This window comes from Pleomorphovibrio marinus (genome assembly GCF_003347495.1).
GTDB lineage: Bacteria > Bacteroidota > Bacteroidia > Cytophagales > Cyclobacteriaceae > Pleomorphovibrio > Pleomorphovibrio marinus.
In genome coordinates this window covers 1-115,343 of record NZ_QCXY01000006.1, presented here as the reverse complement: position 1 = coordinate 115,343, position 115,343 = coordinate 1, and the positions used below count along the sequence as shown (strand labels likewise).

The following is a 115,343-nucleotide window of genomic DNA, read 5'->3' as shown; positions in this document are numbered from 1 at the left end:
TATTTATAGCAAATGATAAACTCCTAGCCTTAATCGAATTCTCCGTTTTCATAATGGATCCTTTAATTTTCAATTCTCCATTTTCAACTTTCAATTAATTAATGCCAGGGAAATGCATAGGTGGGTTGGTGCTGAAATCTTTGCATTTCAATTTCTAGCTGTACCACGGAGCCAGGTGCTATCTCCGCCTGAAAAAACTGATGATCTACGGTATCAAACTGATAGGGATACTTGATGACTTGTTTTACACGCATGATATGGTGTTCACCAAACATGCCTCCCTGAAGTAGCACTTTTTTGGTTTCGGTAGGATGCAAATTGACCAAAGTAACGGTGACCCCACCTTTCTGGATACCATTTACCAAGGCGGCCATATCCTGCGGAAGGCCTGGCCTTTCCTTATCCGGGTCAAAATAGCGCAAACTGGTATGCAACAATCCACCATGATAAATATGGTTAGGCGCCCCCAGCATGGTTTGTACCAGACCCTCCAGAATGACAGGGTTTCGCTGCTGCCAATGGTGTACATCCTGGTGGTGAGGTGTAGAGGTATCTGTCCTGATCTTTTCTAGCCTGTCTTGCATTTCTTTGTAATTGGCCCTTAACATCTGTACCGGATAATCTGGTGCAGCACCGTCCAAATAGCCTAGCCAAGTTGCTGTGTTCCTTTCTTCCCCTTTACCCTTGAAATAGCGGAGCTCGCTCCATTCCTCAGGATTGACCAATTCTTTCACCCGCTCCCAATCTTGATCAGATCTTGACATATACCACAAATGGGTGGGATAAAATGCTTGAAGTGGCCTATAATCGTACCAGCCCCGTTGGTCGTACCTATGTGGAATCAATACTTTTCCCTCTTCTTTTTTTGACACTTTGCTTACTGCATCAATCACAGAGTAGGGTAAGTCAAGATAGGTACTGTCGCCACTTACCAAATAGGCATTGGATGCACCTATAGTGGTGGCTTCCAACTTATTCCTTACACCGTGAGGCCATTTCCAGCCATAATACCCTCCCCACCAATTACCGTCCATATGTTCACCGATTTTTCCGGAAAGGCCGATGTTATCTGGAATTATCCCATTGTTTTCCTCTACCCTATCCATCCAAGCCTCCACATAGGAAAGCACCCAATCCTTATACTTGTCCTCTCCCGTGTACATGTAGGCATTTAACATCATGCTAGTGGATGCAAGGTTAAGGGGCACATCCCCCTTCATCATCCTTTCGTTTAGGGCTTTGAGTATAAGTTCAAATTTATCATCCACATTCCAATCCTTTCCTGAGCTTACCCCTGGAATATCATCATACGGAAGCGGATAATTCGCCAGAATGGGCCTATGGGTTACCCAGTCTTCGGCTGTGTTTATAAACCTGGGGCCAAGGCTCCCGTTCAAAGGCGACCTTATGATCTTGTGCTCATCATCAAAGTTGGACTGCTCCGTGCCATCATCAAAATACAATTCCGCAAACCGTATAGCCCTATCCCTCATGGTCTTGTCAGTGGGGTCTGAAAGTCCAAAAAAGTAAAAGTAAGTATAAGCCTCTCCATGGTGCATCCAATCGTACCCTGCATCAAATTCATCTACAATTTGTCCATATTCAGTAAATTGCTTCGTCACTCCTTCCCACAGGTGCCTGGCCAAATCGTCGATTTCCTTAGGCCCTCCCAAGGCATAATAAAGCGGGAAGTTGTAAAAACTTTCATAACCATCATCCGATCCATCCATTCCAGGCCATTCGTCCCTCCATATGAGGGTACCATCTGGGCGGGTATATTTTTCCACAAACTCCATGGCTGCAAGATGGAGCGACTGCATTAGTTGCCTTTGAAGTAATGCCCATTCAGGTGGAGAATCGGGGGATTCGTAGGGAAAAGATTTCAGGTTGGGAATCTCTGCTTGGGTCCAACCAAGGTGCGCGTACAAGCTAATGGCAATAACGAGTGAAAAAATTCTATACATGGCGATGCTATTTTAGGTCATATACTGGGGTTAACCAGCAATTTAGCACCAAAAATAGTATAGAAAAAACCTGTTGTCAAAAAAGGGCTCCTGCGATAGTAGCTGTCATAAGGCAGGCCAGGGTGGCTGCCAATAGTGCTCGCATCCCCAATTTGGATAAATTGCCCTGCTGATTAGGGGCAATGCTTCCTATTCCTCCCACCTGTATGGCGATGGAACTGAAATTTGAAAATCCACAGAGGGCATAGGTGGCAATGACCACGGATTTATCCGATAGTACATCCGCAGCCTTTAACTCCGCCAAACCTAAATACGCAACGAATTCATTGATTACAGTTTTTTGTCCCAAAAGTGATCCCACCGCTAAAGTGTCTTTCCATTCTACACCTATTACCCATGCAAACAGCCTAAAAACCTGCCCGAGAATATACTCCAATGAAAACCCTTCAAACTGTCCATCTGTGGATGCCACAATCAAAGCATTTAAACCTGTATAATGCCCGATGATTCCGCTAAGTAAGTAATTCAATGCTGCAATCACCGCTATAAAGGCCAATAACATCGCCCCAACATTAAGTGCAAGTTTTAAACCCTCCCCTGCTCCTCTAGCCATGGCATCAATAAGGTTCACATCTGTCTTGCTGGCATCCATTTGCAATTTGTCATTTATGGAGGTACGATTTGGTTCGGGAATAATGATCTTCGCCATTACGATAGCCGCAGGAGCATTCATGATACTGGCTCCCAGAAGATAAGTGGCAAAACGGCTCTGCTCCGCAGGGCTGTCCCCTCCCAGAAAGGCCACGTATCCTGCCAACACCCCTCCGGCAATGGTGGCCATGCCACCAGTCATCAGACACATAAGCTCAGACCTCGTCATGGTAGGGATAAAGGGACGTACCAATAGGGGGGCTTCCGTTTGTCCCAGAAATATATTTCCTGCCGCGGAGAGGCTTTCTGCCCCGGAAAGCCTCATTGTACGGGACATTATCCATGCTATCCCAAATACCACCTTCTGCAATACCCCCAAATAATACAAACCTGCGGAAATAGTGGAAAAAAAGATAATGGTGGGAAGAACTTTGAAAGCAAAAATAAACCCAAAGGTATCCGTGGCAAGATCCCCAAAGATAAATGTGGCACCATCTTCTGAAAAACTCAGGAACTTTACGAACATACGGCTTAGCGCGGCAAAAATCTCCACCACAAAATCAACCTTAGTGATAAGAAATCCAAATACCGCCTGTAAAGTCACCCCAATTCCTACCAACCTCCAATCCACATGCTTTCTGCCGGCAGAAAAAAGTGCTGCCACCATTAAAAGGACAATGATTCCTAAAATCCCCCTGAGATATTCCATGCAAATGAAGTGGGTAGTAAGTTTTGCCCAGGCAAAAAGGTGGCAGTTATAAATGAAATAAACCAAGGACACTATCTGCCCTTGGTCTATAAATATTAATTTCTTCTATTGATTTCATCCCTGAGCCTAGCTGCCTTTTCGTAGTCCTCGCTATTTATCGCCTTTTCCAACATCTGGTTGAGTTTTTCCAAGGAAAAATTCTTTAAGGATCCATCTGTCTTTTTGGGTTCTGGACCTGAAGCCTTGGTTTTTTCAGGTTCTTGTTCCATGGGTTGGTCTTCATCGGTTTTCTCCAAGCCTGCTTCGGCCATTACGGCCTTGGAACAGAAAATAGGTACCTCAAACCTCACCGCGATGGCGATAGCATCGGAAGGCCTTGCATCTATTTCCACCTTTTTAAAGGCACTTTGGCAAACGATCTTTGCATAAAAAACCCCCTCCCTCATGTCTGAAATCAATATATGCTCGATAGAAAAATCGAAGTTTTCTGCAAAAGACTTAAAAAGGTCATGAGTCATAGGACGGTTAGGAATGATCTTTTCAATTTCGATGGCAATAGCCTGTGCTTCAAACATCCCTATCACTATCGGTAATCTTCTATTCCCTTCAAGTTCGCCTAAAATAAGTGTAAAGGAACCCGATTGGGAATGGTTTGCAGTCAACCCCAATATTTCTAATTCTATCGCATTTTCCACTGGCATTTACTTTATTGCTTTAATTGCATCCGTCAATTTTGGCAATACCTCAAAGGCATCACCCACAATCCCATAATCCGCGGCTTTGAAGAAAGGTGCCTCAGGATCCTTGTTGATGACGACAATATACTTAGATGAATTAACTCCTGCAAGATGCTGAATAGCCCCTGAAATTCCAACTGCTATATATAGTGTCGGAGCAACTTTAACCCCTGTCTGTCCCACGTGCTCGTGGTGGGGGCGCCATTCCATGTCCGAAACTGGCTTAGAACACCCGGTGGCTGCACCCAAAGCTTTGGCAAGATCCTCGATGATCCCCCAATTTTCGGGACCTTTCAGCCCCCTACCTCCAGAAACCACTATATCTGCCTCAGGTAGTAAAACATCCCCTTCTGCTTTTTCGGTTCCCGTGATTTGATAGGTAAAATCCGCATCTACTAAAGAAATTTCTAGTGCCTCCACCTCAGGCTCAGAGCCGTCAGTCTTTATTTCCAAGGTGTTTTTTTTGATGGCTAATATTTTCTTCTCTTTGAGGATACTGCTTTCAGCAAAAGCTTTTCCTGTAAATATACTTCTTTTCACCACAAAACCGTTTTCCGTGGATGGCAGAGCCACGACGTTAGACGCTAACCCAGCATCTAGGCGGATGGCAAGCCTGGCCGCTACAGCATCACCCAAAGAGGATTTGGCCAACACCAATGTTCCTGCTCCTACTTTTTCAAATGCCTGGGCTACCACTTTTGCATGTGCCTGTATGTTTCCTGCATCCAGCCTATCATCCCCAACATGTAAAACCTTAGTGGCTCCTGCCGCTCCTACCTTAGCCCATTCCCCCGGGTCAATGTTGCCCAAGCCTACCGCAGCAACTTCAGAACCAAGCGCAAATGCATACGACACTGCTTCCAAGGATGATTTCTTTACGGCACCTCCGTCATGTTCTATATATACTAATGTCTTCATTTTATTCTCTCTTTGTTTTAAAGTACTTTGGCCTCAGTGTTGAGCAATCTCACCAGCTCTTCCACATTTTCTTTTTCAATGAGTTTTACCTCCCCCTTAGCAGGAGGCAAGGCGTAGGCTTTTACTTCGGCGGCCTTTTCTGCTTCTTTGGGCTCAATTACGTTTAGAGGCTTGGTCCTTGCAGACATAATGCCCCGCATGTTTGGTATCTTCCACTCTGCAATAGGTTCCTGGCAACCCGCAATAAAAGGGAGGTTTACCTCTAAAAACTCCTTTCCTCCTTCTATTTCCCTGGAAAGGACAGCCTTGTCTCCCTCAATATCCAGCTTCATCACAGGTGATATGGAAGGCATGCCCAAGAGTTCTCCCACCATTCCATGAACCATTCCCCCATTAAAATCAATAGACTCCCTCCCCATCAGGATAAGGTCGTAAGCCCCCTCTTTGGCGTGATGTGCAATTTGTCTGGCCACAAATAGAGAGTCCACGGGATCTGCATTTATCCGGACTGCCTCATCGGCACCAATGGCAAGGGCCTTGCGTAAAGTAGGCTCCGTTTCGGCCTCTCCCACATTTAAAACGGTTAGTTTGCCTCCGGACTGGTCCCTGAGCTCCACCGCCCTGGCCAAGGCATAATCATCATAGGGGCCAATAATAAATTGCACTCCTGACTTGTCAAATTTTGTGTTGTTATCCGTAAACTGTATCCGGGAGGTGGTATCCGGAACATGCGTAATGCAAACTAGAATATTCATATGTTTATAATTGTCTTTTCAGCGGTCATATGGAATCTCGCAACGATAATCATCCCAGTGTGTGAGGTTCTCCTCATGCTCGATTTCATGTGTTTATATTTGTCTTTTTAAGGTCACATGGAATCTCGCAACGATAATCATCCCGGTGTGTGACGTGCTCGTCATGCTCGATTTCATGTAGTTATAACTTAAATTTTCTTTAAATTTCGTGAAATTAATCAATACGGTGCTAATTCAAACAAGAATCATGTCCAAAATTGACCGAATCAACCAACTCCTCAAATTTTCCAACGAGGATCCTTCTGACCCCTTCAATTATTATGCCTTAGCACTGGAATATCAAAAACTGGACAGCCCCTTGGCTGCCAAGTATTATAATCTCCTGCTCTCTGAGCACCCAACCTACCTCGCTACCTATTATCATGCAGCCGGGTACTTTGCAGGGATTGGTAACCCCAAGAAAGCAGGGCAAATCTACCAAAAAGGAATTGAACTGGCCACCCTTCAACACAACAACCATGCGAAAAAGGAGTTAGAAAACGCATATTTTAATTTTCAAATAGAATTTGAATAATTTTCCACTTCTTTCTAATATAATGTATTATCTATCACAAAAGTTTAAAAATTACCCTTTCCCATTCGGGAATCAAGGTGGCCAAAAAAGAAGTAAAAGGGGAATCACCACCAACAGAATCAATATGGTAAGTGGAAAACCCAATTTCAGGTAGTCAGAAAACTTATACCCCCCGGGACTCATTACCAAGGTATTGGATTGGTGGCCTATGGGAGTAAGGAAAGCAGCAGATCCCCCAATTGCCACAGCCATCAAAAAGGGGTCGGCAGATACCCCCAAGGAAGCCGCAATTTTAATTCCAATTGGTGCCATCAAAAGTACAGTGGCCGCATTATTAATTACCGCTGACAACAACATGGTGACGAGCAAAATACCCCCTAACACCACAAACAGCGGAAACCCTCCCCCTAATACCAAAAGTTGTTCTGTTAGTGAGTTGGCAGCACCGCTGGTTTCAAAGGCCTCGCCAACTGGAATCATAGCTCCTAATAATACAATTACCGGCCAATCGATGCTGGTATACAAATCCTTAATGGGCAGCACTCTGCTCAATACCATTAGTACTGCTGCAAAAGTAAAGGCCACATCCACACTTAGCAATTCCATAATTACTGCCAATATGGATAAAAAGAATATTCCAAGTGCAAGTATGGTCCTTCTTGGTTTACCTATGTCAAGCCCTCTTTTGGCAAGGGGGTAGCAACCCAAAACCTGAAAAGTTTCAGACATATCAGGAGATTTACCCTGAAGCAACAGCACATCCCCCGATTTAAACGACACATGGTCAATCCTTTCCCTTATGGTTTTATTACTCCTTGCCAAGGCCAAAAGATTCACCCCATACCTGGTCCTTAAACTCATGGATGCAGCAGTCTTCCCAATCAGAGGAGAATTTTCTTGGACAATTCCCTCCATGATTTCTATTTCAATATCCCCTTCCTCAGCCTGCTTAATAACCTCCTCCCCTACCAATTCAACCTTATTCTCACTGGTGAATTTTTCAAGGTCCTCAGTTTGACATTCAAGCATGAGAATATCCTCTTCTTTTAAACCAAAGCGCATACCCGGCGCATGTATCCTTTGTTTATGCCGAATAAGCCCCAATACCTTGATATCGTAATCCTTACTGTAATTGATATCCCGTACGGTTTTACCTATAAGTTTGGAACCTTCTAGTAGCCTTACTTCGGTAAGGTAATTGTCAATTTCAAAAAAATCCTCTTCATCGCCGGCAGGGTGGCGTTTCGGCAACAACCGCCACCCCACCAGGGATATGAAAACCAATCCTGCAAGGGTAGAAAAGATTCCCACCAGCCCAAAGTCAAACATTCGGAACCTACCTCCCAGCTCCGCAGCCCTAAATGTGGAAATAATGATATTCGGCGGGGTTCCAATTAATGTATTCATCCCTCCTAGCAGAGAGGCAAAAGCGATGGGCATTAAAATAGAAGAAGGGGAATAGTTGTTTTTTCTGGCCACTTGAATCGCTACTGGCATCATAATAGCAAGGGCACCTATATTATTCATAAATCCCGAGGCAATCGCAACCAAAGCTGACAGTACCCCAACCTGGAGACTCAAGTTCTTTCCCACCTTATCCATCAGTCTAACGATGATGTTTACCATCCCCGAACTTTCCAAGGCTTTGCTTACCACCAATACTGCTGCTACAGTAATTACCGCTGGGTGACCAAACCCAAGAAATGCTTCCTCCGGCGGAACGACCCCGGATATCACCAAAAATATCAGGATCAAAATAGCCACTAAATCATACCTTGGCTTTCCCCATACAAAAAGAACCAGAGCTACCCCGAGGGCAACAAATACAATATTTTGTTCCATACGTCTATAAAAGTAAGTATATTTTACTTACCTGAGACAATGGGCGCAGCTATACAAGAATCAGGTATTCCAAATGCCTCAACCAAAGGAACTGCATCTTTCCTAATTTCCCAGCACAACTGATTTATTGTTTTTCGTATGGCTTTGGTTTTCACTCCCTCTAAGTAACCTTGTTCTAGGTACCAACCCTTATTTTCCTCTATGGAGTAAAGTGCAAATAATTCACATAGTTTTTTCAAAATTGGCCCGAAAGAGGATTCTTCGGCTTCCTTGACCTTTACAATAAACTGTTCCAGAACAATTCGCTCAATATAAGAGCTTCCCACACTTACCAAGTGGTGCTGACAAACGTTGAAAGCATCAAAGGGGTCCATACCTTCGCCTATAAGCCTTCTAAGTCTTTTGGCTGCAGCATCCAAAATCGCCCTCTCTCTGTATTCAAAAGCATTAAGATGGAATTCCGGATCCAGTAAATGCCCCTCATCCACGTTTCTTACAATTAACGGGTTTTTTTCGGTAATTGAAGTTTTGGTTTTGGAGGCGACGTAATTTATTATGGTAAAGAGGTTCATATTTTCAAATTGCTCCCTATAGGCACTAAGCCTGCTTTTGCCCACCAATTGCATTAGCACGGTGTTGTCCCCTTCAAAGGTGGTATAGATATCGGTATCGTTTTTAAGGGCGTCAATCCTGTTTTCGGAAAGGTAACCCTTTCCCCCGCATGCTTCCCTGCACTCTTGCAATAAGCCTGTGGTGTTCCAGGTCACATAGGCCTTGAGGCCCGCAGCCATTGCCTCTATTTCCTGCATTTCTTCTTCCTTCCTTTGCATAAAGCGCTGGGTCATGAATTGCATGGCGAAGTGGCCTGCATACGTCTTTGCCAGCCAAGGCATGAGCCTTCGTTGGTGCATACGATAATTAAGTATCGGAACCTCTTCCCCACCCTCTGGCCCAAATTGCCTTCTTTGGTCACTATATTTAATGGTAATGGTCAACCCACTTTTGGAAGCAGAAAGTGCGGATCTTGGAATACCAATCCTTCCACCCACCAAGGTGCCCAACATGGTGAAAAACCTTCTGTTGTCACTGGCTATGGGACTCTCGAATTCCCCCTTCTCATTTACACTGGAAAACCTGTCCAGCATTTCTTCTTTGGGTATTACCACCTGATCAAAAGAAATCAATCCATTGTCCACTCCATTCAATCCCATCTTGCGTCCACAATCTTCGATGCTTACACCAGGCATAAGTTTGTCACTCTCATCCCTAAGGGGTACCACAAAAGCACTAACTCCATAATCCTTTTCATCAATCACTAATTTCGCAAAGACGGTGGCCATTCTCCCATGCAGAGCTGCATTCCCTATATATTCCTTTCTTGCCTTTTCATGGGGGGTATGAATGATAAAGGTTTCCTCTTTATGATTGTAAGTAGCTGTAGTTTCAATTCCTTTGACATTGCTTCCATGGTTGGTCTCCGTCATGGCAAAACAGCCGGGCAGTTCCAAGGATCCTATCTTGGGCAGGTATTTTTGGTGGTGCTTGGAGGTCCCTAATGAATAAATACTCATTCCCCAAAGGCCAAATTGAACCCCAAACTTGATTACCATACTTAAATCATGGTAACTAAGCGTCTCCATTACAGAAAAATAGGCCTCCATATCCCCATCTCCACCTACTTCTTTGGGATAACCGATTTTCCCAAGCCCTTCGTTGGCAATGACCTTGCACCATTCCAGCACCTGGTTTCTGTAGGCTTGAAGATCTGAGGGATCCGTGTAAGCGAAGGAAGGTTTAGTGATGATTTTCTTCACCCGCTCAATAATTTTGTCCTGGCCTCCATTTAAAAAAAGGGCAAGCGCCCCAATGTCAAAATCCTTCTTTGTAGTATGGGTTGTGGTAATGGTGGGATGCTCAGATTTAAAAAGGTAAATGGCAGATTGTCCAATGATCCCCAACTCCTTTTCCAGTTTTTCCAGTTGCCCTTGAATTCTACTCAGGTTCTCCACCTCCTCCACTTCTTCTTGGGACTTAAACAAATGAACCCCCATGGCTGATAGGCTTTCAAAGGTTTTTCCATCCTGTACCCCCTTTTGTACGGTAAAATACCAATCTTCCATTTCTACCCTGCTTGGTGGGGATTCCGGGTCAAGTTTGGAGGAAACAAACTCCCTTTCCTCCTCGTCTATCCAATCTATGGTGTTCAAAAATCCCTTTATGGTTTCTCTCTCTTGATTACTCAAGGTGCGGTCAGACCACACCACATAAAGAATAGGCAGAAACAAAACATTTTTTAATTTGGGTTGAGAAAGGGTATTTTCCATAGCTGACATAAATTATTTATCTTAAATTAACCAATAATCCCATGCCAACTTACCGAAAACGGAAAAAAATTAACAGGGACATGCTTTCAAAACCGTTGAAATATTCAAAAGTTTTAGGAAATTAAGCCTTTAAGCCACTCATTACTTTTTCAATTCCCCTCAAAAACACTAACTTTTCTGTTTATAAACCTGCCAAACAAAATGAAAATCCTTATTTATGGATCTTACGGATATACCGGTGACCTAATTGTTCGCCAATGTAAAGACCAGGGACTAATCCCGCATCTTGCAGGAAGAAACGAGGCAGCTTTAAAAGCCCAATCCCTCAAATATGATCTTCCCTTTACAGTTTGTGAAGTTTCTGTTAAGGCTTTTAAAGAGCTGGTAGCCTCTCACGACGTGCTGGTTCACAGTGCCGGCCCTTTTATCCATACCGCGGAAGTAGCAATCGAAGCTTGTGTGGAAGGAAAAACACACTATCTGGACATTACCGGAGAATATAAGGTATTTGAATTGGCGCAAAAATTTGATCGTCAGGCTAAGGAGCAACAAGTCATGGTACTCCCAGGTTGCGGGTTTGATGTGGTGCCTTCTGATTGTTTAGCCGCCCACCTTAAGAATCGACTAAAAGACGCAACCATCCTCCGGATTGCCTTTGCAGGTCTGGGGGCTGGCATGTCCAGAGGTACTGCAAAAACCATGGTGGAGGGTATGGGCACAGGTGGCAGGATAAGAAAGAACGGGGAATTAATCAAAGTTAGCAACACTCATCATATCACCACAATCGATTTCGGCCCATTTTCCAGCAAGGCAGTCACCATCCCCTGGGGTGATATTTCTACTGCCTACTTCAGCACAGGTATACCAACAATTATGGTGTACATGGCAGCAAACAAAAAAATAATCCGTTCACTACAGCTAGGCGATCTTTTCGGGTTTGTGTTTAGGTGGGACTGGGTAAAAAATAGGATGAAAAAGAAGGTCGAAAAGCGTTCCCCTGGCCCTTCAGATCAGAAAAGACAAAAGGCAAGCTCCTATTTCTGGGCGGAAGCAAAAAATGATAGTAACCAATTGGTAGTAAGCAGACTTGAAGTTCCTGATGGATATACCTTGACAGCACTTTGCACTGTAGCTATACTTCAAAAGATCCAAAAAGGATTAAACAGGTATGGCTATCAAACTCCATCGACAGCATTTGGTGCTGATTTTATTCTTGAAATCCCGGGATGCACCAGGACTGACGAATAGACATAATGTTTTCTTGATTAAAAAATCTTGGATCTGGAACTGCCACCATTAGCACTTTGGCCGGAGTTAGTTTGGCCATAGTATGGCCTTTGGCCTGGTTTTGGCCCCCGGACTGACAAAATTGCTGCAAGAACACACAGTCAGGATTGGCTTAATCCGCACAATTGGGCTGGCCAAGGCCTTGGTAGTCCAATTGTCTAAAGGATCTATAATTCTGATTGTTTATCCTTGGTGGTTCTTGTCATTGTACTGGAAAAGGCGGCATATAAGACTGGAAATATCATTGGGGATAACATGGGGCTTCGACTGTTTTTTTTGGAGAATACCAGTAGACGCTGGGTAGATTGGTAATTCAACCCTCCATCCCTTAACCCCAACTGTTCCAATTTTTGTCCAATCCTACTTAGAAATCCACAAAGTCTGATACAAAGGCAAACTGTTCACCCGGACGCTTCTGGGCAAGTTTCCCGATATCCCTTTCTTCAACTTCCAAAACCCTCGGATATCCCCCTGTAACCTGGGCATCCCTCATCATAACGATAAGGTTTCCACTTGGGGTGAGCTGAATGGTTCCTGGAAAAACTGGGCTACTCAATGGATCCAACAAATCATTTTCTATCACTTCCTCCAACATTATCCCCATTCTGTTTTGCCGTTTAGAGACGGTATAGACTCGGTTAAGCAGCTCTTCTTGCTGTTCCTTTTTTAATTTAGAGAAGTCTGGGCCAAGATAAACCCTTACTTTGTCCCGAAATGGTATGGAATAATTCCCAAGGTAGCTATTGGTAGGTGGCAGCGTCTCCCCGCCCTCCAATGGAACCAGATCTCCTTTTTCTAGCCTTGCCTTTTTGGTTATGGGAAAGTAAAAACTGTGGCTCCCTAATACTTTGGGAACCAAAAAATTACCTGCAAGTGACATATAAAGCCACTGCCCTGCTGAAAAGGGCATAATTTCAATTTGGTCCCCTTCCTGCAAATCAATTATTTTTCCGAGAACAACAGCTTCTCCATTTATCCTGATCTCCGCATCCGCACCACAAAAAGCCACCTGGCATCTCCCTTTTTCCAACGAAAATGACACCCCTCCCATAAAAATTTCCAAACATGGTTTTTCCTCTTTCTGCCCAAGCAAAGCATTTGCCAACCGGGCAGCGAGCATATCCATGCAGCCACCACTGGGCACCCCCTTTTCTATACCTTCCCATCTTCCACCATCCTGAATAGAGGTGTATGGCCCTGGTTTTATCATCTTAATCCACCCCTTAGATACACTCATAAGCCAATTCCTTAATTTCCACCCCTTTCATGGATTCAAACCTGTTTTTCAATATGGGTTTAAAGGTGATTTCATCTCCTGGTTGAAACGGGGGAAGCCTTTCCCCATTTACCAATATTAAAGGGGTCCTCCCTATCACATGCCATCCTCCAGGGCTTTGCAGCGGGTAAACCCCAGTTTGTTGGCCACCAATGGCCACCGACCCAGCGGCAATGTGCCTTTCCGGTGTTTTTTTCCTGGGATGATTCAATTGCTGATCCAGTCCACTCAAATACATGAACCCAGGCAAAAAACCATAAAAATGCAACAAGTAATTGGGGCTGGAATGAAGAAAAATAACCTCCTCTTTGGTTAAGTTCTTGGTTTTACAAAGTGGCAGTAGGTCAGATGCAAATGCTTCATCGTAACAAACCGGAAATTCCCACCTCTTTCTTTCTACTAATGGTTCTTGCTGGATTGCATTTATGGCTTTTTCCAAAATGCTTTCCCTATTCTCCCTATCACCTGCTTGTTCAAAATACAACGCCAACACATGATAACCCATGCTCAGCTTATAGGTATTCCCTTCCAAAAGATTTTTTAGGCTATTCTTGCATGAATTCATCTCCATCAGTATCTCCAAGCAAGGCTCTGCCGGCCAATGGATTTCTGAATGGTAGGGTGAGAGCATGATAATGGTGGGTTTTTTTCTCATTTTATCGTAAAACCTAGTTCTTTCAAAAAGTAAAACAACTGTTGTGTGGTTGCCACTGCCCTTGGATGATCCCCGTGGACGCAAATGGTTTGGGCCTTTATTTTTTTGATTTTACCTCCCCAAGTCATTACCGCTCCCCCATTAAGTATTTGGGAAACCTGGCCTTTTATGTCACAGAAATCTTGCAAAATTGATTCAGGATGCGTTCTGGGCATCAAGCTAAGGTCACTGGTATATACCCTGTCTGCAAACACCTCATACCATACAGGCACTCCCAATTGTTCGCAAGCCATTGCCATTTTTGAACCATAAGGCACATAAAGCAAGGTTGAGGGATAATGTTTTATTACTAACCCCGACAGCATTTGAGCCATTTCTAGGTTTTTTGCTGCTTGATTATACAATGCCCCGTGCCATTTTATGTGATGAAAAGGCTGACGAAACTGGCCCATAACCTCTTGGAAAAGGCCAAGCTGTTCCTGCAGGCTAGTCTCCAACACCTTTAAATCCATATCCAACACCTTTCTCCCAAAATTAGACTTGTCCGGAAAGGAGGGATGGGCTCCTACCTGTACTTGATGTTCCATGGCCAAATTAAGCGTTGCCTCAATAGTGTTTTTGTCTCCATGGTGACCGCCACAAGCCACATTGCAACTACTTATGTAGGGCATTATGGCGTGGTCATCAAAACCCTCTCCCAAATCACTATTGAGGTCTATTTGTTTAGCCTGTAGGGATACATTAACTTCCATCACTCTAAATTAATGATGTTATCCCTTTAGACCAAGAGCAGAGTTGACTTGGTACTAATTCCTGATTTTAACAAAAAACAACACGGCTTTCTCACATACGTATAACCTAGTGAGTGATTCTTCGTTTCTAACGGTGAAAAACAACTTTATCATGAAAAATTTAGTGAAATTAGGTATTGCCATGGTAATAGTGGTAATAGGTGCCTGTAACCCGGTAAAGGTGTATTTGGAGAAAAATGAAGTTGCCAGCATAGACTCTTATAAGACCTTCTATGTGATCAATGAATTTTATGACAAATATGCCTTCAATTCCCCGGTATTGGAGGAAAACCTTAACCACAGCCTCACAGAAGGAATGAAAAGGTTCGGGCTTGAGCTGGACGAAAAGCAGCCAGACCTTATCTTGAGGTATAATACCATATTGACTGATAAAAAGAAGGAGGTCAACACCATGCCTATGAGTCCTTGGGGCTGGGGAATGAACCCATGGATGTGGGGTCCCTGGGGAATGCCAGGAGGAAGGGGCGGATACAGAGTGGAGAAATATGACCTTGGGGAGTTAGTGGTGGATTTCATTGACACCAGAAATGACAAGGTTGTGATGAGAATCAGTGCCGTGGGGGAGATAAACAAACCAGAACAAAAAAGCAAAAACCTTAAGGCATCGGTGAATAAAATCTTATCCGAGTTTTCGAAAAATATCCCCACCTAGGGAAAAGTAAAACATTGAAAATTTAATTAAACCCATCCCTTTTGTGTGCACAAAAGGGATTTTTCATTTTTTTATTGTTGTTTATATATGGACACTACAAATACCGCACTGTAAGTCGGGATAGCCACCATTGACCATTCTTTAATTCACCCAGCGAGCGTTGCGATTTCCTTGCGGCCCCCAGAAAAAACCCATGGCAGGGCTGCGAGAAACCAAATGTCATTCCTTTTCTGTAAATGCCAATTGTTAATACTCCTTGTGACGTTTTCATCCTGTTCGATCCATGGCAGGCGGTAGATTTGATAACATGCAATTTTTCTTTATTTTAGAAAACCAAAAACCTTAAAAAAACCCAATGAACCATTCTTTACTTACTTTTTTCTCGAACTTGCTGCTGCTAAATTCCATATTGTCCTCTTGCGGCTCTGATTCCGAAAATACGGAAGACCCAGCACATCCCAACGTACTGCTCATCCTTACCGATGACCAAAGCTTTATGGACTTGGGCTGCTTTGGTTCTCCTGACCTACACACTCCAAACATAGATCGATTAGCGGAAAATGGCATTCGTCTCACCCAATTCTATGCGGGTGCCCCGGTATGTTCCCCTTCAAGGGCTGCTCTACTTACCGGGAAATACAACTTCAATGCCGGCCTTTTTGGGAATGTTGCACCTCCCCATATTGACCCTGAGGGAAAATCAGGACTACCTAGTGAGGAAATAACCATGGCAGAGGTATTCAAGGAGGCAGGTTACCGAACCGCCTTGATCGGAAAATGGCATCTGGGACATACTCCGGAGAAGCTCCCAAATGGGCAGGGCTTTGATTACTTTTTTGGCCATCAAAGAGGATGTATTGACAACTATTCCCACTTCTTCTATTGGAGTGGCCCTAACACCCATGACCTTTATCAAAATGAGGAGGAAATTTACCGTCACGGACAGTTTTTTGGAGACCTGATGAAAGAGGAGCTCATAGACTTCGTAGGCACACCCAATTCGGATCCTTTTTTCGTGTATTGGGCGATAAACATGCCTCACTATCCCTATCAGGGAAAAGAAAAATGGCTTTCTTACTATAAGGACATGGACACGCCCAGAAAGGAGTATGCCTCGTTTATTTCCACATTTGATGAGCTCATTGGGGAAGTTTATGCCTACTTGGAAGAATCCGGCAAACTAGAAAATACTATCATCGCCTTTCAAACCGACCACGGCCATAGCACTGAAGAGAGGGCTTATTTTGGAGGAGGAGATAATGGCCCATTCAATGGTGCAAAATTCAGCATGTTGGAAGGGGGACTGCGCATTCCTGCTATTATATCCTATCCGAAAAAGCTGGCTACCGGGGAGGTTCGCCATCAGTGGTCAAATAGTGTGGACTGGCTACCCACCCTTGCCGAGTTGGCGGGAGTGAAAGTAAACCATGCCATTGATGGCAAAAGTATGCTGCCATTTTTGAGGGAGCCCAAAAACCCCTCCTCTCATGAAATCATGCATTGGGGTACGGGAGACCCAGAAACTGAAAAATACCCTTGGGCAGTGAGAAAGGGCGATTGGAAATTGCTGGGAAACCCCAGAGACCCAACTGGGAATTTGGAATTCGGGGAAAATGACAACCTTTACCTGGTTAATCTGTCTCAGGATTCGACAGAATCCAGCAATATGGCAAATCAGCATCCCGAAATAGTACGGGAGTTGAGCAGCTTGCAGGCGGACTGGATAAAAAAAATAGTGGAAAATCGCAAAGATTCTAACTAACCGTGATTTCCAATTTTATCCTATTCTAATCCATATTTTACATTAAACTTACCAAAACTACCAAGCCTCCCTATAATAATTTTCTAATTATAGGCTATGGCTTTTTTGATTTTTTATCAACCTGTTACCACTTAGTACTTTTTTTTATTTATTTCTTTTTGGTTAAATTTTTGAAAGGAAATTTTGCAAAAACATGATTTTGTTAATTCCACCTTTTTGCGTTTACTTTCGGCATTCTTTAGCGATCCTTACTTTTACTTTACGTTTTAACCGGGAAAATCATGTGCGGAATTGTTGCTTACACAGGAGACAGAGATGCTTATCCTGTAATTTTGAAAGGCCTAAAAAGATTGGAATATAGAGGGTATGATAGTGCAGGGATTGCCTTGGTAAACCACGGCATGAAAATATTCAAGAAAATGGGAAAGGTTGCGGCATTGGAGGAGTCACTCATTGGAATAGAACTGAAGGCAAAAGCAGGAATAGGTCATACTCGTTGGGCTACTCATGGGGAACCCTCTGACAGAAACGCCCACCCCCACAAATCCACCAATGGAAAATTAACCATGGTACACAATGGTATCATAGAAAACTATTCTCTGCTAAAGCAGGACTTACTGAAAAAAGGTTACAAGTTTGAAAGTGACACCGATACGGAGGTGCTATTGAAATTCATCGAGGATATATACCTCAATCATGGTGTTTCATTAGAAGAGGCGGTCAGGATAGCCCTGAAAAGGGTAGTCGGAGCATATGTAATCATACTACTCAATGAGGATGATCCGCAAACGCTTATTGCAGCCCGAAAAGGCAGTCCACTGGTAATTGGTATAGGAAAGGGGGAACATTTTCTGGCTTCAGACGCCACCCCAATTGTGGAGTACACCAAGGAGGTGGTTTATATCAATGACTATGAGTTAGCCATCGTAAGACCGGATGAACTCATTCTTAAAAACCTGGGAAATGAAAGGGTTACACCGGAAATCACCCAATTAGACATGGAGCTTGCGGCGATAGAGAAGGAAGGGTTTGAACATTTCATGCTAAAGGAGATTTTTGATCAGCCTGTAAGTATTTATGACTGCCTACGAGGAAGGCTTGATGCCAAAATTGGCAGTATCCGAATGGAGGGGGTAGACAAACATTTGGATCAGTTGGTAAATGCCAACAGGATTTTGATAATTGCCTGCGGCACCTCCTGGCATGCCGGGTTGATAGCCGAGTATGTAATAGAGGAACTTTGTAGAATACCTGTAGAGGTAGAATACGCCTCTGAATTCAGGTACAGAAACCCAGTGGTAAACGAAGGCGATGTAATTATTGCAATCTCCCAAAGTGGAGAAACGGCAGACACCCTGGTAGCCATAGAAAAGGCCAAGGAAAACAAGGCCTTTATTTTCGGTGTGGTCAATGTAGTTGGCTCCAGCATTTCCAGACAGTCGCATGCTGGTGCCTACACCCATGCCGGGCCTGAAATTGGAGTGGCTTCCACGAAGGCCTTCACGGCACAGCTAGTGATTCTTACTATGATCGCGCTCAGGATTGCATATACCAAAAAGACCATAGACCAAACCCGGTACCTACATTTGATCAATGAGCTCCATGAAATCCCTGACAAGGTTTCCCTGATCCTCCAAGAAACAGAATCAATAAGACGCCTAGCGGAAAAATACCAAGATGCCAGGGATTTTCTTTATTTGGGAAGGGGGTATAATTTCCCTATTGCGCTTGAAGGTGCATTGAAACTTAAAGAGATTTCTTATATTCACGCTGAAGGATATCCTGCGGCTGAGATGAAACATGGGCCCATTGCCTTGGTAGAAGAATCCCTACCGGTAGTTTTTGTGGCTACCAAGGATGCATATCATGAGAAAATCCTTAGTAATGCTCAAGAAATAAAGGCGAGAAAAGGGAAGGTCATCGCAGTGATAACAGAGGGAGATACCCTGTTTAAGGAAGTGGCTGACGATGTAATGGTGGTGCCTCAGGCAGATGAGCTAGTAGCCCCGCTTCTCAGCGTAATTCCCTTGCAATTATTGGCCTATTATATCGGTGTAGCCAAGGGGCTTGATGTGGACAAACCACGTAACCTGGCCAAATCTGTAACTGTGGAATAAATAATCACCCAATACATGAACCAGATCAGGAAACATCCATTATCAACATTAGGATATAACTTTATCCCCAACCCCTATCTTCCTGAAGGGGAAGACGAGTACTACCTGAGAAACAAACAAAATAGAAGCGGCACAAATTACCGGAAATTGAGTGCCCGGGAAATTGAGATACTGGTCCGAAACCGAAACCAATCGGACGATTGGAACAAAATTTTGGTAGCGGATTTATTTGATCCCGAACTGGTAAAGAACTGTAAGTTTTTTGGTTTAGTCCGAATTGGTAAATTGGAAGCTTGTTTTTTAGAGTACCATAACCTGAGAATGGCAGTAGGGCTTTACAACAGTACCATCATCAGTTGCGACTTAGGTGACAATGTGGTAGTGGATAACGTCAATTACCTCTCCCATTACATACTGGGAAATGAGGTGGTATTGGTAAACGTAAACGAAATGTCAACTACCAACTATGCAAAGTTTGGGAATGGTATTCTAAAAGAAGGAGAAGATTCCTCCGTAAGGATTTGGCTGGAAGTATGTAATGAAAATGGTGGAAGGAAAATTGTGCCTTTTAGTGGCATGCTACCAGGAGATGCATGGATTTGGAGCCGGTTTCGAACCGACCGGGAGTTTCAGGAAAGGTTGATTGAATTCACCCAAAATGGATTTGACAGCAAAAGGGGCTATTACGGGAAGGTGGGGGATAGATCCATCATAAAAAACTGCTTAATCATAAAGGATGTTTGGGTTGGGTCAGATGCTTATATTAAAGGGGCAAACAAATTGAAGAACCTGACCATACACTCTTCCGAGACTGCTACCTCTCAAGTAGGTGAAGGGTGTGAATTGGTCAATGGCATAATAAGTGAGGGTTGTAGAATATTTTATGGTGTAAAGGCGGTGAGGTTTGTTATGGCCTCACACTCCCAGCTAAAATATGGAGCCAGACTTATCAATTCCTATTTGGGCAACAATTCAACCATCTCCTGCTGTGAAGTGTTGAACTCCTTAATATTTCCGGCTCACGAACAGCACCATAATAATTCCTTTCTCTGTGCCGCTCTTGTACTAGGTCAAAGCAACATGGCTGCCGGTGCCACTGTAGGATCCAATCACAATTCCAGGGGTGCAGATGGCGAAATCATTGCTGGAAGGGGCTTTTGGCCTGGACTATGCGTAAGCCTCAAGCACAATTCAAAGTTTGCATCCTTCAACATAGTAGCAAAAGGAGAATACCCAGCGGAACTAAACATCAAACTTCCTTTTAGCTTGGTAAGTAACCAGTTGCATACCAATAGATTGATTGTAATGCCGGCGTATTGGATGATGTACAACATGTATGCCCTAGCCAGAAATTCCTGGAAATACGAAGATAGAGACAGAAGAAGTGAAAAGACCCAACACCTAGAATATGCTTATTTGGCTCCCGACTCCATACAAGAGGTTTTTGATGGACTGGAAATCCTTGAAGAAGCTACCGGAAATGCATTTTTAAGCCTAAATCACCCCAATGGGGATTTCAGTTCCGAGGAATGCAGGGAAAAAGGAGCCTACTTGCTAATACGAAAAGACCCCATTTTGATAAATATGGATTATTTTGTAGAAGGATGGGAGAATAGTAAAAGGCAAGTACAACTTATAAAAGTCCCCCAAGCTTGGGGAATTTATCGTGATTTATTGGCCTTATACGCTGTTGAAACAACCATGAATTTCTTTGACAATGCCCCTTTTCCTGAATTTGAAGAAATAGGTCAACTAATACCCGAAGAGCATATACAATGGGATTGGCAAAATGTGGGAGGACAACTGTTGCCAGGCAGAGTTCAAGAAAAGTTAGTAATTGCAATCAAGGAAGGAGGAATAAAAGGCTGGGATCAGGTACACCAGTTTTATTCCGACCAGCAGGAAAAATATCCTTTTTGGAAGGCTCGTCATGCTTTTGATGTACTCTTGCTCTCATTGGGAAAATCCAAAGGCAGTTTTTCGAAAAATGACTGGCTAGAGGTGTTGAATCAGGCTGCAAATACACGGTCTTATCTAAGCGAACAGGTCTACCTTTCCCGAAAAAAAGATTATGATAACCCGTTTAGAAACCTGGTATACGACTCCCTGGAGGAAAGAGATCTTATAGTAGGGGCATTTGAGGACAACAGTTTTATCAAACAGGATAAAGCGGATACTGATGCCTTTTTGGCCAAAATTCAAAAATGGAAAACCCATTAAAAAAAAACACCAATTTCTAAGGAATCTCCCTTGAAAATGGTGTGAAAAAATACTTCTGAAAAAATTACCTTACCTATCAACCAAAATATTTTTTTTAAGATTTATTTTCCTCAGCCATAAGCAACCTCTTTTTTTTTTCAGATAAGAATAATTCAAATTGTGGTTTTAGTTTTTCAGTTTAGGAAAAGTGGATTCAAATTAGTGACGCCTTGGCCTTTACAAAGCTGGAAAAATTACATTACCTTCTATTTTAAAAAAAACATATAAATTTACATTTAAAACACATTGGTTAATTTAAAATATTGTTTTTATTGAAAATATTTAATGAAACTGCTTTAATCTTTGACCAAATCCTTGCTGGAAATATATTCTGCCGCAGATCTTTTAGGGCCCCGAAGTCCTTTGGCCTATTTTTGGATTAAGGAGTAGATAAAAAGGACCCCGTATTTTAATAAAGCAGTACCAACCAAACAGGTTCCCCCCAGTTAATGATGCAATTCCTGAAGTTTGTCCAATTTTTCTATCCTAAACCCCCCATCGATGATCTCTATAAGGCCCTCATTTTTGAAATCTGCTATTATCCTGTTCAGTGATTCATGTGCAGTGCCTAGAATATTGGATAAGTCCTTTCTACTGATAAGGATGGCAGGCACAGGTTTCTCCCCTACCTTCTGCTGGTTATAGAGATGGACCAATGTAATGGCCAGCCTTTGCCGAATAGACAAATACGCCAACTCAATCAACCGCTTTTCGGTATCGAATAAATCACTGGAAATTAATTTTATAAAGTGGGAAGAAACCTGCCGGTTATTGAACACCATATGCTCAAAATCCTCCTTTGGGATGACATAAACCTCTGTACTGCTCATTGCCTGTGCGCTTTCTTGATAAGGAGTCCTGTTCAATATTGGCTGGTAGCCTACAAATTGTCTGGAGTAATGAAGGCCGGTGATCAGTTGTTTACCATCTTGGGTTAACCTATAAGTCTTTAATCCTCCCTTGATAATATAATAGAGTTCAAATGGATGGGAACCTTCCATGAATAGCAACTCTTTTTTCTTTAAATACTTTCGGGAGTGTGAATCGGAATATTTTTGAAATGCATTGAGCAAACTTCCCTTGTCAAAAAAATCTTTTTCCCCAGTTTGGAATTCGCCGAACTGCGATTTTATTTTTTTGTTTTTCTTCAACCTTACCTCTACTGCTTGCAGCAATTCTAAATCTTCAAATGGAATGGAGAAAAAATCGTCTGCTCCAATCCCCATTACTTTTCTGAAAGTGGCAATGTCAAATTCTTCGGAGAGAAAAATAAAAGGGATATCAGCAGTGGAAGAGTTTCTGGAAAGCAAGTGGAATATGCCAAACCCATCCATATCTGGGATAAAAAGGTTGCAGATGATTAAGTCCGGTCTGATTTTGCTGTTTAGGCTAATCCACTCAGACCAATTTCCTACGGGAATTACATCATAACCATCTAACTTTAAAACATCCGTCAAATGCTTTAATCTATCTCTATTGTCTTCAAAGATCAATATGGTGGACTTCATCTACAAATTGGAAAGATGCTTGTATATCAAAGATACCCTATCTATGATACGGTGTAACAGGTCAGGTTATTCCCGTATTATACCAAGCACTGATTGGTTGAATCTAACATTAATGGTCAATCCTAGGTCAAATCTCAACCCCTTAAGTCTGATTAAACTAATCAATTTCCTGCTTATTTGCAAATTGCACCAGGTTTTCTACTTTAATTCTCATTTTTTCCCCACACTTATACTCTGATGGGGTGTTTCCATAAATACTCTTAAAAGAATTTGAAAAATGGGCTATACTACTGAAGTTAAGTTTATAGGCAATTTCAGTGAAATTCATTTCTCCATAACTAATCATTTCTTTAGCTTTTTCAATTTTATAAAGAAGTAAATACTTCCCTATGGTTAAACCTGTCATTTCAGAAAAAACATTCGCTATGTAGTTATAATTTAGTTTTAACTCTTCCCGCAAATAATCCGAAAATTTAGCCAAAGGAACTTCCTTGCTAAAATCAAAATATTCCACTACGCAGGCTTTAACTTTTTCCACCAAAATTGGTTTTTTATCCTCAACAATTTCAAGACCCGAATTCAAAAGAGTTTCTTTCAGAAGGTTAATTCTCGCTTTGTCAACTTGGAATACAGTTATTACTTCACCCAACCTCACTTGATGGAAATTAATATCGAGTTTGTACAATTCTTCCTTCACTTTTAAAATACATCGAAGGCTGACCATGTTTTTGATATTGATAATCATAATTGAAATTGGTTTTAAACATTGTTTTCTTAATGGCTAGGCTTTTGAATTTTTGATAAGGATGGTTGGTTTCAATTTGGCTAGTTATCAAATTGAGTGAAAGTTGGTAAGGTAATATTCTAAATACAAACTAAATATTGAAGGTATCTCTCAAAATAAAATCCGTATATTCCTAAAGGTACGTAAAAGCAAAGGGCTATAGGATGATTATCATCATTGAAAAGGAGTGATAATTATCACCACTAAGGGGAGTTTGGCCGATAAGTGATCATAGTCTGGAATGAATTCCTATTACTGTCATCCGACACTGCTTAAATTAGAGAATTATACCTGTTTTAAAGAAAACTGGGGGATTTTTCCAATTTTTGAGGAAGACCACTCATCTGGTTTTGTACCATTTCTATAGAACTATTTCAAAGTTTCGCTCTTTGGGACTAAGGCTTCCCGACTTCACTATTTTGTTTAAAAAAGATAGGACCCCATATTTACAGCGGCAAGAGTCACGAAGGTCGAAAATATTTCCGCCTCCTTATATGGTCTGGTAGAAGCGGGCACGTCCGAGCTAACCCACCCTACTTTCAATAATTTCACCGGGAAAAAAAGAAAGTAACTGGCAAATTACCGGTTACCCGACAAGATTTGTATTTTAGGCAATGCTATTTTGGGGTTTGGTCACTTTAAACCTCATAATTTCTAGTGGGAAATTTCAACCCGTTTTGGTATTTTTTCAAAATCAAGGAAATTCAGCGGAAATAGTTTCGGATGACAGGAATATAAGTTATATTAAATGGCAAAAAATAAACAAGACTGCAATTGGCCACTTCCAATGTTTAACTTCAAAGTTAATTTGGGAGGAGCCTGGGATGTTCTGCTTCAAGAGCTAAACAGTTTAGATAGGATAAAGCATCTTATAGAATTTAGATTTGGCAATAGGCCTGTTTTTCCTGCAATCAATATTCCCGGCAAGGGCATAAACTATACGGTGAATTTACAAACGGGTTTATCCAAATGACAATAAATTCCGGGAGTGGTAAAACAAGTTTAAAATGAATACCATTGGAGCGCCAAAACGTGTTCATCAAACCTTGTGATGAAGGGGGCAACCCAACCAATGTCACGGATACTGAATAATGTTTGGCCGACCTTATTCATTTCTACGGATATGAAATCGACCATGACGAGCACGACACACACTGGGAGGATTAACATTTGCGAGATTCCCCCGAAGCAAGTTCCCCGAAACAAGGTCGGGGCAGGCATGTGGCAAATAAAAATCAATTATAAACACATGCAACCAGACGCCAATAAAGTAGCTGTAGAGACTAGTGAGATTTCCCATGATAGGCTTACAATAAGTACCAGAAGATAATAATGGGACAAAATTGGGGTTTTAAAAACTTCCTGAAAACGCTGGGGCCGGGAATATTGTTTGCCAGCACAGCCATAGGGGTTTCTCATTTGGTTCAAAGCAGCCGAGCGGGAGCAGAATATGGATTTGGTTTGGTTTTTTTTATCTTGTTTGCCAACATATTTAAATGGCCATTTTTTGAGTTCGGTTCCCGATATGCCACTGCAACGGGAAGATCTCTGATTGCAGGATATCACAAAGCCAATCATTGGTTCTCTTACCTGTACCTTGGTATAAATCTCCTATCCATGTTTTTTGTGAACGCTGCGGTAACTATGGTGACAGCTGGGTTCTTACAAAACCTCTTTGAAATCCCATTGGACGAAAAAAACTTCTTTTTACCAAGTTTACTTCTTTTTCTTTTCAGCTACTTGTTTTTATCCTTGGGAAGGTACTCCTTGTTGGATAAGGGAATCAAGGTAATCGGTTCTTTTATGCTAATCAGCACCTTATTGGCCTTTGCCATAGCCGTATGGAAAGGTCCGGAAAGCCCTAACATCCTGAGAACAATTCCTCCTTTACCGTCCATGGAATCCTTGCCATTTATCATTGCCCTCATGGGTTGGATGCCATCTGCCATAGACTCCTCCACATGGAACAGCCTATGGACCATTGCCAGAATCCGTCAAAGCAAATATACTCCCAGCATCAAGGAAACAGTATTGGAATTCAACATCGGGTTTTGGGTCTCTGCCCTATTATCTATTTGTTTTATGGTGATGGGGGCTTTCCTGTTGTTTGACACTGGTAAGGTATTACCAGACAACAATGTGGGTTTTGCCACCGGTATTGTACAGCTTTATACCGCTAATCTGGGGCAATGGACATTTTACATTATTGCCGCGGCTGGGTTTACCATTATGCTGGGGACTTGTATAGGGGTTATGGATGGTTACGCACGCTCCACTGCGGAGGTGATAGCAGTAATCAGAAATACATCGGCTTCCTCGAGGAGTTATTTGGTTTGGCTTACCGTGACTGCCCTAGGTGGCTTTGCAGTAATCGCCTTTTTCCTAAACCAATTCAACCTTCTGATAGGTATAGCGACCACCATTTCCTTCCTTCTGGCACCAATCATTGCAATTTTGAATTACAAAATGGTATTTGGCACACACCTCCTTCCCTCCCAAAAACCCGGAAAAGGAATGAAGCTCCTTGCTTTGGCAGGCATAGTTTTTTTAAGCTTTTTTTCTTTGGGAATTATCCTACTCCAAGTATTTCAGTAGTCCACTACAAAGTCTTTCCATGCCTGCATGACCTTATCATGGTCAAAAGGGCCTGTATAGCAAAACAATCTATACCTGAATTTTTCCTTTTCCCCCTTATTAAGTCTCCATTCTCCTAGAATTTGTCTGGATGGCCCTACTCCCAATTCCCCATCCACTCTCCATGAAACAGGAAAACCGGGGTTTTCGGGATGGTCGAAAATGGCAACATGTGCCAAGTCATCCCTACCTTGTACTTTAAGCCCAATATCCAGCCAAATGGCTCTTTGTTGCTCCGCTTCTTGGTTTTCCTGCCTCGAGGCATTCACCACCCTACCTTCAACCTCAGGGGTCCATGGCATACGTAAAAACAATCCACCAACGTAAAATTGACCCATCTTAAGGTCCTTTACCGCCTCTCCCGTCCATAACAAATCCATAATGAGAATGTGATCCTGAGCGACTATTTCCCATACCTGGGATTCTACCATCATCACTTCCTGGTCCTCATCCAACATTTCATAAGTGGATTCCCAAGACACCGTCTCTCCTTTAGGTTGAAGTATTTTGGCTGCTACTTTGCGCCAATGGTCCTCTTCCCAATTCATAAAAAAATCCCTTCCATTAACCTCCTTTAGTCCCCAGTAAAGTCCCGTCTGGTGCAAATGGTGACTGGGTTGGAATTCAGTGAGAAGCCCTTTGCCGTCGGGGGCTTGGATGGGATGTAGGTAGGGCCTTTTATTGGGAAGTAGGTTTTGAACCAATATTGGGGACCCATCTCCTGCCTTATAAACCGCAATTTCTTTTTCGGTTTCTTTTGCTATATGTAAAATCTCATCCTCTGTCGATTCACGTTGGTGGCAAGCCGGAAAGGCCAAGGCATACACCAAAATCATGACCAAAATGGACTTGCCAAAAAAACGCCAAAAAAAAGACAACTTGTTTGTAATCATCTACATTCGGGTTAATCCAACGTAAATGAAAAAGGAGCGAAGACATCCGTACCCCAGGCCAGATGCTGGGTACTGGGGGAAATTGCAAACAAGGGTGAGAAAGTTTTTACCCTCACCTGGTTGCCATGAAACTCCAGAAGGCGAAGCCAACCGTCTCCGCCGTTTCCTTGCCACCCTCCGCCAATTGCCTGGGCATTAAATGTCATTTGCTGAACAGTCTTTCCCGCAGCATTAATATCCGACCTGAACCCCACATGGGCTGAAGGGTCATCTGGAGCACCTATGTGTCCAGAAAATACCATCCGAATGTTCTTGGATGGCTTCACCAGTTTTTCAAAAACGGCTTTTCCGTAATTTCGGTCCTCCAAAGGATAGTTTTCTGATTCGATATGCTCACTGTCCCGGTTAAGATAGGTATGGGTAAGCAATATGACTATATGGTTCTCGTATTTGGGATCACTTACCCTATCAATGGCCCAATCCAAATGAGTATCTCGAGGTGCGAATTCCAAAACAAGTATTAGGAATTCCCTTTTATCCGGTGCAACAAACTCGTAGGTAGCATTGGTGAGCAGGGGCATACCGTCTTCCCCCGTGGAAACATCCCTTAGCAGGACTTGGGTAAGGTGGTTTTTATCCAGGGGAAAATATTCTTCGTAGGAGGTATTTCTATTTTCGGCATTTTTAATACCGAAATCGTGATTACCCGTAGTAGCTATAAAGGGTATTTTCCCATCAAAAGCCCCCATGGAAGTAGACACGGACTCCCATTGAGCTTTTCCAGGTTGGTTGGCTGCTAAACCATCAGGGTTGGCCCAGGCATTGTGTTCGACCAGATCACCCACATGAAGTACTAAGGGAATATTCAGTTCCTCTTTATTTTCCAGCACCCAGTTGGCCATGAGATCCAATATGGGTTGGTTTCTCTTAAATTTCACATAAGTCTGGGTATCCGGCAACAACACCAATGTCCATGCATCCTTATGCGCCAATGCTGGGGGCTTGTAGGTATCATGATCCTGAGCGACTAAAAAAAGGGGTACTAAAACTAGAAATGCTGCAAGGGCTATATATCGCAAGCTTGATCTCATGGGTATATCTGTTTTTATTTCAATCGTAGGAGAAAGGCTATCGTTCGTTAAAAGTGGCGGTATTCCAGCTACCCAGGCTCCACAACTTTTATATTTCCAATACAACAGCTTTATGGAAGGTTGATCACCACTTTACCTAATGAAACAACCACTTTGAGAAGCCTGTCGTGAATATTTTTTCGCGCCTCGGCAAAGGAAGACCTGTTGTAGCAATCAATGAAATCACTAAGGTGCAAAAACAGTTTTTGACCCTCTTCCATCATTTCTACGGTGATTTTTAGACCACTGGTATATTCCAATTGTACCAAATCCAATTGGCCAAGGTCTGTGCTTCCCTTTCTACCTGTTAGTTTATTATGGAAAACCTCTTTTTTGAAATCCGTAATGGTCACCAATTCTTCATTTATGGCATCCGAAGGAGGCTTGGTACGGAACCTGTCAAAAATTTTCTTGTTTTTTCCAGGGGTGGAAATATTAAAGCTTTTCTCCCCATAAAGTTTATACTTGATTTGAAGGTCTACATGTTCCAAGAAGATGGATTTTTCCTTGGCTTTTAATTCCTTGACCATGTTTTTGACCATTTCCACCAGTAACTTGGCATTCTCTCTGGGGTCTGGATGCAACAGAACATGGTTCCTTTCATCAAAGGCCATCCCCTCCTGGTCTTCTTGTTGCTCTTTTATAAGTATTTCCCTTAGGTTCGCATACCCTGCATGAGAATCCTTATACACTCCTTCATTCTTGGTGACAATTTTGTCAATTTGTTGGCTTAACACAATCCCCTTCACAATCATAGGACTTGCCTTATCCGAACCATAGGTTCCCTTCATTATATTAGCAGCCAAAAATGCGGCTTGCTGGTGGGCATTAAGCACCAAGTACCTTTCGTCTGGATTAGGATAACCTATGATTATTCTTTCCAGGGACTTGTCAAAGCCCACTACGAAGTCAGCATTGATCTCCTTTGCCTTTTCAAAAGCAGGAAGCAAAAATTTAAAATTTAAGTTTTCGTCATCTATGCGTTCTCTATCATAATAAATTACTTCCCTCTCAATATCCGAAAGAGAATTTTCAAGCTTTTGGTTTTTTGAATTGTCCGGCAAATAAAGAAGCCCGGTTGTTTTTACTTCAATTTGCTCCTTAGTCTTTTCTTCTTCCATGGTTTTTAATATGCAGTGAAAACTTGGCAGGTTTTTCTTCAGGTCCTCTTCTGGGTTTGGCTACTTAAATGGAAACCCAATGTTAAAATTAGAGGCTTCTGCTAAGGTATGCAAATTCATTGCCTAGGAATGGGCTTGTTTTGTACATAATCTTAAAATATATCCCAAATCACTCCTTTCCATGCATTTTTTAGCAGCGAAATTTGTTAGAGATTTAAAAGACAACACCACAAAACATTGGGAAGAGGAAAAATAAAAAAATATACTACAACAAAAATTTCTGTTCCAAAATTCTGCGAATCAAACGGGTTTTACACTACACCCATGCGCTCCAATGCCATGGCAAAAATAAAATCCACTGGCACAAAACCTGAAACGAAGCTAAAGAAATGCCTGTGGGACATGGGGATAAGGTATAGGAAATGCTCTTTTAACCTTCCCGGGAACCCTGATCTTTCCTTTGTGAAATATAAACTCGTAGTATTTGTGGATGGGTCTTTCTGGCATGGACATGACTGGGGAAGCAAAAGGTACCAAATCCGGTCCAACAGGGAATTCTGGATTTCTAAAATCGAAAGAAACCGACAGAGAGACCAAGAAATCAATCATTTTTATCTCAGAAATGGTTGGCGGGTTCTTCGCTTCTGGGATTTTGAGATTAAAAAAGAACTTGGAACGTGTGTGAAAAAGATCCTAGATGTGCTCACCCAACATCCCAAATCCCCCTACTAATTAGGCATCAACTCCCTATAGGTTTTACGGATTGCTTTATTACGGTTTATCGAGGCAACATAAATACCCTCATAATCGGAATCATCGATTTCTTCAAATTTGTCTCCTCCTCCCACAAAGTAATTTGCCAGATGATGAATGCTGTTGGAGTGACCTACCACCAGCACATCACCCTCCACAGATTTTATTTTTTCCACCAGAGAATCGTGGTTGTTGATATCGTATTCCAGAATTTCCACACCCTTGGCACTGGCAAGCGGAGCTACAGTGGCTCTATTTCTGATGGTTGGGGTGCTAAAGACATAGCGGATATCCTTGTCTTCGAGGATTTTTCTCAAATTTTCGGCCCTGATTTTCCCCTCTTCAGCCAGTTCGGGATCATCTCCATTCGTTAATTTTTCGGCATGTCTAACTACATAGAGATTACGTTCTGGCTCCAAATTACAGGCCCCAAAACAAAAAATTGACAGAATAAACATCCCCAAAAATAACTTCCGTATCAATTTCTTACTGGAGGCTGTTATCATTTCCATATCTGATTATCTTTTTTCACTTAGTTTTTTCCCATTTCCCATTCGAGTCAGGGTATAACCTTCCTTCCTTAGCAGGTTTAGCAGCCCGTTTTCCCCTCCCAAATGTCCAGCCCCAACCGCAAAAAAAACCGTACTTCCCTTCATCAATTCCTGCATTGGAGCTATCCAGTTGTGGTTCCTCTTATCTAGTAGAATATCCTGATAGGCCCTGTATTCTGGGCTTTCGGAAACCATCTTGACCAACAATGCAATATCCTCTTCCAAATAAGTGTTTATTAATTTCCTGAATTCTTGCCTTCCCCTATCCAGGTTTTCAGCGTATTCGTAGAAACTCCTGTACTGTTCATCCAGAGGTATCCGGTCAAATATCGATAACTGATCATCAATGGACTCTAATCCCAAGATATCCATTTCTTCTGCCTTGGCAACCTTCATCAGCTCATGTTCGTAGGATTTGGTCTCGCACTCCAACAGATTTGGATAAATTAAAGTCATCAGTATGAATGGCCTCATGGTTTTGAGCATGTCTAAATCCATGCCCGTTCTTTCTATAAGCATCTGCCGGATTACTTTGTACTCCTCTTCCGACAAGTAATCAGTGATGCTTTCCCCATCTTCATTTTGCATCCTGGACAGCATCGAAAGTGCTAAGGCAGGATCGTCCATGTCCACCTCCAACACCAAAGCATCTGCATATTTAAGCTTTTCGGCCACCTCCTCACTCAGTTTAAAATCCTGTTCACATATAAGGTGTATGGTTCCGAATAGGTAGGATGGTTTTTCCAGCTCAGGCCCGGAAATTTTCCAGAACACCCCTTTTTCCTGGGCTTGCAGCGGCATTGAAAACAAGCCACAAAAAAGCAGGAGGGCATGTAGGTAGGTCAGCAAGAAATTACGTTTTATGTTCTGTATATTTACCATTTACTCTATCCACTATAGGTATTGTCCAAATAGTTATCTTTGACTTTTACATCTTCAAATTCATAAAACTGCTCCCAAAAGGGATCTTCAGGTAAAGCGGCCCTGAGGAAGAGTTTTTCTTTTTTAATCGGATGTACGAATACAAGTTGAAAGGCGTGTAAATGAATACTAGCATCTGGGTTGGGCTTAGGAAATCCGTACTTTACATCACCTCTAATCGGGCAACCCATAGAAGATAACTGCACCCGTATCTGATGGGAACGCCCAGTTATGGGCCTTATTTCCAGAAGCCAGTGATCATTTAACTTACCCAGTCTTTTATACGTAAGTTCTGCTTTTTTGGTGCCGTCAATTTCTTTTTCATGTGCTGTGACCACATTGGTGTCCGGGTTTTTACTAAGCCAATGAACCAGTTTCCCGTTTTCCTCCGAGGGCCTCCTCTTGGTAACTGCCCAATAAACTTTATACACCTGCCTTTTCCGGAAAAGCTCATTCATCCTTTCCAGTCCTTTGGATGTTCGGGCGAAGACCACCATACCACTTACCGGCCTATCCAAACGGTGAACAGGATGCAGGAAAACCTCTCCTGGCTTTTTATATTTATCGGCAATGTATGACTTACAATAATCCGTAAGCGTTTTGTCTTTAGTAGCATCTCCTTGCACCAAAAGCCCTGCACGCTTATTGACAATTAGGAGATGGTTATCTTCGTAGATGACATTAAAAGGTTTATTCATTTTAATTTAAGGTAATGGCCAGTAAAGGTAGGCAAAAGTAACCTGCCATGCTACCAGCAATTTTAAAACCAAAAAAAGACTATAAAATCAAAGGATTTATTAAATTGTACCGACCTCAACCAACTAAAAACATGGCAAAAAAGACAATCTCCACTATAAGAGAAATACTCAAGAAAACTTATGAAAACCTTAAGGAAGGAGAACCTGTAGTCTATTGTGCAGCAATCGCCTTTTTCACCATTTTCTCTCTTCCTGCAATTTTGATTATCATCATCTTAATAGGCACGATATTTTTCTCGGAGGATGAGATTAGAAATGAAATTATTACCCAGGTTGAACAAAATGTTGACCCTGAAGCAGGGGAACAGGTTGCAAAAGTAATGGAGAAAGCCATGGATCTTCCAGGTCAAGTTTGGTGGATCATTGTGGGTATAGCCGTGATTATAAAAAGTGCCACCATGATATTTTTTATCCTTCAAAAAGCCCTAAATTCCATCTGGAAAGTAGAGGTCAAGAGTGACGCCAATTTCTTTAAGGTTACCAAGCAAAGATCCATTACCCTGGCAATTGTAGCTGGACTGGGTTTGTTATTAGTGATCAGTCTCCTGGCAGATGCCATAATCAATCTTTTTGGAGACCACCTTGGGTTTATTTGGGAACAAATACCCCATATTTTTACCCGGATTGGGGCTATTCTCTTCAGCTTAATTATGGTATATGTGTTTTTTGTCGCTATTTTAAAAGCTTTGCCTGACGTCAAAATCCCATGGAAGGATGCATTGGTAGGTGGGGGTATAACCACCATTTTGTTTGTGATAGGAAAAGAGGTGATTAATTTGATCCTCAACAACCTTGATTTGGATGGCTATTATGCAGCAGCAGGGTCTTTAGTTATCATTTTACTATGGGTATTCTATTCCTCAATCATATTGTATTTGGGTGCTGTACTCACAAAGTCATATTCCCAAACACAGGGACGGGAAGTCCCCCCAAAATCGATAGCCTTCAAATATGAAATGAAAAAATCTGATATAGAGAACAAATAATGGCATCTGAATGGACAATTTCTGCTGAGCCAAATTGGCCTTTAACGCCCATCATTAAACCCAAGTCACCCTTCCCATCTGGCTTATTATGTATTTACAAATTAAATTATAATTTCAACGCGTTTATTAACAAGGGTTTTCAGTGATTTTGTTAAATTTTTATACAAAAAAATGCATTTCAAATTAAAAATAATTACTTTTGCAAAAATTTTACGTTGTTTAATATTTATTTTGAAGTTTTGAACCATACTGACCAGAATAAATTCTTAACTGAGGTACATTATTTTAGGGCTTTTGCAATTATAAATGTGATTTTAGTCCATACTTGGCGAATCCCGGAATCGGTTGCTGATTCCAGGTCACTTTTAATCGTAAATAGCCTCAGAGAGTTGTTTTTTCACGGCAGTACTCTTTACTTTTTATTTATTTCAGGATTTTTGTTCTATTATCTTTTACCAAAATTCAGCACTAAGAAATACTTTAAATCAAAATTCAAAAACGTAATTTCTCCTTATGTCTTTTGGACAATCATTAGTTTTATAACGCTTACCCTCCTAATTGAACCTGGTAAACTATTTTTGACCCCAGTCCTTTGGTTAAATGATCTCTTTGAGACCATTTTGTCTGGTGAAGCCCAAACTCCATATTGGTACATTCCATTTATTTGTATAGTGTTTTTTATCAGTCCGTTTGTTTTACTGATTCCTGAAAAGATATTTGAGGTTTTAACTGCCTTACTGTGTTTTATACCCTTGCTAGGCACACGAACTGGTACTGATTTGACATTTTACCAGTTTTTGTATTTTATACCTACCTATTTTTTAGGGATGTGTGTTGCCAAGAATTACCAGCGTACTTTAGCCCTGATGCACAAGTATATCTACCATTTGATTGCGATTGCGGTCTTCGCATCTATTGCCATCATCACAGTTCACTATTTTGACCTTACACTTTTAAGGGTAAACTTAAAAGAGGGACTTTATTTTATACAAAAAACTGCATTGACCTTCGTGTTTCTATATCTTTTCTATAAACTCAGGGACATAAAAATCCCTTCATTCGGGTATTTTGCGAAATACAGCTTTCCCCTGTTTTTCACGCATTACCTATTTAGCTCCCAATTAATCTACCCCTTTTTTAAACTACTGCCATTAAACAACCTGCAGTCGCTAATAACAGCATCCCTACTGTATGCTATAATGTTCCCCTTCGTGAATTTACTCTTATGCATTTTGCTAAAAAAAATAATGGGGAATAGTTCTAAGCCACTTTTAGGCGTATAAGTTTGCTTTTATTAGACGTTCACATGTCGCTCAGCATGATAGGAAGACCTTACCAGGGGACCGGATTCCACATACTTGAGGCCTCTTTTTAATCCTTCCTCCCTATAAGCCTCAAACTGTTCCGGATGAATAAACTCTGCAACTTCAATATGCATCTTCGTTGGCTGCAGGTATTGTCCTAGGGTAAGTATATCACAGCCATTTGCCACAAGGTCATCCATGGCTTTGTGAACCTCTTCTACTTTTTCGCCCAACCCTAGCATAATTCCTGTTTTGGTACGCTTACCGTATTCTTTGGTCCTTTTTATTTGTTCCAGTGATCTGAAATACTTGGCCTGGGGCCTTACCCTCCTGTAAAGACTCTCCACCGTTTCCATATTATGGGAAACCACTTCCTGTCCTGCTTCTATCATCCGAACCAATGCGTCCCAGTTCGATTTTACGTCGGGGATAAGTGTTTCTATTGTAGTTTCTGGAGAAAGCCTCTTAGTTTCCACAACGGTCTGATACCAAATTTCGGCACCTCGGTCCTTTAACTCATCCCTATTCACAGAAGTGATTACAGCGTGTTTCACACCCATTAACTTAATGGCCTCCGCAACCCTTCTGGGCTCGTCCTGGTCGTATTCAGGAGGCCTTCCGGTGGCCACGGCACAAAAGGAACAGGAGCGTGTACAGACATTACCTAGAATCATAAAAGTAGCGGTTCCAGCTCCCCAGCATTCCCCCATATTGGGACAATTGCCGCTTTCACAAATAGTATTTAACTTATGTTCATCTACTAATTTTCGGACTTTGGCATATTCCTTACCCACGGGCAGTTTTACCCTTAACCAATTGGGTTTTTTGCGTTTGGTCTGTGTCTCTGAGATTACAGGTAACTCTATCATAAGCGTAATTTATGTAAGCAAAGGTATGTCATTGCCCCTTCAATCCCAAAAAACGGAATTATCTTCTGAAACCGTAAAACAAGGTAAAGTAAACCGATTGAAAGATTTGCCGGTTCTCCGTGGTTGGCATTAGGACAATTTCCTTATTAAAACCCTCTAAAAGGTAACCTAGTTCCACACCAGTTACACTGGATTTAAAAAAACCAAACTCAAAACATAAAGCCGCTTTGGCATGGCCTCCAAAGGCTATTTCGGATTCACCTATACCCTCAAAAAGCCTACCTGGCCCCAGCACACTGTTCGGGCCTTGATGCAATTCTGGGTCATATTGTCCACGGACCGTTTCTGTCCTGGAAACTGAATATTCTATATAATAGGGAGCTATCAAACCTAAGGTTGGTCCCACTGCTCCCAACACTGACACTTGCACACCCTGATGAGGAGCTTTTCTAAATAGCCTAAGCTCCCTGCCGTATTGAGGTCGGATAGCATATAAATAATTGGCCTTGCCAAAGATATAACTGTTTCCCAAAACCGTATTATACCTTACTTCTTTGGGGTTTTTGACATTCGCTAGCTCAAGCTGGAAAAACTGAAATAAATCATCGTCAATGGCAGACCCAATTTTAAAACTGACCCCCCCAATGAGGCCTCCATTGGTGTTTTTATTGATACCAAATAAAACCTCACGGTCATAATCGTAATTTCCGGCATCTTCACGCTGAGCCAAGACTTCCGGTGTTGCTACCATTAATAGTAAAACGAAGTAAATATATTTCATTAGTTTTTGCGAAAGGGATCAGAAATTTAACGCTAAATTTGTTTCGTTTGTTATTAATTTCAAAATTAAAAATAAAAGAATATGACCACTATCAAAAGCAAGTACGAAGGAAACTTAAGAACATCTTCCAAACATCTGAGATCCGGAAAGGAAATTATTACCGACGCCCCTGTGGACAATAATGGGAAGGGTGAGGCTTTTTCCCCTACCGATTTGGTGGCAGCAGCCCTTGGCACTTGTATGGTGACCATTATGGGTATTGTGGCAGCCAGGGAAAACGTGGAAATTGAGGGGCTTTCATGGGAAATCACTAAAATCATGAACAACCAGCCCAGAAAAATAAAAGAAATAATCGTCGACATCCGATGGGAACAGCCCGTGGACGACGAAAAACTTAAGCAAAAACTAAAAAATGCCGCTAAGACCTGCCCTGTTGCACTTAGCCTTCATCCAGAAATCCAGCAGACTTTACAGTTTAATTTTTAAAGAAACGTGATTAATGCAAAAATTTTTATCTCTATTGTAGCGTTTTTGGCTATCGTTTCGTCTTAACAATAAAACTCGCATAATTCTATCCTTTTGGAGAAAGACCTTATACAGAAAGCTAAAAATAGGGATCCAAGATCGCTGGAAAGGCTTTATAAGCACTTTTATGGCTATGCTATGAGTGTGGCTCTGAGGTATTCGGGTAACAGGGAAGAGGCTTGCGAGATTGTCAATGACAGTTTTATGAAGGTTTTTGATAAAATTGACCAGTTCTCCCCGGAAAATTCCTTCAAAGGGTGGTTGAGGCGCATCTTGATAAATACATCGGTAGATTATTACAGAAAAAACCTCAAATACATGATGGCACTCGACATCGATAAAGCAGATGCCGAAACCTATCAGTCCAACATCATAGAGGAACTGTCAAGAGAAGACATCCTGGGCATTTTGAGGGAACTCCCTGAAATCCTTAGGATAATCTTTAACATGTATGAGATTGAAGGCTATAAGCACGATGAGATTGCAGCCGCACTCAACATTCCCTCCAGCACGAGTAGAACTTATCTGGCCAGAGCAAAGGAAAAGTTGAGAGAAAAAGTCATTGCATTAAATCATATTAGAAATGAAGGAGCAGTTCGATAAGGATTTGGCCAAGAAGATCAAGGACTCCTTCCGCAATTACGAAGAGCCCTATGATCCAAAGGCATGGGAAAAACTTTCCAAGGCTTATTTTAAGCCAAGGAAAAACCTATGGGCCTTATATTGGCCATTTATTACTTCCGGCCTAGCTGCCAGCTTGGCTTTGGCAGTGCTCCTATGGCCTGGACAAGAGGATAGGAAATCCACTACCCAATCCTTTTCGGATTCCACAGCTCCCTTCCCTGAACCCCTTCCTAAGGCCGATATAGAGCCACATTCTGATGCACAGGATAAAAATGGCGGCTTGGCAGAAAATGCCCAAAGAAAATCCAGTACGGAACAAAGTAGAAAGGAACCAAAGCAGGAAAAAGGAACACTACCTACCATAGAAAAAAGGAACGTTCCAAATGGCCTTGCCCTTAAAGGGGAAGTTAAAACCCAACTACTAGATTTCGAAATAGAACAAACATTAAATGAAGAGGAAATTTCAAACCAAATCCAACATCGTTTCCAAATCGAAGAGAGGAATTGGCTGACCGAAAGGAAAAGTGATTTTCAAGCAAGGGACACATTAAACCAAACCACCAAGCGTTCTACCATTATGGATCAGCAGGAGGCATTGGAGATGATGGAAAAATGGAAAAATTTGGCTGAAAACAAAGAAGAAACGGGATTTGAGAAATCGCCATTACCCTTTAAATTAGGATTGCTAGTGGCGCCCCAGTCTAGCTCTAACCCTGTGTCGGGAATGAACCTGGGAGCCGGAGTAATGTCGGAATTCTCCCTATCCAGGAAAATCAAATTGGATGTGGGAGTAACCTATGCCCGGCAAAGTATGAACCCCGAAAATCAACAAACCATGCCCCAAACCATGGACATGGCCATGGTCCGAACCAACAGCAATTTCCTAAACGCTTCTTACCAATTGGATTTTGCCAGCTTAGACATCCCCATTAATATAAAATATCAAGTAATGGAAAACCAAAACTCAGGTTTCTATCTTATCACTGGTTTGTCCAGCATGGTGTATTTGAATCAGCAAGCGACTGAGTCCTTTCAGACAAATTCATTCTTCACCACAGAGGCAAGCGGATATATGAGCTTCTCCCCTTCCGTGCAGGAGTTTTCCACTGTGATTACTCCGCAAGCTGGTGAAAACAACCTGGATTTGGGTAGAATGATCAATTTGTCGGTAGGGTATGAATATAGCCTAAGTGACGGAATGTTTATTTCTTTAGAACCCTTTTATAAATTACCCCTAGGAAGTCTTACTTTTGCCAATCAGCAATTTTCCATTGGTGGTTTAAATCTGAGAATGAATTTTAAAATGGGAAAGTAAACCCCATTCCTTGATTTACGTGTTAAATATTAAATTACCTGAAAAATAAAATAAGCGTGTACAAAATCATGAACTATTTCTACAAATTCGTGTGGAGCCTTGGGCTATTAGTGTTATTTACCGGATGTTTGCAAGACACAGAAACCGAGCTAGACAGAGCCATTGAGCGAGATGATGCCATCTTGGCGCAATACATTTCTAACAACAACATCACTGCAACTAGAACTCAAACAGGGTTTTACTACTCCAGAGAAACCGAACACCCTGATGCCTATCAATTTGAAAATGGGGATGTAGTCGGAATCTATTTTGACATTCGTACTTTAGACGGACAGGTGGTAAAACGCCACATGGACGAGGAAAAAGAACCTATCCTCTTCAAGCTTTCGAACGACGGTATTTGGCCTATAGTAATTGCCTATGCCGCTGGTTTAGCAAGAGAAGGGGAGCAATTTAAAGTTTATTCCCCCTCCTATTTGGCCTTTGGCAATTATGGATATCAGCAAATGGTGCTACCAAACAGTAACCTGGTTATGGAAATAAAATTTGCAGGTAAGTATTCAGAGGAAGACTTAATTGAAAGGGAAGATCAAATGATCCAAGACTACATTGCTGAAAACGACCTTGAGGGTTTTGAAAAAATAGAGGAAGGAATTTATTTTAGGTTAGTCGACCAAGGGGATGAAGAAAAAGCAAAGTCGGAAAGAGGCAAAAACGTAACCTTTGACTTTAAGCTTTTTCACTTGGGAGAAAGTAGCCCAACCATGGAGGGTGACGGATCCGGTAACCGACCTACTATAAGAGTGGGTTACGAGGAATACCTTAATTTTCTGAATATTGTTCTGGACGATCTTTATCTGGATGCCGAATTTGAGGCTATTGTACCCTCCTTTGCTGCGTTTGATCGATCCATTCAAATTATCCCCTTTGAAATCAGGGAAGACTTGGTAAATCGTGGAGAAAGTGTGGATATGGTAAGACCTTATACCCCAATTTTCTTCGAAGCTAAAATTCGAGGCATCATGTAAAAATACGGATAAGCCATTAAACCGTGTCGGTGGTTCTCAATAAGGAACCAAAGACACGGTTCTTTTTTTTTATAGGTTTACCAAAATGAATTAAAATCCGGCATTTATCATTCACAACCCAGCAAGCCGTGTAAAAACAGGAAACTCAAGTATTTTATGAATACTGATTCCAAAAACGAAAGCCCAAAAAATTGCACTTATCAACATACTCGTAAGTATCCTTTTCTTGGAAATCCCGAAAGAAGTCATAATGATAGTACCTCCAATAGGGGTGAATAAAATTGGGGTAAGGGTTGCAATACCCCAAACGCCAAACTTTCTCCATACCTTAACAATATTACGAGTTCTTTTTGTGAACCTCCTTTGGTTTTTTCGAATTTTTATCACCCAGGTATGTTTTATCCATTCCCCTAGATAGGTGAATGCAATCACGGAAGTCATCATCCCGGAAACAGTAACGATCTCAATCTCCATCAAAGAATAACCCACTGCTGCCCCCAAGGTAGGGCCTGCAATAAACTTAAATAGGCACAAGAAGTAAATGCCAATAAAGGTGAGCAGGTATTCAATCATAGGATCAAGTAGATATAGGAAGCATAAGTTAACAAAAGCAACATGCCTGCCCATCTTGAAATCTTGTAATTCCATCTCATTAGAGGAAAGAGCAAAGCAGTCATTCCCAACATCCAAAGAAAGTCAACCCTCAGAAATTCTGTCGAAACATCAATTGGCTTTACGATTGCTGTAATGCCAATGATACTTAACACATTCATCATATTGCTGCCAAGAATATTTCCAATGGCAATATCCGTTTCCTTCTTAATTGCAGCTATTACGGAGGTGGCTAATTCCGGCAAACTAGTACCCACTGCAATAATGGTCACACCAATAATCCTCTCACTTACTCCCAATTTTTGGGCAATATTTATTCCGTTTTCTACCAGTAATTCGGATCCTACGTAAAGACCTACTGTACCCACTAACAACAAGAGAATCGCGGGAAGCAAGGACTTCTTCTTTAACGAAGCATTCTCCTCCTCCGACATTTCAACTCTTCCGATTTTTTTGAAAAAGTAAAAATTGACAACGAATAAAAGTGCCACTAGTAACATTCCCTCCCATAGCCCTATGTTTCCATCCAAAGCCAGCACAAAAAACAAAAGGGAGGTGATTAGGGTGAAAGCATAATCTAATCTTAGCGTAGAGCGTGTAATAATGACGGGATACACCAAAGCGGTAATGCCCAATACAAGGGTAATATTAGAAATATTCGAACCAACCACATTTCCAACAGCTATATCACTGGTCCCCTTCAAAGCAGCAGTGATACTTACCAGTAGCTCTGGAGCAGAAGTCCCAAAAGCAACCACGGTAAGGCCAATCAATCCAGCACTCAAACCTATTTTAGAGGCAACTGCAGATGCCCCATCCACAAGCAGCTTGCCTCCGAACAGCAAAATTCCCAAACCTAATACCATCCATACGTATTCCATTGATGCCCCTCAAAGTTTAGGTCCGTAAGCTAAATCTCCAGCATCACCAAGACCTGGAATAATATAGGACTTTTCATTCAGTTTTTCGTCCACTGCGCAAAGCCAAAATTGGTGGGGAACATATGATAAATTTTCTTTGATATAGCTCAGCCCTTCAGGAGCAGCAATAACCGAAACAATATGGATTTTTGATGGAGTCCCATTCTTGAGCAAATGATTGACGCATTCCACAAAGGATTTACCAGTAGCTAGCATAGGGTCCACTAATAGTACCGTCCTTCCATCAATAGGAGGAGCAGCCATATATCCTAATGAAACCTCAACCTCTTGGAAATCCTCGTTTTCTTTTCGGAAAGCACCAATAAAACCACTGTCTGCTTTATCAAAGAAATTGAGGACTCCTTGATAAAAAGGAACGGAAGCCCTGAGCACGGAAATGATTACCGGCTGATCTTCCACCATTTCTATTGGGATTTTCAAGAATGGGGTTTCGACCATGGCGGACTGAAACTTCAAATCCTTGGAAAGCTCATAGGCCATGATTTCCCCTAACCTTTCTAAGCTTCTTCTAAATCTTAATCTATCCTTTTGCTTTTCTATATCCCGCAAATCCGCAAGGAAATGATTGGCAATGGAATTTTGACGGTTTAGTACAAACATAAGGGCAAAATACAAAAAAACCCGGTCTGAAAAGACCGGGTTTAAAATTTTTGGTGGGTGATTTCTTAATCTTGTACCTCGAAGCTTACCCTTCTTGCAAGTTGTCTTGCATCTGAAGAACGCTTGTCAACAGAAGTATCTTCACCGTATCCTTTATAAGTCATCCTAGACTCATCGATTCCAGCAGCAACTAGCAAATCATATACAGCTTTTGCTCTTCTCTCAGAAAGTTTCATGTTGTAATCTTCTGGGCCAATTTCATCAGCATATCCTTTCAATTCAACACTAACACCTGGGTTTCTCTTCATAAAGTTGGCAACGTAGTTGGCCGCAGAAGAAGAATATCCTAGTGGTTTAGAACTATCGAAGGCAAAGTAAACGTTTACATAACCGTCATTGATTGCCTTTTTCAAGTAATCCACTTCCTCTACAGTATCTTCAGGGGGACAACCGTCCAATGAAGCTGGTCCAGGAACGAAAGGACACTTGTCTAAGTGATCAGGAATGCCGTCTCCGTCAGAATCCAAAGTTCTACCGTGAGAATCTACCCTTGCACCGGCAGGAGTATTTGGCTCCTTATCAAGATAATCTGGAACTCCATCTCCATCAGAATCCTTAAGCATGTCTCTGATCTCACCGATTTGAGTGGCTAACTCTTCTTTAGTGGCATATTTGCTTTCTCTAAGATACCAGTCAGCATGGCTGCTTGCTCCCCCAAGGTAGAAGGAAAGGCCTAATGTTCCAGTCCACCAATTTGCTTTGGGTCCATAAAAACTGTAATCCAATGGGGTGATTGCAGATGCACCATCAAAAGCAACATTTTGTCTGCCATTCATGATTGTGCTGATGTCGGCATTTAAGGCGATTCTTTCAGTAAGTTTGACTTGAGCTGTCAATCCTGCTATAAAGTTATAGACATCGTCTTGGAAACCTTCCCACTCATTTTGTTGAGGGGTAACTCTTCCGATGCCAAATCCAGCATGTCCCAATAAATTCACTCTCTGAGAGAAGGTCTCCCAGTTCATGATCCTACCTAAATTGGCAACTCCTTGCAAGTTAACCCTGTAGTAGTTTGTTGAGAATTCAGGATTATTGTCTTGGCTAGCTTCACCGAAGCTGCCAAATCCGAAGTCCAGTTTAGTACCAAACTTCTCGTTAAACATGTACCTGACACCGAGATCAGCATGTCCTATGTTAAGTATTGGGGAATAGTAGCCCGGGGTCATGGGTGACATTGGCTTGTTGAATCCACCATTTACTTCAATAGACCATTTGTTGAAATCGTCATCTTGCGCTTGTGCTCCTATGGCCAAAGCGCCAACCATTAGTGTTGATAGTATTATTTTTTTCATGATAAAAAATTTTTTACAACATTCAGTGTTAGTTAAATTAATCCAGTTTTGTTTTTCGAAGTAGAATTTTCAGTTACAAATGTATGTTTTTTTACGACAATAATAAACATCTCTTCAATTTGTTTCAATAAATTAAATGTTTTAACCAAAATTCAAGAAAACTTAATCACAAATTATGCCAACTCCCGAATTATTGACTCAAATTTTACACCTAAGAAGTGTTTCAGGGGATGAGTCCCGAATAGCTTCTCAAATTTCGGAATACGTTTTCAAACGAAAATATAAATGGAAAGTTACACCTGAAATTTTTTTTGGGGATTTTTTTCAAAATAATATCATATTAAGGTTTGGAAACCCTAAAACCGCCCTTTTTGCACATATGGATACGGTAGGTTTCACGGCCAGGTACGAAAACCAGCTCGTGCCGATCGGAGGTCCTGAGGTGCAGGACGGGGACTGGATAGAAGGTCAGGATGAAATAGGAGAAATAAAATGTCAGGTCTTCGTCAAGGACGGTAATCTCTTCCACAATTTCCCCCGTGCAATTCAGGTGGGTACCCTACTTTCCTATGCACAACAAGTCCATGATAATGGGGATTCTTTACAAGCAGCCTACCTGGATAACAGGATAGGGGTGTATGCAGCACTTAAGATTTGTGAGGAGTTAGAGAATGGCTTGGTGGTCTTCAGCACCTACGAAGAACATGGCGGAGGATCCATTCCACTTTTGTCGAAGTTCATTTACGAAAAATGGCAGATAAGTCAGGCCTTGATTGCGGACATTACATGGGTTACCGATGGAGTTCACCCTGGCAAAGGAGTGGTCATTTCTTTAAGAGACAGTTATATCCCCCGAAAAAGTTATCTAGACCGTATCCTTAAACTGGCACAATGCAGTGGAGTCCCTTTCCAACTAGAGGTTGAGGCACATGGGGGTTCTGACGGAAGGGAATTACAGCTTTGCCCCTATCCCATTGATTGGTGTTTTGTCGGTGCCCCTGAAGAAAACACCCATTCCCCCCGGGAAAAGGTGAATTGGAATGATATAAATGCTATGGTAGACCTCCACCTCTATCTAATGAGGCACCTTTGAGCAAGGGAGATTATAAATTAATGCATTATTGCCTATATTTGTGAAGGCCTTCTGAAACTAGGCTTTTTTCATTTTATGGCATGATAACAATTCAGGACAAAAAATTCACACCTTTTATAGACGCAGAAAAGATCCAACAAAGGGTCAGGGGAATTGCCGATCAGATAAGCTTAGATTACCAAGATAAGCAACCTTTATTACTCTGTGTGCTGAATGGTGCATTCATTTTCATTGGGGATCTGGCAAAAGCCCTAAGGGTTCCCGCTGAATTCGCCTTCATAAGGTTAGCTTCTTACAAGGGCACAAAATCCACAGGAAAGGTGTCTATAAAAATGGAATTGGAACAAGAAATAGAAGGAAGGCACCTTATTGTAGTGGAAGATATCGTGGATACAGGCAAGAGCATGAATATGCTTTTGGAAGAATTGAAAAAGCGGCATCCTGAGAGTATAGCCTTGGCAAGTTTGTTGGCAAAGCCAGACGCAACTATCCTACCTGTACACATTGATTATCTAGGTTTTGAAATCCCAAACAAGTTTGTGGTCGGGTACGGGTTGGATATTGACGGGTATGGCCGAAATTTGCCTGAAATTTATCAAGTAATCGACTAATTAACGTAACATATTAAATAAAAACATGCTTAACATCGTATTATTTGGCCCTCCAGGTGCCGGAAAAGGCACCCAAAGTGAAAAAATGATCCAGAAATATGGTATCGAACATATTTCCACTGGGGATCTTTTCAGAAAACACCTAGGAGAAGGAACAGAGCTGGGTAAACTAGCTAAAAAATACATGGATGAGGGCAATTTAGTGCCCGATGAAGTAGTCATTGGAATGGTTGACGAAAGGATCAAGTCCAGTAAAGACTCGGAAGGATTTATTTTTGACGGGTTTCCCAGGACTGTAGCACAAGCCGAGGCTTTAGATGAGCTCCTTAATTCCAAAGGACTAGGAATATCCGGAATGATTTCCCTGGAGGTGCCCGAGGATGAATTGAGGAAAAGGATAAAGGAAAGAGGGAAGACTTCCGGAAGGACAGACGACCAGGATGACAAAAAAGTGGACAACCGGATAAGGGTTTACAAGGAAGAAACCATGCCAGTGGCTCAATATTACCAAAAGCAGGGGAAATTGACCAAAATCGATGGAGTCGGAAGCATAGAAGAGATATTTTCTGCTATTTGCGAGGTAGTGGATAATTATTGATAGTCTGGATAATTTACTAAATTTGCAACATGAGAACTTGGCTAAGCAAAATGCTTAGCCAAGTTTGTTTTTAAGGATATGGCTGAATCAAATTTCATAGATTACGTTAAATTTTGCTCCAGATCAGGTGCCGGTGGGAGCGGATCGGTGCATTTCAGACGTGAAAAGCATGTGCCAAAAGGTGGACCTGATGGTGGTGACGGTGGTAGAGGTGGCCATATCATACTAAGGGGAAATGCACAGCTGTGGACCTTGCTTCACCTGAAATACAAAAAACATGTTATCGCAGAACATGGAAAATCTGGAGAAGGTGGACGAAGAAAAGGCACCAACGGAAAGGATGTGATCTTAGAAGTGCCACTTGGAACTGTAGCCAAGGAAGCTGAAACAGGTATAATAAGGTGTGAGATAACCCAAGAAGGGGAAGAGTTTGTCTTGACTCAGGGCGGACAGGGAGGATTGGGAAACGACCATTTTAAGACCTCCACCAATCAGGCGCCCAGATACGCTCAACCAGGGGAGGATGGCATTGAAGAATGGGTTATTCTGGAACTAAAACTCTTGGCTGATGTTGGGTTAGTAGGTTTTCCCAATGCCGGGAAATCCACCCTGCTTTCCAGTCTTTCTGCCGCAAGGCCTGAAATAGGAAACTACCCTTTCACTACCCTAGTGCCCAACTTAGGGGTGATTGCATATAGAGATGAATTATCCTTTGTCATGGCCGACATACCAGGGATTATTGAAGGAGCAGCAGAAGGGAAGGGTCTTGGCTTAAGGTTCTTGAGACATATTGAGCGAAATTCTATTTTGCTCTTTTTGGTTCCCGCCGACACAAAGCATATTCTTAAGGAGTATCGGATTCTTTTAAAGGAACTGGAAAAATATAATCCCGAACTACTGGATAAAAAAAGAATCTTGGCCATATCGAAATCCGATTTGTTGGATGAGGAATTAATGGAAGCTCTAAAGGAGGAACTCCCCAGGGATGTTCCCTACCTGTTCATTTCTGCAGTTTCAGGCTTCCAATTAGACAGGTTGAAAGATCTTATCTGGAAAACATTGCAGGAATAATGTCAGATTGTCAGGGTATTTGAGTATGGCAAATTAATTGAGACAAGAAATTAGACTTTTAAATGCACCAGAAATATGGCAGAAGAAAAAGAAAAGGTAAAAGAAACGGAAGAGCAAACGCTAGACACTGCAGGTGATCAGCCTCAGGATTCTTCGGAGGGATTCGAAACTACAGGAGCAAAAGGGGACAAAAACCAAGAAAAAGAAGATAAGCCACAAAGTAAGGAGGAAAAACTACTGGTTGAAAACCAGGAGCTAAAGGAGAAGCACCTGCGTCTGTATTCCGAATTTGAAAACTATCGCAGAAGGACTGCCAAGGAAAGGCTCGATTTGATCAGTACGGCATCCGAAGAGGTGATCAAAGATTTGCTCCCCATATTGGATGACTTCGAACGTTCCTTCAAGGCTGGTACCACCGGCGAAAACACGGAGGCACAACAAGAAGAAGGAGTTAAGTTGATCTATCACAAGATGGTTAAAATCCTAGCTTCCAAAGGGCTTAAGCCAATGGAAGGGTTGGTAGGAGAACCTTTTGATGCCGAAAAACAAGAAGCAATAACCCAAATTCCCGCCCCAAGTGATAATTTAAAAGGTAAAATAGTGGATGTAGTGGAGCAAGGGTATTTATTGGGCGACAAGGTGGTCCGCTATGCTAAAGTCGTGATCGGAAAATAAAAATTATGGCAAAGAGAGATTACTATGAAGTGCTTGGTGTATCCAAAAGCGCCTCTCCAGAAGAAATTAAAAAGGCCTACCGTAAGCTGGCCTTAAAACACCATCCGGACAAAAACCCGGGTGACGCAAGTGCAGAGGACAAATTTAAAGAGGCTGCTGAAGCCTACGAAGTGCTCAGCAACGAGGAGAAGCGCGCGCGTTACGACCGTTTTGGCCATCAGGGTGTGAGCGGTAACGGCGGCTTTGGAGGCGGCAGCATGAATATGGAGGATATATTCAGCCAATTCGGGGATATCTTCGGAGACAGCGGCTTCGGTTCCTTCTTTGGTGGAGGCGGAGGTTCGCGTAGGACCAAAAAGGGCACCAACCTAAGGGTAAAGCTCAAATTGAACCTAAAAGAAGTTGCAAACGGCGTAGAAAAAAAGATCAAGGTAAAGCGGCACCTAATTGCCGAGGGAGTGACCTTTAAAAATTGCACAACCTGCCAAGGTACCGGCCAGGTAAAAAAAGTGGTCAATACCATGCTCGGCCAGATGGTCTCTGCCAGTACCTGTCCCAGTTGTGGTGGCAGTGGCCAGATTGTGGATAAAAAACCTCAGGGAGCCGATGCCCAGGGTTTGGTAATAAAAGAAGAAATCATCCCTATAAACATCCCAGGAGGAGTTGGAGATGGGATGCAACTCAGTCTTTCAGGCAAAGGAAACGAGATTCCCGGCGGTATAGCTGGAGATTTGTTGATTGTCATTGAAGAAATTGAGGACGATGTTTTAATGCGTGATGGCAACAACGTAGTTTTTGACCTTTACGTGAGTTTTGTGGATGCTGCATTAGGCACCACCCTTGAAGTCCCCACTATTGATGGAAAGGTTAAAATAAAACTTGACCCAGGTACCCAAGGTGGAAAAGTGCTCAGGCTTAAAGGCAAGGGCATACAGGAACTTAATGGTTACGGAAAAGGGGATCAGCTTATTCACGTGAATGTTTGGACACCGAAACAACTCAATAAAGAGGAAAGGGAAAAGCTGGAGTCCCTTAGGAATTCAGAAAATTTCAGGCCAGATCCTGGCAAATCCGAAAAAAGTATTTTCGATAAAGTGAAGGAATTCTTTTAGAAGGAAGTCGGGGTAAAATCCCGACTTTTTCTTTTTAAAAGAAAACCTTTTACACCTGTCCACGTAACTTAACCGTATGCTTAAAAAGATCATCCTTTTGCTGTTTTGTGGTATCACAACACTGTCACTAGAAGCAGATGCCCAAATCACTAGACAGTTTACGGTTGAAGAAAAAGAAGGATATGGTTTAGTATGCTTTAATTTTTCATCCTATAAAGGCATATCCACCTTGAAAAGGGAATTCATCGGCCACCCTATTAGCGCAAATGCCAGCCTAGGAAAAATCAATATACTTCCTTCTTTCTCTCATGAGATAGTAGATGGTGTGCTATTTGCCAATCTAGAGCATAAAAATGTGGAATCTGAAAGCCTAGGGAGAACCCTAAGCTACAGGCTTTTTTCAAACAGCAACCCAGATTTTGATCATGCCTGGGACATCGGTTTGGACGGCAACTACCTCTATGATTTGAACTTGCATTTTGGAATAGGTCAGGCCAACTTGGATTTTTCCCATCTGCCTGTATCGAATTGCAAAATAAAGACTGCGTCAGCTGACGTCTATCTGGAATATGGCAGTAAAATGCCAAATACGGTAAATATGGATACCCTTATGGTTGCCATCCACATGGGTTCCCTGTATGCAGATAACCTTCAACTATCCAATGCCAAAACGGTGTTGTTTGATGTCAGTTATGGCTCTGTTAACTTATCCTTTTCTGACCTGATGGCCGGCACAAGTAGCATTTCTACCGTAGTAGGCGCTGGTTCTGTCAATATTCAGCTTCCCGAACAGGATCTTCCTTATCTGGTGAAAATTAAATCGACTGCCATGTGCAGAACAAAAATACCCTCCTATCTGAAAGAAATTGGTGATAAAACCTACGTTAGCAGAGGATATGATGCGGATGCCAAAAATCTAATGACTTTTTTGATAGATGTTTCCGTAGGTTCAGTATCTTTGAAATAAATGCAGGAAATGCATTCCCAACCTGGTCCTGTACTTTTAATAAAAACCATAAACCCTTGTGCATTTTAAAGATTGAGTCCCTTAATAAACGCTATGGCCATCATGTTGCATTGAGAGATTTTCATCTGGCTGTCCCTCAAGGAACAGTCTTTGGTCTTTTGGGGCCAAACGGAGCGGGAAAAACCACCCTGATCCGGATCGTGAACCAAATCATAGACCAAGACTCTGGAAGCATATGGATAAACGGGGAGTCCCTCAAGTTGAGCCATGTAAGAAACATAGGTTATCTTCCCGAGGAGCGAGGTCTCTACAAAGCCATGAAGGTAGAAGACCAACTCCTTTATTTTGCGCAAATTAAGGGACTGGAAGCCCGTGCGGCAGCCAGCAAGATACACCTTTGGTTGGAAAAACTTAGCCTGATTCCCTGGAAGTCAAAAAAGATAGAGGAGCTTTCCAAAGGGATGGCACAGAAGGTTCAATTTATAGCCACCGTAATTCATGAACCCAAACTGCTCATCCTCGATGAGCCATTTTCTGGATTCGATCCCGTAAATGCAGAAATCATAAAAAATGAAATCCTCGAACTGAAAAACAAAGGAACAACCATTATCCTTTCCACCCATAGAATGGAATCCGTAGAACTACTTTGCGACCATATTGCTATGATCAATAAGGCGGACAAGATCTTGGATGGTCCAGTAAAGGAGATCAAAAAAAATGCTAAAATGCATAGGTACAGGGTAAAGCTGGTACCAAATCCTGGTATGGTATTACCCTCTTTCGAACATTATAAACAAGAAGAAGATCATGTGTCTTTTACTGTGGCCTTAGAGGGAAAAGCCCCCAATGAGGTCATCAGTGAATTGATGGATTACGGAGAGGTGCACTGTTTTGAGGAAATTATTCCAAGCATCGAAGAAATTTTTATTCAGAAAATCAACGAAAGCCATGGCTAACAAAATTTTCTTGGTCATAAAAAGGGAATACCTGGCAAGGGTAAAAAGGCGGTCCTTCATTGTGGCTACCATCATTACCCCATTGATTTTCCCCTCGATTTTGGGGGTGTTTTTGTGGATTGCCCTAAGCGACATGCCCCTTGAAGGCTCAAAAATCATAGAAGTGGTGGACGAGAACAGAACCTTTATGTTGGAAAGTAACGAAATGTTTGTTTTTTCATACAGGGGGCTGGACAGAGAAGAGGCCAGGGAACAAGTGGTACAAGGCAACAGGTATGGCTACTTGTATATCCCAGACCTTGATGTGAATAGACCTTTAGGCATCACCTTTTATTCCGTAGAACCACCCGGGCTTTCTATGATCGGAAACCTGGAGGCTGCCATCCAAAAGAAGCTGGAAGAAATTAAGTTATTTGCATCGGGAATAGATCCGGAAGTTTTATCAGACCTAAAAACCCCAGTAAATATCAAGGCTATGAGATTGGCCATAGGAGGGGGTGAAACCGTTTCAAATACGGTGGTGAACTATGGTGTGGGCTTTATTGCAGGGATACTTATCTACACCTTTATCTTCGTCTATGGAAACCAAATCATGCAAGGAGTGATAGAAGAGAAATCTTCCAGGATCATAGAAATATTGGTGTCCTCGCTTAAACCATTCCAATTGATGATGGGTAAAATAATTGGTATAGGTGCCGTTGGCCTCACCCAATTTCTCATCTGGATTATCTTAATAGGCCTAGTATCCTCCCTAGTCATGGGGTATTTTGGCTTGCAAATGCCCCAGCAGCAGCTATTAGAAATGTCTGGGTCGGAAATGGCCAACTGGCAAAACGAAAACACCCAGCTATTCGAAATCATGGAATTGATTCAAGGAATTGACTTTTATACCTTGATCTTTTCGTTTTTGATCTACTTCGTTGGGGGTTATCTCCTTTATGGTGCTTTTTTCGCAGCAATAGGTGCCGCTGTGGACAATCCCTCGGATGCTCAACAATTTATGTTTCCGGTTACTATCCCCTTATTAATGGCCTACATGGGCTTGTTTATTTTCGTTTTGGACGATCCCAATAGCAATGCTTCCTACTGGCTTTCCATCATTCCATTTACCTCTCCTGTAGCCATGATGGGTAGAGTCAGTTATGGCGTGCCCTGGATAGAACTGGCCCTTTCCATATCCCTGTTGACCTCTGGGTTTCTGTTTACCACATGGGCAGCGGGCAAGATCTATCGCATAGGAATATTGGTCCACGGCTCTAAAGTAAGCTATAAGACACTTTGGAAATGGATCAAGCAAAACTAACCTCTCTTTTTGTCCATTTGGGTACAATATTAAGTCCACATGCCAGTTTTATGTTGGAATGTTGAAATTGGTTAACTTGCAAGATCTCCTGGTTTGTGCCAGGCTAACCCAAAAATCCAACGTATTCCCCAATGAAGAATAAAATTCAAGACCTAGCCACTTTAGACCTGTACCAAAACAGGGCTAAAGTGAAATGGGTAATATTTGGCTTTTCTTTAATTATCGGTATTGGTTCGATCTATTATACCAATACCCTAGTGGAAGAACTGAAGATTAGAGAAAGAAGACAGGTTGACTTGTACGCTGCTGCTTTGGAATACGCTTCCACCAATACCGAAAACCTTACCTTCGTGTTTCAAGTAATCATTCAGGAAAACCGTTCCATCCCTGTAATCACCACGGATGCCAATGGTAATCCTTTGGAACATAAAAATATCAAATTCAAAAAAAACAGTAGTGAGGATGAAAAAGAAGCCCAGCTAAGGGCGGAGCTGGAGGAAATGAGGGCGGTTTACGAACCCATCAAACTACTGGATGACATGCACATCTATTACAAGAACTCGGAGCTGCTCACCCGGTTGAAGTATTATCCCTACGTGCAGCTTTCCGTGATCCTTGTGTTTGGCATCTTGGCATATGCCCTTTTCAACCAGTCAAAGGTAGCCGAGCAAAACCGGCTCTGGGCAGGATTAACCAAAGAAACCGCCCACCAGTTGGGCACCCCTTTGGCATCCCTTATGGCATGGATCGATTACTTTAAAAATTCCCCTGTTTGGGAAGAAAACAAGGAAGTAATCATGGAATTGGACAAGGATGTAAACAAACTCAAAATCATCACGGAACGATTCAGCAATATTGGCTCAACACCGGTCATTAAATCCGAAAATGTGTTTCAGTGTGTGGAGGAGACCATCTCTTATCTCAGACCCAGGATTTCCAGCAAGGTGAGTATTAATTTAAACTCACATGCAGAAGACATCTTCGCCATGATCAACCGTCCCCTCTTCGAGTGGGTGATCGAAAACATTTGCAAAAATGCCGTAGATGCAATGAAAGGGCAAGGTGCCATCTATATCGACATCGTAAAAGAAAGTGAAAAGTTCGTACTGGTGGATATCAGCGACACCGGAAAAGGAATGGAGAAAAAAATGTACAAAAAAGTCTTCATCCCCGGGTTTACAACGCGGAAACGGGGTTGGGGATTGGGACTGACCCTCGCCAAAAGGATCATAGAAGGTTATCATAAAGGCAGGGTATTTGTGAACCATTCTGAACTTGGAAAGGGGACTACTTTCCGTATCGTTCTCCAAGCACCCAAAGAGCAAGCGACGGAAAGCGAACCTCTTGGAAGCATGCAGCCTAGCCTTTAACAAAGACACTTTTGATTAACTTGGACAAGAAAGTTGTGACTCCTCCTAACCATTGAACCTGATTTTTTCCTTACACTAATTCCCTTTAAACTTCAGGGTCGAATATATCTTCATAGTGATCGGAGCGGTGCAGGATACCCCCGCTCTGCTCGTAGAAGCTGTTGTCAATGGGATACACCCCGTCTTTGGTTCGCACCCAGGTTCCCTCGGATTTGGGATGGTAAGAAACCATCTTTTCCCAGTTTTTATAGTACTGATGGCCGTTGGTTTCTTGCAAGCCCAGGTTCATATCAGGAAAAGCTGGTAATCGTGCGGCCACATTCTTGTTCCAATCTACCAAAATAGGATTTACCGTTAGATCCGCACAAAAGCAAGGCACCCCCCTTTCAGTAGCTGCCTGGGCGATTTTCATGGTCATGGTTAGCGTTTTGGCAATGGCCTTCACCGCTATCGCCGTGTACCCCTGGTCTATTCGTGAGAGGGCGTCCTCCACCGTATGGGCACTTTCATCGGCAGCAACCCTTATCCCCAGGTCACCTACATAGGTTTCATTTTCTTCCCCAAAAGGTTCTTCAATCACTGCTATTTGATCAAAAGCCCCTATCTTTTTCGCATGATCCAAGAACCGCTCAAGGGTCTCTTTCTTTTCATACCGTTCATTGGCATCAAAATAATAGGGTATCTTCCCGTTTTCGGTGTAGGGCGTTTCGTAATGACCTATCGCCTTGTGCACGCCTTCCATAAAGGCCATGTCCTTTTCCAACATCTCCTTCTGGGTACCCGCTGATCCGGTCTTGAGTTTCATGATAAAGTGCCCCCTGTCGGCAGCAGCCTTTACCTCTTCTACCTTAGCCCCCACACTAAAGGAGGGGATACTGGCCACTTTGTCATGCCTGGCAGAAAGCCCCTTGCTGTAAGCCTCCGGTATCAAGTCGTCAAACTTGCTGAGCCCATTTTCATCTGCATAAAGTAACCAGATGGCATTATCCACAGGCACTAGGGCGTTGAGGGCAAAGGTCTTTTTGAGATCGGATATTCCTGTGATTTTTTTACCATACTCCCATACCTCTGGCAATAGCTCCTCCAATACCTTGACGGGGTCCTCAAAGGAATGTCCCTTTAACAACTGAACAGCTCTCTCTGTCATAGCATACATTAAGGCATTGCCCCCGTTGGTGGAATGAGCGGCAAATACCCGCTGGTCAGACCAGAGGGTTCCTTGTGTCCCAATCCCTATCCGATGAATCCCTGATCCTGCTCTAAGATATGCCAGGGTTTGCCAGGCTTCTGTGATAGCACTGCCCTTAAACCGATATGGAATCAGAGGTTCCCTTTCAAAGTTGGTATCAACGTCTTCTATGGTGATCTTTTTCATGGTGTTTTTCTTTTGGAGTTGAGTGGCCGAAAAAACAGGGGATATACCAAGTGTGCCTATGGCTGCTAAAGCTCCTGATTTTTTGATGAAGGACCTTCTATCCAGTCCAATGCTAACCTTGGATATGCGTTTGTTATTCTTCATTTGAATTGGGGATTTTATTAAGGGTGTACCATGCTTCGCCTGACCATAATGGTTTATCGTGTTCATTGAGAATATTTTCAGACAAAAGAAAGTAAACCACGTGTTCTTCTCTTAATCCAGGAATTACTAACCTACACTTTTTACGATCCTCGGACAATTCAATCTCCTCCGGAAATAGGTCAGTAAGGTCTTTTTTGGGTCCACCATAGGAGGAGGTTGGCTCATACCACCATTGTTGAACTAGGAGGTCCTCCTTGGTAATTCCCCTTTTTGAAAGGGGTTCCGTAAATTCGATCTCAAACCCGTCCTTTTTAGCCCTTACTGCCAACATCTCAAAGGTGGGCTTACCGTTATAGGTTATCTTTTCCAAGCCATACTGGTTCTCCTTCCAACTCCAGCCTCCCACCATGCCGACTTCCCCTACATATAAGGCCTCATCTGGCCCCCAAGCTAGTCGGTTGACACCAGCGGAAAAGCCTTGAGAAAAACGAAAAACTACACCTTGGTAGATTCCATTGATTTTCTCCAGAAAATCTCTCTTTATCCCTCCATGGGTGACATCACCATGCAGCATCTGTCCTTTATAAGGACCATCTTTCATCAAGATGGGTTCTGAAGGGGAATTGCCAATCTCCGCATCAGGTAACCAAATTGCAGGAGGCACCATTTCCGGAATTTCTTTTAGAGAATCAGGAACTCCCCAGGCCATACCATTGTAGGCACCTTCTTTCACGTGAATCAGCTTATTGCCAGGAAGCCACTGCCCCTGATTGTCTGTGACAAACAGTTCACCATCCACTCCTTTCCCTATTCCATTGGGCGTCCTTAGCCCATAATCCAGGCCCCTGTAGCTCCCATCCTTGCCTATCTCCAGTGTCCTTCCCCTGTCGGGATGCTGCTTCTGATGGGACATCAGTCGCATGGCCATGGAGGTGGTGATGTAAAATTTGTCCTTATCGTGTACCAGGCCAAAGGCAAATTCATGAAAATCATCCGTTACCCCCCAAGCATCAGACACCACCCTGTATTCGTCAATGATATCATCTCCATCCGTATCCACCAAGTGGGTCAACTCGTGCTTTTGGAGCACATAAATTTCCCCATCCACCACTTCTAGCCCTAATGGTTCTGCCAGTCCTTCCGCAATGCGTTTGATTTGGATTTGAGTGGTATCCCCCTCTTGTACCCCATCCAATAAATATACCCCACCTATACGGTCCCATGTGGATACCAACAAGCGCCCATCGGGCAGAAAAGCAATGGCTCCTACCCGAGGTTTAAAATCCCCAAAATGAAGGGTCTGGATATTATAACTGGGGTGCAAGCCCTCCAAAGCCACCCCAAAACCAGGTTTCCTAAGGTTCTCCTCTTTCAAGGATGCATTTTGGATGGGAGCTGAACCAGTGGATTGCTTCGCTTCGGCCGGCTTTAAGGAATAAATATAATCCAACATGGGCCGGATGTCACTTTCACTTAATTCCGGGTGTTCGTTCATGGGGATTTCTCCCCAGACTCCTGCCCCACCTTCCTGAATTTTTTTTGTGAGGTAGGAACTGAATTTCTTTTTATCCGGATATTTGGCAGCAATCTCCTCAAAGGAGGGGCCTACCATTTTATGGTGCTCCTCATGGCAGGTATAGCAATCACTCATTTCCATCTTTAGTATCCCCAAGTGGTCATACTTGTCTCCAAGGGATGGAGGCTCCTGCTCTGGGAGCGATGCAAAATAGGTTCTTAAAACCTGCTCCCCTGTTTCTTCCCATTGCTGACAATCCACTTCCGAACACAAATGCAGCGTATACCCATCGGGTAAATCCTTTATATTAATCCTGCGTTCCAAACCCGGTTTGCCCTCCCTGCTTCTCACGAATTCCGGTTGCTCTTCAATGCGTGCCCTACTTCCATCTTCGAGACTGGCCTCATAGGAAATGAAAATTTGATTATCCCTAATACGGTAACCTTTGTATTGCCAGGATACGGCCACCTCTACTCCCTCTTTAGTGATTCTCCATCGGTTGTAAAGCTCCTTATCCTCCAAATAGGAAGTGCCCCAACTGGTTGGCTGAATGTTTTTTTTGTTGGTATAAACTGTACCTTCCAACAGCACCCCACCCTTCCAAACCTTATAAAGTTGTGGTTTGGCCAGGTCATAGGCCACGTAGCAGGCAGAGTCAAGTGCAAGGGTGAGCATTCTTGGTTTTTTATCCAATACGGACCTAAAGGCCCAGGGGTCCAGTGGCCTCTCGATTTCTGCTTTTGGTTGACAAGAAGCTATCCCAATCCATACCACTAAGCTTTTCAGCAAAAGGTATTTGCTTTTCGAAATAAAGGAAACGAAATAGTCCTGTGTTTTCATATGATTATAATTTGTTTTTTAAAGGCCATATGGAATCTCGCAGTCTATAATCATCCCAGTGTGTGACGTGCTCGTCATGCTCGATTTCATATGTTTATAATTTCTTTTCAGCGGTCATATAGCCTGCCCCTGCCTGCCCCGAACTCAATTCGGGGAACTTGCTTCGGGGGAATCTCACTTTGATAATCATCCCTACCATTGATATATTACTTTAAATCAAATAATTTATTGATTAAATACAAATTTTTAAAGCTACTACGCTGCGAACGTTGAGAATTCGTTGCGCCCCCCTGAAAAAACTCAGGGCAGGGCTGCGAGAAACTAAATGTCATTTCCTTTCTGTAAATGCCAATTTTTAATACTCTGTGTGAGGTTCTCCTCATGCCTGACTGCCGTCCTTTAGGCAGGCTAGATTTCACAATTTGCTTTTAAAACGGCCCCTTTGCAGTGGTCTGCATGGCAGCCTCCCCTCCTGGCATTTCTCCCCGAACTTTTTCGGTATCGAGAGGTTTGCCGGTTTCCTTATCGTACCAATCTGGGGTTAAATTCTCCGGATGGGTATCCTTAGTATCCTCGATCCAGATTTTCATGGCCTCCCTTAATTGTTCCAAAGCCTCCATGTGACCTGGATGCGAACCCAGGTTCAATAACTGCTCTCCATCTGATGTGACTAGGTAGAGTTCCTCGTAAGGTCTAGGGTGAAGAAAGATATCGGCTTGGGCAGGAGAAAGTCTTCCCTTATCCCTTAAATCCTTAAGATCTTCATAAGAGGGGCTTGCATTGGAATCCGCCGGGCCATTGTTGCTAAGGCTAGGCCTTAAGTTCAACACATACAAATGGTCCTTTGTACGTACCATCCTCTCCAATGCCTCATGGTCATGCCAATTATGCTCTGCGAACACATACTTCCTAAATGCTTTCTCAGGTTTTTCAAAAAGCGAAGCGAAGCTCTTTCCCTGAAAACTATCCGGAACTTTTACTTCTGCCAAGTCCAGGAAGGTGGGGGCAATATCGATACTGCTTATCATACTTTCGGATAAAGAAGCGGATTTTTTAATGCCCGCTGGCCATTTGGCCACAAAAGGAGACTTAATCCCACTATCGTACATTCTGGTTTTGCTTCTGGGAAAAGGCCTTCCATTATCCGATATCACCATGATTAGGGTATTTTCTAGTACCCCCTGGCGCTGAAGTTCCTTTTCCACCTCCCCAATATAATGATCAAAGCGTTTTATCTCGTCGTAGTATTGGGCAAGATCTGTTTTGGTGGCACTGGCATTGGCCAAATAGACCGGTGGGGATATCTGCGCAGGATCGTGGGTACCTGAAAATTCATTGGGTCCCCACGGCCTATGAGCATCCAATGCAGCAAGCCATAGAAAAAACGGTTTATCCTTAGGCCTATCCTTCAGGGTTGGCACCCACATTTCCTCCCCTCCATCACCTATGCCCTCCTTGTCATGGATCACGTCAAAGCCCCTTCTAGCTGCCTCTCCCATATGCCATTTTCCTGACTGTGCGGTAAAGTAGCCTGCTTGCTGGAGTAGTTCTGGAAATATGGAAATGGACTCCGGAAGAGGGGTATGCAATTCAGCAGCCCCTGTATTATGGGGGTATCTACCGGAAATTATACTGCTTCGGCTGGGGCTACAAGAACTGGTAGTCAGGTAGAAATTATCGAACCTAATTCCTTCAGTTGCCATCCTGTCAATGACGGGTGATTGTACCACTGTGTGCCCATAGCAGCCCAAATCGTCCCATCCAATATCGTCCGCAATGATCAATATGATATTAGGTCTTCCGGTTTGTGCTACAGCAGCACTCAGGGAAAATACTACGGCCAGAAAATTCAAGAACAAACTAAGTATTTTCATTTGAAATCTGGTTCAAAATCGGTTGCGTTTACCCATCCGGGCGTTAGTTCTTCCCCTTCCATATATCTTTCAAAGAAATTCACACTATTAGAATCGGCATAGGGATACTCGTCGAAAACATGACCCTTACCAAACATACGGGGATCACCTTGTTTTTCCAGTTCTTCAAAAAGCAGCCTTTTCAGGTTATCTTTCCTTTCCTGGTGTTCGGCATGCAAAGCCAGGTTTTGCATGCAATCTCTATCCTCTTTCACTAGGTATAATTCCTCCTGAGGTCTTTTGCCAAAGGAGCCTTCCCAAAAGTGGCGCATCCCATCCTCCCTTCTGCTGTTGAGCACTACAGTTTTTGTGGGGCTACCATCTGTATTCAAATAGCCGGTCTGAGGATTTCCTGCGGGCCAACGTTCCGTTTCAAAATTATGGAGATAAATATAATCATCTGAAATGATGCCCCTGATCGGGTAACCCACATCATTAGGCCTCCCAACATCGTGTCTCTCCTGCCCTATCAAAACCACATTTCTATTTGCATCCACCCTACCCTCTTCCTCGGTATAAAATAGATCGGCAAAGCTCTTTCCTTCCATAGTGGGCATTCCTGCATCATCGGGGTCTATTTCTGCCAATTCCAAAAACGTGGGGGCAAAATCGATGAAACTGATATAGTCATCTATCACCCTTCCGGGGTTTTTTATGCCAGCCGGCCACATGATGGCCAAGGGCAGGTGATGAGAATACAGATAAGCATTCCCCTTGGCTTTTGGAAAAGGCATTCCGTTGTCGGAAGTGATGACAATAATCGTATTTTCCAGTTCTCCCCTTTCCTCAAGGATTTCAATCATCCTTTCTAAATGTTGGTCAAAGTATTCAATTTCAAATGCATAATCCAACATGTCATGCCTTACAGAATCCACATCCGGCCAAAATGCAGGAACCCTTTCAATATCGGTAATTCTTTTACCTCCCTTTTTAACCCCTGACTGGAATTCGTAAGCTCTGTGGGGTTCAGTACATCCATACCAAAAATAAAAGGGTTCATCCCCTTCCCTGGCGGCTAGAAAATCCTCAAAATTGGCTGCGTAATCATTTTTATTAATACTGGATGTTGGGGGTGTAGTGGTTCTCTTTGAATAGGCCTTACCTGTTAGCTCCCTCCTTTTGCCATCTATTTCACCGGGGTTGCCGGGTGCCCATCCCTTACCCGTAAAACCGGTATGGTATCCGGCATCGGTGAGGATTTCCATGAAGGACTTAAACTTCTCCGGGAAAAAAGGAACGTGGTTTGCGGCTTCTTCTAGTTGCCAGGAATTCCTGCCTGTCAGTATGGTGGATCGACTGGGGGAGCATTTTGCATTTGGGGTAAAAGCCTTCATAAATAGCAAACCTTCCTGAGCTACCCGGTCAAATGCAGGAGTATTTACCCAAGTGGTTCCATATGCCCCTTTATGGGGAAAAGAAGCATCATCCGAAATGGCAAAAAGGATATTGGGTTTTTTTGGAGGATCTGACTCGGTTTCACAACCGAACAAGCATGCGCAAACCAATAGAGGGGAAAGCAGGTTTTTTGGGTTTATCATTTTGTATTGAGAGTTAAATCCTTACTCAGAGGAAACGCAGCGAAATCCGGTATGTTCCAATCCAGTGTCGGGAGAGGATTTCATCTTGGCACTTACCCTATATCCTTCGCAATAGCTAACGTTGCAAAGAAATGATCCCCCTTTGACCACTTTCTTGGGTACCGTAGGTTCTTGAGGATCATAACTCTGGGAAGGGCCTTTGGGGTTTTCAAGTAGCTCCTCCTTGATACTTGCATAGTAACCTTCGTGGTACCAATCTGCTGTCCATTCCCAAACGTTTCCAGCCATGTCATACAGTCCAAAAGGATTTGCTGTAAAAGACCTGACCGGAGCCAAGCCCTGAAACCCATCTTTGCCTGTATCTTCTACTGGAAATTCCCCTTGCCAAATATTGGCCATAAACCCTGCGCTTTCCACAGGGTCATTGCCCCAGGGAAAGGACTTTTCTTCCATCCCTCCCCTAGCGGCGTATTCCCACTCCGCTTCCGTGGGAAGCCTTTTTCCTGCCCAATTGGCATAAGCCACAGCATCCTCCCATGCGATATGCACCACGGGTAAATCTTCTTTGCCTTCAATACTGCTCCCTGGTCCTTGAGGATATCTCCAATTCGCCCCAGGAGTCCAGTCCCACCATTGGGCGGCGTTGTTGAGGTTCACCCGCCTATCCGGAGGAGTAAAGGTCAAGGATGCAGCCACCATTACCTCATCCGGTGGCTTGGGGGTTCCGGGGGGCAACTGTTTTTTGATTTCTTCCCAGTCGGGTTTTTGTTCGGCAATGGTGACATATCCAGTGGCATCCACAAAAGCAGCAAATTGGGCATTAGTTACTTCTGTTTCATCCATCCAAAAGCCATCTACCTTTACCCTGTGAGCGGGTAACTCATCTTTTCTGCCCCTATCATCAGTGGATCCCATCATAAACTCTCCTCCCTCGATCCAAACCATATTTTCGTGAGAGACGGGTACTTTTTCCTTGGTCTCCTCCTTATCCGTCATCGATCTGCTACCAAAGCGGTCCGGAATATTTTCATGACAGGATACCAAATCTTCTTCAGCAAGGCTTCCTGTATCTTTGTTATCATTATCATTTTTTGTGGCGCAGGCAGAAAGGGACAGGTAAACACCCAATACATACCATGCGGAACCTTTCATTCTTATCATATACTTGATTCTTTTCAACTTCCAAAATAGAAAACATTCCCCTAACGCCCTAAACAAGGCGAAAATTTTATATTAATGGAAAGGTACAAATTCTGGGTGGCATGTTTTTTGGGCAAAGGATATTTGTTCTTATTACCAACATAGGGACAGACCAAAACTCCTAATTTAACCCTATAAATGAAGGTACTTTTTGTTGTTAACCCAATCTCAGGAGGAGTAGATAAAGCTCCCTTTTTGAAAGAAGCAATTGCTTTTTGCGACCACTTTGGTATTACCCAGAAAATTTTTGAGACTAGCGGAAAGAACGATAAAAAGCGCTTACAAAAAAAAATAAAAGGCTTTATGCCAGACAGAGTAGCCTCTGTGGGAGGGGATGGGACCACCCTTTTTACTGCAGGGGCACTGCTAGATCTTGGTATTCCCATGGGCATAATACCCCTCGGCTCTGCCAATGGAATGGCTAGGGAGCTATATATAGCGGAAGACCCAATGGAGGCGTTTCAGGATTTTATCAGCAGCCACTTGGTTGCCGGGTTGGACATGCTCTGTATCAACGGAAAACACTACACTCTTCACTTAGGAGATGTGGGCATTAACGCCAATTTGGTAAAATCCTATGAAGAAGATAGCAATAGGGGAATGCTTACCTATGCAAAATACTTTTTTGAGGGCATCAAGAATTCTTCCTCATTCCAATTGCACTTAATAATCGATGATAAGGAATATGAGGAAAACTGCTATATGGCCGCCATCTGCAACTCACAAAGATACGGTACAGGAGTGGTGATCAACCGAAAAGGAAATCCCATGGATGGGAAGTTTGAAATCGTTTGTGTAAATGAAGTGAACGCTTCGGCTTTGTTGAATGCTGGTCTGAATAGTTTTAGAGAGACCTTTAACCAACAAAAATACAGCAGTATATACCAAGGGGAACATGCAAAGCTGATATTTGACCGCCCTCGGTTGCTCCAGCTAGATGGAGAGGTAGTCGATGAATTCAAAGAGATTGAAGTAACTATATTACCTGGAAAAATCCCTCTTCTCACCCACAGAGGGAATATTTATCTAAACCAATAAAATAAACGGAGTAAAACAACGAACATAAATGAAAAAAAGCTACCTGAAAAACAAGTAGCTTTTTTACTATAGGAGGTAAAATTTTCTTAGTTAACTCCTAGTAAAAACCCATATTATGATACATTTATACTTAAACGTTATTACAAAGTTAAGAGCAGGGAATTGGAAAACGGTTGGCAAAACCACGGTTCTTTTTGTCAAAATTACGGTTAGTTCCTACTTTCCCGTTTAAACCTTGGGCTACTTTTGAGGTCTAATTACTTACTACACTCGACAAGAACAATATATGTATAGGCCTATCACCATGGATACTCTCCACACCAACTTTGGCAAATGCTCCCCGGTTGAGCCATTTTTGGTGACTGACAATATCTACCCAGGGACCACTCAAGAAATTATACGCCCACAATTCTATTCGATTTCGATTTGCCTTTCAGGCAGCTATTCGGTTAGGATTTATGAACAAGAATACCAGTTTCGAAAAGGGCAGGTAATGTTTTTTAAACCGAATGAAATGCACAGGATGTTGGAAATTGAGGATTTTAAAGGCTACTTAATATCCTTTTCCCCGGATTTTTTTACCTTAAAAAACACCAATTCCGTTAATGCCATAAGACAACCTTTCTTTGCCGAAGAGGCTGAACCAATTCTAGCGCTTACGGAAGAGGAGGAAAAAACAGTCCTGAATTACTTCAAAGCCATACATAAAAAAGACAGTGCTATAGATACTCCCCATAAGATGGAAATTGTGAAGGGCCTATTGCATGCCTTGCTTTTCGAGTTAAAGGCAATATTCGGAAAAGAATCATCCGGTTCTCCTCGACCAATAAGCAATAGAAGGGAATATCTGTTTTTTGAATTTACCAAACTCCTAAATTTATACTACGGCAGTGAGCATTCAGTCCGTTTTTATGCAGATCAACTTCACATCACCCCTGGATACCTTGGGGAACTAGTCAAAGCCAAAACTGGGGTATCTCCTTTGGTATTGATTCATAAAAAAATCCTGATGGAGGCCAAAGCCCTACTCAAAAACACAGATGAATCTATAGAGCAGGTTTCTTATTTGCTCAACTTTAATGAATTGGCGGGTTTCAGCCGCTTTTTCAAAAAACTGACGGGAATATCCCCCGCAGAATTCAGGGATCGCTAATTTCAGCCTTTTGATAAAAAAGGCTAACTTCATGGAATGAATTGTCCATTGAAGTCCATCATAAAGCCGCATTCTGCGGAAATTTCTTATGAAAATTACTTTGCTTATTGTAAATCCGTCCTTTCAAGTCCTGAAAGGTTCACTGAATTAAAGGGTTTTCTTTTGGATAAGTTTGGGCTAGCATATGCCCAAAATATCAGTACCAACACCTGTATGGCCCAGGTATCGGAGGTTCGGCCAGAATACCGGGAGCATTATCATCCTGAAGAACTGTTTTATTACCTTCTTCACCAATACAACTCCTTATCTTCAGAAAAACTGGGTCAAGGGAAAGTACTGCTCCCAGATTCTGTCGGGGATTTTTGGCATTCTGTAGCATCTGGCAAGCTTCTAGAAGAAATTTATCTTTCCGAAAAAGCTTAAAACCAATACATTATTAGCCTGCAATTTCTAAACGATTTACCGTTGGGTAAGATTTGTGACTTTTATATTGGGTTAATGGTTCTCCACTATATAGATAAATTGTTGCTATGACCCAGGTTACTGTTAGGTTCGTGGGAATTATGCAGGTACAAGTAACTATTCTTCCGACTACAGGTCGACGGAATTTCCGAAAACGGGCGAAAAAGTTCCTATCGTTCTATCTCAAACAATTTCCTAAACACATTAACCAAAATTTCAATCCTTGTTGGATATCATAACCCCAATTTAATCCAACACTTCTGCAAGCTCATACTTGGCAAGTGAAAAATAGAATGTGCTTCCTTTACCGGGGATACTTTCTGCCCATATTTTTCCCTCATGTTTTTGGATCATCTCCTGACAAAGTACCAATCCTAATCCGGCTCCAACTTCTCCCATGGTTCCCGCTTTTCGTACATCTGATTTTGAGAAGAGTCGGTTAAGAACTTCTTTATCCATTCCCATACCATGGTCCCGAACACAAGTGATGGCCTTCCCTGATTTTTCCTGAATGATTATCTCTATTCTGGAATTTTCCTGGGAAAACTTGATAGCATTGGAAATCAGGTTTCGTAATACAGTAAGAATCATATTTTTATCCGCATGGATAAATAAGTCTTCCGAACATGATTTTTCCAGGCTGATCTTTTTAAATATAGCCTGTGAGGAGACCATAGCCATGGCGGTATCCACAATTTTATCCATGTGTATCACTTCCGGTTTCACCTCATATATCTTGTCTTTTTCACTTGCCCATTGCAGGAGATTATCAAGTAGATTGAGGGTGTTTTGGGAGATGTTCAAGAGGTATTTGATATTTTCCAGCTCCTCGGGATTCTGCTTGTCTTCAAATTCTAATTCCAACAACTCCATATAGCCAATGATGGATACAAAAGGATTTCTCAGATCATGCCCAATAATCGATAATAGCTTATCCTTTTCATGGATATGTTTTTTTAATTCCATGTTGGTCTGCTTGAGCATCATAGTACGCTCCTCCACAGTGTTTTCTAGCTGCCTGTTTTGTGCCTTAATCGCTCGAAGTCTCAGCGTGAAAACAGCAATCAAAAGACCGACGATCAATAAGGTACAGAGCACAATAAACCAGGCTGTTTTCCAAAATGGTGGAGTAATGACCAATACCAAGGAGGTTCCAGTTTCGTTCCAAATGCCATCGCTATTGGCCGCTTTTACCCGGAAGATATACTTTCCGGGATCAAGATTGGTATAGGTAGCATTTCGCTGCGTACCCACGTAATTCCACTCTTTTTCGAAACCATCCATAATATAAGCATATTGGTTTTGTTCGGGATGGGTATAATCCAAGGCAATAAAATCAAAAGTAATCACATCTTGCCGATGGGAAAGTAGGAGTGTATCCGTGACCGAAATATGCTTCTGCAATGGTGATCCGGAGGAACTGAAATCCACAGATTGATTGAAGAGTTTAAAATCGGTGAGGTAAACCGGAGGAGCGAAAGGGTTTGAAATTAACTTTTCAGGGTGAAAAATATTAAACCCATTCATCCCTCCAAAAAGTAATTCCCCCTTTCGGGTTTTCAACACCGAGTACCTCGAAAACTCATTTCCCTGAAGACCATCATGTTTATTAAAATTAGTAAACTCTTGACTTTCAGGATCAAATTTTGCAATTCCATTGACGGTCCCGATCCACAAAAAGCCATTATCATCCTCCACAATAGAGTTGATTTCATTGATCGGCAACCCGTCCTTTTGTTGAAAAGTGATGAAATTGTCACCTTCAGGCATGTATTTGGATAGCCCTCTATCCGTAGCTATCCAGATATTTTTATTCCTGTCTTCTAGAATCTGCCGTATGGAATTACTGGGTATACTGTTGGGATCCGAATCAGAAGGATGATATATTTTAAATGTTCCTTTTGCTTTATCCTCTGATTTAATCACATTCAATCCGGAATGGGTTCCTACCCACAGGTTATTCTGGCTATCTTCAACTATCCTCAGGGGCAAATTTGATGAAATACGGCCTTCTTCATTTTCATTTTTTTTATAAAGGATGAGCTCACCGGATTTTTTATCAAAGCGGAACAGTCCTTCTTCCAAAGCTGCTATCCAAATATAATTTTGGTCAAAGTGAACATCAAAAACATGCCTAATAGGATAGGTATCATTATTAATCCATTCCTTAAATTGGATAAACTTACCCTTCTTCTCATCCACCAAAATGTAAAGTCCACCGTCCCAGGTGCCTACCCAAAGCTTTCCGTCCTGATCTTCGTTCAAACTGATCACAGCATCTGAACCCAATGAGTTTGGATTTTGGGAATCTTTTTGGAAGGATTTAAAAACCCCCTTTTCTCTATCAAAATAATTCAGCCCCCCACCATCAGTAGCTATCCAGATATTCCCACTTTCAGTTTCCAAAAAGTCCCTGATGATATTGTTGTTAAGACCTTCAGGGTTTAATGGATTTTTGAAATAATGGGTGAATTTTGCGTCATAGGGATCCGCAAGGTTTATTCCTGATTGGGCTGTTCCCACCCAATACCTATCCTGATTATCCTGAAATATATTCCAGATGGAATTGTGGGTGAGACTATTCGTGTTTTTTGGATCATGGAGATAGCGAAAAAAGGAATCGCTTTCTCTATGGTAGAGATGCAGTCCACCGTTTTCGTTGCAAGACCAGAGATTGCCATCCCTATCTACATAGAGCTTATAGATAGTGTTGTTGAAAAGGCTAAATGGATCCAGGGGATCATGGGTATAACGGATAAAACTCACCTTTTCCCCTTCCTGCACCATCCTATTTAGTCCAGAGCCCTTTGCACCTGCCCAAAGGTTGCCTTCATGGTCTACTGCGATAGTCTTAATATTGTTAGAACTAATGGATTCAGGATTAGTCGGGTCCTGCTTATAAAATTCTACTTTACCTGTGGATGTATTTAATTTAATCAATCCGGTGCGCAGTGTCGCAAGCCATAATATATCTCCCGAACCTGCAGCCATGGCATTGATGGAAAGGATTTCATCGGAGTTAAATCGCGAAAATCGCTGTTTATCCTTGTCAAAAAAGAATAACCCCGAAGCTATACTGGAAACCCAAAGTGTGCCTTTTTCATCTTCAAGAATGGTATTTACCAAATTACTTTCCCCACTTTGGAGTGCAGTTTCAGCTGGGAGTTTGAACCTAGTAAAATCATCCGAATCCCGGTTATACCTTGCTATCCCATTACCAGTTCCGATCCATAATTGATTATTCCTGTCTTCGTAGATGGATCCAATGTAATTGTCATTGATGCTGTTGGAATCAGCGCTTGCACCATATATCTGGAATTCCAATCCATCATACCTATGGAGGCCACTGTAGGTTCCTACCCACATGTATCCACTTTCATCCTGGAGAATTGCCGAAATACGGTTATTAATCAATCCTTCGTAAATCCTCTTGAATTTCAAATCCGGTTTTTCTTCCATGGTTTGACACAACACATTTGGTGTCATGAGGGACAAGAAAGCCAAGGCCACTATCGTCGATACGGTGATTTTGGGCAGATAAGAATTAGTATTGAAAGCCTTCATTTCAATTTAAATGGGTGACATTGGGAGGATTTGTTCAGAAAAATACCCCACTTTTTTATCAAATAATCATTTTTATCTGGCCAAGATAAATATAATTTTTTATACTACCTATACCTACTTTCTCGGTGTTATCCTCAAATAAGTAGGCTTAGGATCAAGGAATTGCTTCAAAACGAACATCTAAAATTCATTTCTAAAATCGGCAATCAAAAGCGTTTTTTACAGCATCAACTAAAAGCTTATGGCAGGTAACATTTTCTTTTATACATCTGAGAATACATGTTCTGACAAAAAACCCAACCACCACTGGTTTTGCTCACTTCATCAGCTCCTTTTTGACGTTTTGAAAAGCTGAAAAAAAAGATAAAAAAAATCACTTTTTTTCTAAGTCGGTTCTCAATTCCTTTCAATTTACTCCTCTTCACCCCCAGGTTCCCACAGGAAGGGTCGAGTGCTGGTGCACCAATCCTTCCGATCGTATTTCCACCACTCTCCTTCAAACTCGATTTTAGATTCAAATAACTAAAATAAAGGTATGCTTGAAAAAAGCTGACGGCTATCGGGGTCAGCTCCAAAGTACTCACCTACAGGAATCATTGTTCACGTTGTTCCTTAGCCGTTCACAAAACACCGGAGTTTCCGCCAAATGCAGGGTTTTTGATGGCTGCTCCTACTGGTTCCCCAGTGGTCTTCCATCCATTTCAAAGCATTCAGCCCGCATTACGCTTATACAAAGTTGTGGGTAGTATTTCATTGGGATCAACCGCTTCAATTTTCCCATTCCTAATTACTATCATAGGACTTTTCTTTTGTTTTTTATATTCGACCAGCTTTCTATAGGTTTCTTCAAGTCCCTTAACTATACTGTCCCTTTCTTCCTTTAATTGTTCTTTAGTTCCCATAGTATTTCATTTTTAATTCATCCCATTGATCAACATTGTGAATCGTTTACCCTTGTTTCAACTCTCGAAATAGCCAGCTCTTCTGATTCTAACCAAAAAAACAAGCAAGTTACCTGGTAGTTCAATTGCCTTGCCTTGTCAATAAACTGAACATAGCTCCTAGTTGAAAGCGTAGTTTCAAAGGCAAAACTTTCCCCTGATTCTAACAATCTTTTAATTCTTTTCAACATCAACCTGCCTGCTTCTATTCCTGCTTTTTCTGGCTGAAATGGAGAAATTCCTCTTGCGATTTCATCTGAGTTTACAAACTCCTTACAATCAAGTATTTCTGGTAGAATAGTGTAAGAAGCAGTTGTTTTTCCTGCTCCGTTGCATCCAGCTATAACGTATAGTTTTTTCATGCTTGGCTTTACAAGCCGCACGAAAACCTAGATGTTGCCATATGGTTTTATTTAAATATCCTTTTGTCAAACGGGAATTTCTCGATTTTTTTGATTGTAATTTTTCTGAAGTCTTTATGATTAGGGTTTATAAGCACGTTTAAGTCACCTTGCGTCACAACAGAAGGTATGACTAACACACAATATTTATTTTCAGCCACAAAGTCATCGCCAACTTTCTGAGTTGAATTTGGGTGTGGAAAATCTCGCCAACCTGTCGGCAAGTCGACTTCTTCTATATGTTTAGTTTTAATATCGTCGGGGATATCAATGGTTATCATCATATAATCTTCCGGCAAAGTTGCTAATGTAAAATGAACAGCAACTTCAGCCATTGCTAAAGACCTGTTTTTGGCTATATAAATTAGCTCAATACCAATTGAGTTCCAACGTGCCCCTTTTATAGCAGCTCCTTTTCCTGACAATGGAGACGCATATTTTTCTCTGGCAAGTCTGAATACTTCCATTTATATAAGTATTCCGTGATTAATGCGAGTTAATTCGCTAATGACCAACTCCTTCCCATATGAGTCTTTCAGCAATTCAATTGGTTTAAGATTGCCTAATGCATAATTTGGCGTATTAAGCCATAGCCTTAGCTTTTCCATACTACCAAATACATCAAGTCCAACTTTTGTAACCTCAGCCATTTCGATAATTTTTTCAGAATGGATAGGCTTGAAGTGGTGCTCAGAAGATGCTCGGTATCTCTGTAGTGATTTTGTTGAAATGCCAAGAAAGCTTGCCCAATCATTCTCTGAAAAAGGAGTATAGTCCTGAATTAACTTAAAAAGTGAATAAGGAACTCCACTCCTGATAGCAACTATTATGAGCATTTTATCCTCTAAGAAGTCGTCATAAGTAATGTGTTTACTTACTTTAATCTGATACTCTTTAAATCTACTGTTTTGAAAAAAAGCAGCTATTTCCTTGTCTAGCTTTCCTTCAATTTTTGAAACTGTTGTTGTCATAATTTCTGGTATTGGACAATTGTCTGTAAATATAGGACAATTATCTAGGCGAAACAAGGTTATTTATGAAGTTATCTCTTCAGTAGACTTGCCGCCAATCGGGTCAGGCATGGGAATTCCACCCCCACCTTCCCACAGAACTCCCGTAAACACCGAACAGGCTGTGCGTGAGACTCTCACCTCTCACTGCCTGCCCCGCAATAATGCGGGGGCTCTTCATGCCAAAAACCACTTAAAGGTAATGCGCTAATTTGATCAATTAACTGTGGTCTTGCTTCTTTTCCATAAATCCTCCCCTGAATGAACAAGGTTGTAAACGAAGGCGAAATAGGATATGCTCCCTGCCCGCATACCTCGCTCAAATGTCCTCCCGGACATTTGCCGTGTTCCACTCCCGTTTACTCATAAGGTAATTAATTTATAAGGTATTCGTGAATGCTGCGCATTTCAGGAGCTTCAACACTACTACGAATGAGTCTGCCCCCTATATCTCTTCTACAACTTGTCCCGAATTCTCTTCTGGATTCCCTGAAAGTCTGCTTCCACTTTCGATTTTACAGAACGATATAGAGTTCACTTGTTCCCCTGACTGCGTCAGGGAAACGGCCTGTACTGCGTTTCTGCCAACTTTTCCCCGGATGCGGTGTGGCCAGTATCCTCCGGACGTCCGGCACACTTTATCACAGGCACAACAGTAACTACCTGTTTTTCAGATCGTAATTTACCATATCGAGGCTTCATCGTTGGTTCATTCTCGTTCAACTCCGCAATACACACCTATAGGGCTCATTGTCCTCGTTTTTCCTTACCGGTCACTACATATTGGTTTCCCAAATATGCAGCGCAAGGTGGTTTGATGGCTGCCCCCTGATTTCTCAGAAGTCTACCATCCATTTCAAAGCAATCAGTACCATGGTGCTGATTCAAGTCACACACGTGATTCAGCTTGTATTCGGCGGGTTCTTCCGGAGCCGTACCCTTTCTTTTCTGAACGGATATCAAAAAGTTCAAAACAAAATCTTTACCGGGACCCCCGATGGATCCAAGGTGACGTAGGCTGCCTTTTTATTTCCTGTTCTCAATACTGTCAAAATAAGTCATCACTTTATTTTCTGTGTTCTTTTGCAAATTCACTTTTTCCTCAAACAGTTCTATTCTCAGTTGTCTGTATAACGATACAGCGTTTCTCAAACTGTCTAATAATGATTGTCGGTCGTATGTTGGAATTGTGAGTTTGAGTTTCTCAAAATCTTTACTCCCTAACTCTGTTTCCACTTTCCTAACACCACGAGGCAAATTGTCGTTTTTGATAAGCAGCAAAGGTCCAAAAACAACCATTCGTAAAAACCCCATAAAGTCGTATGCTTCAAGATATTCTCCACGTCCGATTTTTAGTAGCGCATAATGTATCCAAGTCCAAAATCGGTCTTCAATCCATTGATAGTCGGGGTATGGAAACTTTGCTTGTGAATTACTAATTGCTTTTTCAAGTTGTCCGTTTTTGTCAATTAGTAGCTTAGGTGTTTCAATACGTGAATGAAACTCGTCAAGAGTTACAAATTTTATATCAACGTGTAAAAGAGGATTGTCATAAAGACAAATTAAGACTCTTGGCTCACCAACATGTTCTCCTGTAAATCCAGATAAAAAATTCCCCAATCTTTTTGCATAGTCAAGCATTAGATTTTTGTCGTTAGAGATTTTTTGCTCGGTTACAAGAATTAGGTCAAGGTCAGAAAATTCATCTATTTCATTAGTTAGCCACGAACCAGCAACAGCCAAACCGATAACCTTATCGTCTGGCTCTAAAATTGTCTTGGCTTTGTCAGCAAATTCTCGTTGTATCAATTTGTTAGTTATTGTCTGTTTTTTAAGGTTGCCTATAACTACCAGTCCATACCCAAAAAGCCATTTTAAGGCTTAATAGGCCGTTTTTTACTTTTTGATAATTTCCGGGAGTAAGCGTGCGTAAACGAATAAATGCTGTACTGATCACTAGCCCCCAAGCGGAAAGGAAACCCCTTATACTTTTCGGATATCCCCCCAAACCCATCCCTAAAAATAAAGGTAATTCCCAAGGGAAAAAATACCGTAATAGGGGTATGTTTGAAATACGAATACGAAAAGGACAGTTTTTTATTCCTCTATTGCTATAAAAATGCTCGTTCCGCCGAAAAAGAGTGTTTGCCAACCGATATAAACCGCATAAAAAGGAGTAAATAAAAATAGGTTTTCCGTACCGGAAACCAAAAGAGCTTTTTTTGGGGACTTCGGTTAATTAAGAATTGAAGCCGTCTGTAAGCCCTCCTTTCTCCAAAACGCCTGACTTACCACAACGCCTAACGGAATCAGAAGCACCCCTCTATGCCTGGATCACCCTAAAGGTCAAATTAATTCGCTCCCCCACTTCCTTGGCCGTTTTGGGGATCTGGTGTTCCCAGTGGGTTTGCGTTGGGCCTTTCATCACCAGCAGGCTTCCATGTGTCAGCGGTACTTTTATTTTTTGCTTTTTATCGCGGTAGTGCCTAAGCTGAAATTCCCTCGTATCCCCTAAGCTCACCGATGCGATTACGGGAAATTTTCCCAAGGAAGCTTCATTGTCCCTGTGCCAGCCCATACTGTCACTGCCATCCCTATATAAATTGAGTAGCACATGGGTGAATTCAGCATCACAAAAGGCGGATAACCTGCTGCGAATCAACTCCAAAGTAGGAGTGAATGGCGATGCCTTCATTTCCAAGCGGGAATACGTATAGGGCACATCGGGATTGCCGTATAGGGCGGTGAGCCTGGGCTGCATCCTCCACTGACCGAAAATCCGGATGGGCTCCTGCTTCCAATCTATCTCCTCTTTCAACTTTTGAAAAAAAGTGTCACTTTCAACAGGCTCAAAAAATCCCTCGTAATAATACGTTTCCCCCTCTTTGGGCAGTAAATTTTGATGCATAGCAATACCTTTTAGATTTAAACCTTAAGTCATTGGGTATGTTTTTGTATTTTATGGCACTTTAGTACAAAAATTGCTAAGATACTATTCAAACCAAACACCAATGAAGATTTTTATAATGAAATCGAGCCTGTCCTGACGGCAGTCAGGGCATGACGACAACGACACACAACTGGATGCCCGATGGCTATCGGGGCGTTGCGAGATTCTCCCGAAATAAATTCGGGACAGGCTCCCGAAGCAAGTTCCCCGAATCGAGTTCGGGGCAGGCAGGGGCAGGCTATATGACCGCTGAAAAGACAATTATAACCATATGAAATCGAGCATGACGAGCACGTCACACACTGGGATGATTATCGTTGCGAGATTCCCCCGAAGCGAGTCCGGGGCAGGCTATGTGACCATTAAGAAACAATTATAAACACATGAAAGCATCCGATCTATTTATCAAAGCACTGGAAAACGAGGGGGTAAAATATATTTTCGGGGTTCCAGGGGAAGAAAACCTGGATTTCCTGGAGTCCTTGTCCAATTCCAGCATACAACTCATCATCACCCGACATGAGCAGGGGGCAGGTTTTATGGCCGCCACTTATGGGAGACTTACCGGAAAGCCAGGGGTATGCCTGGCCACATTGGGGCCTGGAGCGACCAATCTGGTGACTCCTGCTGCCTACGCCCAACTTGGCGCTATGCCCATGATGATGATCACGGGACAAAAGCCCATCAAAAAAAGTAAGCAGGCGAGGTTCCAGATCATTGATGTGGTGGACATGATGCGCCCAATTACCAAATACACCAAGCAGATCGTAGACAGTAATGTAATTGCCTCCCAGATCAGAGAGGCCTTTCGCTTGGCTACGGAAGAAAGACCCGGTGCAGTTCATCTGGAGTTTCCGGAAGACATAGCACAGGAAGATTGTGATCCGGATGTGTTTGAACCCATAGGCCATATTAATCCCAAAGCAGACGATGATACACTGTCTGAAGCCAGTGAAATGATTTCTTCTGCCAAAATGCCCCTGCTACTCATTGGGGCAGGTGCAAACCGCAAGATCACCTGCCAGGCTCTTGCAGAGTTGGTCGATAAAACCGGGATTTACTTCTTCACCACACAAATGGGCAAGGGGGTGATCGATGAGAGGCACCCCAATTACCTAGGCACTGCCGCCCTTTCCAGCAATGACTTTCTTCATGCCGCTATAGAGGAGGCGGACTTGATCATCAATGTAGGACATGATGTCATAGAAAAGCCACCCTTTTTCATGAAAAAAGGAGGCAAAAAAGTCATTCATGTTAACTTTTACCCCGCGGAGGTGGATCCTGTATATTTCCCTCAGCTTAACGTGGTAGGCGATATTACGAGTTCTGTAAACAGGCTCACCGATTATATACAGCCCCAAGAGTCCTGGGACTTTTCTTTCTACAAAAAAGTCAAAGAAAAAGTAAGGGGCCACCTTACAAAGTACTTTGAGGATGAGCGATTCCCCATGCTTCCTCAGCGACTGGTCAATATTCTGAGAGAAAACCTGGCTAGTGAGGATGTGATTACCCTGGACAATGGCATTTACAAGATTTGGTTTGCCAGAAACTACACCTGCTACCAACCCAATACCCTATTATTGGACAATGCCCTAGCCAGTATGGGAGCTGGACTTCCCTCTGCTATGGCTGTCAATTTATTGTATCCGGATAAAAAGGTGGTGGCTGTAGTGGGAGATGGAGGGTTTATGATGAACAGCCAAGAAATGGAAACTGCCGTAAGATTGGGGTTGAACCTTACGGTAATCATCCTTAACGATCAGGCATATGGCATGATCAAATGGAAACAGGAGGATATGGGGTTCAAGGATTTTGGCCTTGACTACAAAAACCCTGACTTTGTGCAGTATGCTAACAGCTACGGTGCGCATGGGTACCGAGCAGAAAGTGATCAAAATTTCAGGGATATATTGGATAAAACTCTAAACAGTCCAGGGGTGCACCTGATTGATCTTCCGGTGGACTACTCCTTGAACCATCCCATACTGAATGAAATGCTTAAGAAAAAAACCGCTGAACTATGAGAGACCAAAAACAACTGGAAATTTACGCACCCTACGATAAAACCTTAATAGATACCATCCCCTTAATGACCAAGGAGGAGGTTGAAGAAAAACTAAAAACTGCTTATTCCCTATTTTCTGACCAGAACAAATGGTTACCAGCTTACCAACGCATTGCCATTTTGGAAAAGGTCAGGAAAATTATGGAAGGAAAAGTAGAGGAGCTAACAAAGATAGCTGCAAGGGAAGGAGGAAAACCATATAAGGATTCAAAGGTCGAAGTCCAAAGAGCCATTAACGGCGTGAAGATAGCGACAGAAGAGATCCCTCAACTTAATGGGGAACAAATCCCCATGGGAATTACTGCTTCATCCGTAAATAGATTGGCATTTACTGTAAGGGAACCCATAGGGGTGGTGGTGTCCATATCCGCTTTTAATCACCCCTTGAATCTCCTTATCCATCAAACCATCACTGCATTTGCAGCAGGATGCCCGGTTATTATCAAACCAGCAGGGGCAACCCCAATGTCCTGTAAAGCCTTAATGGGAATACTCAAGGAGGCCGAGGTACCCGAAGGATGGGTGCAGATGGTAGTCTGCTCCAATGATTTGGCTGAAAAGTTGGCTACCGATAAGCGGGTCAATTACCTTTCCTTTATTGGTTCTGAAAAGGTGGGATGGTACCTAAAGTCCAAACTTGCCCCCGGAACCAGATGTGCCCTTGAGCATGGAGGCACAGCCCCAGTAATTGTAGAAGCCGACGCGGACCAAGAGGATATGCTACCCTTGTTGGTAAAGGGTGGTTTTTACCATGCTGGTCAGGTCTGTGTTTCTGTACAAAAGGTATTTGCACATAGTAGCATCGCCAAAAAACTAGCAGAGGATATGGCAGAGCAGGCGAAGAAGCTAAAAGTAGGAGATCCACTGAAAGAGGACACAGAGGTAGGGCCATTGATCCGACCCGGAGAAGTGGATAGAGTGGAAGAGTGGGTCAAGGAGGCGGTGGATGAAGGAGCTAAGTTACTTTGTGGGGGCAAGCGCATTAGCGACACCTGCTATGAGCCAACGGTACTTTATGCACCTTCGTCAAAAGCTAAAGTTTCTACCCAAGAAATCTTTGGGCCGGTGGTCTGCGTGTACCCCTATGAAGAAAGGGAAGAGGCCATTCAACAAGCCAATAGCTTGGACTACCATTTTCAGGCAGCAGTTTTTACCAAAAATATCGACGTGGCCTTGGATACAGTCCGTAAACTTAATGCCACAGCCGTTATGGTAAATGATCAGACAGCATTCCGTGTGGATTGGATGCCATTTGGGGGGAGGGATGCTTCTGGAGAAGGCTTGGGAGGAATCCCCTATTCCATGCATGAAATGACTAGGGAAAAGCTAATGGTGTTTAGAAGTAAAATGTTGCCGTAAACAGGCTACAGATCAAGGATAACTATTTCAGGAAAAAGGAGGTGCCAGAAAAAACACCTCCTTTTTCTTGCCTCATAAAAGCCCTATTTACCTCCTGAACCATTACTCATGCATTTACGGTTTTGAGTAAAAGATGCTTACTCACCGGAACAAAGCTTTCTTCCATAGGTATACTTTTGGAAGAATGGATCCTCCAAGCAGGAGGGTTGGGCAAGTCCGAAAAACTGGAAATCAAATCCATTTTTATCCGCTGAAGCGTATTCACCAAGGATTGTCTGACAGTTTTCACAAACTGCAAGGCTATTCCTCTAAACTTATCCACCGAATTTTGAAATAGCTTAATGGTATAGCGGTATACATACACCTCTTTGGAAGCATCAAATGTCAACATGGCATATCCCTCCCTCTGATAAATAGGTGTAATACCCACTGGGGCAATTTCCAAATTATTTTCTATGAAGTCGTAGATAGATTTTCCTTCTTCTATATGCGTCTTAATTTTTGGAAGTGCAAACTCCACGATATCGTTTAGCTCCTTCATAAGCTCGTCCTCGTCCATTCTTTGTTGGTATTCCAGCTTTTTCTTTTCTAAGTCCAAGCTTTTCAGGTCTTTTGGAAAAGCCAACCTGAGTTGCTGCTTGGAATCTTTGAAGTTTTTGAGCCTTTCATAGTGGTGAATGAGTTCAGCCAATGGGGGGTATAATTTCACCTCCTTAAATTGCTCATCGACGGTCTGTAGGTATCCCAACAGCAGGTACTTTTTGTACTCATAATCTATCCATCCCTCGGATATCCAGTTGTCTGATAATTTACTCATAGTGATAAAGTGATTGTTAAAATTCGGTCAGAAATTACGAATAACTGACAAATAGGTCAATACCATTCAGCAAAATTGACAGCAGATTGTTAATTTTTTTTGGGTTTTGTCCATATCAGGAAGTGATGGCAGGACTTTATGTCAGGAAAGCACCCCGAAAAAGGATTGGCACAGAAAGTGCACAAAGGCAATTCGTAATAATGAAATTAACTTTAAAAAATAGCTAAGAACATGTCTAAATTAAACATTCAACCTTTAGCAGACAGGGTTTTGGTTGAGCCCGCTGCAGCCGAAGAGAAAACCGCTTCAGGTCTTTACATTCCTGATACTGCCAAAGAAAAGCCACAGAAAGGCACTGTGGTAGCAGTAGGTAACGGTAAGAAAGACGAGCCTTTAACGGTGAAAGTCGGTGATACTGTACTCTACGGAAAATATTCCGGTACCGAGCTCAATGTAGAGGGTGCGGATTATTTGATTATGAGGGAGGCTGATATATTCGCCATCCTTTAACCAATCACCCATCAAATCAAGTTAAAAACTAAAAAGCGAAATTAAAAATGGCTAAAGAATTATTTTTCAAAACAGACGCAAGAGACAGGTTAAAAAGAGGAGTTGATGCTCTTGCCGATGCGGTCAAAGTAACCTTAGGACCAAAAGGAAGAAATGTTATCTTAGATAAGAAGTTTGGTGCTCCTACCATCACCAAAGACGGTGTGACAGTAGCCAAAGATATCGAGTTGGAGGATGCCATGGAGAATATGGGTGCTCAACTCGTGAAGGAAGTAGCCTCAAAAACTGCTGACGATGCAGGTGACGGTACTACCACTGCCACTGTATTGGCACAATCCATATTTTCAGTAGGCATCAAAAACGTTGCTGCTGGAGCTAATCCTATGGATCTGAAGAGAGGGATCGACAAAGCTGTACAGTCAGTGGTCAGTGAATTGCGGAAAGCTTCCAAAGAGATTTCTACCAGTAAGGAAATTGCTCAAGTAGGAACCATCTCTGCCAACAATGACGAGGAAATCGGTAACATGATTGCTGATGCCATGGATAAAGTAGGCAAAGACGGAGTAATCACTGTTGAGGAGGCAAAAGGTACCGAAACTGAGGTTAAGACAGTAGAAGGTATGCAGTTTGACAGAGGATACCTTTCTCCTTACTTTACCACCAACACAGAGAAGATGGAGGCGGAACTTGAAAACCCCTACATCCTTATCTATGACAAGAAGATTTCTGCGATGAAAGAATTGCTGCCTATCCTTGAGCCTGTGGCGCAGTCTGGCAGACCACTTTTGATCATTGCTGAGGACGTAGACGGAGAAGCTCTTGCTACTTTGGTTGTAAACAAAATCAGAGGAGCACTTAAAGTGGCCGCTGTAAAAGCCCCAGGCTTTGGAGACAGAAGGAAAGCAATGTTGGAAGACATCGCCACACTTACCGGTGGAACCGTTATTTCGGAAGAAAGAGGGTATAAATTGGAGAATGTCACTCTAGAATACCTAGGATCCGCTGAAAAAATCAACATTGACAAAGACAATACTACCATCGTAAATGGTGCTGGTGAGAAGTCTGCGATCCAAGGAAGAATCAATGAGATCAAATCTCAGATTGAAAAAACTACTTCTGACTATGACCGTGAGAAATTGCAAGAGAGGCTTGCTAAATTGTCCGGTGGTGTTGCCATACTTTATATTGGTGCCGCTACAGAGGTGGAAATGAAAGAGAAGAAAGACCGTGTCGATGATGCGCTTCATGCTACCAGAGCTGCTGTACAAGAAGGTGTAGTAGTAGGTGGTGGAGTAGCTTTTATCAGGGCTTCTAAAGCACTTGACAACCTGAAAGGCCTCAACGACGACGAAAATACGGGAATCAATATCATCCGACAAGCTGTTGAGTCCCCATTGCGTACTATCGTTTCCAATTCTGGAGGCGAGGCATCTGTGGTGATCAACAGGATCAGAGAAGTTGAAGGTAATTTTGGTTACAACGCCAGAACAGACAAATTTGAAGATCTGTTCAATGCTGGTGTAATTGATCCTACCAAAGTGACTCGTTTGGCCCTGGAAAATGCGGCCTCAATCGCAGCCCTGCTCCTTACTACGGAGTGTGTGGTAGCTGACATCAAGGAAGACGCTCCTGCTGGACCTCCAATGGGAGGCGGAGGAATGGGAGGAATGATGTAATCTGAGTCCATATAAAATCAATTTATTAGAAGGGGGGCATTGCCTCCCTTCTTTTATTTTTTAATTATATCCCAATTGGGCAGGTCATGAACACAAAAATTAAATTAATTAATTTTAATACTGAAATTATAATGTTAAATTTCTGCCTAAAGTATTGTAGGGGCAACTAAAGGTATTATTTCATAAATAAATGTATTTATTCGATATAATTGTTTTGATTGATGATGACCCAATAAACAACCTGATCAACAAACGGTTAATTAAAAAATTAGAAATCTCACCTCAAGTAGAAGAGTTTTTAGAAGCGGAAAAAGCTCTTTCTTTTATAAAGGACTTACCCCCTTCCACAAAAATGCTGGCTCTGGTGGATATCAACATGCCCGTAATGAATGGTTGGGATTTTTTGCTTCAATATGCTCCTATGGTTGTAAACAGGGAAGACAAGATAATTATGTTATCCAGTTCCATAGATTTTCAGGATCGCCAAAAATCCAAAAAATTCAGTTATGTGAATGGTTTTATCGAAAAACCCCTCACTCCGGAAAAGCTAGAAAAGCTGCTGCAATAGCCACAGATAGAGTTAGATAATAGTTGCCCTTATCAATAGCCTGAATCAAATTAAAATCCAACATAAACAATTTACCCTATGGAAAGAATAAAAGTAGCCGTGGTAGGTACGGGATTCATTGGACCTGCTCATATAGAAGCCTTAAGGAGGCTGCCCAATATTGAGGTAGCTGCCTTGTGTGAAGTCAGTGAGGAATTGGCAAAAGAAAAAGCCGCCTTACTGGGCATCCCTAAAGCCTTGCTTTTTGAAGATATGCTGAAGGACAAGTCCATCCAAGCTGTTCATATCTGCACTCCGAATTTTTTACATTATGCCCAGTCAAAAGCAGTATTGGAGTCTGGTAAGCATGTGGTTTGTGAAAAGCCCCTTGCCACCAAAATCTTAGAAGCTGAGGAGTTGGTAAAATTGGCCGACTCATCCGGACTTGTAAACGCCGTTCACTTTAATCTACGGTATTACCCCATGGTGAGGCAAATGAAGACCTTGCGGGAAAATGGGGAACTGGGAGACATCTATTCCATCATGGGTTCCTACCTACAAGATTGGCTGTACCTAAAGACTGACTATAACTGGAGGCTGGAGCCCGACAAATCCGGGGATTCCCGTGCCATTGCAGACATAGGTTCCCACTTACTTGACCTTACCGAATATGTGACAGGCCTGAAGATCACGGAAGTGATGGCAGATTTTTCCACCGTGCACAAGACTCGCCTCAAGCCACTTCGACCCGTGGAAACCTACACCGGAAAGATGTTGAAAGAGTCGGATTATAAGGAAGTGGAAATCAATACTGAAGACCATGCAACTGTAATGCTGAGGTTTGACAATGGCCATAAGGGTTCTGCTACGGTAAGCCAGGTAAATGCCGGGAGAAAAAACAGGCTCAACATAGAGATTGCAGGTTCCAAATCCAACTTTGAATGGTGCAGCGAAAAACCTAACGAGTTATGGATAGGTAAAAGGGAAACCCCAAACCAGCATTTACTGAAAGACCCTTCTTTGTTTACCCCAGAGGCGGCGGGATTGATAAGCTTTCCCGGAGGGCATAATGAGGGCTTTCCCGATACTTCAAAACAAATGTTTAAGGAAGTTTATGCTGCAATTGCCGAAGGCAAACAACCAGAGAAGCCTACCTTCCCTACATTTGCGGATGGGTACAGGGAACTGCTGATCTGTGAAAGGATCATTGAGAGCCATAAAAAACAGGCATGGGTGAAAATATAACCCAAAACCATTACGATAAACTGTCGTTTAATTAGGCAGTTGAACACTAAAAACTAATCCATAAAACTATTCCATTATGATTTATTCTCTTATCAAAAAATTGGGAGTGGCATCCGCTTTCGTGATGTCCGTTACTTTTTTGGCCTTTAGCCAGGAAAAAGCAAGCCCGGCAAAAACCGCTGAAGGCACAATTAATGGTGCCAAAATCACCATTAACTATGGCAGTCCCTCTGCAAAAGGGAGGGATATCTGGGGAGGTTTGGTACCTTATGACAAAGTATGGAGAGCAGGGGCAAATGAGGCCACTACTTTCGAAACCAGTAAGGACATAAAGGTGGAAGGCGAGAACCTGCCTGCAGGTAAGTATAGCCTTTTTATCATCCCTAACCCAAATAAGAGTACCCTTATCTTTAATAAGCAGACTGGCCAATGGGGAACCCAATACGACGAGAGCCAAGACCAACTCAAAGTATCCATCTCAGGTGGGGAAAGCAGCTCCTACGAGGAGCAACTCACTTATGAAGTTTTAAACGATGGTATTGAGATAAGATGGGCCGAGGCAAAAGGAAAAGTGAAAATAGAATAACAAACTTTTAAAATTATCAAAAACCGGGGACTTCTTCTCCGGTTTTTTTATTTTTGCCCCTTTAAGATCAACTTGCTACACTTTGAACATCCCGGATCACCTACCTATTCATTCCCACATACCAGCCATAAAAGCTGACTTATCCCAACACGACACCCTAATCCTACATGCTCCCCCAGGAGCTGGGAAAAGCACTTATCTTCCCTTGACATTGCTGGAGGAGCAGTGGTTGGGAGACAAGAAGATATTGATGTTGGAACCCCGGAGGCTGGCAGCAAGCAGTATCGCCCAGCGAATGGCAGACCTTTTGGATGAGCCTTTGGGGAAAAAGGTGGGGTACCAGATACGGTTTGACCGCAAGATTTCTTCCCAAACAAAGCTGGAAGTGATTACAGAGGGAATCCTAACCAGGATGATGCAAAAGGACAATGCCTTAGAAGAAGTGGGTCTCCTGATCTTTGATGAATTCCATGAAAGGAGCCTACATGCCGATTTGGGGTTGGCCTTGGCAAAGGAAATACAGCAGGTTTTAAGGCCAGACCTGAAAATACTAGTCATGTCTGCCACCATGGACCTCAAAACCCTGGCGGATAAGTTGTCGGCACCTGTCATTTATTGCGAAGGAAAACAATATCCAGTAGAAATCGAATATCTAGGCCAGGCTGACCTTTCCCATCTGCCACAAATGGTAAACAGTGCCATAGGTAGGGCACTTTCCCAAAGCCAAGGAGATATATTGGTGTTTCTTCCCGGTCAGGGAGAAATAAAAAAAACCGCAAAAATGGTTCAAAACAACTACCGGGAACTCTCGGTACACACGTTATTTGGTCAACTACCCCACAAAAAACAGCAAGAGGCCATCCTCCCCCACCCCAGTGGGCAAAGAAAGGTGGTCTTGTCCACATCCATTGCCGAAACCAGTCTCACCATAGAGGGTGTACATGTGGTGATAGACAGCGGATTTACCCGTACCTCCCAATATGACCCCAAGACAGGTCTAAGTAGCCTAGTGACCTTACCCATTACTATTGATGCAGCCGACCAGAGAGCGGGAAGGGCGGGCCGTTTAGGGCCTGGTAAATGCTACAGGCTGTGGAGCAAAGCCACCCACCAATACCTCTCTCCTTATAGGCAGCCCGAAATTCTGGAAGCAGACCTTTGTGGATTGCTTTTGGAAGTTTCAAAATGGGGCGTAGATGCACTGCAAACCCTAGGATGGGTGACCCCTCCACCCACCCTATCCGTTGTGGCAGCGAGGGAAACCTTAGAGGCCATAGGAGCCTTGGAAGACGGTAAACTCACCAGCCTTGGTGATAAGCTGCAATACATGCCCTGTCACCCTCGCATAGCGAACATGCTGATAAAAAGTCAGGAATTGGGTCTGCAGTCCTTAGCTACTGACCTAGCTGCTGTGTTGGAGGAGAAAGACCCCATGCCATCTGGTAGTGGAATCGACATTAACCTTAGGATTGAGGCCCTGAGAAGGTACAGGTCGGACAAATTCAAGCATAAGGCTTATGCAAACGTAGAAAAAGTGGCTGAGATTTACCGGAAAATGCTTAAATCCAAAGAAGACAATTCCCTAGTCGCCCCAACAGATACTGGTATGCTTTTGGCATATGTCTTCCCGGAACGCATTGCTGCACGAAGGCTGGGAAAACTCCCGCAATTCCAGCTTTCAAATGGCAAGTTGGCCAAAATGGACCGCATGGATTTAATGGCAGACGATGCCTGGATTTCTATAGCCCATCTAGATGCAAGGGAGGGCATGGGAAAAATTTTTTTGGCCTCACCCCTAGACCCAAAGGACTTGAAACCCTTCGTAAAAGTAAGGTCCAGGATTACTTGGAACAGTAAGCAGGGAGGGCTTCTGGCAAGGCAGGAATGGAAAATAGGGCAGCTTCTTCTACAATCACGCCCCTTAAAGGATCCCGATACCGAACAAATGAAGGAGGCAATCTTTCAAGGCTTAAAACAGGAAGGGGAAAGGTTGCTTAATTTTACCGAAAAGGTAAAGCAATGGCAAAATCGGGTATTAAGTGTAAAACATTGGCACCCGGACCAGGGATGGCCAGATGTTAGCACCTCAAAATTAATGGAAACTTCCCGGGATTGGCTGTTCCCTTTTTTGCCAGCCGTGGAAAAAACAGAGGATTTGGAGCAAGTGGACTTAATGCAGCTCCTGCCCGGACTTTTATCCTATGATCAACAAAAAGAACTGGAGAGGTTGGCCCCTGAATCAGTAGAAGTACCCAGTGGTTCAAAAATTGACATCCAGTATTTCCCGGACGGAGACACGCCTGTACTAGCAGCTAGGATACAAGAAATGTTTGGTTGGGAGCAAACCCCGACGGTAAACGAGGGAAAGCAGATATTGCTGATCCATCTCCTTTCTCCTGGCTATAAACCGGTACAGGTAACTTCCGACCTAAAAAGTTTTTGGGACAACACCTATCACGAAGTGAAGAAAGAACTTAAGCGAAGGTATCCAAAACACTATTGGCCGGATGACCCCTGGAATGCCCCGCCGGTAAAAGGGGTGAAACGGAAATAAGGACCTGTTTTACACGGGTTGCTTTCGGAGCGCTTTTTCCCAAGCTCCTTTTTGGCTTCCCCTCAGAAACCTGAAAAGTCCCAGAATCACTGCATAATTCATTATGCAAAAATAGTAGGGAACGAACAAAAATTTCCACCTCAGTTTTTTTGTTTCCATGAAGTAGCCAATTCCTGCTGCTCCATAAAAAAGAAGTTGGGCAGCTAGCATCCCCTGGTATATCCACCCTTCCTCCAAAAGAAAAAAATTAAGGACAAATACTCCTACCAATAAAAAGGGAGTCACTGCCCAGCGCAACACCCTATGCGAGAGGTATTGGAAAAAAAGCAGTGGATGCTTCCAGGGGGTGATTTTCCAAAACAACCTATACATTGATTGCCATCCACCGGCACCGATTCGTATTTTCCTCTTTAGTTCTTCCTTGACCGAAGCAGAGCCATCCTCCATGGCATAGGCATCGGGTTCATAGACTATCTTGTAGCCCTTTGCGGCAATCAACATGGATTGCATAAAATCATCCAAAAGGGTGTCCTCTGGGAGGGTTTCGTACAGGGAGGATCGAAATGCCACCAATTCTCCTGCTGCCCCTACGGCACTATGAAGTTCAGAATCTAGTTTCTTAAGATAAGATTCGTATTTCCAATATAAGCCTTCCCCGGCAGTGCTCGCCTCATCCTTTTTGTCCGACCTTACCCTTTTTTCTCCAGACACACATCCTACCCCAGAATGGGAAAAATGGCGTATTAGGTTCTTCAAGGCTTTTTCGTTGAGGAAGGTATTGGCATCAGAAAAAACCACAAAGGGAGAGTTTACGATTGTCATGGCCCTGTTTTCGGCAGCCGTTTTGCCCCCTCTCCTATCTTCGTGAAGCAGATTCACCTCCGGAAATTCCTCCAGTACCTCCCTGAAGTGGTCTGTAGATCCATCGGTTATAAAGTACAGGGTGAAAAGCTCCTTTGGGTAATCCAGGGACAAGCAATTGATCACCTTTTCTTTCAAAATTTCGGCCTCATTGTAACAGGGGATTACAAGGCTCACCTTGGGTAGATTTGGATCATTCCCTTGGCTTGAATTATTGGGGTATAAAAGCCTTTTAAACCTAACAAGGAAGGTTAAAAGCAAACCATATCCTAAAAAAGCATAAAAAATCACAAATATACTGAGCCAATAAGCCACTTCCATTATTTCTATCCTCATTAAATTCGCCAAAAATAATATGCTGTCATTTAATTACCGCTCGCATTCACATACATAAATGTAATGTTAATTTTCAAAAAATTTTGAAAAATCTTCTTAAAAACACTAACTTGTTTAATAAGTGATAGGATAATCTTTTTAACTTGCTGGGAGTTTTTTAAAATGCCCCTTTGTTAGTATGACATTTACAGACTGAACTATTAAATGGACACCCAAAACGAATTTTCCAAAGGTAAGAACCAAAAAAAATACTATTTGGGTAAAGGAGTAAGCAACCCGGTCTTTGAAAGGATCGTGAAACTCACTTCGTTCTTGTCAGGAAATCCTGTGGCTCTGCTGATCTTTGTGGAAAGCGGAGATGCTTGGATTAAGTCTGCATATGGAATAGACAAGGAAGAGGTCACTGTCCATGAGGATTTTATATTGCTTTTGAATGAGTTAAGTGAAGAGAAGAACCTGGTCGATTGCCTTGCTAAAAACACCAGCCCATCCTCCTATTTTACCTTTTCAGCAACTGCCGAGCAAGAGCAAATGAAGGTTTTACCTTTAATGGATGAGGAAGCGTTTTTAATAGGTGGTCTGGTGACTTTGGGCAATGGCAACCTAGCTATTACCCAAAATCAGGCCTCTGGGTTAGAGCTATTGGTGAATCAAGCCCTGGATCAGCTAAAGGAACAAAACCAACGTTTTGAAGAAAAACTTCTTGGAAAGGCACTTCAACTTTCTGAAGATTTGATCTGTGTGCTTAGGTATGACGGGAAATTTATTAGAGTAAATAATTCCTTCAAGCATATTTTAGGTTATGATGCAGAAGAAATTTCCAATAAAGCAATCCAGGATTATATCCACCCCGATGATGTAGACTATACTCAGGAGAAAATTCAAGACCTAATCAAGGAGCAAAAATCCTTGCAATTCAAACATAGACTTAAAACGAAAAACAACGGCCATAAAATTTTTTCCTGGACGGCTACTTCGGATGACAGAAACAAATGGATATTCGCCATAGGGCGAGACATCTCTGAGGAAACTGAAAAAGAAAACAAACTCTTAATCAGTGAAAACAAATTCCGTTCTTTTTTTGAAAATAGCCAGGGTTTAATGCTTACCCATGATTTAGAGGGCAAATTTTTGAGTGTGAACAACTATGGAGCCCGTTTACTGGGGTATTCGGTGGAGGATCTTTTGGGCAAATCCTTACAGGATATTATCCCCAAGAAGTTCCACAAAGAGATCCCTCCCTATTTCGAGTTGATCAGCACCGAGGGGCAATGCAAGGGATTAATGACTACAAAGCAAGCCAACGGAACTTACAAAGTATGGTTATATAGCAATACCCTGGAAAAGGACATCAATGGGAACCAATACATTATTGGAAACTCAATAGATGTTACCGAACGGCTTCGCCTGGAAAAAAGCATCCAAAATGCAAAGGAGTTGCTAAACCAGACCCATGTAATGGCGAAAGTGGGTGGATGGAGATATGACTTGAAGAAAAAATCATTGAGTTGGACCGATAACACGTTCCGGATTTTGGAAGTTGACGAAGGTTATATTCCCTCCTTGGATAAAACTATCCTCTTCTATAAGGAAGGAAAACATAGACAAAGAATCCAAGAATTGATCCAGATGGCCATCGAATATGGAAAACCATGGGACGAACGATTCAAACTCATCACTGCCAAGGGAAAGGAGATATGGGGGAGATCTATAGGAGACGCGCACGTAGATGAAGGTGAACTAATCTACCTCTATGGCACGGTACAAAACATCAATGATTTGGTCAAAAATGAGGAGCAGTTAATTCAAAAGGAGCAAATGCTCCATGCCATATCTATTGCTACAGATGAGCTTTTATCGAATAGGAAACTTTACCAGGCAATATCCAATTCCTTGGAGTTGATCGGAAAAGCTGCCAATGTGGACAGGGTCTATTTCTTCAAGAACTCCTTGGATGAGGAGGGGAACAAGTTTTGCTCCCAACGCTTCGAATGGAGTGCCGATGAGGCTGATTCCCAAATTGACAACCCCAACTTGCAGAACATCCCCATGGGGTTTTTTGGCGATCTTGTGAATCCATTGGAAGCAGGGCAACCCTTTATTACCATCGTTTCCCAGATGCCAGAAAACAACCCTACCCGCCTTTTCCTGGAGCCCCAGATGATCAAGTCCATTCTGCTCATTCCCATATTCAATCAGGGTGAATTCTGGGGGTTCACGGGGTACGATGACTGCACCAACGAAAGGGTGTGGTCCGATGCTGAGATTTCCCTGCTTAAAAGTTTTGCGATTAGCATTAGCAATGCCATCAACCGAAAGAACCTTGAGGAAAAACTGGTAGAAGCAAAAGAGCATGCCGAGCAAGCCAGCTTTGCAAAATCGGAGTTTTTGGCCAATATGAGTCATGAGATCCGAACCCCACTTAATGGAATTATTGGCTTTACGGACTTGCTAGTAAAAACCGAACTTTCAGATGCACAACTTCAATATATCAACATTGTAAATCAATCCGCAAATACTCTGCTGAACATCATCAATGACATCCTGGATTTTTCAAAAATCGAAGCGGGAAAACTGGAATTGGATATTAATAAGGCGGACATTTTTGAAGTTTCTGGCCAAGCTACAGATGTCATATCCTACCAAGCCCAACAAAAAGGTATAGAGATCCTTCTGAACCTCTCTCCTGAAATGCCCCGGTACATATTTGTGGACGATATCCGGCTCAAACAAATTATCATTAACCTTCTCGGAAATGCTGTGAAGTTTACCAAAGAGGGTGAAATAGAATTGAAAGTAGGGTTGAAGAAAATGATGGAGGAGAATAAAGCCATATTCAGGTTTGAGGTAAGAGATACAGGCATCGGTATTTCGATGGAAAACCAAGAAAAGATTTTCGAGGCATTTTCTCAAGAAGATGGATCCACCACAAAAAAATACGGGGGAACCGGACTCGGTCTAACCATTTCCAATAAACTACTGGGAATGATGGATAGTGGTCTTAAGCTCAATAGTGAATTGGAAAAAGGCAGCACTTTTTATTTTGACCTTAACTTAAGATACGAAAAAGGGGAGTCAGACCAAGACATAGACCTTTCCGCTATCAAAAGAGCCTTGGTAGTCGATGACAACTCAAACAACAGGCTCATTATTACCGAAATGCTGACCCTGCACCAAATCCAAACGGAAGAAGCCCATAATGGGTTTGAGGCCTTACAAAAATTGGAGGAATACCCTACCTATGACGTCATATTGATGGACTTTAATATGCCTTTTATGGATGGGCTTGAAACCATAGAAAAAATCAGGGAAAATTCCCCAAAATACCAACGAGAAATCCCTGTTTTACTGCTTCATAGCTCAACAGACGACGACTTTATCTTTCAACGATGCCGCGAATTGAGAATTTCCTCCAAGTTGTCAAAGCCTATTAAACTGGATAGTTTCACCAAAGCACTGAAGACATTAGTAAAGGAAGGGAAAAGCCAATTGGTTTCGATTAAAGGAGAAGACGAAAGCATGATCGGTTCTATTCCAAAACATTTTAAGGTATTGATAGCCGAAGACAATAAAATCAATTTGTTTTTGGCAAAAACCTTAGTAAAGAAGTTGGCACCACAGGCTGAAATCTTTGAAGCCTCAAATGGGTTGGAAGCCGTGGAGATTGCCCAAAAGGTGGTTCCCGAAATAATCTTGATGGATATTCAGATGCCCGAAATGAGTGGGTATGAGGCAAACCTGGCTATTAAGGAAAGTCCTAATTTGGCCAATATACCCATAGTTGCTGTTACGGCGGGGAATGTAAGAGGAGAAAAAGAAAAGTGCTTGGAAGCAGGGATGGTGGACTTTGTGCCTAAACCCATCATTGAATCTACCATTAAGGAAATATTCGAAAAATGGTTGCCCAAAAGTAGGGGGACAAATTCAGAGCCTATCCTCAAAAATGAGGTAAACACTCCCAATACATCCGGGGAGGTGCCTCAGGGGAGTAAGCTTCATTTTGATGTGGAAAAACTCAAGGAATATATAGGGGATGAACCTACCATCATTAATGAAGTGCTAAAGCTTACCCTAAAAGAAATGAAAATTTCGAAAAAAAGGCTGGCTGAGTGTGTCTCTTGTGCAGATCTTGATGGGCTCAACCGGGAAGGGCATAAACTTAAAGGCTCTGCAATGACTGCCGGGCTTGAAAGAATGCTGAGCATCGCCAAGACCTTTGAAAGCCTGCCTGAATTTATTGAGAAAGAAGCTCAACATTTGTTGGATGAGTTCAGCCAAGAAGAAGCACTGGTGCATACCCTGATCGAAAATTACCTCAAGGAATAAAAATTACAGGAATTTAACGCTGTTTTTTAGTTGTTCTCTGTACTTGGCACCAATAGGAATGATCTTGCCAGACACCACTGCAGTTTCGTTGTCGAAATCCGTGAGAAAATGAAGGTTTATGACGTAGGACCTGTGTACCTGGATAAATGCCGGCTGGCCGTTAAGTTTCTCCACAAAATTCGAAATAGTGGATTTGATGACGTAGTTGTTACTACTGCATTTCAAGCTGATATAGTCTCCTTTCCCTTCACAATAATGTATCTCCGAAAAAAGGATCTTTTTAAAAATCCTTTCGTCTTTCACAAAGATAAAATCCTTAGAATAGGCATCGGGATCAATTTTAATCGATGTCTCCTTGCATTTTTCAAGCCCCCTCAAAAAATGGTCGTATGAAAACGGCTTGGGCAAGTAATAGCAGGCATTTGTCTCAAAAGCAGAGATGGCATTTTCGTTGTTGGCAGAAATAATTATTAAGGCACCCTCATATTGACTATGCTTTAAAATCTCGAAACCATTCATCTCCGGCATCTCGATGTCCAAGAAAATCAAGTCAATCTCAGATTTATTTTCCTTCAAGTAGTTGAGGCCTTCTATCGCATCAAAAAACGAAGCTTTTAGCTTCATATCCTTTGTTTTTGAGATGTAAAATGACAGTATTTCTATGGTAGCCCTATCATCATCGATTACTAAACAATTCAACATAAAATAAGTATTAAGTAGGGTTGTAATTTATATCAACTGGCAATACAGGCCTCAGGCCTATGAACTTCTCTTATCACCTTTGCGGGAACTCCTCCCACCAAAGTATATGGGGCTACATCTTTGGTTACCACAGCACCGGCGGCCACCGTAGCTCCTCTCCCTATAGTGACACCCTTCAATATCATAGCCCTAGTGGCTATCCAGGCGTCATCCTCGATTACAATCTCACCAAATTTAAGTGCATCTCTATCATCCACACCATGAAAATCTCCGTCCATCATAATTACCTGGTTAGCAATTTGCACATTTCTCCCAATTTGAATGGACATACTGGCCGAAATAATGGTGTCGGTGTTGACAAATGTATTGTCCCCAATCTTCAAAACCGCTCCAGGGCCTGCGTATAACTGCGTAGTACCTATATGGGACCAAATGCTTACATGATCCCCTATCACTATGCTTCCTTTGGCTTCCACCCGTAAAGGTCCTCTCACACTGATCCAGCTGCCCGTACTACAATTTCTCAACCTAAATTTCCCATTGAGAAAACGAACCAACCCGTTGACGATTTCTTTGGCTACCAGGGATATCACATGGTATTTTTCCCTGCGACTTGCATACGGTCTGCCATAGTATTCCTTACTTTTTAGCGACAGCTTTTGTGCAAATTTTTCCCTGATCATAACAAAAATTGGTTAACACCTTGAATATAGGAGATGAAATATTAATCTCAAAAATAACGGATATTTTAAAAAAAATAGTACTTTTATTTCAAAATAAGCAAAATAACCAATGAATAATTTTACATATTTAAAAAAATGAGATTTAAATATAGATAAATGAAATTGGTAAAATTGTGATTGAAAGCCCTATGTTAAGATTATTTGTTTTCAGCTTTTTTATGCTGGTATTTTTTGAAAAAAGTTGGGCCCAGGAAGAGATAAACCGTATCGACGGCTTTAACCTGAATTTGGGCATAGAACGTCAATTGCCGACGCTGGATTCTTTGATAGAAATGTCCCTTTCCTATCATCCTACGATCAAGCTCAATGAGGCTCTAATAGGCTCCGCTGAGTCCAGGGTGAAAATTGAAAAGAAGTCCTGGAGCAATCTAGTACGGGGATATTTCGACTATGGGTATGGCAACCAGGCCATAGTGGCCACCGGATCCCAAGCCACTGATCTTTCCAATATTGCCAATGGATACCGCGCAGGAGCCAATGTGAGCATTCCTCTTTCCGAAATTTTCACAAGGAAAGATAGAATTAGGTATCAGGAACAGGAACTTTTGGCCACCTATCATAAAACCCAAGAAATGGAACTCGTGATAGCCAATCAAGTGATAGAGCAATATAACAACCTTCTTTTGGCGCAAAAACTGATAAATATCCGTTTCGAAATGCAGCAAAAAGCTAAAAACAACCTGGTTCAGTTGGAGCTGGAGTATGTAAGTGGGGATATAGAGGGCACTAGCTATGTGCGGAATGCGGAGATCTATGCCATAGCTCAGTCTGAATATGAAAATGCAAGGGCCAATTTTATGGTCGCTTCGCAAAAGTTGGAGGTACTTTTAGGCAGACCACTAAGCGAAATAAGGAGGAAACCATGAATTTGAGACAACTTATCAGGCTACTGCTAACCCATAAGTACTGGATAATCCTAGTGCCACTATTCGTTGGCATAGTTGTGTTTTTTCTCTCGAAAACACTGCCGCAAAAATACGAAAGTTCTACTGTAATATTCACCAATCCCACTTCTGACCAAGGAGTAAACGACGGGGGAACCCATAGGATGGATTTTTACACTTCAAACAATTTGTTTGATAACTTGACACTACTGCTCAAATCCAGGGAAACCCTCACGACTGCTTCCTTACGGCTACTTTCCTTACATCTATACCAAAAAACCCCGGATCCATCTATATTGGATGAGAATGACCTTAAGGAGCTAAAAAAACATATCCCTGAATCCCTAAGGAATAGTTTGGTAGTTACTGGAGACCTAGAAGCTACCTACGAGCGGATATTAGGCTACAGTAAAGAAAACCAAGATTCACCCATTGATTATTTATTGAGAGATCACCCTCATTATAGTATACAGGAAATTATGGACAACCTTCAAGTGTCAAGGAAGTCGTCTTCCGATATGATGGAGGTGATCTATAGATCTGATAAGGCTGGCATTACCTATTATACTTTAAAGTACATATCCGATGCCTTTATGAATCGATATGGTCGCATCAAAGAAATGGAAAACGTCAACTCCATTGCCTACTTCGAAAATCAAATGCGACTGGCTCAGGAAAAACTCAAGGAAGCAGAAGCGAACCTAAAGCAGTTTATGACTGAAAACCGAATCCTGAACTATTATGAGCAGGGAAAATACTTGGACATTGCCAAACTGGAGCATGAGCAGGATGAAGAAAGGTCAAAAAGGATAATAACCGGCACCCGGTCCAACCTAGAAAAAATCGAGAATCTTTTCGCGGGATTTGATACACGACAGAATGTTATCAGAAACATCAATTCCTTGCAGGACAAAATAGTGGCCAAAAACCAACAGTTGCAAGGTGTGTTTTTACAAAAAGAAAATGCGGCAGTCACATCAGCCATAGAACAGGATATTCAAGAATTACAAAACCAGATTGAGACGGAGTCCCAAAAACTTTTCAAAAGCAACATTTCCATTGAAGGATTACAGAGACGGCAAGCTCTGGACGAATGGTTGCAACTGAAACTGCAATATGAAGAGCAGGTACAGGCTTTGGACGTTATGCAGGAAAGGAAAGCCTACCTCAGCAATAAAATAGAAGAATTTGCACCTCTGGGAGCAGAATTGAAAAGACTGGAAAGGGAAGTGGATGTCAATGAAAACCAGTATCTATCTATTTTGCACGGGTTGAATATGGCTTACCTCAAAAAATATGACTTAGAGATGACCTCTCCCCAAAAGCTCATTGATGAGCCGTTTTTTCCAAAAAAACCATTACCATCCAAAAGAAAGCTATTGGTAGCTGGCAGTCTCTTTGGATCTGGTTTTTTTATTGTCTCCTCCATTATTTTCATTTTCCTGGTAGACACGCGGATAAGATCTGCTGAAAAAGCACAACAAATCACTGGACTGAAAGTGGCAGGAGGCTGGGTAGATCAAACGAAGCTAGGTCGGCATGTTTTCAAATACCAGCTTTTCCATCGGTTGAGAAAACAAATGTTCAACCACCTAAACCAATACCTCAACCCAGAGAAAAAGCCCCATGTCATTATTGTTTATAGCTTGATGCCGTGGGAAGGGAAAAGTTTTATGGTAAAACAATTGGTAAAGGATATACAACAGAAGGGGCAATCAGCTATTTACTATGGCCCGGATGTGGTAGAAAACAGATGTGATATAGGGTGCGAAACCTTTCTTTACGATACAGAAAAGGACATCTATGAATCCCAAAACAGAGTTTGGAGAGATAGGTTTTCAAACTTGGAAAGCGATTATGTATTCATTGAATTACCTAATTTCCAGGAAAACCATGTCAACTATACCTTGATCAATAGTGCCCACCTTTTGGTGCAGGTAATGAATGCTAAACGAAACTGGAGCCTCTCTCATACTTCCCAAATGGAAGACCTGAGAAATACCGTAACCATCCCACATGTGGTTTGGGTAAATAAAATGGAGGAAGAAGAGGTTGAAGCCCTAAACGGGGAAATCCCGAAAAGAAGAAGTCAAATTAGGGTAAAGGTAAAAGAACTGGTTTCGTAAATCTTGATGGAGGTAATCAAAACAAATAAGGGGGGGGTTGTGCTTTTGGCATCTATTGCCGTAGCGGGGTTTTCCGTATTTGTAGTAGTTACCGGAATGCTCGGAATAGCGGCTTTGTTTGTGCTGCCTGTGGCCATATTCTTTTTGTATTGGGTGATTCAAAACCCAAGTAGGGGATTGGATGTCACTTTAGTATGCGCCTTTGTTTCCATAGGTGCCATACGATACCTCAACAATATACCCTTAGGGCTTTCAGTGGACTTTGCTTTATTCATGGGGGTCATAAGTGCTATTTTCCAAAGTAAGGCAAAGGTTGATTTTCAAAAAACGAAAAACAGCCTCCTGCTGGTGACAATGGTTTGGGTATTTTATAATATTGCCCAGTTAGCCAACCCGGAAGCCAGGAGTCTTTCAGCCTGGGTTTATGCCGTAAGGGGCACTGCATTGTATATGCTACTAACCATTCCCCTTACCCTGCTGTATGCCAATAAAAATAAGGATCTCAACCGCTTCTTCAGGATCATATTCGCTTTTTCCCTGTTAGCTGCATTTTGGGGTTTAAGACAATATTATGTTGGGTTGGATGCGGCAGAGAATAGATGGCTTGATCAAGGCTCCAGGTCCACACACATCCTTTTTGGAAACCTGAGGGTGTTTTCTTTTTTCTCGGATGCAGGACAATTTGGGGCAGGTATAGCGCATATGGGCATTATAGTGACCATTTTGGCATTGGGGCCTTTTTCCAAACGCCTAAGAATGGCATTTGGAGGAATGGCAGTGTTGTTTTTTGTAATGATGGCACTATCCGGAACACGAGGGGCCCTAGTGGTACCTGTGGGCGGTATGTTGGCTTACCTGTTTGCATCCAAGAATTTCAAAATCATGCTTTTGGGTCTTGTAGCATTGGGGATTTTTGTTGCCTTCCTGAAATTTTCCACTATTGGCAATGATGTTTATCAGGTGAGAAGACTGAGATCTGCTCTGGATCCCCAGGATGCATCTTTAAACGTAAGGAAAGTAAACCAACAAAAATTCGCTATCTATTTGGCAAACCGTCCCTTCGGAGGAGGAATAGGAACCTCGGGTTATTGGGGGCAACGTTTTAGCCCCGGCACCTTCTTGGCCGAAACACCCAACGACAGTTGGTTTGTGAAAATTTGGGCTGAAATGGGGGTCGTTGGCCTGATATTGCACCTGGGTATTCTGGCCTATATAGGCCTGATGGCCTTATTCAAAATTTGGAAAGTAAAAAACCCAAAATTGAAACAGAAATTGTTGGCTTTATTTGCCGGATATGTGGGTATTTTGCTTTCCAGCTATGGCAACCCCATACTCGGCCAAATGCCTACCGGGATAATTATATACATGTCCATGGCCTATTTCTATCTGGCCCCTCACCTGGACCATGAACTAGAAACCAAAAAAAATGCCTGAGATGGACAAACCATTAATTTCAGTCATCACAGTCAACTACAATGGCCTGGAACATACCATTGGCATGTTGGCATCCTTCCAGAAGGTGACCTATCCCCACTTTGAGATTATAGTGGTGGATAACGCATCCAAAGAAGATCCCAGTCCGCTCCTAGATGCTTTCCCAGAGGTAAAACTGATTAAAAACAAGGAAAACCAAGGTTTTGCCGGGGGCAACAACCGGGGGCTGGAAGAGGCCAATGGGGAATACTTCTTTTTAATAAATAATGACACGGAAGTATTTCCGGATGTTTTGGACAACCTGATCCTTCGGTGTCAAAATAACCCCAAAGTTGGCTTGGTGTGCCCAAAAATACGCTATTACGAATCCCCGAAAATCATCCAATTTGCGGGATATACAAATATAAACCCCATCACTGGCAGAGGTAAAGGCATAGGTTTTCAAGAAATCGATAAAGGCCAATATGACCAGGCCTACATCACTCATCTGGCACATGGTGCAGCCATGTTCATACCAAAAAAAGTGGTAGAGGATGTGGGATTAATGGCCGAATTCTTTTTTCTCTATTATGAGGAATTGGATTATTGCGAAAGGATCAAAAAGGCGGGTTACGAAATCTGGTATGAACCAGCAGCATGTATCCTTCACAAGGAATCCATGAGCGTTGGCAAAAACTCTCTGTTAAAAACCTATTATATGAGTAGAAACCGATGGGTTTTCTTAAGAAGAAATGTTCCCTGGCCTCTGTTTCTGTTTACCGCGTCTTACTATTTTATGGTTGCCATACCCAAAAGCTTGGTCAATTTTGCGATAAAAAGAGAATGGGATCACCTGAAGGCCTATTGGAGAGGCTTTATGGGGAGTTTTTTACTAAAAAGTCTGCATGATAACCCTGTATTAAAACCAAAAGTAGAATGAGAATAGGCATAGAAGCACAAAGGGTTTTTCGCAAGAAAAAACATGGGATGGACATGGTTGCCCTGCAACTCATTGAACACTTGCAACAAATCGACCGGGAAAACCAGTATTTCATATTTGTAAATGAAAACGAGGATCCCTGCATCTCTCCCAAGGACAATGTAACCATCGTCCCGCTTCCCAACAGCCCCTATCCCATTTGGGAGCAAATCCATTTATCAAAAGCCACAAAAAAGTACGAGCTAGACCTATTGCATTGCACCAGCAATACGGCACCTATATACTTGTCCTGTCCATTGGTACTTACCCTTCATGACATCATTTATCTGGAGGGACTGAATTGGAAGGCGGGTACCTGGTACCAACGCTTCGGAAATGCCTACCGGAAATGGAACGTTCCTACGGTGGTAAACAATGCGCAAAAAATCCTTACTGTGTCGGAATTTGAACAAAGAAGAATTCTAGCACATTTTACCAATCTCCCGGAAGAAAAGGTCGAGGTGGTTCACAATGGAGTGAATGCACATTTTGCTCCCGTAAGTGAAGAGGACCAGGAAAGGATAAGAAAAAAGTATGCATTGCCTGAAGAGTTTATGCTTTTTCTGGGGAATACGGATCCCAAAAAAAACCTCAAAGGAGTATTGGAGGCCTTGGCACAACTGCATCACCAGGGAAAGCTATCCCTACCCATCGTCATGCCAGACTTTGGAGAGGAAATTTTGTCTAAAATGCTGGGTACGCTTAAAGCCGAGTCGTTAAGATCCCAAATACATTTAACAGGGTATATTCCCAACATGGAGCTACCTGCCATATATGCCAGAGCTGCATTTTTTCTGTATCCCTCTATTCGGGAAAGTTTCGGACTTCCCATCCTAGAGGCCATGGCCTGTGGTTGTCCCGTGATTACTTCTACCAGCTCCTCCATGCCTGAGATTGCAGGAGATGCAGCTTTGCTCGTAAACCCTCACAGCTCTGAAGATCTCGCCAAAAATATCCTTTTGCTAATAGAAAACAAAGCAATCCGTGCCTCCTTAAGAGAAAAGGGATTCAAAAGGCCTCCCCTATTTAGTTATGCACGTGGGGCATCCAAAGTGTTGTCCATCTATGAGGAGATATGTTATGTCAGGAAATAGGTATTGGCTTAGCAGCGGGTTTTTTACCATGCTGCACAGGGGCGTGGATTTCTTTCTTGGCTTTGTGGGCTTTATGATGTTGGTCAGGATATTCACACCGGATGAATTTGGTGTATGGGTATTGTTGATCACTATTGTAGCCATAATAGAAATGGCAAGAAACGGCTTCCTGCAAAATGGCATGATCAAATTCATGGTCAACCAAGATGCAAAGGAGCAGGCAAGGGTGCAAATGGCCTCCCTTTGGCTAAACATCCTACTTACAGCAATCCTTATGTTGCTACTTTGGCTTGGGGCACCTTACTTGGAAAGGTGGCTGAACGCCCCTTCATTGAGCCAGATCATCAGAATCTATGTGTATATATTACCTGTTCTAGTCATCCATACCCATAACCTGGTGCTAATGCAGGCAAACTATGATTTCCGAGCCTACTTCTGGGCAGGGATCAGTAAAAGTCTACCCCTATTCCTTGTCATCCTTTATTATTACCTCTCGCCGGAACCCCTCAACTTATACTCCCTGGCCTGGTACCAAAATGCCTGCTTTCTTCTCGCCACAGTGATGTCGGTCTACCAAGTGCGCAAGCAGGTCAGGTTTGCCTTTGGCAAAAATGGCACTTGGGTGGAAAGGATCTTTCATTTTGGAAAGTATGTCTTTGGAACCAATTTAGTGTCCATGTTGACCAATAGCATGGACAAATTCCTGCTTGGAGCATTGCTTTCTCCCATACAGGTTGCCATGGCCAATACGGCAGGAAGGGTAATGAATATGGTGGAAATCCCTGTGAACTCCATTGCCTCCATTTCCTATCCCAAGGCCTCTGAAGCCTTTGAGAAAAAAGACCTGGAGGGAATCGGCAAAATGTACGAGAAGACATTGGGAATGATGCTGAGTTTGACCGTGCCCTTTTTTATCCTCAATATTTTCTTTGCCGAACTTATCATATATTTTATTGCTGGAAATGAATATATGGACGCGGCACCTTTTCTCCGAATAGTGGCCTTAATTGCTCTGATCAAACCCTTTGACAGGCAATCCGGGGTGTTTTTGGATGCCATAGGAAGACCCGCCATCAATATGGTGATGGTTTTTGGCACCTTTCTGTATGGGGCAGTCCTTTCCTGGGTGTTTATCCAGCAGTTCGGGCTGTTAGGTGCGGCTTTCGGTTTGGTTACCGCGGTGTTGATAACGGCCATTATCAAACAGGTTTTTTTGGCCAGGTTTATTCCCTTTCGCCTTTTGGGTGCGTTTTCCCAGGCTTGGCATAATTATCCGATTTTAACCAGGATGGCGTTGGATAAGCTGAATGGGATCCGCGGGTAAGAGGTTGGCTATAACCAAGCGACTGAGATTTTTTTTCAAAAAAAATAAACCCGTCCGAATTGGTGGGCATGGGAGTTCAACCCCTCTGGGGTTGGTGACAGAGGCGGGGTGTACCAATGTCCGTGGGTTGCACCCACGGTTATTGCTTGCTGTGTCGGCCCTTCAGGCCTGGGGGTCGCGCGTGGGAAATATTGTGCACATTTATTTGTATACCAAGTCCGAACCGGGTTGCAGGTTCCCTATTGCGTTTTCTTACCCCGAGTCAGATGACTCGGAGCTAATGGGTTTGAAACCCTGTTGGGTTTCTTTGAGGTTCCCAAAGAATTTGGGATCAATAATATTCATTTTAATCGAATCCCAACTCCAACAGATACAGTTGACTTGGATCCGGCCAGGGTTCGGGGCGGGGTCTGTCCCGGTTCTGGGGGAGGGTTTCCCATTTCAAAAGGTAAGTGCTTTCATTGGGAGAAGTACCCAAGTCTGAACTGGAACGTATCTCCAAACCGGGAAAATCCCCTTCCACCTCCAATTGGGTTACATAGCTTTGGGGTTTCAATACTTCCCCTATGGGGTTGAGCTCCTCATCCAATAACAGCGTTCCCTGTCCATATTTGATATGGTCAAAGCCCAATTCATATGTTCCGTCTTCCCTTCTGATAAACTCCCCCACCCTTACTTCGAATTCAATGCTGCCACGACCGGAAAACTCCCAACGGTAATCCCAGTCGGTCACTTGCTTGGATTTCCACTGCTCCTCTTGGTACCTGGCCACATAAAATTGGAGATTACCCTCCTTATCATACTTGTGATAGGCCATCAGAGGATTATGGTCTGGATCCAGACATAGCCTGGCCGCCAAGTTTATGATTCCCCCCTCTACAGGGATGGGATCCACAATTAGGGAGGTTTGATCAATGGTGGCGGGCAAGCTTACAGGATCACCATGTACATCAAACCAATTCACCAAATCTGGGCTTTTCATATAGGATAAATCATGGTTAGTTTCGCAGTCCGGAGTATCCCTCCACACCCAATACATATGGTACCAGTCATCTTCGTACAATTTGGGTTGCGAAGCATACGCATTCATCTCCCCTTGGCCATCTGTAAGAGGGGTGTCCATTAAACGCTCCCAGGTTTGGGCGTCGGTATCATAGATATTGTAAATTTCGTTTCCGGACCCGCTGCCCCCATCCCTGTAGTGAAAAATTAGGTTCCCTTCCCTGTCCCTCATAAACTTTGGGTAGGTACACCTGTCCTCTTCTGTACCCACCATATTCCTGAACTGCTCCATTTCACTGATATCATTGGGACTCTTACTTCTGAAATAGGTAAGGGGGTGAACGTGCATATTTCCGGAAAGGTGGATATAGCCATCATTATCCATACCCAGTGTGACAGAATTGTGGCTGTCCCATTTTAGAATGGTGCTGGTACCATTGCCCTCCTCCCTATCGAATAGGGGCATGGTGTGTAGATCAAATTCGTCATCCGATAAATCCCGCTGCCCTAGCACCATATGTCGGTTTTCGTCATAAAAAGCCACGTATTGTCGATTGCCCGCAGTCATCAAGGCAAAGCCCACCGGATGACCCGCCCATACTTTGGAGATGGGAATGGAATTCTTCAAGACTTTTTCTTCCTGTCTTTCGTCAATTACTGTTGGCTCATTGGTACCGCAAGAAAGAAGAAGCGTGCTCAAAGCCAGGTAAAGAATCTGGAAATAACTTAATAAATTCATGTGTATATATTTGTCTTTTTAAGGTCACATAGCCTGACCCGGACTCGCTTCGGGAGCCTGTCCCTGCCTGCCCCGAACTCGTTTCGGGGAATTTATTTCGGGAGAATCTCGCAATCTATAATCATCCCAGTGTGTGACGTGCTCGTCATGCCCTGACCGCCGTCAGGACAGGCTCGATTTCATGTGCTTATAATTTTTTTCAAGCCTTTTAACTTGTTCTGCATTGGATTCGGGAAATAGCGCACCCCAAGAGCTACCTGGGGCTATCCTTCTATCTGAGGTTCTCGGAATGCTCGAATTCATACTTTTGGTCAATTAAAGGTGAGAAAGGGAACACTTTACCAATCCTTTAGCGGATTGAGCATTTGGGATGGTGGGGTCGTGCCCTCCGGCAATAAGTAAACCTCATAATTAATGTTTTCATCCGCTTCGGCTTCATATTCGAAACCCACCATAATGGTTCCAGGATTGGGTGCATCATAATCCGTTGTGGGTGTTGTACTATATGTTTGCCACTTTACATTTTCCAAACCCATCATTCTAAGGGTCAATGTTTTTCCGTCTTTGGTCAAAGTAGCACCATCTTCGCTGACCTCTACATTCGCCGAAGTCAGCATATTCCATCGCATGTGGGTTTTGCCGGACTTATTATTGATTTCGTCCCTTACCAACACATAGGCCTGATCCACAATGGCCACCCCCCTTTGGAATTGTTCCACCTGATCTTTATACACTGTACTGATGTCTGATTGGGCAAAGGCAAGGTTTTCTTCATCACCATACTTATCAATTTTTGCATATCCATCCACTCTTTGCAACTCCCCGTCGAAGGTCAAGGTGTTATGCACAAAATTATTGAGCCTGAACACGGACCACCTTTCAGCATCTTGGGTTCGCCCAAACAAGGCAATCCCCTTTGATTCCAGGCTTTCATAGTTCTGACTTCCGAAATCCATGGCCCATCGAACCCCATTGGCCTCCATAATAAAGGATCCAATATCCATATGCCCATGATTCACCGATGCAGAACCGGCCTTAAATCCCAGGTATATCGCATTGGGATCAGTCCAAGAGGTTCGCATCAAGGCCAAGGGGTTGGCACCTTGCCCTACCCAAACCTTTCTTTCCGGAACAGGGATTTTATCCAAGGAAAAATTCTTTCCCCATATCATGGCAGCAGGCAGAATCCTGTTGGAAGTAAACCTGCTTAAATCTCCCCTGTCAAACTGCCCCCTTTCCACCCATAACAAGGAGGGCTCCTGGTTTTTCTCCGCAAACCAATACATAGCCGGGGTAATACTTCCACGACCACCACCTGCATCTCCCCAATTAAAGGAATAGCCGGTAACCCCAGACATATTCTTGAAAAACCCTGCTGTCTCCAGAAAACCCGGTACCTCGTTTAGCCCAAAGTCTGTAGAATAAATCCGCTCTATGGCATCCAGAAAGAGCACATTAAAGGTGGTTCCATACGCCCAATAACCATATCCCTCCGGATAGGCTCCATCCGGTTGATAATCCTCCATTGCCAAGCTGATTGTTTCTACTGCCCTATGTATGGTTTTATGGGCCAGCTCCGGCTCCTCCTCGTAGATTGCCAAGGCCCCATATAGCATCCCTGCATTACAGACCTGATTCCAGTTATGGGTAGCTGACAGAAACCAGTTGTATTCTTCGTCATAGGAGGGCTTTATGCCCAATTGAACGATGGCATCTTTTATCGTCCTTTTCGATGCTTTTGATAAGCCATCAAACAACCAATCGTATCCTATGGACAGGGCCATGGTCATTTCGGCCACATCCAAAAAGTGGCTGGGATTCCAATCCGAAAATCGGGAAACAGCCAACATTTCTTCCTCGGCCCGCTTAAGGAACAGTTGTTCCCCACTCATCCTGTAAGCATAGCTAAGATAAAAAATCCTTCTCAAGGCCTCTCTGGATACGGAAAGCAAGCGTCTGCCTATCTGCTTGCGCTCCAACACATCCTCATGGATGATGCTTTGGGCCTCTTGCATGATGGCAGTATGTAAATTCTCCCATCGGGGGTCTGTTTCTACATTTTTCTTAATCATGCTTTCCTCTCCCTTTAACAGTAAAATTCTAGGATGATCCTTCACAGGAAGGGTTTTCGGCACCTCCTGCCCCAGCAACGGGTAAGTAATTAGCATTATCAGTGTGCCAATCAGCCAGCCTTGCCCCATAGTCCAAGCCTTAATCCTATTTTTGTCCATATTCACTCCACTTACTTTGTATACCATAGCTTTATTAAAATTTCCTAATGCACCTTACTGCATATCGTGATCCCTTATTTTGAGTAAATTGTCCTCCATACCCACTGAAATTTTGCCCCCAAACAAATCCTATATTGTATTCCGTAGAACTCCAATACAGGTCACTATCAAATCCCCCGAGTTCATCCTTCCATTGGTACAACATGTCTAGTTCATCTTTTGACGGGAGATACCAATCCCCATATCCTCCATCCTGACATCTTGAGCAAACCTTAGCAGCAAAATCCCCATAAATATCGTCTGCTGTGTATTGGGGAAGGATGACAGCGGTGTTTTCCTTTCCAGCGTAAATACCACTTCTGACAGCATTTATCATTCTATCCCCATGATCCCCGTAAAGCTGTGGTGGCTCTGCCCTGCCGTTTCGCCAGGCAATCCCTTCATGTTGGTCGGATTTGGCCACGATTAACCCATGCTCTCCACTTTCGTCCAGCCACACAATTACCCCGCCGCCGTATTCCTTTCCAATATAATGAGCAGCATCCTTTTCCCCCGGTTTTCCAAAAGTAGAATCCTCACTAAATTCCCAATCGGGTCTTTGCCCTTCTTTTGTTCCATTCACAAGGGAAACACTGCTTCCAGCCCTATCCCCTTTGGGAAGATGGATTCGAATTTTACCGTTTTCGGCTGACCAAAAATCACCATGGCCGCTAAAGCTGGCTTGTATTTCCAGTTGATTTCCTTTTCTACTGGGGTCTGAGACTGTAATGGAGGCAATATTTCCCCCATCCAGTTGTAGGAGAAGAGCTGAAGGTGAACTTACCGAAAATGAATTTCCATTTGGCAATTCAAATTCCCCTGCCTGATATGCCACTACACTTACTTTCTGTAAATCTGAATGGTAAACCGCTTGAAGCCCTTCCGTATTTGAAAGCATGTGTATGTCGGAAAAAGGTGATAAGGATTTCGCATCCTCCATGGATATTCCCGGAATTACTTTATAGGCATAGCTGGCACCTTGCGGTTGCTTTCCATGGTCTATCCAAATGGAAAATAGTTTTTTGGTAAGTGCGGGCCTGCCTCTCACCCGCTGGGTTTCCACTATATCCTCCCATTTGCCCGTGGCCTCCTTGGATTGGATTTTTACCTCAGTAGCCGGATAAAAAACGTAGGCCACACTGTCATGCCATACCCAATCCATGGTTTCTGAGATAGTTGTGTTCTCCTCCAGCTTGTGTTGAGAACCGGATTTTCCAAAATAAATTTCCCCTTCCAGCAAAGCCTGATTGATGGTGGTAAATACAGGAAGTATTTCCTCACTGCTGATTCCTGCTCCCAGACAAGCATATCCTTCATCAAAGAAAAACCAGGATTTCTTGGCTTTTAATGGGTCATGGGGGCTGATAAAGTCAAACACCACAGCCCCATATTGCCCATCGGTAACCGCACCCACAAATTCCGACTTTCCTTTTTTGACTATCTCGCTGGAAGGTGGATGAGTGGGTTTTTGGAGTATGGTGGTACCCGGAATCTTTTGCCAGTCCCATACCGGAAATATATCATAGTACTCCTTACCGGTTCTGGAGATAAAATTTGATCCGTCGGCATGGTGATGCATTTTAAGGGATTCCCCATTATGGGGTGCCTCCATGTTGTTATTTCTTTCCGAATGCATGCGCACGGAGGTAAAATAGCCCGGCCGCTGATGACTGGCATATTCCGAAAACCAGAAAAAACTGTTATGGCTCAAATCGGGCTTTTTGCCTTCGTCCCTAATGGCAATGATGTCCTCAAGCTCATCCCTACGGTAATCGGTGATGGCCAGCAATTTTTTGGGCAAAGAGGCATCAAAGGGCTTCAAGTTCCCTTCCCTGGCCATGTCCCTGTTGGTCACGCCAGGATCCTTGTAGCTTGCATGTACCATGGATTTGGCAATACCATCCAAATAGTAGTCCACCAATAAACGGGTACTTTCCTCTGGAAACTGAAACGAGGTGCCCTCCAATCGCAGAGCCCAATCGGCAAAGGTAGCCGCATATCCCCTACCGTAGGACAAAATAGAGGTTACCCTATCGGCCCTGTGGTGAAAACCCAAATCGGGCTTGATCCCCATTCCTGAAGTGATCCCCACCTCATCAATCATTGCCCTTAGTGCATTTTGAAACTTATTCTTATCCCGTTCGAACAAGGACAAAGTAGCTTCGATACCTGCAATTTTGATAAGGTCTCCCCCCGGTCGTGCACCCCAGGCACCCAGGTTCCCCCGTGCTGCCAGAGCGGCTACCCCTTCTTGCTGATCCTCCTCCAAATGTCCTTCCAACAAAAAGAGTATTTCTAACCATCGGGTAGGGTTGGCAATTTCATTGGTATGCCAATTGGAAGCGATATAATCTTCATCCAACCAATGCTGCAAGGCAAGTAGGATGTGTTGTTCTAAAGCTTCGTCATTGTGGTATTTAGAGGAGGGATGGGATAAAGACAAAGCCATCGTTTGAAGATTAACTACATGGCTAACATGCTGAAAGCCCGTTCTGGAGCGGTCCTCATAGTTGATATCTGACCAAGTCCCATCTTCCGATAAAGTTTCCATCAGCTTGGAGGTCATCGCATCATCCGGTTGCTTATCCAACATCTCTTCCTTGATGCGTTCCCTTAGTTTTTCCAAGTCCGCATTGGCGCATACCGATTGGGCAAAGAGCCCCCCAATCACTAGGACTAATACAACCCACTTGCCATTCATTGACTGGTCAATTTTACCCTAAGGGTACCTTCTCCGTTTTCCAAGACCCAGGCAGGAACACGGATTTCCAATCGCTTAAGGTTTTCATATTGCCTATCCAACTCCAATGGTGCAGGATCCAGGGATACAAGGGAAACCATTAGGTCGGGGTGAGAAAGATTTTCCAGCTTGACCTGCTTGCCATCTTGCTTTAGAATAGCTCCACCCTTTACGATCTCCACATCCGCCTGGGTCATAAGTTGCCAAGTGACCATTTTGGTGTTGTCATTGGCTTTGATATAGTCTTCGATGACAAGTGAAGAATCATCGGGCTTTTTGAAGGTTCGCTTGGCTTCGGAAATATTTTCCCCAAACACCTCGGCAAGGTCAAAGGTGGCCTCAGGAGTGTTTCCATCTTTAAAATCCACCAAGGAGGCGAATCCGTTGTTTACATGCAGCTCATCATTCACCGTAAGAGTACTATGTCCGTAGTTGTTTTTGGTAAGCAGCGTCCATCTTTCACATTCCTGACAATTTCCCCAGAGGTTAAATCCGGTAATTTCCAACTCATTATAGGGCTGGTTTCCTGGATCCATCACCCAGCGTACCCCGTTGTGTTCCCAAATAAAGGAGCCTGCATCCATGTTGCCATGACTGATGGTGGCTTTTCCCCCTTTGCCACCAAAATAGTAGCTGTCGGAGCCTTCCTTTCCATCTCTGAAAATGGTAATGGGGTTGGCACCATCTCCTTTCCATGCCAGTGGCAGGGGTTCTTCCTCGGTGGCCTCAAATTGGGATAACCATACCAAACCAGCTCCTGCAATCCGGTGCAGCTTGCCCATGTCTTCCGCAGGTTGGTTAAACTTTTCCTTTTCCACGTAAAGCGGATTTCCGGTCTTAGTGCCAAACCAAGCCAAGGTAATGTCCCCTGAAGTACCGTGCTTATCTCCGCAATCGGCAAAATTATAATACCAGCCGGAGGGGGCTATGCTCAAGACCCTAAAATCCGCACTTTCCTTGAATGCTGGATATTCCGCAATGCCGAAATCCGTTCCAAAAGCAGACTCCAAAAGGGCAGAGGTAAGTACCGAAAAACTAGTTCCATAACTCCAATAAGTAGAGCCCTCGGGATACACCCCGTCTGGCCCATATTCCGCAAGCGCGTGGGGCATCCCATCCAGGGAGCGGCTGATGGTTTTGGCGGCCAAGGCGGGATCCCTGTCCGCTATCATTATGGCTGCGGCTATCATGCCCCCGTTGCACACCTGATTCCAGTTATTGGTTCCGTCTATCCAACCGCGGTTGCCCTCCCAACTGGGATTAATACCCTTTTCGATCAGCGCATCTTTTGCAATTTCCACAGTGGATTTGGGCAGGTCCTTTCCCACCCAGTCTATGGCAAGTGCCACCGCCATGGACATTTCCGCCACATCCAAGAAGTGCGAAGGGTTCCAATTGGAAAAATTACTGACGGCAATGACTTCTTCATTGATTTTATCCAGGTACTTTTTGTCATTTTCTATTCGGTATGCCATACCCAGTACATTGATCCTGTGAAGCATGTCCCTGGATACCCCCAATAACCTCCGGCCTGTCATTTGGCGGGTAAGTACGGGCTGTTGCAATACTTCATCTGCATTCAATTTAACGCCTTTGTAGAAATTACCCACCATAGGGTCATTTTTGATTTTTCTCTTCATTTGCCTTTCCAGGGCCGGAGTCAAAACCAACTTTGGACTTGATTTTCTCAAATTTCGCTTCAGGTAGGCCTCTGTGATGGGGTTTTCCAACTTGGGAGGGTCATTTTCGATTGAATTGCCCGGCATCGCAATGATGTTAACATGCAGGACAATGATTAAAAATGATGTCATCAGCCCCATCATCCAAACAGATGATAAAGTAAGGCTATCTAAGCTTTTACTGGTTTTCATATTTTCTGGGTTTTTTTGTTATTTCGGATTATATTAAGCAATGCTGAACTAGCTTCCTCTCAATAAGCCATTTTTGGTTTCATCAAGGTGGGAAAGGTCCAGGCAAAATGATGCGTGGGATAGCTTACAGGCCTTGCCGGGTAAGCATACTGGCCATATTCCTCTACCTCATAGACATGTTCCATGGCCTCCATAAGGTTTCCCGGCCAGGAGTCCGGAGACCCCGGGCGCTGCTTTTCATGCCAAGGCCAGTCATCAGGTGATTCTACATAATGGAGCAAGTAATCGATGGCCGTTTTGACGGACCTTCCATCCTCTTCCCAATGTAGGAGGTCGGTTCCTTCCGCCTGAAGGATTGCCCAACAGGTTGCGGTGATGGGCGCAAGGGAGAAATAGGTGTACCATAGTCCCCGTTCCTGCCGCCTTACCTCTTCTGGCATATGCCCGTCTACGGCAATTTTTTCGAAAAGGTCGCTTTTGACCAGGTTGATATTGGTTTGCATCTCTTCCTTGTTATCCAAAAAAGCGGCACTCAATACCGACCCGAACCTGCCCCAGTCTGCCCAGTTATTTTTTCTTTCCCTAATTTCATTACAGGCTTTCTTATACACCTGATCCACCCAGGATTTGAATTTTTCCCTGTCAGTATCTGGCCAAAGCGGGTCAAATTTCAAGAGGTCGGCGGCAATCATCAGTCCAGGACCAGAATAGGCCATCACCAATGGCCCATCTGCCTCACTGTAACCCTTATTGGTCGTAGCCCAGGCATTGAGAAAGTAGATGGCTTTTTTGGCAAATTTCTCCTCCCCTGATAAGCGATAAGCCAAGGCAGCAGCATAAGCATCAAAGGAGTCGGATTGTAAACTTCGGGAATTGTTTCGGTGTCCCTCCGGATCCTTGTAGAACCCAGGAACCGCAAAGTCTTCCAAGGCATGGTGGCTATGCTGGCCAGCTTGATCGGCATAGTGAATTAATTCTTGGTAAGCGTCCCAATAGGGCTGAGATTGGTGGTTGATTTGGACTTTCACAAACTGAAGCTGTGCATCTGGGTGCATGACCTGGGCCTCAAGAGAGGTATTTCCAATTGAAAATACCCACAAAGCAGCTATTACAAAAGAGGGATTACCTACACGGTCCATATTGGGATTTTGGGTTTTCAGGTGATAACTTGATGGACATAAATTTACAAAAAATAGGGCTTTATTTCAGGCATAGGCCTTCCCGCTCATGTAAATAAATGAAAAAAAAACCTGCCCCATTGGGACAGGTTTTTTTTCTATTAAAACCCTGCAAGGGTAGGATTACCCTTGAAGAGTTCGTATATTCTTATTCCCACCCTGGGTTTTGGCCAAGATTGGGGTTTTGTGCAAGATCATTCAATGGAATGGGCCATAAATAGTCCCTGTTTTCATCAAACACTGGATCTGCCCAGTCTGTGTTTTGATAAACATCAATATAGGTCTTCCCATTTTCCGGATCTACTGATGTGAAAATAATGGCATTTTCATACCTGGCTTCCGCCTCAGCATTCCATTGGATTCCCATGTCGGGTTTCTCCAGTTTTTTGCCCTGCTTCCACCTTCTCAAATCATCATAACGGAAACCTTCCCCAAAAAGCTCAATCCTTCTTTCCCTTCGGATTTCTACCAATAATGGGGAAATACCATCATCGGCGTATCTTGGATCCATTGGCGGATTTATGTCTAAATGAGGCATTTCAACCCTATCCCTAAGGAGATTAATACTCATGTCCAAATCCCCCTGAGTGATTTCTCCTAGTTCCGCCTTGGCTTCCGCATAGTTTAACAGAGCTTCCGCATACCTCATGATTAAGGCAGGAAATTCGCCGTTATCAAATGCCTTTCCAATCATATCCAAGGCATTGTAATGCTTAATCACGTGATACCCTGTAGAGGAGGTCCTGCCCCCTTGCTGTCCCTGTATCCTAGGGTAGTCCCTACCGTCGTCATTGTGATACAGGTAGAAATCGGAATCCTCTGGATGCAATACCGTTTGACGAAGTCGGGGATCCCTGTTTACAAAAACATCCTCAATCCTATCATCTCCTTGGTAGAGTGGGGATAAGGTGATAGGCAACCCATCTTCGCAAAGATAGTCCTCCACCACGTTCCTGGTCGCACCACCAGTATAGCTATAATAGTTTTGTACGTGATTGGTTCTTATTCCCAATACGTACCTTCTAAACACCATGATTTCTGGGTTGCCGGACATATCCAGTGTCCTGTGGAAGGAGTTGTAATCCTGAGTGGGATCACCAGTAGTGTAGATGGAGTGAGGGCCATTGTCCATCAGTTCCTTCGCAGCATCCGCCGCTTCCCTCAACCACATTTCGGGGTTAGACCCACCATGATATTTCCTCCAGGTACCTTCAAATAAACATACTCTGGATTTAACAAGTAAGGCTACCCAACGGGTTAACCTTCCGGGGTCATTTCCATCCCCCCAGTCATTGGGAATATGCTCAGTGGCAAAGTTAAGGTCCGCAAGGACATTGTCCATTACTTCCTCCCTTGGCACGCGGGCAGCAAAGAGTTCTTCAGAGTCAATATTCAGTTCCCTGTCCACCCAAGGAGCATCCCCAAACATCTTCACGATATGGTGGTAAAACCAGCCCCTAAACAGACGGGCTTCACCAACATACCTGTTTCGGACATCATCAGGAATAGCAGCATTGGGGTAGTTTTCCAACCCAATATTAACCGCCCTTACCAAGTTCCAACCCCTGTAACCGTACCACTGATTACCGATACCGGATGAGGTAGTTGGCACTACTTGCCTTCCTGCTCTCACTTGCTGAAATGGCCTGTGCCTTTCATGGTTCGGGGCAAGATTATCGGCGAAACCATCCACCATAAGGTAACTAGCCACCTGGCTGTCAAAGCCTTGATGGTGACCGAGCATGATGGGAAAGTTGATATCGTTCTGCACTAAATGGTAAAAGGTATTATTATAAGTTTGTAAGTCGTTTTCCGTGTTCCAAAAGGTCTCGTCACTCACCTCATCCAAGGGGAATCTTTCCAGAAAATCATCGTTGCAGGCGCCTAGCATAAACACGCCAACAAAGAGCAGCCTGAAATTATATATTGTTCTTTTCATTATTTCTTGCTTTAATTGTTAGAATGTAAGCCTTACACCCATGGTATAAATCCTTTGCATTGGGTACTGAATAGCACCTTCCCAAATCGTTTCGGGATCCAAGGGTGGCCTGATAGGGGAGTATTCCCACAGGTTTTGTCCCACGAAATACACATTGGCGCTGGAGAAACCTATGGTCTGCATCCAGTTGGTAGGAAGGTCATAGCCCAAGCTAAGGTTTTTCAACCTCACGTAACCTGCATTTTGCAGGAACCGGGTTTGTGGCTGAATGTTCTTCTTGTCATTGGTAGAGATATGGGGATGGGCAAAATACGCATCCCTGTTGTCCTCAGACCAGGAGTCATCTATAAAGTAGTTTTCCACATGTCCCGCATTGAATGGGAAGAACCAGGTCCAGTTGCCGGAAGTAGGCCAATGATCCCTGCTCCAAACCCCTTGAAAGAACAGGTTAAGATGGAAATTTTTCCATTGCACGTTTTGATTAAGACCAAAGGAATACCTGGGTGTAGAGTTACCTATCACCCTCCTGTCACCTGGATTTTCCAAGGTGTTGTTTCCAGAAGTGATCCTACCATCACCATTTAAGTCGGCATATTGAATATCACCTGGTCTCCAGTTGGCTCCCAAGAAGGATTGATCGGGACCATTGTCCACTTCTTCCTGGGTTTGGAAAATACCCACGGTCTCATATCCCCAAATCTCATTGAGCATTTGCCCCTCATAATAGGTATTGGTGGAACTTGTTCCAGCAGGTAATGCACCGGAGGGGTTATTGAACCTAGTGATGGTGGCTTGCCAATCAGCAAGTGCCAGTGTCACATCATACATCAGGTCTGGTCTCAACTGATTCCTGTAGGTCAATGCCAATTCCCAACCATAGGTACGTAAGTCCGCAGCGTTGGTTTGGGGTGCCCCTGTACCCAATAGCGCAGGCATCTCCTGGGACATCAACATGTCTTTGGTATCCCTGGAGTACACGTCCAAGGAACCATCTATTTTGCCCCCAAACAAGGTGAAGTCCAAGCCAATATTTTGGGAGATTACGGTCTCCCATGTAAGGTCTGGACTTACTAATCCAGCTGGTGAAACAAAAGGCGTTCTATTAGCTCCAGCCATCATAAAATTGGATTGTCCTATACCCATTGTTGGTATATAGGGATACCAAATGGGGTTGTTGTTTTGGTCAACCAATAACTGATTTCCCAATTGCCCATAAGAAGCACGGATTTTCAATTCGTCTAACCAATTGGAAGCTCCGGCCATCCATTGCTCATTAGAAATCCTCCAACCCAAAGACACGGAAGGAAAGAAACCAAAACGACTGTCACGGGGAAACCTGGAGGTACCATCGTACCGACCGTTGGATTCAATCAAGAAACGATCGTCAAAGATGTAATTTACCCTGTAAAAGGCCCCTCTTAATCCCATATGATTTTGGGACCCAAAAGTCTGCTGCAAACCGATAGTGGCATTCAAATCCGTGATCAAAGGAGTGATGAGGGAGTTATTTTGTGCCCTTACCATCTTGTTATAACCCCATTCCTGGTTATATCCCACCATGGTGTTTAGTTTGTGCTTTTCAGGTAAATCAAACTGGTAGTCTGCCACAGCATTGATCACATAGTATTGGTTCATGTTGTTCACCTCATTGATGAAATCGTTACCACTGAAACCAAAGCTGATCATATCATCCGGGTTTCTCAGATCGTTATTTACGATTTCTACCCTGCTGGCAACTTGTTGTTGTGTCCGGTTAAACATATTAAACGCAAAATTACCCCTAATGGACAAGCCTTTGACGGGTGTCAGTTCTACCCCCTGATCCAGCCAGATATCAGTAGACCTCCACTGGTTTCGACCCCCATCCTTTAGATAAGGCCAAAAATTGGTGCCACCGAAATACATCCCCACGTATCTTTCGTATTGGTCCCTGTCACCAGGCTCCAAATAATAAGGAAGATCAGGGAACTGTATGGGCATGATTGGGTTTACCCTTGCCAGTGAGTTAATGTTCACGTCCCAGTTGTAGAAATGGGGTTTATCACTGGTTTGGGTATTGACGATCACCTTTTCCTCCAGCTTTAACCAAGGGGTAACTTGAAAGTCCCCCTTCATCAAAACGTTGTACCTTTTGAAGTTTTCGTTATTCTCAGCCAAGTAACCATCCCTACTCAAATGGCCAAAAGAGACAAAATAACTGGAATTTTCGCTTCCCCCCGAAATGGTCATATCATGTTGACTGGTAGGAGCAAAATCCGTCATGATTTCATCTTGGTAATTATTGAACCCATAAAACCTTAATGCACCATCTACGCCTCTCCACTCATTTTCGGGAATTGGGTTTTCTGACCACCTTCGGGTACCCTCCACCCAGTCGGGATCATATTGGGGGACACCGTTAGTACGGATATTGGCTGTATTTCTGGCATTTACAAATGCATGGGGATCAGTAATGGGATCCATATTGAAGATGGGCCTGGCCAATGCCAACTGACTGTTCAAGGATACGCTTACTTTACCTTGCTGCCCGCTTTTTGTGGTCACCAAAATTACTCCAAATGCAGCCCGGGCACCGTAAACGGCTGCGGCGGAAGCATCCTTCAATACAGATACACTTTCGATATCATTAGGGTTAATCTGGTTCAGGTCCATGGGAACATTGTCCACCAACACCAATGGCTGACCACCATTAATGGAGGTAAATCCCCTGACATTGAAGGAAGCGGGCTGCGATGGGTCACCACTTTGGGGTTCAATGTTCAGGTTGGGGATTACCCCTTGAAGGCCTTCAGCCACATTGGCAATGGGTCTGTTTACCAATCGGTCGGAACCAGCCACACCCACGGCACCGGTGAGGTTTACCTTCTCTTGTTTACCGTAGCCTACTACTACCACTTCATCCAGTGCCTGGGCACTTTCCGTTAACTTGATATCGATAACTTCCCTGTTACCTACTTCAACGGTTTGGCTTTCATATCCTATAAAGGAGAACACCAGCCTGGAATCGTCAGGAACCGTTAGGGTATAGTTACCATCAATGTCAGTGGCAGTACCGATATTGGTTCCCGGCACAGAAACGGTGGCACCAGGGATAGGCATGCCATCCTGGTCGGTCACGGTTCCTTTTACCGTAATGTCAAACTCATTTTTCGCGGGAATTGAAATACCCATTTCTTTATGGGTGGCCAGCATTGGCCTTTCGCTTTTCAACTGCAGGAAATCGTTGGAGAGCCTGTCGCCCTGTGCCCAAGAATTTCCGCAAATCATGATGAGGAACACCGCTGTAAACAGGGTACAAAAATACCCTCCTCCGCGGATGCGTAAAGATGTTTTCATAATGGATTTTTACTAGATTTTAGATGTTAATTGACATATGGAAAGGATTTCCATAGTGATAGTTGGGTCAGATTGACCTCATGCAGGGTTTTTTACCATAGGCAAACTGGGTTTTTTAATACGCTTAAATTAGAACTATTCATTAGGTGATTAATGATTTTAGGAAATCGGTTTCATTAAATTTTAAAATCATCATAATAAAATTAACAAAACAGAATTTTATTCTTTTAATTTAAGGTAGACCAAATGAAATATTACCTTCATTTGATATTTCAATATTAAAAAAAAAATTATTTAAAAAAAAGAAATAAGTATTTTTTTTGTTTTAAGATCACTTTTTTACACTTAAATTAGATAGTATAAAATATTTCCTAACCAATCTTCTTTGTTGATTTCAAAAGGAAACCGATGTAGTTTAACAAGTGCAACTGTATTAACAATCAGGTAACTGGGCCACGTGGTGTCGAGGTGAAAAAGGACATTGATTCCGACAAATAGTTCATAGTCCCTGCCTTTAGGTTACGACCATAGTCTATGCATTTGGGTTCAACCCCTACGGGGTTGGTGGCAGTGTGTCATTGCCGTGTCCACGGGTTGCACCCGCGGTTATTGCTGTGTCGGCCCTTCAGGCCTGGGGGTTGCGTGTGGGAAATATTGTGCACATCTATTTGTTGACCAAAGCCCGAAGGGCTGAAACAAAAGTAACCGAGGGCCAAAGCCCGTGGATATTGTATGGCATAACCTTCCCCCAACCCCGAAGCGGGTTGAACAAAAACCCGGTAGGGGGATGGTATTCTTGGGTGGTTTTACGCCATCCTGTTTTATCCGTGTCCTCGGGTTGAGCCCACGGTTATTGCTGTATTGTCCCCTCAGGCCTGGGGGTCGCGTGTGGGAAATATTGTGCACATCTATTTGTTGACCAAAGCCCGAAGGGCTGAAACAAAAATAACCGCGGGCCAAAGCCCGTGGGTATTGTATGGCATAACCTTCCCCCAACCCCGAAGCGGGTTGAACAAAAACCCTGTGGGGGAATGGT

92 protein-coding genes (1 of these 92 running past the window's edge) are annotated in these 115,343 nt (G+C 43.0%); 43 read left to right on the top strand and 49 right to left on the bottom strand.

All coding sequences use genetic code 11. The features are described from left to right. The 6 genes from DB520_RS15750 to DB520_RS15725 form a co-directional block, all read right to left on the bottom strand. Window positions 1-52, bottom strand: the start of a protein-coding gene (locus DB520_RS15750) for a four helix bundle protein (RefSeq protein WP_114750875.1). Its footprint begins 317 nt before the window's first position; 52 of the gene's 369 nt are visible here — the first part of the coding sequence; its start codon is at window positions 50-52; the stop codon falls past the left edge of the window. Between the two features lie 46 nt (window positions 53-98). Next, window positions 99-1,964 (bottom strand): hypothetical protein, encoded by a 1,866-nt coding sequence (locus DB520_RS15745; protein WP_157972115.1) that lies wholly within the window; start codon window positions 1,962-1,964, stop codon window positions 99-101. 76 nt (window positions 1,965-2,040) lie between these two features. Then, on the bottom strand, window positions 2,041-3,324 hold the full coding sequence (locus DB520_RS15740) for a NupC/NupG family nucleoside CNT transporter (RefSeq protein ID WP_114750691.1): 1,284 nt from the start codon (window positions 3,322-3,324) through the stop codon (window positions 2,041-2,043). 95 nt (window positions 3,325-3,419) lie between these two features. After that, window positions 3,420-4,019, bottom strand: a complete 600-nt coding sequence (locus tag DB520_RS15735; RefSeq protein ID WP_114750874.1) for a bifunctional nuclease family protein — start codon at window positions 4,017-4,019, stop codon at window positions 3,420-3,422. Between the two features lie 6 nt (window positions 4,020-4,025). Next, window positions 4,026-4,979 carry an electron transfer flavoprotein subunit alpha/FixB family protein gene (locus DB520_RS15730; RefSeq protein WP_114750690.1) on the bottom strand — a complete coding sequence of 318 codons (954 nt, stop codon included), beginning with the start codon at window positions 4,977-4,979 and terminating at the stop codon, window positions 4,026-4,028. Between the two features lie 17 nt (window positions 4,980-4,996). Then, window positions 4,997-5,734 (bottom strand): electron transfer flavoprotein subunit beta/FixA family protein, encoded by a 738-nt coding sequence (locus DB520_RS15725; RefSeq protein ID WP_114750689.1) that lies wholly within the window; start codon window positions 5,732-5,734, stop codon window positions 4,997-4,999. Window positions 5,735-5,981: 247 nt separating this feature from the next. Between DB520_RS15725 and DB520_RS15720 the strand changes: the two genes are divergently transcribed. Then, window positions 5,982-6,308, top strand: a complete 327-nt coding sequence (locus tag DB520_RS15720) for a tetratricopeptide repeat protein (RefSeq protein ID WP_114750688.1) — start codon at window positions 5,982-5,984, stop codon at window positions 6,306-6,308. 72 nt (window positions 6,309-6,380) lie between these two features. Here the strand turns inward: DB520_RS15720 and DB520_RS15715 are convergent, their stop codons facing one another. Both DB520_RS15715 and DB520_RS15710 read right to left on the bottom strand, forming a co-directional pair. Further along, entirely contained in the window at window positions 6,381-8,150 is a 1,770-nt protein-coding gene (locus DB520_RS15715) for an SLC13 family permease (RefSeq protein ID WP_114750687.1), read from the bottom strand. Between the two features lie 23 nt (window positions 8,151-8,173). Next, the gene (locus DB520_RS15710) at window positions 8,174-10,474 is read right to left on the bottom strand and encodes an acyl-CoA dehydrogenase family protein (protein ID WP_114750873.1); all 2,301 of its coding nucleotides are present in this window, start codon (window positions 10,472-10,474) and stop codon (window positions 8,174-8,176) included. 201 nt (window positions 10,475-10,675) lie between these two features. Here DB520_RS15710 and DB520_RS15705 point away from each other — a divergent pair, with 201 nt between their 5' ends. Continuing rightward, complete coding sequence (locus DB520_RS15705; protein ID WP_114750686.1) at window positions 10,676-11,722, top strand: saccharopine dehydrogenase family protein; 1,047 nt, start codon at window positions 10,676-10,678, stop codon at window positions 11,720-11,722. A 403-nt stretch (window positions 11,723-12,125) separates the two neighbouring features. Here the strand turns inward: DB520_RS15705 and DB520_RS15695 are convergent, their stop codons facing one another. From DB520_RS15695 to pxpA, 3 genes are read right to left on the bottom strand one after another with little or no spacing between them, the layout of a single operon-like run. Further along, window positions 12,126-12,998: a 5-oxoprolinase subunit C family protein gene (locus tag DB520_RS15695; protein WP_114750684.1), complete on the bottom strand. Its 873-nt coding sequence runs from the start codon at window positions 12,996-12,998 to the stop codon at window positions 12,126-12,128. Further along, complete coding sequence (locus tag DB520_RS15690; protein WP_157972114.1) at window positions 12,985-13,668, bottom strand: 5-oxoprolinase subunit B family protein; 684 nt, start codon at window positions 13,666-13,668, stop codon at window positions 12,985-12,987. Before DB520_RS15690 ends, DB520_RS15695 begins: the two co-directional genes overlap by 14 nt. A gap of 20 nt (window positions 13,669-13,688) precedes the next feature. Then, window positions 13,689-14,444 carry a 5-oxoprolinase subunit PxpA gene (gene pxpA / locus DB520_RS15685; protein WP_114750682.1) on the bottom strand — a complete coding sequence of 252 codons (756 nt, stop codon included), beginning with the start codon at window positions 14,442-14,444 and terminating at the stop codon, window positions 13,689-13,691. 151 nt (window positions 14,445-14,595) lie between these two features. Between pxpA and DB520_RS15680 the strand changes: the two genes are divergently transcribed. The 4 genes from DB520_RS15680 to DB520_RS15665 all read left to right on the top strand — a co-directional run bounded on the left by DB520_RS15680 (window position 14,596) and on the right by DB520_RS15665 (window position 21,255). Then, a complete protein-coding gene (locus DB520_RS15680; RefSeq protein WP_114750681.1) occupies window positions 14,596-15,156 on the top strand; it encodes a DUF4136 domain-containing protein in 561 nt (186 codons plus the stop codon). Between the two features lie 355 nt (window positions 15,157-15,511). After that, window positions 15,512-16,918: a sulfatase-like hydrolase/transferase gene (locus DB520_RS15675; RefSeq protein WP_114750680.1), complete on the top strand. Its 1,407-nt coding sequence runs from the start codon at window positions 15,512-15,514 to the stop codon at window positions 16,916-16,918. A 281-nt stretch (window positions 16,919-17,199) separates the two neighbouring features. Then, a complete protein-coding gene (gene glmS, locus DB520_RS15670) occupies window positions 17,200-19,035 on the top strand; it encodes a glutamine--fructose-6-phosphate transaminase (isomerizing) (RefSeq protein WP_114750679.1) in 1,836 nt (611 codons plus the stop codon). Between the two features lie 15 nt (window positions 19,036-19,050). Then, entirely contained in the window at window positions 19,051-21,255 is a 2,205-nt protein-coding gene (locus DB520_RS15665) for a DUF4954 family protein (RefSeq protein ID WP_114750678.1), read from the top strand. Window positions 21,256-21,740: 485 nt separating this feature from the next. Here the strand turns inward: DB520_RS15665 and DB520_RS15660 are convergent, their stop codons facing one another. Then, on the bottom strand, window positions 21,741-22,802 hold the full coding sequence (locus DB520_RS15660) for a cyclic nucleotide-binding domain-containing protein (RefSeq protein WP_114750677.1): 1,062 nt from the start codon (window positions 22,800-22,802) through the stop codon (window positions 21,741-21,743). A gap of 157 nt (window positions 22,803-22,959) precedes the next feature. Next, complete coding sequence (locus DB520_RS15655; protein WP_114750676.1) at window positions 22,960-23,547, bottom strand: helix-turn-helix domain-containing protein; 588 nt, start codon at window positions 23,545-23,547, stop codon at window positions 22,960-22,962. 787 nt (window positions 23,548-24,334) lie between these two features. Between DB520_RS15655 and DB520_RS15650 the strand changes: the two genes are divergently transcribed. Together DB520_RS15650 and DB520_RS15640 are read left to right on the top strand one after the other, a co-directional pair. Next, a complete protein-coding gene (locus tag DB520_RS15650; RefSeq protein WP_198675360.1) occupies window positions 24,335-24,559 on the top strand; it encodes a hypothetical protein in 225 nt (74 codons plus the stop codon). 359 nt (window positions 24,560-24,918) lie between these two features. Beyond that, window positions 24,919-26,181: an NRAMP family divalent metal transporter gene (locus DB520_RS15640; protein WP_114750673.1), complete on the top strand. Its 1,263-nt coding sequence runs from the start codon at window positions 24,919-24,921 to the stop codon at window positions 26,179-26,181. Here DB520_RS15640 and DB520_RS15635 read toward each other — a convergent pair. The 3 genes from DB520_RS15635 to DB520_RS15625 form a co-directional block, all read right to left on the bottom strand. After that, entirely contained in the window at window positions 26,175-27,113 is a 939-nt protein-coding gene (locus DB520_RS15635; RefSeq protein ID WP_114750672.1) for a DUF6807 family protein, read from the bottom strand. The two genes, DB520_RS15640 and DB520_RS15635, sit on opposite strands and share 7 nt — an antisense overlap. A gap of 11 nt (window positions 27,114-27,124) precedes the next feature. Next, window positions 27,125-28,204, bottom strand: coding sequence for a metallophosphoesterase (locus DB520_RS15630; protein ID WP_114750671.1), 1,080 nt, complete (start codon window positions 28,202-28,204; stop codon window positions 27,125-27,127). A 110-nt stretch (window positions 28,205-28,314) separates the two neighbouring features. Beyond that, on the bottom strand, window positions 28,315-29,364 hold the full coding sequence (locus tag DB520_RS15625; protein ID WP_114750670.1) for a hypothetical protein: 1,050 nt from the start codon (window positions 29,362-29,364) through the stop codon (window positions 28,315-28,317). Between the two features lie 324 nt (window positions 29,365-29,688). On the opposite strand from DB520_RS15625, the gene DB520_RS15620 reads away from it, so the two are divergent. Next, a complete protein-coding gene (locus DB520_RS15620) occupies window positions 29,689-30,096 on the top strand; it encodes a very short patch repair endonuclease (protein ID WP_114750872.1) in 408 nt (135 codons plus the stop codon). Here DB520_RS15620 and DB520_RS15615 read toward each other — a convergent pair. The 3 genes from DB520_RS15615 to DB520_RS15605 are packed head-to-tail and all read right to left on the bottom strand — an operon-like array spanning window position 30,093 to window position 32,287. Next, window positions 30,093-30,629 (bottom strand): SixA phosphatase family protein, encoded by a 537-nt coding sequence (locus tag DB520_RS15615; protein WP_114750669.1) that lies wholly within the window; start codon window positions 30,627-30,629, stop codon window positions 30,093-30,095. The two genes, DB520_RS15620 and DB520_RS15615, sit on opposite strands and share 4 nt — an antisense overlap. A 6-nt stretch (window positions 30,630-30,635) precedes the next feature. Next, the gene (locus DB520_RS15610) at window positions 30,636-31,517 is read right to left on the bottom strand and encodes a TraB/GumN family protein (RefSeq protein WP_232835008.1); all 882 of its coding nucleotides are present in this window, start codon (window positions 31,515-31,517) and stop codon (window positions 30,636-30,638) included. A gap of 38 nt (window positions 31,518-31,555) precedes the next feature. Continuing rightward, window positions 31,556-32,287, bottom strand: coding sequence for an RluA family pseudouridine synthase (locus tag DB520_RS15605; RefSeq protein ID WP_114750667.1), 732 nt, complete (start codon window positions 32,285-32,287; stop codon window positions 31,556-31,558). Window positions 32,288-32,418: 131 nt separating this feature from the next. On the opposite strand from DB520_RS15605, the gene DB520_RS15600 reads away from it, so the two are divergent. Together DB520_RS15600 and DB520_RS27680 are read left to right on the top strand one after the other, a co-directional pair. Continuing rightward, window positions 32,419-33,333, top strand: a complete 915-nt coding sequence (locus DB520_RS15600) for a YihY/virulence factor BrkB family protein (RefSeq protein WP_157972112.1) — start codon at window positions 32,419-32,421, stop codon at window positions 33,331-33,333. 215 nt (window positions 33,334-33,548) lie between these two features. After that, window positions 33,549-34,616, top strand: a complete 1,068-nt coding sequence (locus DB520_RS27680; RefSeq protein WP_394340941.1) for an acyltransferase family protein — start codon at window positions 33,549-33,551, stop codon at window positions 34,614-34,616. An 11-nt stretch (window positions 34,617-34,627) separates the two neighbouring features. Here the strand turns inward: DB520_RS27680 and lipA are convergent, their stop codons facing one another. Both lipA and DB520_RS15585 read right to left on the bottom strand, forming a co-directional pair. After that, on the bottom strand, window positions 34,628-35,506 hold the full coding sequence (gene lipA / locus DB520_RS15590) for a lipoyl synthase (RefSeq protein ID WP_114750664.1): 879 nt from the start codon (window positions 35,504-35,506) through the stop codon (window positions 34,628-34,630). A gap of 58 nt (window positions 35,507-35,564) precedes the next feature. After that, complete coding sequence (locus tag DB520_RS15585; RefSeq protein ID WP_114750663.1) at window positions 35,565-36,287, bottom strand: hypothetical protein; 723 nt, start codon at window positions 36,285-36,287, stop codon at window positions 35,565-35,567. A gap of 81 nt (window positions 36,288-36,368) precedes the next feature. On the opposite strand from DB520_RS15585, the gene DB520_RS15580 reads away from it, so the two are divergent. From DB520_RS15580 to DB520_RS15565, 4 genes are all read left to right on the top strand, one after another. Beyond that, window positions 36,369-36,773, top strand: a complete 405-nt coding sequence (locus DB520_RS15580; protein ID WP_114750662.1) for an OsmC family protein — start codon at window positions 36,369-36,371, stop codon at window positions 36,771-36,773. A 93-nt stretch (window positions 36,774-36,866) separates the two neighbouring features. Further along, entirely contained in the window at window positions 36,867-37,415 is a 549-nt protein-coding gene (locus DB520_RS15575) for an RNA polymerase sigma factor (protein ID WP_114750661.1), read from the top strand. Then, window positions 37,396-38,751 (top strand): outer membrane beta-barrel protein, encoded by a 1,356-nt coding sequence (locus DB520_RS15570; protein ID WP_114750660.1) that lies wholly within the window; start codon window positions 37,396-37,398, stop codon window positions 38,749-38,751. Before DB520_RS15575 ends, DB520_RS15570 begins: the two co-directional genes overlap by 20 nt. 68 nt (window positions 38,752-38,819) lie before the next feature. Next, window positions 38,820-39,779, top strand: coding sequence for an FKBP-type peptidyl-prolyl cis-trans isomerase (locus tag DB520_RS15565; RefSeq protein ID WP_232835007.1), 960 nt, complete (start codon window positions 38,820-38,822; stop codon window positions 39,777-39,779). 111 nt (window positions 39,780-39,890) lie between these two features. Here DB520_RS15565 and DB520_RS15560 read toward each other — a convergent pair whose 3' ends face one another. The 4 genes from DB520_RS15560 to DB520_RS15545 all read right to left on the bottom strand — a co-directional run bounded on the left by DB520_RS15560 (window position 39,891) and on the right by DB520_RS15545 (window position 43,284). Then, complete coding sequence (locus tag DB520_RS15560) at window positions 39,891-40,352, bottom strand: hypothetical protein (RefSeq protein WP_198675358.1); 462 nt, start codon at window positions 40,350-40,352, stop codon at window positions 39,891-39,893. Continuing rightward, complete coding sequence (locus DB520_RS15555; RefSeq protein ID WP_114750659.1) at window positions 40,349-41,272, bottom strand: calcium/sodium antiporter; 924 nt, start codon at window positions 41,270-41,272, stop codon at window positions 40,349-40,351. The genes DB520_RS15560 and DB520_RS15555 overlap by 4 nt, the downstream gene beginning before the upstream one ends. Window positions 41,273-41,281: 9 nt before the next feature. After that, window positions 41,282-41,932, bottom strand: coding sequence for a uracil phosphoribosyltransferase (gene upp, locus DB520_RS15550; RefSeq protein ID WP_114750869.1), 651 nt, complete (start codon window positions 41,930-41,932; stop codon window positions 41,282-41,284). A 65-nt stretch (window positions 41,933-41,997) separates the two neighbouring features. Further along, complete coding sequence (locus DB520_RS15545) at window positions 41,998-43,284, bottom strand: OmpA family protein (RefSeq protein WP_114750658.1); 1,287 nt, start codon at window positions 43,282-43,284, stop codon at window positions 41,998-42,000. A gap of 175 nt (window positions 43,285-43,459) precedes the next feature. On the opposite strand from DB520_RS15545, the gene DB520_RS15540 reads away from it, so the two are divergent. The 10 genes from DB520_RS15540 (at window position 43,460) to DB520_RS15495 (ending at window position 53,040) form a co-directional block, all read left to right on the top strand. After that, window positions 43,460-44,377: an aminopeptidase gene (locus DB520_RS15540; protein WP_114750657.1), complete on the top strand. Its 918-nt coding sequence runs from the start codon at window positions 43,460-43,462 to the stop codon at window positions 44,375-44,377. A gap of 80 nt (window positions 44,378-44,457) precedes the next feature. After that, window positions 44,458-44,988 carry a hypoxanthine phosphoribosyltransferase gene (hpt, locus tag DB520_RS15535; protein WP_114750656.1) on the top strand — a complete coding sequence of 177 codons (531 nt, stop codon included), beginning with the start codon at window positions 44,458-44,460 and terminating at the stop codon, window positions 44,986-44,988. A gap of 25 nt (window positions 44,989-45,013) precedes the next feature. Next, window positions 45,014-45,586 (top strand): adenylate kinase, encoded by a 573-nt coding sequence (locus DB520_RS15530; protein ID WP_114750655.1) that lies wholly within the window; start codon window positions 45,014-45,016, stop codon window positions 45,584-45,586. 78 nt (window positions 45,587-45,664) lie between these two features. Then, window positions 45,665-46,657 carry a GTPase ObgE gene (gene obgE, locus DB520_RS15525; RefSeq protein WP_114750654.1) on the top strand — a complete coding sequence of 331 codons (993 nt, stop codon included), beginning with the start codon at window positions 45,665-45,667 and terminating at the stop codon, window positions 46,655-46,657. Window positions 46,658-46,732: 75 nt separating this feature from the next. After that, on the top strand, window positions 46,733-47,332 hold the full coding sequence (locus tag DB520_RS15520) for a nucleotide exchange factor GrpE (protein ID WP_114750653.1): 600 nt from the start codon (window positions 46,733-46,735) through the stop codon (window positions 47,330-47,332). Window positions 47,333-47,337: 5 nt separating this feature from the next. Continuing rightward, window positions 47,338-48,444 carry a molecular chaperone DnaJ gene (gene dnaJ / locus DB520_RS15515; protein WP_114750652.1) on the top strand — a complete coding sequence of 369 codons (1,107 nt, stop codon included), beginning with the start codon at window positions 47,338-47,340 and terminating at the stop codon, window positions 48,442-48,444. Window positions 48,445-48,520: 76 nt separating this feature from the next. Further along, window positions 48,521-49,411, top strand: coding sequence for a DUF4097 family beta strand repeat-containing protein (locus DB520_RS15510; RefSeq protein ID WP_114750651.1), 891 nt, complete (start codon window positions 48,521-48,523; stop codon window positions 49,409-49,411). Window positions 49,412-49,467: 56 nt separating this feature from the next. After that, window positions 49,468-50,367 (top strand): ABC transporter ATP-binding protein, encoded by a 900-nt coding sequence (locus DB520_RS15505; protein WP_114750650.1) that lies wholly within the window; start codon window positions 49,468-49,470, stop codon window positions 50,365-50,367. Continuing rightward, on the top strand, window positions 50,360-51,670 hold the full coding sequence (locus DB520_RS15500) for an ABC transporter permease (RefSeq protein ID WP_114750649.1): 1,311 nt from the start codon (window positions 50,360-50,362) through the stop codon (window positions 51,668-51,670). The genes DB520_RS15505 and DB520_RS15500 overlap by 8 nt, the downstream gene beginning before the upstream one ends. Window positions 51,671-51,801: 131 nt before the next feature. After that, window positions 51,802-53,040 (top strand): sensor histidine kinase, encoded by a 1,239-nt coding sequence (locus DB520_RS15495; RefSeq protein WP_114750648.1) that lies wholly within the window; start codon window positions 51,802-51,804, stop codon window positions 53,038-53,040. Window positions 53,041-53,125: 85 nt separating this feature from the next. Here DB520_RS15495 and DB520_RS15490 read toward each other — a convergent pair whose 3' ends face one another. The 5 genes from DB520_RS15490 to DB520_RS15470 form a co-directional block, all read right to left on the bottom strand. Continuing rightward, window positions 53,126-54,559 (bottom strand): enolase C-terminal domain-like protein, encoded by a 1,434-nt coding sequence (locus tag DB520_RS15490; protein ID WP_114750647.1) that lies wholly within the window; start codon window positions 54,557-54,559, stop codon window positions 53,126-53,128. Further along, window positions 54,549-56,915 carry a c-type cytochrome gene (locus DB520_RS15485; protein ID WP_232835006.1) on the bottom strand — a complete coding sequence of 789 codons (2,367 nt, stop codon included), beginning with the start codon at window positions 56,913-56,915 and terminating at the stop codon, window positions 54,549-54,551. The genes DB520_RS15490 and DB520_RS15485 overlap by 11 nt, the downstream gene beginning before the upstream one ends. Window positions 56,916-57,343: 428 nt before the next feature. After that, a complete protein-coding gene (locus tag DB520_RS15480) occupies window positions 57,344-58,789 on the bottom strand; it encodes a sulfatase family protein (RefSeq protein WP_114750646.1) in 1,446 nt (481 codons plus the stop codon). Next, on the bottom strand, window positions 58,786-60,366 hold the full coding sequence (locus DB520_RS15475; protein WP_114750645.1) for a sulfatase family protein: 1,581 nt from the start codon (window positions 60,364-60,366) through the stop codon (window positions 58,786-58,788). Before DB520_RS15475 ends, DB520_RS15480 begins: the two co-directional genes overlap by 4 nt. Before the next feature lie 21 nt (window positions 60,367-60,387). After that, window positions 60,388-61,527: a formylglycine-generating enzyme family protein gene (locus DB520_RS15470; protein WP_232835005.1), complete on the bottom strand. Its 1,140-nt coding sequence runs from the start codon at window positions 61,525-61,527 to the stop codon at window positions 60,388-60,390. 177 nt (window positions 61,528-61,704) lie between these two features. Between DB520_RS15470 and DB520_RS15465 the strand changes: the two genes are divergently transcribed. The 3 genes from DB520_RS15465 to DB520_RS15455 all read left to right on the top strand — a co-directional run bounded on the left by DB520_RS15465 (window position 61,705) and on the right by DB520_RS15455 (window position 64,180). Continuing rightward, window positions 61,705-62,604: a diacylglycerol/lipid kinase family protein gene (locus DB520_RS15465; RefSeq protein ID WP_114750643.1), complete on the top strand. Its 900-nt coding sequence runs from the start codon at window positions 61,705-61,707 to the stop codon at window positions 62,602-62,604. Between the two features lie 286 nt (window positions 62,605-62,890). Beyond that, a complete protein-coding gene (locus tag DB520_RS15460; RefSeq protein WP_114750642.1) occupies window positions 62,891-63,757 on the top strand; it encodes an AraC family transcriptional regulator in 867 nt (288 codons plus the stop codon). A 36-nt stretch (window positions 63,758-63,793) separates the two neighbouring features. Continuing rightward, on the top strand, window positions 63,794-64,180 hold the full coding sequence (locus DB520_RS15455; RefSeq protein ID WP_114750641.1) for a hypothetical protein: 387 nt from the start codon (window positions 63,794-63,796) through the stop codon (window positions 64,178-64,180). A 285-nt stretch (window positions 64,181-64,465) separates the two neighbouring features. Here DB520_RS15455 and DB520_RS15450 read toward each other — a convergent pair whose 3' ends face one another. The 8 genes from DB520_RS15450 to DB520_RS15405 form a co-directional block, all read right to left on the bottom strand. Continuing rightward, on the bottom strand, window positions 64,466-67,783 hold the full coding sequence (locus tag DB520_RS15450; RefSeq protein WP_114750640.1) for a ligand-binding sensor domain-containing protein: 3,318 nt from the start codon (window positions 67,781-67,783) through the stop codon (window positions 64,466-64,468). Window positions 67,784-68,493: 710 nt separating this feature from the next. Then, window positions 68,494-68,685, bottom strand: a complete 192-nt coding sequence (locus DB520_RS15440; RefSeq protein WP_114750638.1) for a hypothetical protein — start codon at window positions 68,683-68,685, stop codon at window positions 68,494-68,496. 29 nt (window positions 68,686-68,714) lie between these two features. Continuing rightward, window positions 68,715-69,086, bottom strand: coding sequence for a zeta toxin family protein (locus DB520_RS15435; RefSeq protein WP_114750637.1), 372 nt, complete (start codon window positions 69,084-69,086; stop codon window positions 68,715-68,717). 47 nt (window positions 69,087-69,133) lie between these two features. After that, entirely contained in the window at window positions 69,134-69,592 is a 459-nt protein-coding gene (locus DB520_RS15430; RefSeq protein WP_114750636.1) for an RES family NAD+ phosphorylase, read from the bottom strand. Next, window positions 69,593-70,096: a type II RES/Xre toxin-antitoxin system antitoxin gene (gene parS / locus DB520_RS15425; RefSeq protein WP_114750635.1), complete on the bottom strand. Its 504-nt coding sequence runs from the start codon at window positions 70,094-70,096 to the stop codon at window positions 69,593-69,595. Between the two features lie 786 nt (window positions 70,097-70,882). Continuing rightward, window positions 70,883-71,107: a hypothetical protein gene (locus DB520_RS15420; RefSeq protein WP_114750634.1), complete on the bottom strand. Its 225-nt coding sequence runs from the start codon at window positions 71,105-71,107 to the stop codon at window positions 70,883-70,885. 54 nt (window positions 71,108-71,161) lie between these two features. Continuing rightward, window positions 71,162-71,944, bottom strand: a complete 783-nt coding sequence (locus DB520_RS15415; protein ID WP_114750633.1) for an aminoglycoside 6-adenylyltransferase — start codon at window positions 71,942-71,944, stop codon at window positions 71,162-71,164. A gap of 514 nt (window positions 71,945-72,458) precedes the next feature. Further along, window positions 72,459-73,043: an alpha-ketoglutarate-dependent dioxygenase AlkB family protein gene (locus DB520_RS15405; protein WP_114750631.1), complete on the bottom strand. Its 585-nt coding sequence runs from the start codon at window positions 73,041-73,043 to the stop codon at window positions 72,459-72,461. Window positions 73,044-73,468: 425 nt separating this feature from the next. On the opposite strand from DB520_RS15405, the gene DB520_RS15400 reads away from it, so the two are divergent. Then, window positions 73,469-75,109: an acetolactate synthase large subunit gene (locus DB520_RS15400; protein ID WP_114750630.1), complete on the top strand. Its 1,641-nt coding sequence runs from the start codon at window positions 73,469-73,471 to the stop codon at window positions 75,107-75,109. Continuing rightward, on the top strand, window positions 75,106-76,509 hold the full coding sequence (locus DB520_RS15395) for an aldehyde dehydrogenase family protein (protein ID WP_114750629.1): 1,404 nt from the start codon (window positions 75,106-75,108) through the stop codon (window positions 76,507-76,509). Before DB520_RS15400 ends, DB520_RS15395 begins: the two co-directional genes overlap by 4 nt. 106 nt (window positions 76,510-76,615) lie before the next feature. On the opposite strand, the gene DB520_RS15390 is transcribed toward DB520_RS15395, so the two are convergent. Next, complete coding sequence (locus tag DB520_RS15390) at window positions 76,616-77,326, bottom strand: hypothetical protein (RefSeq protein ID WP_114750628.1); 711 nt, start codon at window positions 77,324-77,326, stop codon at window positions 76,616-76,618. A gap of 231 nt (window positions 77,327-77,557) precedes the next feature. On the opposite strand from DB520_RS15390, the gene DB520_RS15385 reads away from it, so the two are divergent. The 6 genes from DB520_RS15385 (at window position 77,558) to hrpB (ending at window position 84,444) form a co-directional block, all read left to right on the top strand. After that, window positions 77,558-77,836, top strand: coding sequence for a co-chaperone GroES (locus tag DB520_RS15385; protein WP_114750627.1), 279 nt, complete (start codon window positions 77,558-77,560; stop codon window positions 77,834-77,836). Between the two features lie 47 nt (window positions 77,837-77,883). After that, window positions 77,884-79,512, top strand: a complete 1,629-nt coding sequence (gene groL, locus DB520_RS15380; RefSeq protein ID WP_114750626.1) for a chaperonin GroEL — start codon at window positions 77,884-77,886, stop codon at window positions 79,510-79,512. A gap of 190 nt (window positions 79,513-79,702) precedes the next feature. After that, window positions 79,703-80,080: a response regulator gene (locus DB520_RS15375; protein ID WP_114750625.1), complete on the top strand. Its 378-nt coding sequence runs from the start codon at window positions 79,703-79,705 to the stop codon at window positions 80,078-80,080. 78 nt (window positions 80,081-80,158) lie between these two features. Beyond that, window positions 80,159-81,304, top strand: coding sequence for a Gfo/Idh/MocA family protein (locus tag DB520_RS15370; RefSeq protein WP_114750624.1), 1,146 nt, complete (start codon window positions 80,159-80,161; stop codon window positions 81,302-81,304). A gap of 76 nt (window positions 81,305-81,380) precedes the next feature. Continuing rightward, window positions 81,381-81,890: a DUF2911 domain-containing protein gene (locus DB520_RS15365; RefSeq protein WP_114750623.1), complete on the top strand. Its 510-nt coding sequence runs from the start codon at window positions 81,381-81,383 to the stop codon at window positions 81,888-81,890. An 82-nt stretch (window positions 81,891-81,972) separates the two neighbouring features. Further along, window positions 81,973-84,444, top strand: a complete 2,472-nt coding sequence (hrpB, locus tag DB520_RS15360) for an ATP-dependent helicase HrpB (RefSeq protein ID WP_114750622.1) — start codon at window positions 81,973-81,975, stop codon at window positions 84,442-84,444. Between the two features lie 9 nt (window positions 84,445-84,453). Here hrpB and DB520_RS15355 read toward each other — a convergent pair whose 3' ends face one another. After that, window positions 84,454-85,641, bottom strand: a complete 1,188-nt coding sequence (locus tag DB520_RS15355; RefSeq protein ID WP_232835004.1) for a glycosyltransferase family 2 protein — start codon at window positions 85,639-85,641, stop codon at window positions 84,454-84,456. Window positions 85,642-85,845: 204 nt separating this feature from the next. Between DB520_RS15355 and DB520_RS15350 the strand changes: the two genes are divergently transcribed. Beyond that, entirely contained in the window at window positions 85,846-89,967 is a 4,122-nt protein-coding gene (locus DB520_RS15350) for a response regulator (protein ID WP_114750621.1), read from the top strand. A 3-nt stretch (window positions 89,968-89,970) separates the two neighbouring features. Here the strand turns inward: DB520_RS15350 and DB520_RS15345 are convergent, their stop codons facing one another. Next, the gene (locus tag DB520_RS15345) at window positions 89,971-90,669 is read right to left on the bottom strand and encodes a LytR/AlgR family response regulator transcription factor (RefSeq protein ID WP_114750620.1); all 699 of its coding nucleotides are present in this window, start codon (window positions 90,667-90,669) and stop codon (window positions 89,971-89,973) included. A gap of 32 nt (window positions 90,670-90,701) precedes the next feature. Continuing rightward, window positions 90,702-91,352: an acyltransferase gene (locus DB520_RS27555; protein ID WP_114750619.1), complete on the bottom strand. Its 651-nt coding sequence runs from the start codon at window positions 91,350-91,352 to the stop codon at window positions 90,702-90,704. A gap of 188 nt (window positions 91,353-91,540) precedes the next feature. Between DB520_RS27555 and DB520_RS15335 the strand changes: the two genes are divergently transcribed. From DB520_RS15335 to DB520_RS15310, 6 genes are read left to right on the top strand one after another with little or no spacing between them, the layout of a single operon-like run. Beyond that, complete coding sequence (locus DB520_RS15335) at window positions 91,541-92,278, top strand: TolC family protein (protein WP_114750618.1); 738 nt, start codon at window positions 91,541-91,543, stop codon at window positions 92,276-92,278. Beyond that, on the top strand, window positions 92,275-94,422 hold the full coding sequence (locus DB520_RS15330; protein WP_114750617.1) for a GumC family protein: 2,148 nt from the start codon (window positions 92,275-92,277) through the stop codon (window positions 94,420-94,422). The genes DB520_RS15335 and DB520_RS15330 overlap by 4 nt, the downstream gene beginning before the upstream one ends. Before the next feature lie 6 nt (window positions 94,423-94,428). Continuing rightward, a complete protein-coding gene (locus DB520_RS15325; protein ID WP_114750866.1) occupies window positions 94,429-95,856 on the top strand; it encodes an O-antigen ligase family protein in 1,428 nt (475 codons plus the stop codon). Between the two features lies 1 nt (window position 95,857). Continuing rightward, window positions 95,858-96,775, top strand: a complete 918-nt coding sequence (locus tag DB520_RS15320) for a glycosyltransferase family 2 protein (RefSeq protein WP_114750865.1) — start codon at window positions 95,858-95,860, stop codon at window positions 96,773-96,775. Beyond that, complete coding sequence (locus tag DB520_RS15315; RefSeq protein ID WP_114750616.1) at window positions 96,772-97,908, top strand: glycosyltransferase family 4 protein; 1,137 nt, start codon at window positions 96,772-96,774, stop codon at window positions 97,906-97,908. Before DB520_RS15320 ends, DB520_RS15315 begins: the two co-directional genes overlap by 4 nt. After that, the gene (locus tag DB520_RS15310; RefSeq protein ID WP_232835003.1) at window positions 97,880-99,232 is read left to right on the top strand and encodes an oligosaccharide flippase family protein; all 1,353 of its coding nucleotides are present in this window, start codon (window positions 97,880-97,882) and stop codon (window positions 99,230-99,232) included. Before DB520_RS15315 ends, DB520_RS15310 begins: the two co-directional genes overlap by 29 nt. Before the next feature lie 346 nt (window positions 99,233-99,578). Here the strand turns inward: DB520_RS15310 and DB520_RS15305 are convergent, their stop codons facing one another. From DB520_RS15305 to DB520_RS15275, 7 genes are all read right to left on the bottom strand, one after another. After that, a complete protein-coding gene (locus tag DB520_RS15305; RefSeq protein WP_114750614.1) occupies window positions 99,579-100,973 on the bottom strand; it encodes a BNR repeat-containing protein in 1,395 nt (464 codons plus the stop codon). 338 nt (window positions 100,974-101,311) lie between these two features. Beyond that, on the bottom strand, window positions 101,312-103,231 hold the full coding sequence (locus tag DB520_RS15300) for a heparinase II/III domain-containing protein (RefSeq protein ID WP_114750613.1): 1,920 nt from the start codon (window positions 103,229-103,231) through the stop codon (window positions 101,312-101,314). 7 nt (window positions 103,232-103,238) lie between these two features. Beyond that, window positions 103,239-105,944: a polysaccharide lyase family 8 super-sandwich domain-containing protein gene (locus tag DB520_RS15295; RefSeq protein ID WP_114750612.1), complete on the bottom strand. Its 2,706-nt coding sequence runs from the start codon at window positions 105,942-105,944 to the stop codon at window positions 103,239-103,241. After that, window positions 105,941-107,854 (bottom strand): heparinase II/III domain-containing protein, encoded by a 1,914-nt coding sequence (locus DB520_RS15290; protein ID WP_232835002.1) that lies wholly within the window; start codon window positions 107,852-107,854, stop codon window positions 105,941-105,943. The genes DB520_RS15295 and DB520_RS15290 overlap by 4 nt, the downstream gene beginning before the upstream one ends. Before the next feature lie 59 nt (window positions 107,855-107,913). Beyond that, a complete protein-coding gene (locus DB520_RS15285) occupies window positions 107,914-108,993 on the bottom strand; it encodes an alginate lyase family protein (RefSeq protein WP_232835001.1) in 1,080 nt (359 codons plus the stop codon). Window positions 108,994-109,180: 187 nt separating this feature from the next. Further along, window positions 109,181-110,971, bottom strand: coding sequence for a RagB/SusD family nutrient uptake outer membrane protein (locus tag DB520_RS15280; RefSeq protein WP_114750610.1), 1,791 nt, complete (start codon window positions 110,969-110,971; stop codon window positions 109,181-109,183). A gap of 18 nt (window positions 110,972-110,989) precedes the next feature. Beyond that, window positions 110,990-114,307: a SusC/RagA family TonB-linked outer membrane protein gene (locus tag DB520_RS15275; RefSeq protein WP_232835000.1), complete on the bottom strand. Its 3,318-nt coding sequence runs from the start codon at window positions 114,305-114,307 to the stop codon at window positions 110,990-110,992. Window positions 114,308-115,343: the final 1,036 nt, after the last annotated feature.

What these genes read in the sequence shown, in the direction of transcription:
- DB520_RS15745 (WP_157972115.1), bottom strand. Translation starts at nt 1,964, where the DNA reads ATGTATAGAATTTTTTCACTCGTTATTGCCATTAGCTTGTACGCGCAC.
- DB520_RS15740 (WP_114750691.1), bottom strand. Translation starts at nt 3,324, where the DNA reads ATGGAATATCTCAGGGGGATTTTAGGAATCATTGTCCTTTTAATGGTG.
- DB520_RS15730 (WP_114750690.1), bottom strand. Translation starts at nt 4,979, where the DNA reads ATGAAGACATTAGTATATATAGAACATGACGGAGGTGCCGTAAAGAAA.
- DB520_RS15725 (WP_114750689.1), bottom strand. Translation starts at nt 5,734, where the DNA reads ATGAATATTCTAGTTTGCATTACGCATGTTCCGGATACCACCTCCCGG.
- DB520_RS15720 (WP_114750688.1), top strand. Translation starts at nt 5,982, where the DNA reads ATGTCCAAAATTGACCGAATCAACCAACTCCTCAAATTTTCCAACGAG.
- DB520_RS15715 (WP_114750687.1), bottom strand. Translation starts at nt 8,150, where the DNA reads ATGGAACAAAATATTGTATTTGTTGCCCTCGGGGTAGCTCTGGTTCTT.
- DB520_RS15710 (WP_114750873.1), bottom strand. Translation starts at nt 10,474, where the DNA reads ATGGAAAATACCCTTTCTCAACCCAAATTAAAAAATGTTTTGTTTCTG.
- DB520_RS15705 (WP_114750686.1), top strand. Translation starts at nt 10,676, where the DNA reads ATGAAAATCCTTATTTATGGATCTTACGGATATACCGGTGACCTAATT.
- DB520_RS15695 (WP_114750684.1), bottom strand. Translation starts at nt 12,998, where the DNA reads ATGAGTGTATCTAAGGGGTGGATTAAGATGATAAAACCAGGGCCATAC.
- DB520_RS15690 (WP_157972114.1), bottom strand. Translation starts at nt 13,668, where the DNA reads ATGCTCTCACCCTACCATTCAGAAATCCATTGGCCGGCAGAGCCTTGC.
- pxpA (WP_114750682.1), bottom strand. Translation starts at nt 14,444, where the DNA reads ATGGAAGTTAATGTATCCCTACAGGCTAAACAAATAGACCTCAATAGT.
- DB520_RS15680 (WP_114750681.1), top strand. Translation starts at nt 14,596, where the DNA reads ATGAAAAATTTAGTGAAATTAGGTATTGCCATGGTAATAGTGGTAATA.
- DB520_RS15675 (WP_114750680.1), top strand. Translation starts at nt 15,512, where the DNA reads ATGAACCATTCTTTACTTACTTTTTTCTCGAACTTGCTGCTGCTAAAT.
- glmS (WP_114750679.1), top strand. Translation starts at nt 17,200, where the DNA reads ATGTGCGGAATTGTTGCTTACACAGGAGACAGAGATGCTTATCCTGTA.
- DB520_RS15665 (WP_114750678.1), top strand. Translation starts at nt 19,051, where the DNA reads ATGAACCAGATCAGGAAACATCCATTATCAACATTAGGATATAACTTT.
- DB520_RS15660 (WP_114750677.1), bottom strand. Translation starts at nt 22,802, where the DNA reads ATGAAGTCCACCATATTGATCTTTGAAGACAATAGAGATAGATTAAAG.
- DB520_RS15655 (WP_114750676.1), bottom strand. Translation starts at nt 23,547, where the DNA reads ATGATTATCAATATCAAAAACATGGTCAGCCTTCGATGTATTTTAAAA.
- DB520_RS15650 (WP_198675360.1), top strand. Translation starts at nt 24,335, where the DNA reads ATGGCAAAAAATAAACAAGACTGCAATTGGCCACTTCCAATGTTTAAC.
- DB520_RS15640 (WP_114750673.1), top strand. Translation starts at nt 24,919, where the DNA reads ATGGGACAAAATTGGGGTTTTAAAAACTTCCTGAAAACGCTGGGGCCG.
- DB520_RS15635 (WP_114750672.1), bottom strand. Translation starts at nt 27,113, where the DNA reads ATGATTACAAACAAGTTGTCTTTTTTTTGGCGTTTTTTTGGCAAGTCC.
- DB520_RS15630 (WP_114750671.1), bottom strand. Translation starts at nt 28,204, where the DNA reads ATGAGATCAAGCTTGCGATATATAGCCCTTGCAGCATTTCTAGTTTTA.
- DB520_RS15625 (WP_114750670.1), bottom strand. Translation starts at nt 29,364, where the DNA reads ATGGAAGAAGAAAAGACTAAGGAGCAAATTGAAGTAAAAACAACCGGG.
- DB520_RS15620 (WP_114750872.1), top strand. Translation starts at nt 29,689, where the DNA reads ATGCGCTCCAATGCCATGGCAAAAATAAAATCCACTGGCACAAAACCT.
- DB520_RS15615 (WP_114750669.1), bottom strand. Translation starts at nt 30,629, where the DNA reads ATGGAAATGATAACAGCCTCCAGTAAGAAATTGATACGGAAGTTATTT.
- DB520_RS15605 (WP_114750667.1), bottom strand. Translation starts at nt 32,287, where the DNA reads ATGAATAAACCTTTTAATGTCATCTACGAAGATAACCATCTCCTAATT.
- DB520_RS15600 (WP_157972112.1), top strand. Translation starts at nt 32,419, where the DNA reads ATGGCAAAAAAGACAATCTCCACTATAAGAGAAATACTCAAGAAAACT.
- lipA (WP_114750664.1), bottom strand. Translation starts at nt 35,506, where the DNA reads ATGATAGAGTTACCTGTAATCTCAGAGACACAGACCAAACGCAAAAAA.
- DB520_RS15585 (WP_114750663.1), bottom strand. Translation starts at nt 36,287, where the DNA reads ATGAAATATATTTACTTCGTTTTACTATTAATGGTAGCAACACCGGAA.
- DB520_RS15580 (WP_114750662.1), top strand. Translation starts at nt 36,369, where the DNA reads ATGACCACTATCAAAAGCAAGTACGAAGGAAACTTAAGAACATCTTCC.
- DB520_RS15570 (WP_114750660.1), top strand. Translation starts at nt 37,396, where the DNA reads ATGAAGGAGCAGTTCGATAAGGATTTGGCCAAGAAGATCAAGGACTCC.
- DB520_RS15565 (WP_232835007.1), top strand. Translation starts at nt 38,820, where the DNA reads ATGAACTATTTCTACAAATTCGTGTGGAGCCTTGGGCTATTAGTGTTA.
- DB520_RS15560 (WP_198675358.1), bottom strand. Translation starts at nt 40,352, where the DNA reads ATGATTGAATACCTGCTCACCTTTATTGGCATTTACTTCTTGTGCCTA.
- DB520_RS15555 (WP_114750659.1), bottom strand. Translation starts at nt 41,272, where the DNA reads ATGGAATACGTATGGATGGTATTAGGTTTGGGAATTTTGCTGTTCGGA.
- upp (WP_114750869.1), bottom strand. Translation starts at nt 41,932, where the DNA reads ATGTTTGTACTAAACCGTCAAAATTCCATTGCCAATCATTTCCTTGCG.
- DB520_RS15545 (WP_114750658.1), bottom strand. Translation starts at nt 43,284, where the DNA reads ATGAAAAAAATAATACTATCAACACTAATGGTTGGCGCTTTGGCCATA.
- DB520_RS15540 (WP_114750657.1), top strand. Translation starts at nt 43,460, where the DNA reads ATGCCAACTCCCGAATTATTGACTCAAATTTTACACCTAAGAAGTGTT.
- hpt (WP_114750656.1), top strand. Translation starts at nt 44,458, where the DNA reads ATGATAACAATTCAGGACAAAAAATTCACACCTTTTATAGACGCAGAA.
- DB520_RS15530 (WP_114750655.1), top strand. Translation starts at nt 45,014, where the DNA reads ATGCTTAACATCGTATTATTTGGCCCTCCAGGTGCCGGAAAAGGCACC.
- obgE (WP_114750654.1), top strand. Translation starts at nt 45,665, where the DNA reads ATGGCTGAATCAAATTTCATAGATTACGTTAAATTTTGCTCCAGATCA.
- DB520_RS15520 (WP_114750653.1), top strand. Translation starts at nt 46,733, where the DNA reads ATGGCAGAAGAAAAAGAAAAGGTAAAAGAAACGGAAGAGCAAACGCTA.
- dnaJ (WP_114750652.1), top strand. Translation starts at nt 47,338, where the DNA reads ATGGCAAAGAGAGATTACTATGAAGTGCTTGGTGTATCCAAAAGCGCC.
- DB520_RS15510 (WP_114750651.1), top strand. Translation starts at nt 48,521, where the DNA reads ATGCTTAAAAAGATCATCCTTTTGCTGTTTTGTGGTATCACAACACTG.
- DB520_RS15500 (WP_114750649.1), top strand. Translation starts at nt 50,360, where the DNA reads ATGGCTAACAAAATTTTCTTGGTCATAAAAAGGGAATACCTGGCAAGG.
- DB520_RS15495 (WP_114750648.1), top strand. Translation starts at nt 51,802, where the DNA reads ATGAAGAATAAAATTCAAGACCTAGCCACTTTAGACCTGTACCAAAAC.
- DB520_RS15490 (WP_114750647.1), bottom strand. Translation starts at nt 54,559, where the DNA reads ATGAAGAATAACAAACGCATATCCAAGGTTAGCATTGGACTGGATAGA.
- DB520_RS15485 (WP_232835006.1), bottom strand. Translation starts at nt 56,915, where the DNA reads ATGAAAACACAGGACTATTTCGTTTCCTTTATTTCGAAAAGCAAATAC.
- DB520_RS15480 (WP_114750646.1), bottom strand. Translation starts at nt 58,789, where the DNA reads ATGAAAATACTTAGTTTGTTCTTGAATTTTCTGGCCGTAGTATTTTCC.
- DB520_RS15475 (WP_114750645.1), bottom strand. Translation starts at nt 60,366, where the DNA reads ATGATAAACCCAAAAAACCTGCTTTCCCCTCTATTGGTTTGCGCATGC.
- DB520_RS15470 (WP_232835005.1), bottom strand. Translation starts at nt 61,527, where the DNA reads ATGATAAGAATGAAAGGTTCCGCATGGTATGTATTGGGTGTTTACCTG.
- DB520_RS15465 (WP_114750643.1), top strand. Translation starts at nt 61,705, where the DNA reads ATGAAGGTACTTTTTGTTGTTAACCCAATCTCAGGAGGAGTAGATAAA.
- DB520_RS15460 (WP_114750642.1), top strand. Translation starts at nt 62,891, where the DNA reads ATGTATAGGCCTATCACCATGGATACTCTCCACACCAACTTTGGCAAA.
- DB520_RS15455 (WP_114750641.1), top strand. Translation starts at nt 63,794, where the DNA reads ATGAATTGTCCATTGAAGTCCATCATAAAGCCGCATTCTGCGGAAATT.
- DB520_RS15450 (WP_114750640.1), bottom strand. Translation starts at nt 67,783, where the DNA reads ATGAAGGCTTTCAATACTAATTCTTATCTGCCCAAAATCACCGTATCG.
- DB520_RS15440 (WP_114750638.1), bottom strand. Translation starts at nt 68,685, where the DNA reads ATGGGAACTAAAGAACAATTAAAGGAAGAAAGGGACAGTATAGTTAAG.
- DB520_RS15435 (WP_114750637.1), bottom strand. Translation starts at nt 69,086, where the DNA reads ATGAAAAAACTATACGTTATAGCTGGATGCAACGGAGCAGGAAAAACA.
- DB520_RS15430 (WP_114750636.1), bottom strand. Translation starts at nt 69,592, where the DNA reads ATGGAAGTATTCAGACTTGCCAGAGAAAAATATGCGTCTCCATTGTCA.
- parS (WP_114750635.1), bottom strand. Translation starts at nt 70,096, where the DNA reads ATGACAACAACAGTTTCAAAAATTGAAGGAAAGCTAGACAAGGAAATA.
- DB520_RS15405 (WP_114750631.1), bottom strand. Translation starts at nt 73,043, where the DNA reads ATGCATCAAAATTTACTGCCCAAAGAGGGGGAAACGTATTATTACGAG.
- DB520_RS15400 (WP_114750630.1), top strand. Translation starts at nt 73,469, where the DNA reads ATGAAAGCATCCGATCTATTTATCAAAGCACTGGAAAACGAGGGGGTA.
- DB520_RS15395 (WP_114750629.1), top strand. Translation starts at nt 75,106, where the DNA reads ATGAGAGACCAAAAACAACTGGAAATTTACGCACCCTACGATAAAACC.
- DB520_RS15390 (WP_114750628.1), bottom strand. Translation starts at nt 77,326, where the DNA reads ATGAGTAAATTATCAGACAACTGGATATCCGAGGGATGGATAGATTAT.
- DB520_RS15385 (WP_114750627.1), top strand. Translation starts at nt 77,558, where the DNA reads ATGTCTAAATTAAACATTCAACCTTTAGCAGACAGGGTTTTGGTTGAG.
- groL (WP_114750626.1), top strand. Translation starts at nt 77,884, where the DNA reads ATGGCTAAAGAATTATTTTTCAAAACAGACGCAAGAGACAGGTTAAAA.
- DB520_RS15375 (WP_114750625.1), top strand. Translation starts at nt 79,703, where the DNA reads ATGTATTTATTCGATATAATTGTTTTGATTGATGATGACCCAATAAAC.
- DB520_RS15370 (WP_114750624.1), top strand. Translation starts at nt 80,159, where the DNA reads ATGGAAAGAATAAAAGTAGCCGTGGTAGGTACGGGATTCATTGGACCT.
- DB520_RS15365 (WP_114750623.1), top strand. Translation starts at nt 81,381, where the DNA reads ATGATTTATTCTCTTATCAAAAAATTGGGAGTGGCATCCGCTTTCGTG.
- DB520_RS15355 (WP_232835004.1), bottom strand. Translation starts at nt 85,641, where the DNA reads ATGAGGATAGAAATAATGGAAGTGGCTTATTGGCTCAGTATATTTGTG.
- DB520_RS15350 (WP_114750621.1), top strand. Translation starts at nt 85,846, where the DNA reads ATGGACACCCAAAACGAATTTTCCAAAGGTAAGAACCAAAAAAAATAC.
- DB520_RS15345 (WP_114750620.1), bottom strand. Translation starts at nt 90,669, where the DNA reads ATGTTGAATTGTTTAGTAATCGATGATGATAGGGCTACCATAGAAATA.
- DB520_RS27555 (WP_114750619.1), bottom strand. Translation starts at nt 91,352, where the DNA reads ATGATCAGGGAAAAATTTGCACAAAAGCTGTCGCTAAAAAGTAAGGAA.
- DB520_RS15335 (WP_114750618.1), top strand. Translation starts at nt 91,541, where the DNA reads ATGTTAAGATTATTTGTTTTCAGCTTTTTTATGCTGGTATTTTTTGAA.
- DB520_RS15330 (WP_114750617.1), top strand. Translation starts at nt 92,275, where the DNA reads ATGAATTTGAGACAACTTATCAGGCTACTGCTAACCCATAAGTACTGG.
- DB520_RS15325 (WP_114750866.1), top strand. Translation starts at nt 94,429, where the DNA reads ATGGAGGTAATCAAAACAAATAAGGGGGGGGTTGTGCTTTTGGCATCT.
- DB520_RS15320 (WP_114750865.1), top strand. Translation starts at nt 95,858, where the DNA reads ATGGACAAACCATTAATTTCAGTCATCACAGTCAACTACAATGGCCTG.
- DB520_RS15315 (WP_114750616.1), top strand. Translation starts at nt 96,772, where the DNA reads ATGAGAATAGGCATAGAAGCACAAAGGGTTTTTCGCAAGAAAAAACAT.
- DB520_RS15310 (WP_232835003.1), top strand. Translation starts at nt 97,880, where the DNA reads ATGAGGAGATATGTTATGTCAGGAAATAGGTATTGGCTTAGCAGCGGG.
- DB520_RS15305 (WP_114750614.1), bottom strand. Translation starts at nt 100,973, where the DNA reads ATGAATTTATTAAGTTATTTCCAGATTCTTTACCTGGCTTTGAGCACG.
- DB520_RS15300 (WP_114750613.1), bottom strand. Translation starts at nt 103,231, where the DNA reads ATGGTATACAAAGTAAGTGGAGTGAATATGGACAAAAATAGGATTAAG.
- DB520_RS15295 (WP_114750612.1), bottom strand. Translation starts at nt 105,944, where the DNA reads ATGAATGGCAAGTGGGTTGTATTAGTCCTAGTGATTGGGGGGCTCTTT.
- DB520_RS15290 (WP_232835002.1), bottom strand. Translation starts at nt 107,854, where the DNA reads ATGAAAACCAGTAAAAGCTTAGATAGCCTTACTTTATCATCTGTTTGG.
- DB520_RS15285 (WP_232835001.1), bottom strand. Translation starts at nt 108,993, where the DNA reads ATGGACCGTGTAGGTAATCCCTCTTTTGTAATAGCTGCTTTGTGGGTA.
- DB520_RS15280 (WP_114750610.1), bottom strand. Translation starts at nt 110,971, where the DNA reads ATGAAAAGAACAATATATAATTTCAGGCTGCTCTTTGTTGGCGTGTTT.
- DB520_RS15275 (WP_232835000.1), bottom strand. Translation starts at nt 114,307, where the DNA reads ATGAAAACATCTTTACGCATCCGCGGAGGAGGGTATTTTTGTACCCTG.